General features: G+C 63.4%; 110 protein-coding genes, 1 tRNA gene and 2 riboswitches (1 of these 113 cut by a window edge). Of the genes, 43 read left to right on the top strand and 68 right to left on the bottom strand.

What is annotated here, in order from left to right:
- Positions 1-186 carry the start of a trimethylamine methyltransferase family protein gene (locus tag NKI06_RS06100; protein ID WP_352984471.1) on the bottom strand. 1,389 nt of this gene lie to the left of the window's left edge, so the window shows 186 of its 1,575 coding nt (coding positions 1-186); the start codon lies at positions 184-186; its stop codon lies off the left edge, out of view.
- Positions 187-446: 260 nt separating this feature from the next.
- On the opposite strand from NKI06_RS06100, the gene NKI06_RS06095 reads away from it, so the two are divergent.
- Entirely contained in the window at positions 447-1,145 is a 699-nt protein-coding gene (locus NKI06_RS06095) for a cobalamin B12-binding domain-containing protein (protein ID WP_023688118.1), read from the top strand.
- An 88-nt stretch (positions 1,146-1,233) separates the two neighbouring features.
- Here the strand turns inward: NKI06_RS06095 and NKI06_RS06090 are convergent, their stop codons facing one another.
- Positions 1,234-1,374: an entericidin A/B family lipoprotein gene (locus NKI06_RS06090; RefSeq protein WP_023670401.1), complete on the bottom strand. Its 141-nt coding sequence runs from the start codon at positions 1,372-1,374 to the stop codon at positions 1,234-1,236.
- 65 nt (positions 1,375-1,439) lie between these two features.
- On the opposite strand from NKI06_RS06090, the gene NKI06_RS06085 reads away from it, so the two are divergent.
- Complete coding sequence (locus NKI06_RS06085) at positions 1,440-2,081, top strand: DUF1638 domain-containing protein (RefSeq protein WP_023733763.1); 642 nt, start codon at positions 1,440-1,442, stop codon at positions 2,079-2,081.
- A gap of 15 nt (positions 2,082-2,096) precedes the next feature.
- On the opposite strand, the gene NKI06_RS06080 is transcribed toward NKI06_RS06085, so the two are convergent.
- Entirely contained in the window at positions 2,097-2,501 is a 405-nt protein-coding gene (locus NKI06_RS06080; protein WP_023830541.1) for a hypothetical protein, read from the bottom strand.
- 11 nt (positions 2,502-2,512) lie between these two features.
- Positions 2,513-2,734 carry a hypothetical protein gene (locus NKI06_RS06075; protein ID WP_352984468.1) on the bottom strand — a complete coding sequence of 74 codons (222 nt, stop codon included), beginning with the start codon at positions 2,732-2,734 and terminating at the stop codon, positions 2,513-2,515.
- An 11-nt stretch (positions 2,735-2,745) separates the two neighbouring features.
- Here NKI06_RS06075 and NKI06_RS06070 point away from each other — a divergent pair, with 11 nt between their 5' ends.
- From NKI06_RS06070 to NKI06_RS06030, 9 genes are all read left to right on the top strand, one after another.
- Positions 2,746-3,321: a DUF4893 domain-containing protein gene (locus tag NKI06_RS06070; RefSeq protein WP_352984467.1), complete on the top strand. Its 576-nt coding sequence runs from the start codon at positions 2,746-2,748 to the stop codon at positions 3,319-3,321.
- A gap of 110 nt (positions 3,322-3,431) precedes the next feature.
- Positions 3,432-4,214 (top strand): formyl transferase, encoded by a 783-nt coding sequence (locus tag NKI06_RS06065; RefSeq protein ID WP_352984465.1) that lies wholly within the window; start codon positions 3,432-3,434, stop codon positions 4,212-4,214.
- A 188-nt stretch (positions 4,215-4,402) separates the two neighbouring features.
- Positions 4,403-4,705 carry a virulence factor gene (locus NKI06_RS06060; protein ID WP_023670397.1) on the top strand — a complete coding sequence of 101 codons (303 nt, stop codon included), beginning with the start codon at positions 4,403-4,405 and terminating at the stop codon, positions 4,703-4,705.
- The gene (locus NKI06_RS06055; protein ID WP_352984463.1) at positions 4,698-5,321 is read left to right on the top strand and encodes a methylenetetrahydrofolate reductase C-terminal domain-containing protein; all 624 of its coding nucleotides are present in this window, start codon (positions 4,698-4,700) and stop codon (positions 5,319-5,321) included. The genes NKI06_RS06060 and NKI06_RS06055 overlap by 8 nt, the downstream gene beginning before the upstream one ends.
- Positions 5,318-6,409: a methylenetetrahydrofolate reductase gene (locus NKI06_RS06050; protein ID WP_023681780.1), complete on the top strand. Its 1,092-nt coding sequence runs from the start codon at positions 5,318-5,320 to the stop codon at positions 6,407-6,409. The genes NKI06_RS06055 and NKI06_RS06050 overlap by 4 nt, the downstream gene beginning before the upstream one ends.
- Before the next feature lie 80 nt (positions 6,410-6,489).
- On the top strand, positions 6,490-7,464 hold the full coding sequence (locus NKI06_RS06045) for a methyltetrahydrofolate cobalamin methyltransferase (RefSeq protein WP_023670394.1): 975 nt from the start codon (positions 6,490-6,492) through the stop codon (positions 7,462-7,464).
- Complete coding sequence (locus NKI06_RS06040; protein WP_352984461.1) at positions 7,415-9,544, top strand: ASKHA domain-containing protein; 2,130 nt, start codon at positions 7,415-7,417, stop codon at positions 9,542-9,544. Before NKI06_RS06045 ends, NKI06_RS06040 begins: the two co-directional genes overlap by 50 nt.
- Positions 9,545-9,730: 186 nt before the next feature.
- Positions 9,731-9,898, top strand: a complete 168-nt coding sequence (locus tag NKI06_RS06035; RefSeq protein WP_352984459.1) for a hypothetical protein — start codon at positions 9,731-9,733, stop codon at positions 9,896-9,898.
- A 250-nt stretch (positions 9,899-10,148) separates the two neighbouring features.
- Positions 10,149-11,114: an alpha/beta hydrolase gene (locus NKI06_RS06030; protein ID WP_352763509.1), complete on the top strand. Its 966-nt coding sequence runs from the start codon at positions 10,149-10,151 to the stop codon at positions 11,112-11,114.
- 125 nt (positions 11,115-11,239) lie between these two features.
- On the opposite strand, the gene NKI06_RS06025 is transcribed toward NKI06_RS06030, so the two are convergent.
- The gene (locus NKI06_RS06025; protein ID WP_023670389.1) at positions 11,240-12,139 is read right to left on the bottom strand and encodes a LysR substrate-binding domain-containing protein; all 900 of its coding nucleotides are present in this window, start codon (positions 12,137-12,139) and stop codon (positions 11,240-11,242) included.
- Positions 12,140-12,341: 202 nt separating this feature from the next.
- Between NKI06_RS06025 and NKI06_RS06020 the strand changes: the two genes are divergently transcribed.
- From NKI06_RS06020 to NKI06_RS06010, 3 genes are all read left to right on the top strand, one after another.
- Positions 12,342-12,527 carry a hypothetical protein gene (locus NKI06_RS06020; protein WP_023681786.1) on the top strand — a complete coding sequence of 62 codons (186 nt, stop codon included), beginning with the start codon at positions 12,342-12,344 and terminating at the stop codon, positions 12,525-12,527.
- Positions 12,528-12,890: 363 nt separating this feature from the next.
- Positions 12,891-13,025 carry a hypothetical protein gene (locus NKI06_RS06015; protein ID WP_023681787.1) on the top strand — a complete coding sequence of 45 codons (135 nt, stop codon included), beginning with the start codon at positions 12,891-12,893 and terminating at the stop codon, positions 13,023-13,025.
- A gap of 349 nt (positions 13,026-13,374) precedes the next feature.
- Positions 13,375-14,313 (top strand): GlxA family transcriptional regulator, encoded by a 939-nt coding sequence (locus NKI06_RS06010; RefSeq protein ID WP_348524244.1) that lies wholly within the window; start codon positions 13,375-13,377, stop codon positions 14,311-14,313.
- A gap of 13 nt (positions 14,314-14,326) precedes the next feature.
- Here NKI06_RS06010 and NKI06_RS06005 read toward each other — a convergent pair whose 3' ends face one another.
- The 15 genes from NKI06_RS06005 to NKI06_RS05935 form a co-directional block, all read right to left on the bottom strand.
- Entirely contained in the window at positions 14,327-15,124 is a 798-nt protein-coding gene (locus tag NKI06_RS06005) for an ABC transporter ATP-binding protein (protein WP_023823080.1), read from the bottom strand.
- Positions 15,121-15,894 (bottom strand): ABC transporter permease, encoded by a 774-nt coding sequence (locus NKI06_RS06000; RefSeq protein ID WP_352497857.1) that lies wholly within the window; start codon positions 15,892-15,894, stop codon positions 15,121-15,123. Before NKI06_RS06000 ends, NKI06_RS06005 begins: the two co-directional genes overlap by 4 nt.
- Positions 15,895-15,999: 105 nt before the next feature.
- Positions 16,000-16,950 carry an ABC transporter substrate-binding protein gene (locus NKI06_RS05995; RefSeq protein ID WP_023670382.1) on the bottom strand — a complete coding sequence of 317 codons (951 nt, stop codon included), beginning with the start codon at positions 16,948-16,950 and terminating at the stop codon, positions 16,000-16,002.
- 99 nt (positions 16,951-17,049) lie between these two features.
- The gene (locus NKI06_RS05990; protein ID WP_023691008.1) at positions 17,050-17,895 is read right to left on the bottom strand and encodes a DUF1194 domain-containing protein; all 846 of its coding nucleotides are present in this window, start codon (positions 17,893-17,895) and stop codon (positions 17,050-17,052) included.
- Between the two features lie 94 nt (positions 17,896-17,989).
- Positions 17,990-18,814, bottom strand: coding sequence for a site-2 protease family protein (locus NKI06_RS05985; RefSeq protein ID WP_352543084.1), 825 nt, complete (start codon positions 18,812-18,814; stop codon positions 17,990-17,992).
- A gap of 138 nt (positions 18,815-18,952) precedes the next feature.
- The gene (locus NKI06_RS05980; protein ID WP_352984457.1) at positions 18,953-21,514 is read right to left on the bottom strand and encodes a GcvT family protein; all 2,562 of its coding nucleotides are present in this window, start codon (positions 21,512-21,514) and stop codon (positions 18,953-18,955) included.
- A gap of 154 nt (positions 21,515-21,668) precedes the next feature.
- On the bottom strand, positions 21,669-22,424 hold the full coding sequence (locus NKI06_RS05975; RefSeq protein WP_023750171.1) for an FkbM family methyltransferase: 756 nt from the start codon (positions 22,422-22,424) through the stop codon (positions 21,669-21,671).
- On the bottom strand, positions 22,421-23,647 hold the full coding sequence (locus NKI06_RS05970; RefSeq protein ID WP_023706096.1) for a glycosyltransferase 87 family protein: 1,227 nt from the start codon (positions 23,645-23,647) through the stop codon (positions 22,421-22,423). The genes NKI06_RS05975 and NKI06_RS05970 overlap by 4 nt, the downstream gene beginning before the upstream one ends.
- A 33-nt stretch (positions 23,648-23,680) precedes the next feature.
- Complete coding sequence (locus NKI06_RS05965) at positions 23,681-25,111, bottom strand: aspartate aminotransferase family protein (protein ID WP_352984548.1); 1,431 nt, start codon at positions 25,109-25,111, stop codon at positions 23,681-23,683.
- Positions 25,112-25,178: 67 nt separating this feature from the next.
- Positions 25,179-26,186 (bottom strand): NAD-dependent epimerase/dehydratase family protein, encoded by a 1,008-nt coding sequence (locus tag NKI06_RS05960; protein ID WP_023700339.1) that lies wholly within the window; start codon positions 26,184-26,186, stop codon positions 25,179-25,181.
- Positions 26,183-26,626: an EamA family transporter gene (locus NKI06_RS05955; protein WP_023741597.1), complete on the bottom strand. Its 444-nt coding sequence runs from the start codon at positions 26,624-26,626 to the stop codon at positions 26,183-26,185. The genes NKI06_RS05960 and NKI06_RS05955 overlap by 4 nt, the downstream gene beginning before the upstream one ends.
- 124 nt (positions 26,627-26,750) lie before the next feature.
- Entirely contained in the window at positions 26,751-28,103 is a 1,353-nt protein-coding gene (locus NKI06_RS05950) for an FAD-binding oxidoreductase (protein ID WP_023733774.1), read from the bottom strand.
- A gap of 3 nt (positions 28,104-28,106) precedes the next feature.
- Entirely contained in the window at positions 28,107-29,540 is a 1,434-nt protein-coding gene (locus NKI06_RS05945; protein ID WP_352984455.1) for a UbiA family prenyltransferase, read from the bottom strand.
- A 206-nt stretch (positions 29,541-29,746) separates the two neighbouring features.
- Positions 29,747-30,010 carry a hypothetical protein gene (locus tag NKI06_RS05940; protein ID WP_023670370.1) on the bottom strand — a complete coding sequence of 88 codons (264 nt, stop codon included), beginning with the start codon at positions 30,008-30,010 and terminating at the stop codon, positions 29,747-29,749.
- A 145-nt stretch (positions 30,011-30,155) separates the two neighbouring features.
- The gene (locus tag NKI06_RS05935) at positions 30,156-32,645 is read right to left on the bottom strand and encodes a mechanosensitive ion channel family protein (RefSeq protein ID WP_352984454.1); all 2,490 of its coding nucleotides are present in this window, start codon (positions 32,643-32,645) and stop codon (positions 30,156-30,158) included.
- Positions 32,646-32,963: 318 nt separating this feature from the next.
- Between NKI06_RS05935 and NKI06_RS05930 the strand changes: the two genes are divergently transcribed.
- The 5 genes from NKI06_RS05930 to NKI06_RS05910 all read left to right on the top strand — a co-directional run bounded on the left by NKI06_RS05930 (position 32,964) and on the right by NKI06_RS05910 (position 39,745).
- Entirely contained in the window at positions 32,964-34,223 is a 1,260-nt protein-coding gene (locus tag NKI06_RS05930; RefSeq protein ID WP_352757990.1) for a sarcosine oxidase subunit beta family protein, read from the top strand.
- An 11-nt stretch (positions 34,224-34,234) separates the two neighbouring features.
- The gene (locus tag NKI06_RS05925; protein ID WP_023830528.1) at positions 34,235-34,531 is read left to right on the top strand and encodes a sarcosine oxidase subunit delta; all 297 of its coding nucleotides are present in this window, start codon (positions 34,235-34,237) and stop codon (positions 34,529-34,531) included.
- Positions 34,528-37,539 carry a sarcosine oxidase subunit alpha gene (locus tag NKI06_RS05920; RefSeq protein WP_352984451.1) on the top strand — a complete coding sequence of 1,004 codons (3,012 nt, stop codon included), beginning with the start codon at positions 34,528-34,530 and terminating at the stop codon, positions 37,537-37,539. Before NKI06_RS05925 ends, NKI06_RS05920 begins: the two co-directional genes overlap by 4 nt.
- Positions 37,532-38,149 (top strand): sarcosine oxidase subunit gamma family protein, encoded by a 618-nt coding sequence (gene soxG / locus NKI06_RS05915; RefSeq protein WP_050586999.1) that lies wholly within the window; start codon positions 37,532-37,534, stop codon positions 38,147-38,149. The genes NKI06_RS05920 and soxG overlap by 8 nt, the downstream gene beginning before the upstream one ends.
- Positions 38,150-38,302: 153 nt before the next feature.
- Positions 38,303-39,745 (top strand): MFS transporter, encoded by a 1,443-nt coding sequence (locus NKI06_RS05910; protein ID WP_352984449.1) that lies wholly within the window; start codon positions 38,303-38,305, stop codon positions 39,743-39,745.
- An 18-nt stretch (positions 39,746-39,763) separates the two neighbouring features.
- Here the strand turns inward: NKI06_RS05910 and NKI06_RS05905 are convergent, their stop codons facing one another.
- Complete coding sequence (locus tag NKI06_RS05905) at positions 39,764-40,468, bottom strand: nitroreductase (protein WP_352984447.1); 705 nt, start codon at positions 40,466-40,468, stop codon at positions 39,764-39,766.
- Positions 40,469-40,750: 282 nt separating this feature from the next.
- Between NKI06_RS05905 and NKI06_RS05900 the strand changes: the two genes are divergently transcribed.
- From NKI06_RS05900 to NKI06_RS05880, 5 genes are all read left to right on the top strand, one after another.
- Complete coding sequence (locus NKI06_RS05900; protein ID WP_023733783.1) at positions 40,751-41,293, top strand: helix-turn-helix domain-containing protein; 543 nt, start codon at positions 40,751-40,753, stop codon at positions 41,291-41,293.
- Positions 41,294-41,387: 94 nt separating this feature from the next.
- Positions 41,388-43,841 carry a GcvT family protein gene (locus NKI06_RS05895; protein WP_352984445.1) on the top strand — a complete coding sequence of 818 codons (2,454 nt, stop codon included), beginning with the start codon at positions 41,388-41,390 and terminating at the stop codon, positions 43,839-43,841.
- Entirely contained in the window at positions 43,838-44,737 is a 900-nt protein-coding gene (locus NKI06_RS05890; RefSeq protein WP_352984443.1) for a homocysteine S-methyltransferase family protein, read from the top strand. The genes NKI06_RS05895 and NKI06_RS05890 overlap by 4 nt, the downstream gene beginning before the upstream one ends.
- The gene (locus NKI06_RS05885) at positions 44,737-45,918 is read left to right on the top strand and encodes a pyridoxal phosphate-dependent aminotransferase (protein WP_352984441.1); all 1,182 of its coding nucleotides are present in this window, start codon (positions 44,737-44,739) and stop codon (positions 45,916-45,918) included. Before NKI06_RS05890 ends, NKI06_RS05885 begins: the two co-directional genes overlap by 1 nt.
- Complete coding sequence (locus NKI06_RS05880) at positions 45,915-48,362, top strand: GcvT family protein (protein ID WP_352984439.1); 2,448 nt, start codon at positions 45,915-45,917, stop codon at positions 48,360-48,362. The genes NKI06_RS05885 and NKI06_RS05880 overlap by 4 nt, the downstream gene beginning before the upstream one ends.
- A gap of 169 nt (positions 48,363-48,531) precedes the next feature.
- Here NKI06_RS05880 and NKI06_RS05875 read toward each other — a convergent pair whose 3' ends face one another.
- The 7 genes from NKI06_RS05875 to NKI06_RS05845 all read right to left on the bottom strand — a co-directional run bounded on the left by NKI06_RS05875 (position 48,532) and on the right by NKI06_RS05845 (position 55,403).
- Complete coding sequence (locus NKI06_RS05875; RefSeq protein WP_023690990.1) at positions 48,532-49,113, bottom strand: NAD(P)H-dependent oxidoreductase; 582 nt, start codon at positions 49,111-49,113, stop codon at positions 48,532-48,534.
- Entirely contained in the window at positions 49,113-49,694 is a 582-nt protein-coding gene (locus tag NKI06_RS05870; protein WP_352984437.1) for an NAD(P)H-dependent oxidoreductase, read from the bottom strand. Before NKI06_RS05870 ends, NKI06_RS05875 begins: the two co-directional genes overlap by 1 nt.
- 136 nt (positions 49,695-49,830) lie before the next feature.
- A complete protein-coding gene (locus NKI06_RS05865; protein WP_352460296.1) occupies positions 49,831-51,234 on the bottom strand; it encodes an FAD-binding oxidoreductase in 1,404 nt (467 codons plus the stop codon).
- Complete coding sequence (locus NKI06_RS05860) at positions 51,234-52,535, bottom strand: cytosine deaminase (RefSeq protein ID WP_352842070.1); 1,302 nt, start codon at positions 52,533-52,535, stop codon at positions 51,234-51,236. Before NKI06_RS05860 ends, NKI06_RS05865 begins: the two co-directional genes overlap by 1 nt.
- Before the next feature lie 198 nt (positions 52,536-52,733).
- A complete protein-coding gene (locus NKI06_RS05855; protein WP_023670772.1) occupies positions 52,734-53,585 on the bottom strand; it encodes an ABC transporter permease in 852 nt (283 codons plus the stop codon).
- Entirely contained in the window at positions 53,572-54,396 is an 825-nt protein-coding gene (locus tag NKI06_RS05850) for an ABC transporter ATP-binding protein (RefSeq protein ID WP_352462786.1), read from the bottom strand. The genes NKI06_RS05855 and NKI06_RS05850 overlap by 14 nt, the downstream gene beginning before the upstream one ends.
- A 2-nt stretch (positions 54,397-54,398) precedes the next feature.
- A complete protein-coding gene (locus NKI06_RS05845; RefSeq protein WP_352842069.1) occupies positions 54,399-55,403 on the bottom strand; it encodes an ABC transporter substrate-binding protein in 1,005 nt (334 codons plus the stop codon).
- 255 nt (positions 55,404-55,658) lie between these two features.
- On the opposite strand from NKI06_RS05845, the gene NKI06_RS05840 reads away from it, so the two are divergent.
- Both NKI06_RS05840 and NKI06_RS05835 read left to right on the top strand, forming a co-directional pair.
- The gene (locus NKI06_RS05840; RefSeq protein WP_023825789.1) at positions 55,659-56,042 is read left to right on the top strand and encodes a RidA family protein; all 384 of its coding nucleotides are present in this window, start codon (positions 55,659-55,661) and stop codon (positions 56,040-56,042) included.
- Positions 56,043-56,095: 53 nt separating this feature from the next.
- On the top strand, positions 56,096-56,899 hold the full coding sequence (locus NKI06_RS05835; protein WP_352842068.1) for a creatininase family protein: 804 nt from the start codon (positions 56,096-56,098) through the stop codon (positions 56,897-56,899).
- Between the two features lie 9 nt (positions 56,900-56,908).
- Here NKI06_RS05835 and NKI06_RS05830 read toward each other — a convergent pair whose 3' ends face one another.
- Complete coding sequence (locus NKI06_RS05830; protein WP_352842067.1) at positions 56,909-57,418, bottom strand: tyrosine phosphatase family protein; 510 nt, start codon at positions 57,416-57,418, stop codon at positions 56,909-56,911.
- Positions 57,415-58,470: a threonine-phosphate decarboxylase CobD gene (cobD, locus tag NKI06_RS05825; protein WP_352842072.1), complete on the bottom strand. Its 1,056-nt coding sequence runs from the start codon at positions 58,468-58,470 to the stop codon at positions 57,415-57,417. The genes NKI06_RS05830 and cobD overlap by 4 nt, the downstream gene beginning before the upstream one ends.
- Between cobD and cbiB the strand changes: the two genes are divergently transcribed.
- The gene (gene cbiB / locus NKI06_RS05820; RefSeq protein WP_352842066.1) at positions 58,469-59,458 is read left to right on the top strand and encodes an adenosylcobinamide-phosphate synthase CbiB; all 990 of its coding nucleotides are present in this window, start codon (positions 58,469-58,471) and stop codon (positions 59,456-59,458) included. The genes cobD and cbiB overlap by 2 nt on opposite strands.
- Before the next feature lie 14 nt (positions 59,459-59,472).
- Here the strand turns inward: cbiB and NKI06_RS05815 are convergent, their stop codons facing one another.
- The 6 genes from NKI06_RS05815 to NKI06_RS05790 form a co-directional block, all read right to left on the bottom strand.
- A complete protein-coding gene (locus tag NKI06_RS05815; protein WP_023670780.1) occupies positions 59,473-59,787 on the bottom strand; it encodes a hypothetical protein in 315 nt (104 codons plus the stop codon).
- A 24-nt stretch (positions 59,788-59,811) separates the two neighbouring features.
- Entirely contained in the window at positions 59,812-60,426 is a 615-nt protein-coding gene (gene cobO / locus NKI06_RS05810) for a cob(I)yrinic acid a,c-diamide adenosyltransferase (RefSeq protein ID WP_352984434.1), read from the bottom strand.
- Between the two features lies 1 nt (position 60,427).
- Positions 60,428-60,940 carry a bifunctional adenosylcobinamide kinase/adenosylcobinamide-phosphate guanylyltransferase gene (cobU, locus tag NKI06_RS05805; protein ID WP_023706119.1) on the bottom strand — a complete coding sequence of 171 codons (513 nt, stop codon included), beginning with the start codon at positions 60,938-60,940 and terminating at the stop codon, positions 60,428-60,430.
- A complete protein-coding gene (locus tag NKI06_RS05800) occupies positions 60,933-61,736 on the bottom strand; it encodes a CbtA family protein (RefSeq protein WP_023707847.1) in 804 nt (267 codons plus the stop codon). Before NKI06_RS05800 ends, cobU begins: the two co-directional genes overlap by 8 nt.
- 15 nt (positions 61,737-61,751) lie before the next feature.
- The gene (locus tag NKI06_RS05795) at positions 61,752-61,931 is read right to left on the bottom strand and encodes a CbtB domain-containing protein (protein ID WP_023706121.1); all 180 of its coding nucleotides are present in this window, start codon (positions 61,929-61,931) and stop codon (positions 61,752-61,754) included.
- A gap of 36 nt (positions 61,932-61,967) precedes the next feature.
- A riboswitch (cobalamin riboswitch) is annotated at positions 61,968-62,163 on the bottom strand.
- 67 nt (positions 62,164-62,230) lie between these two features.
- Positions 62,231-62,923 (bottom strand): gamma-glutamylcyclotransferase, encoded by a 693-nt coding sequence (locus NKI06_RS05790; protein ID WP_352762382.1) that lies wholly within the window; start codon positions 62,921-62,923, stop codon positions 62,231-62,233.
- 135 nt (positions 62,924-63,058) lie between these two features.
- On the opposite strand from NKI06_RS05790, the gene NKI06_RS05785 reads away from it, so the two are divergent.
- Positions 63,059-64,222: an aromatic ring-hydroxylating oxygenase subunit alpha gene (locus tag NKI06_RS05785; protein ID WP_352984433.1), complete on the top strand. Its 1,164-nt coding sequence runs from the start codon at positions 63,059-63,061 to the stop codon at positions 64,220-64,222.
- On the opposite strand, the gene NKI06_RS05780 is transcribed toward NKI06_RS05785, so the two are convergent.
- Positions 64,223-65,422, bottom strand: a complete 1,200-nt coding sequence (locus NKI06_RS05780; protein ID WP_352984432.1) for an MFS transporter — start codon at positions 65,420-65,422, stop codon at positions 64,223-64,225.
- 232 nt (positions 65,423-65,654) lie between these two features.
- On the opposite strand from NKI06_RS05780, the gene NKI06_RS05775 reads away from it, so the two are divergent.
- Together NKI06_RS05775 and NKI06_RS05770 are read left to right on the top strand one after the other, a co-directional pair.
- Entirely contained in the window at positions 65,655-66,665 is a 1,011-nt protein-coding gene (locus NKI06_RS05775; protein WP_023710816.1) for a heparan-alpha-glucosaminide N-acetyltransferase, read from the top strand.
- Positions 66,662-67,168: a methyltransferase family protein gene (locus tag NKI06_RS05770; RefSeq protein ID WP_352984430.1), complete on the top strand. Its 507-nt coding sequence runs from the start codon at positions 66,662-66,664 to the stop codon at positions 67,166-67,168. The genes NKI06_RS05775 and NKI06_RS05770 overlap by 4 nt, the downstream gene beginning before the upstream one ends.
- A gap of 311 nt (positions 67,169-67,479) precedes the next feature.
- Here the strand turns inward: NKI06_RS05770 and NKI06_RS05765 are convergent, their stop codons facing one another.
- Both NKI06_RS05765 and mgtE read right to left on the bottom strand, forming a co-directional pair.
- Entirely contained in the window at positions 67,480-67,866 is a 387-nt protein-coding gene (locus NKI06_RS05765; RefSeq protein WP_006203215.1) for a MerR family transcriptional regulator, read from the bottom strand.
- A gap of 158 nt (positions 67,867-68,024) precedes the next feature.
- A complete protein-coding gene (mgtE, locus tag NKI06_RS05760) occupies positions 68,025-69,443 on the bottom strand; it encodes a magnesium transporter (protein ID WP_352984428.1) in 1,419 nt (472 codons plus the stop codon).
- Positions 69,444-69,727: 284 nt separating this feature from the next.
- On the opposite strand from mgtE, the gene NKI06_RS05755 reads away from it, so the two are divergent.
- The 5 genes from NKI06_RS05755 to sucD all read left to right on the top strand — a co-directional run bounded on the left by NKI06_RS05755 (position 69,728) and on the right by sucD (position 74,927).
- Positions 69,728-70,375, top strand: a complete 648-nt coding sequence (locus tag NKI06_RS05755) for a LuxR C-terminal-related transcriptional regulator (protein ID WP_352984425.1) — start codon at positions 69,728-69,730, stop codon at positions 70,373-70,375.
- 145 nt (positions 70,376-70,520) lie between these two features.
- Entirely contained in the window at positions 70,521-71,711 is a 1,191-nt protein-coding gene (locus NKI06_RS05750) for an aminotransferase class V-fold PLP-dependent enzyme (RefSeq protein WP_352537688.1), read from the top strand.
- Positions 71,712-71,721: 10 nt separating this feature from the next.
- Positions 71,722-72,696, top strand: coding sequence for an HpcH/HpaI aldolase/citrate lyase family protein (locus NKI06_RS05745; protein WP_023741625.1), 975 nt, complete (start codon positions 71,722-71,724; stop codon positions 72,694-72,696).
- A gap of 18 nt (positions 72,697-72,714) precedes the next feature.
- A complete protein-coding gene (locus tag NKI06_RS05740) occupies positions 72,715-73,899 on the top strand; it encodes a malate--CoA ligase subunit beta (protein ID WP_352651954.1) in 1,185 nt (394 codons plus the stop codon).
- Positions 73,900-74,027: 128 nt separating this feature from the next.
- A complete protein-coding gene (gene sucD, locus NKI06_RS05735) occupies positions 74,028-74,927 on the top strand; it encodes a succinate--CoA ligase subunit alpha (RefSeq protein WP_352984422.1) in 900 nt (299 codons plus the stop codon).
- 57 nt (positions 74,928-74,984) lie between these two features.
- On the opposite strand, the gene NKI06_RS05730 is transcribed toward sucD, so the two are convergent.
- A complete protein-coding gene (locus tag NKI06_RS05730; protein WP_352984420.1) occupies positions 74,985-75,917 on the bottom strand; it encodes a TauD/TfdA dioxygenase family protein in 933 nt (310 codons plus the stop codon).
- A gap of 397 nt (positions 75,918-76,314) precedes the next feature.
- On the opposite strand from NKI06_RS05730, the gene NKI06_RS05725 reads away from it, so the two are divergent.
- Together NKI06_RS05725 and NKI06_RS05720 are read left to right on the top strand one after the other, a co-directional pair.
- Positions 76,315-77,394 (top strand): sensor histidine kinase, encoded by a 1,080-nt coding sequence (locus NKI06_RS05725; protein ID WP_352984418.1) that lies wholly within the window; start codon positions 76,315-76,317, stop codon positions 77,392-77,394.
- 235 nt (positions 77,395-77,629) lie between these two features.
- Positions 77,630-77,863: a GcrA family cell cycle regulator gene (locus NKI06_RS05720; RefSeq protein ID WP_352762402.1), complete on the top strand. Its 234-nt coding sequence runs from the start codon at positions 77,630-77,632 to the stop codon at positions 77,861-77,863.
- A 200-nt stretch (positions 77,864-78,063) separates the two neighbouring features.
- On the opposite strand, the gene NKI06_RS05715 is transcribed toward NKI06_RS05720, so the two are convergent.
- Positions 78,064-78,148 (bottom strand) — tRNA-Leu (locus NKI06_RS05715).
- A gap of 336 nt (positions 78,149-78,484) precedes the next feature.
- On the opposite strand from NKI06_RS05715, the gene lipB reads away from it, so the two are divergent.
- The gene (gene lipB / locus NKI06_RS05710) at positions 78,485-79,228 is read left to right on the top strand and encodes a lipoyl(octanoyl) transferase LipB (protein WP_023670798.1); all 744 of its coding nucleotides are present in this window, start codon (positions 78,485-78,487) and stop codon (positions 79,226-79,228) included.
- A 19-nt stretch (positions 79,229-79,247) separates the two neighbouring features.
- Here lipB and NKI06_RS05705 read toward each other — a convergent pair whose 3' ends face one another.
- The 27 genes from NKI06_RS05705 to NKI06_RS05575 all read right to left on the bottom strand — a co-directional run bounded on the left by NKI06_RS05705 (position 79,248) and on the right by NKI06_RS05575 (position 105,203).
- On the bottom strand, positions 79,248-80,498 hold the full coding sequence (locus NKI06_RS05705) for a site-2 protease family protein (protein WP_352984416.1): 1,251 nt from the start codon (positions 80,496-80,498) through the stop codon (positions 79,248-79,250).
- A gap of 453 nt (positions 80,499-80,951) precedes the next feature.
- Positions 80,952-81,635 (bottom strand): ABC transporter ATP-binding protein, encoded by a 684-nt coding sequence (locus NKI06_RS05700; protein ID WP_352762407.1) that lies wholly within the window; start codon positions 81,633-81,635, stop codon positions 80,952-80,954.
- The gene (locus NKI06_RS05695) at positions 81,632-82,948 is read right to left on the bottom strand and encodes a lipoprotein-releasing ABC transporter permease subunit (RefSeq protein ID WP_352560143.1); all 1,317 of its coding nucleotides are present in this window, start codon (positions 82,946-82,948) and stop codon (positions 81,632-81,634) included. The genes NKI06_RS05700 and NKI06_RS05695 overlap by 4 nt, the downstream gene beginning before the upstream one ends.
- The gene (gene proS, locus NKI06_RS05690) at positions 82,945-84,273 is read right to left on the bottom strand and encodes a proline--tRNA ligase (protein WP_352984413.1); all 1,329 of its coding nucleotides are present in this window, start codon (positions 84,271-84,273) and stop codon (positions 82,945-82,947) included. Before proS ends, NKI06_RS05695 begins: the two co-directional genes overlap by 4 nt.
- 728 nt (positions 84,274-85,001) lie before the next feature.
- Complete coding sequence (locus NKI06_RS05685; protein ID WP_023741631.1) at positions 85,002-85,286, bottom strand: DUF1467 family protein; 285 nt, start codon at positions 85,284-85,286, stop codon at positions 85,002-85,004.
- Positions 85,283-85,687, bottom strand: a complete 405-nt coding sequence (gene mce, locus NKI06_RS05680; RefSeq protein WP_023685207.1) for a methylmalonyl-CoA epimerase — start codon at positions 85,685-85,687, stop codon at positions 85,283-85,285. The genes NKI06_RS05685 and mce overlap by 4 nt, the downstream gene beginning before the upstream one ends.
- A gap of 97 nt (positions 85,688-85,784) precedes the next feature.
- Positions 85,785-87,458, bottom strand: a complete 1,674-nt coding sequence (locus NKI06_RS05675) for a ribonuclease J (RefSeq protein WP_352984410.1) — start codon at positions 87,456-87,458, stop codon at positions 85,785-85,787.
- 32 nt (positions 87,459-87,490) lie between these two features.
- The gene (locus NKI06_RS05670; RefSeq protein ID WP_023709242.1) at positions 87,491-88,312 is read right to left on the bottom strand and encodes a biotin--[acetyl-CoA-carboxylase] ligase; all 822 of its coding nucleotides are present in this window, start codon (positions 88,310-88,312) and stop codon (positions 87,491-87,493) included.
- A gap of 4 nt (positions 88,313-88,316) precedes the next feature.
- Entirely contained in the window at positions 88,317-89,753 is a 1,437-nt protein-coding gene (gene nuoN / locus NKI06_RS05665) for an NADH-quinone oxidoreductase subunit NuoN (RefSeq protein ID WP_023751641.1), read from the bottom strand.
- An 18-nt stretch (positions 89,754-89,771) separates the two neighbouring features.
- Entirely contained in the window at positions 89,772-91,277 is a 1,506-nt protein-coding gene (locus NKI06_RS05660; protein ID WP_023670808.1) for an NADH-quinone oxidoreductase subunit M, read from the bottom strand.
- Positions 91,277-93,250 (bottom strand): NADH-quinone oxidoreductase subunit L, encoded by a 1,974-nt coding sequence (gene nuoL, locus NKI06_RS05655; RefSeq protein WP_023706137.1) that lies wholly within the window; start codon positions 93,248-93,250, stop codon positions 91,277-91,279. Before nuoL ends, NKI06_RS05660 begins: the two co-directional genes overlap by 1 nt.
- A gap of 10 nt (positions 93,251-93,260) precedes the next feature.
- The gene (nuoK, locus tag NKI06_RS05650) at positions 93,261-93,569 is read right to left on the bottom strand and encodes an NADH-quinone oxidoreductase subunit NuoK (protein WP_023670810.1); all 309 of its coding nucleotides are present in this window, start codon (positions 93,567-93,569) and stop codon (positions 93,261-93,263) included.
- A gap of 7 nt (positions 93,570-93,576) precedes the next feature.
- Positions 93,577-93,837 (bottom strand): hypothetical protein, encoded by a 261-nt coding sequence (locus NKI06_RS05645; protein ID WP_023670811.1) that lies wholly within the window; start codon positions 93,835-93,837, stop codon positions 93,577-93,579.
- Between the two features lie 2 nt (positions 93,838-93,839).
- Positions 93,840-94,460: an NADH-quinone oxidoreductase subunit J gene (locus NKI06_RS05640; protein ID WP_023670812.1), complete on the bottom strand. Its 621-nt coding sequence runs from the start codon at positions 94,458-94,460 to the stop codon at positions 93,840-93,842.
- A 123-nt stretch (positions 94,461-94,583) separates the two neighbouring features.
- Positions 94,584-95,075 (bottom strand): NADH-quinone oxidoreductase subunit NuoI, encoded by a 492-nt coding sequence (gene nuoI, locus NKI06_RS05635; RefSeq protein WP_023731231.1) that lies wholly within the window; start codon positions 95,073-95,075, stop codon positions 94,584-94,586.
- On the bottom strand, positions 95,075-96,118 hold the full coding sequence (nuoH, locus tag NKI06_RS05630; protein WP_023685202.1) for an NADH-quinone oxidoreductase subunit NuoH: 1,044 nt from the start codon (positions 96,116-96,118) through the stop codon (positions 95,075-95,077). The genes nuoI and nuoH overlap by 1 nt, the downstream gene beginning before the upstream one ends.
- Before the next feature lie 2 nt (positions 96,119-96,120).
- Positions 96,121-98,202: an NADH-quinone oxidoreductase subunit NuoG gene (nuoG, locus tag NKI06_RS05625; protein ID WP_023805495.1), complete on the bottom strand. Its 2,082-nt coding sequence runs from the start codon at positions 98,200-98,202 to the stop codon at positions 96,121-96,123.
- Positions 98,202-98,483, bottom strand: a complete 282-nt coding sequence (locus tag NKI06_RS05620) for a pentapeptide repeat-containing protein (protein ID WP_352514988.1) — start codon at positions 98,481-98,483, stop codon at positions 98,202-98,204. The genes nuoG and NKI06_RS05620 overlap by 1 nt, the downstream gene beginning before the upstream one ends.
- Positions 98,484-98,494: 11 nt before the next feature.
- On the bottom strand, positions 98,495-99,187 hold the full coding sequence (locus NKI06_RS05615; RefSeq protein ID WP_023830502.1) for a helix-hairpin-helix domain-containing protein: 693 nt from the start codon (positions 99,185-99,187) through the stop codon (positions 98,495-98,497).
- 72 nt (positions 99,188-99,259) lie between these two features.
- Complete coding sequence (nuoF, locus tag NKI06_RS05610) at positions 99,260-100,564, bottom strand: NADH-quinone oxidoreductase subunit NuoF (protein WP_023670819.1); 1,305 nt, start codon at positions 100,562-100,564, stop codon at positions 99,260-99,262.
- Positions 100,565-100,567: 3 nt separating this feature from the next.
- Complete coding sequence (locus NKI06_RS05605; RefSeq protein WP_156935574.1) at positions 100,568-100,774, bottom strand: hypothetical protein; 207 nt, start codon at positions 100,772-100,774, stop codon at positions 100,568-100,570.
- A complete protein-coding gene (locus NKI06_RS05600) occupies positions 100,771-102,102 on the bottom strand; it encodes an NADH-quinone oxidoreductase subunit E (protein ID WP_352984407.1) in 1,332 nt (443 codons plus the stop codon). The genes NKI06_RS05605 and NKI06_RS05600 overlap by 4 nt, the downstream gene beginning before the upstream one ends.
- Positions 102,103-103,293 carry an NADH-quinone oxidoreductase subunit D gene (locus NKI06_RS05595; protein WP_023712705.1) on the bottom strand — a complete coding sequence of 397 codons (1,191 nt, stop codon included), beginning with the start codon at positions 103,291-103,293 and terminating at the stop codon, positions 102,103-102,105.
- Between the two features lies 1 nt (position 103,294).
- On the bottom strand, positions 103,295-103,648 hold the full coding sequence (locus NKI06_RS05590) for a hypothetical protein (RefSeq protein ID WP_155921649.1): 354 nt from the start codon (positions 103,646-103,648) through the stop codon (positions 103,295-103,297).
- 10 nt (positions 103,649-103,658) lie between these two features.
- Positions 103,659-104,261 (bottom strand): NADH-quinone oxidoreductase subunit C, encoded by a 603-nt coding sequence (locus tag NKI06_RS05585; RefSeq protein WP_023670823.1) that lies wholly within the window; start codon positions 104,259-104,261, stop codon positions 103,659-103,661.
- Positions 104,262-104,265: 4 nt separating this feature from the next.
- Positions 104,266-104,847, bottom strand: coding sequence for a NuoB/complex I 20 kDa subunit family protein (locus NKI06_RS05580; protein WP_023670824.1), 582 nt, complete (start codon positions 104,845-104,847; stop codon positions 104,266-104,268).
- A complete protein-coding gene (locus NKI06_RS05575; RefSeq protein WP_023670825.1) occupies positions 104,838-105,203 on the bottom strand; it encodes an NADH-quinone oxidoreductase subunit A in 366 nt (121 codons plus the stop codon). The genes NKI06_RS05580 and NKI06_RS05575 overlap by 10 nt, the downstream gene beginning before the upstream one ends.
- Before the next feature lie 327 nt (positions 105,204-105,530).
- Here NKI06_RS05575 and NKI06_RS05570 point away from each other — a divergent pair, with 327 nt between their 5' ends.
- The 5 genes from NKI06_RS05570 to cobG form a co-directional block, all read left to right on the top strand.
- The gene (locus NKI06_RS05570) at positions 105,531-106,733 is read left to right on the top strand and encodes a winged helix-turn-helix domain-containing protein (protein WP_352984405.1); all 1,203 of its coding nucleotides are present in this window, start codon (positions 105,531-105,533) and stop codon (positions 106,731-106,733) included.
- Positions 106,734-106,762: 29 nt separating this feature from the next.
- Positions 106,763-106,967: riboswitch (cobalamin riboswitch) on the top strand.
- A 38-nt stretch (positions 106,968-107,005) separates the two neighbouring features.
- Positions 107,006-107,431 carry a DUF1636 family protein gene (locus NKI06_RS05565; RefSeq protein ID WP_352984404.1) on the top strand — a complete coding sequence of 142 codons (426 nt, stop codon included), beginning with the start codon at positions 107,006-107,008 and terminating at the stop codon, positions 107,429-107,431.
- A gap of 2 nt (positions 107,432-107,433) precedes the next feature.
- Positions 107,434-108,486, top strand: a complete 1,053-nt coding sequence (gene cobW / locus NKI06_RS05560) for a cobalamin biosynthesis protein CobW (RefSeq protein ID WP_352984403.1) — start codon at positions 107,434-107,436, stop codon at positions 108,484-108,486.
- An 18-nt stretch (positions 108,487-108,504) separates the two neighbouring features.
- Positions 108,505-112,179 carry a cobaltochelatase subunit CobN gene (cobN, locus tag NKI06_RS05555; RefSeq protein WP_352984402.1) on the top strand — a complete coding sequence of 1,225 codons (3,675 nt, stop codon included), beginning with the start codon at positions 108,505-108,507 and terminating at the stop codon, positions 112,177-112,179.
- Positions 112,176-113,251 (top strand): precorrin-3B synthase (gene cobG, locus NKI06_RS05550; RefSeq protein ID WP_352984400.1); only part of this gene is annotated, 1,076 nt, incomplete at its 3' end. The genes cobN and cobG, both read left to right, overlap by 4 nt.

The following is a 113,251-nucleotide window of genomic DNA, read 5'->3' as shown; positions in this document are numbered from 1 at the left end:
TTCGATAATCGCCAGGCCTTCCTCGTTGAGGACCTCATAGATGTTGATCTTGCGCTTGATATAGGTGAGCTGGGTGCCCGGTCCGCCGCCCGAGCGCGCCGCCCGCCTTGCAGCCGCGCCGCCGCTGGCAGCACGTCCACGTCGCGCATTGGACGCTTCCTGGTCGACTGACGCGTTTTCACTCATGATCGTTTTTCCCTAAAAACCGTTTGCGGCCGCGTATGGCGGCTTCTCGCCCGGATCGTAGCCATGCACCCTATTCGAAACGGCCCGCCAGCGCCAACGCCTGTCGCAAAATCGACAAGAATTCCAATAGATTTGCGGTCGCTTTCCTTTTGCGGGAAGTCGCAAATCAGCTATGGATACCTGCCCCCGCCGGGTTAGGTATTGACGCGATTATTTTAAGCCGCCGTGATCGCATCCGCGCGGCAAGGAGCCCGAGAAAAATGGCCGACGACGAGATCATCCTCTCCGAGCTTTCCGACGACGAGTTGGTGCAGCAGATGCACGACGATCTCTATGACGGGCTGAAGGAAGAGATCGAGGAAGGCACCAACATCCTGCTCGAGCGCGGCTGGGTGCCCTACAAGGTGCTGACCGAAGCTCTGGTCGAAGGCATGCGCATCGTCGGCGAGGACTTTCGCGACGGCATCCTGTTCGTTCCCGAGGTGCTGCTGTCGGCCAACGCGATGAAAGCCGGCATGTTCATCCTGCGCCCGCTGCTGGCCGCCACCGGCGCGCCGAAGCAGGGCAAGATGGTGATCGGCACCGTCAAGGGCGACATCCACGACATCGGCAAGAACCTCGTCGGCATGATGATGGAAGGTGCCGGCTTCGACGTCATCGATCTCGGCATCAACAATGCGGTGGAAAAATACCTCGACGCCATCGAGCAGCACCAGCCCGACATTATCGGCATGTCGGCGCTTTTGACCACGACCATGCCTTACATGAAGGTCGTCATCGACACGATGAAGGAAAAGGGCATCCGCGACGACTATGTCGTCCTGGTCGGCGGCGCGCCGCTAAACGAGGAATTCGGCAAGGCCGTCGGCGCCGATGCCTATTGCCGCGACGCGGCTGTGGCGGTCGAGACCGCCAAGGACTTCATGAAGCGCAAGCATAACGTGCGCGCTTCAGCCTGATCTGTTACGCAAGGCGTCTGGCCCACAATCGAAAGCCGCGCCTTGCAGCGCGGCTTTTTTGTTCCAGCTATTGGAACGGATGGCTGCGTCAGGGTTTGGTGACCGTGTCGTCGACGGCTTTCGCAGTCGATTTGATATCCCGGCCGACACCACGGACGGTGTTGGCACAGGCCGTGAGCGCCAGGACGCAGGCAAGGATTGCAATCGGCGCAACGCGTAACAGTTTCATGGACGGTTTATCCCTCTCTCGATAGATTCGCCCCACAGCAACGAAGGCCGCTTCGACCGGGTTCCATGGCCAGAATGCAAAAAACGAAACCGAATCAAGACGACAGGCTGCTGGTCATCGCCTGTGGAATGATTGCGCGCGAAGTTTTGGCCGTCAAGGAGCAGCTCAAGCTCGACCATCTCGACCTGACCTGCCTGCCGGCGGAGTTCCATTTCTACCCCGACCGCATCGCACCGGCGATGGACAAGGCGATCGAAAAGGCCAAGGCGGAAGGCTATAGCAACATCTTCGTCGGCTATGCCGATTGCGGTACCGGCGGCATGCTCGACCGGGTCCTGGAGAAGCACGGCGTCGAGCGCATGGCCGGGCCGCACTGCTTTGCCTTCTACCAGGGCATGGACGCCTATGCGAAGGTCGCCGACGACGACATGATGTCGTTCTACATGACCGATTTCCTGTGCCGCCAGTTCGACGCCTTCTTCATGAAGCCGCTCGGCCTCGACAAGCACCCGGAGCTGATCAAGGACTATTTCGGCAACTACCAGAAGCTGATCTACATCGCCCAGACCGACGATCCGGAACTCGACAAGGTCGCCGAGAAGGCCGCGAAGATGCTTGGCCTCGCCTATGAGCGCCGCTCGACCGGCTATGGCGACCTGACGGCTGAATTGGCGCGGGTGGCGGCACATCCAGAAGAATTGCGTTAGGCGCCCGACTTCGGATTATTTGCTCTCCGGTTGCGGATCCGACACGAAATCGACAACGCGGCCGTTGTCTAACCGGATCGGCCCTCTTGCAGTTGGATCCTTGCGCAAAGCCTCTGCAAGCAGAGCGTCGACTGTGTCGAGATTGACCTGCAGAATTGTGCGGTCGCCCAGTTCCCAGTACTCGCCTTCATCGAAGACGTCGAACTTGTCGAAAAAAGGAGCAACTTTGCGAAGCAACTCGATGATCTCGATATGCGCCTCCGACCCCGCAAACTGGGTCTTGCAATATTGCTGCATGAAGAGGTCCCTGTCGAACTCGAACCTTAGGCGATCCGACTTGGGATGCGGCAGGCATTCTATCCCCAAGACCGGGCCGATATAGTCAACGCTGCGTTCGTCGATGACCCGGTTGAGAACCATTTCGGCCTCGTCTATCGGCCGAAATCGCCAGTCTCGAGGATGGCAAGCGCTTCAACTTCCTGCAACAGCGCAACATATTGTTCCTCTCCGCGCAGTTGTCCCTCAAAATGGATTGTAACCCCCACGCGCACCTCCCGCGGAACATACCGCTGTTTAAGCACGGATGACAGGCCGCCGCGAATGGGTAAGTGTGCACTGGAAGATAGAATCGGCTGCTCCAGCCGCGCCAACATGGATACCACCGATGACCCCTCGCGTCCTGCTCGCCGCCCTTGGCCTCCTCTGCCTCGTCTTGCCCGCTCGCGCCGACGGCGAGGTGCAGAAGATCATCACGCCTGCCGACAAGGTTCGCCTCGACAAATATGGCGAGACCCGCAAGGCGGCGCTGGCCGAGGCAAAAGCGGGAGACCCGGCTGAGGTCAGCCAACTCGACGCGCTGCTGGCAAAGCCGATAGTGGCCTTTTCCGACAAGGACCTGAGCGGCAACTGGCAATGCCGAACCATCAAGGTGGGCCTGACCGGCCCGCTGGTCATCTATGGCTGGTTCAAGTGCAAGGCCACGGACGATGGCTCCGGCTGGCAGCTGGAAAAGGTCAGCGGCTCGCAACGCACCAAGGGCCGTTTCTTCGACGATAGCGAAAAACGCGCGATCTATCTCGGCTCCGGCTATGTCAATGACAACAAGCCAAAACCCTATGGCAGCGGCCCGGAAAGCGACCAGGTCGGCTATGCCTTCCGCACCAGCGCCAATGAATGGCGCATCGAATTCCCGGCGCCCTACTACGAATCGAAACTTGACATCATCGAGTTCAAGCGCTGATCCGTTGGTCTCTCGCTGGCCGGGCGGTCATCAAGATTTAACCTCGCCCGGCACAGAATTGAGCCGGGCAGCGCACGGCAAATGGTTGCGCGCCGGCAAGAAAGCGCGCCATGGCATCAGCGGTTGAAAAAAGTGCTGCGATCGTCATCGTCACCGAAGGCGGGCCGCACATCTGGGCCATCGTCAACGCCATCGCCGACCAGTTCGGTCCTGTCAGCGTCATCCTCGAAAGCCCTGAATCCAAAAAACAATTGCTGCTCGGCCGGGCGAGCCGCCAGGGCTGGTTTTCGGCCATCGGTCAACTCGGCACGATGGTGTTGACGAGGCTCGGCAAGCGCTTCTTCGCTGGCCACGCAGAGCGGCTCATCGCCGATCAGAAGCTTGAGACCGAGCCGAAGCCGGGACAAAAGATCATCCACGTCTCCTCCGCCAACGCAGCCGATTGCCTGCAGGCGATCGCCGACATCCGCCCGGGCGTGGTGCTGCTCGCCGGCTGCCGGCTCTTGTCCCGGCAGACGCTGGCGCAAATGCCCTGCCCGGTGCTCAACTACCACGCCGGCATCGCGCCCAAATACCGCGGCATGAATTGCGGCTACTGGGCGCTGGCCTCCGGCGATCTCCAGAATTTCGGCACCACCGTGCATCTGGTCGACGCCGGCGTCGATACCGGCGGCGTGTTGAAACAGGCGCGCGGCAAGCCGGAGCCCGGCGACACTATTTCGAGCTATGCGTTGCGCCAGGCGGCGTTCTCGCGTGACATCTGCGTCGAGGCGGTCCGCGGTGCCTTGGACGGCAAGCTTGTCACGATCGACCCCGGCCTGCCCTCGAAACAATGGTACCACCCGACGATCTGGTTCTATCTCTGGACCGGCCTGACCAAGCGGGTTTGGTAGCCAGCCTTCCCTCGGAATCTCGCCTTTCTTTTTGCGACTCTCAATAGCGTCGCTTTTGAATGCGCGCGCGTCGTCCCATAACAAGCAGCCCCACTGCGCATCCGGCAATGCTCACACCAGCTGGATAAAGTGGTGGAACGTCGTTTCCCTCATGGACGCACGGCGCTCTACAGGGAGTGAGAGAATTCATGGCCGATCTGATTGTCGTCTATTGGCGCGACATCCCCGCCCAGGTCATCGTCAAGAAGGGCCGGCAGAACGCCAAGCGCGAACTGCCGCTGCGCTTCACCGAGGCGATCGATATGTGCGCCATGCGCACCGGCGCCGGCGGCACCGACGATTACCTCGCCGAATGGCGCAAGGCCGATCCGATCCCGGTCGGCGACGACCTCGAAGCCGAGGTCGAGAAGGCATTCAGCGACATCGACGCGAAATACGACCGCGAGCGGCTGGTCGCTCTGGTCAAGGCGGGCGGGAAAGAAAATGTCTGAAACCACTCCTGCCAAAGAGGGGCCAAGGGTTACCCAGCCGGTTACCCAGGCCACTCAGGTCAAGAAAGCAGCGCCGAAATCCGACTACAAGCCGGCCGACGTGTCGCCGCAGCGGCGCGTGCAGCGGTCGTTTGCCATCAGGCTGTGGTCCATTCGGCACTCGCGATTGCTCGAATGGTTCTACTCCAGGTTCGCCGACATGTTCCTGCTTCTTCATCCGCTTTGGAAAGGCCTCGGCTATGGGCGCGTCGAGGCGCCGATCAAGTTTGTCGAAAGGCGCGTCAAGGGCTTCATGTTCGACTGCCGCATGTGCGGCCAGTGCATCCTGTCCTCGACCGGCATGTCGTGCCCGATGAACTGCCCCAAGAAGCTGCGCAACGGCCCTTGCGGCGGTGTGCGCGCCAACGGCAATTGCGAGGTCGAGCCCGATATGCCTTGCGTCTGGGTCAAGGCCTGGGAAGGCTCGCGGAACATGGAGCATGGCGACAGGATCCTGACCGTGCAGAAGCCGGTCGACCAGTCGCTGCGCGAAACCTCGGCCTGGCTGCGGGTGACGGCCCAGTCGGCAGCGGCCCGTGAAGCAGCGGCCAAAGCCAATACCGGAGCGGGCGCGTGATCGGCCGTCAGCGCGATGAAAACCCGGCCGGCATCCATCTGCCGCTAGATCCCCTGCCCGGCCACTCCTCGCGTGGCCGACTGGAGCGCGTGCTGCGACGCGGCGAATTCGCCGTTACCACCGAGCTCAACCCGCCCGACAGCGCCGATCCCGAAGACGTCTACAACAGGGCGAAAATCTTCGACGGCTGGGTCGACGCCATCAATGCCGTCGATGCCTCCGGCGCCAACTGCCACATGTCGTCGGTCGGCATTTGCGCGCTGCTCACCCGCATGGGCTACGCGCCGATCATGCAGATCGCCTGCCGCGACAGGAACCGCATCGCCATCCAGGGCGACGTGCTGGGCGGTGCCGCCATGGGGGTCGCCAACATGCTGTGCCTCACCGGCGACGGCGTCCAGGCCGGCGACCAGCCCGGCGCCAAGCCTGTCTTCGACCTCGATTCCATGTCGTTGCTGGAAACCTGCCGCATTATGCGCGACAACGGCAAGTTCCTGTCCGGCCGCAAGTTGACGACGCCGCCGCAAATTTTCCTCGGCGCCGCCGTCAACCCCTTCGCGCCACCCTTCGATTTCCGCCCGATCCATCTCGGCAAAAAGATCGCCGCCGGCGCGCAGTTCGTGCAGACGCAATACTGCTTCGACGTGCCGATGTTCAGAACCTTCATGCAGAGGGCGCGGGACTTGGGGCATACGGAAAAAGTTTTCATCCTGTGCGGCGTCGGCCCGCTGGCTTCGGCCAAGACGGCCAAATGGATCCGCTCCAACGTGCCCGGCATCCATATTCCCGATGCCATCATCAAGCGGCTGGAAGGTGCGCAGGACCAGAAGAAGGAAGGCAAGCAGCTCTGCACCGACATCATCAACGAGGTGAAGGAAATTCCTGGTGTCTCCGGCATCCATGTGATGGCCTACCGCCAGGAGGAATATGTCGCCGAGATCGTCGATGAATCGGGTGTGCTGAAAGGCCGCCAGCCGTGGAAACGTGAGATCCGCCACGACGATCAGATGGTCGCCGACCGGCTCGAGAGCATACTGCACGACGACATTACCGAAACGCAGGTGGATATGGTGAAGACCGCGCACTGACAGCGCGGACGGCCAGCCATTCGCTTGAATGAAACCAGACAACGATATAAAGAAATCTTTATATCAGGCGGAGAGACTTCATGACCCGGACCATCGTCGCCTCGGCGACACGAGAGATCATCATCGGCTTCGACCAGCCTTTCTGCGTCATCGGCGAGCGCATCAACCCGACCGGCCGCAAGAAGCTGGCCGCCGAGATGATCGCCGGCAATTTCGAGACAGTCATCAAGGATGCGCTGGAACAGGCCGCCTGCGGCGCCACCATGCTCGACGTCAATGCCGGCGTCACCTCCGTTAATCCGAACGAAACCGAACCCGGCCTGCTGGTGCAGACGCTGGAGATCGTCCAGGGCCTGGTCGACCTGCCGCTGTCGATCGACTCGTCGGTCACCGCCGCCATCGAGGCAGCGCTCAAGGTCGCCAAGGGCCGCCCGCTGGTCAACTCCGTGACCGGCGAAGAGGAAAAGCTCGAAGCCATCCTGCCGCTGGTCAAGAAGTACAATGTTCCGGTCGTCGCGATCTCCAACGACGAGACCGGCATTTCGATGGATCCGGATGTGCGCTTCGCCGTCGCCAAGAAGATCGTGCAGCGCTGCGCCGATTTCGGCATTCCGGCGCATGACGTCGTCGTTGACCCGCTGGTGATGCCGATCGGCGCGCTCGGCGATGCCGGCCGCCAGGTCTTCGCGTTGCTGCGCCGTCTGCGCGAAGAGCTCAAGGTCAACACCACTTGCGGCCTGTCCAACATTTCGTTCGGCCTGCCGCACCGCCACGGCATCAACGCTGCCTTCATCCCGATGGTGATCGGCGCCGGTATGACGAGCGCTATCATGAACCCGGTGCGCCCGCAGGAAATGGAAGCCGTGCGCGGCGCCAATGTGCTCAACGGCACCGACGAGAACTGCACCAACTGGATCCGCACCTACAAGGACTACAAACCGGCCGAAGGCGGCCAGGCGGTCGCAGCGCCCACCGCCGTTAACGCTCCGGGCGAAGGCGGCGGCAATGGCGGTCGCCGTCGCGGCGGCCGTGAAGCCCGCATGGCCAGGGGATAAGCGCGCAATCGTGAACTCGCCTGCAAACATTACTGATCCGCTCGTGCTGTTCATGCCGTCAGGCAAACGCGGGCGGTTTCCCGTCGGCACACCGGTGCTCGATGCCGCGCGTCAGCTCGGCGTCTATGTCGAGAGCGTCTGCGGTGGCCGCGCCACCTGCGGTCGCTGCCAGATCGAAGTGCAGGAAGGCAATTTCGCCAAGCACAAGATCGTCTCGTCCAACGACCACATCTCGCCCAAGGGCGCCAAGGAAGAGCGCTATGAGCGCGTCCGCGGCCTGCCCGAGCGGCGCCGCCTGTCCTGCTCGGCGCAGATTCTCGGCGACCTCGTCATCGACGTGCCGCAGGACACGGTCATCAACGCCCAGACCATCCGCAAGGATGCCGACACGCGCGTCATCGCCCGCGATGCGGCAATCCGCATGTGCTATGTCGAGATCGAAGAGCCCGACATGCACAAGCCGCTGGGCGATCTCGACCGCCTCAAGATCGCCTTGATGAAGGATTGGGGCTTTAAAAACCTCGAATTCGATTTCTACCTGATGCCGCAGGTGCAAGGCATACTGCGCAAAGGTAACTGGACCGCGACCGCCGCCATCCACAAGGATGCCGAAAGCGACATCGCCCGCGTGATCGCACTGTGGCCCGGCCTCAAGAACGAGGCCTATGGCCTGGCCTGCGATATCGGCTCGACCACCATCGCCATGCATCTGGTGTCGTTGCTGTCGGGCCGCGTCGCCGCCTCGTCAGGCACCTCCAACCCGCAGATCCGCTTCGGCGAGGATCTGATGAGCCGCGTCTCCTATGTGATGATGAACCCGGATGGCCGCGAAGGCATGACGGTCGCCGTGCGCGAGGCGATCTCGGGCCTCGTCGACAAGGTCTGCGCCGAAGGCAACGTCCAGCGCAACGACATTCTGGACAGCGTCTTTGTCGGCAATCCGATCATGCACCATCTGTTCCTCGGCATCGATCCGACCGAACTCGGCGGCGCGCCCTTCGCGCTCGCCGTCTCGGGCGCGGTGCGCATCAAGGCCTCCGACATCGGCCTGAAGCTCAACCAGGGCGCGCGCCTCTATATGCTGCCCTGCATCGCCGGCCATGTCGGCGCCGACGCCGCAGCCGTGACGCTGTCGGAAGGCCCGCATCGCCAGGACGAGATGATGCTGATCGTCGACGTCGGCACCAATGCCGAGATCGTGCTTGGCAACCGCAAGCGGGTGGTCGCAGCCTCCTCGCCCACCGGTCCCGCCTTCGAGGGCGCCGAAATCTCCGGCGGCCAACGCGCCGCCCCCGGCGCAATCGAGCGCGTGCGCATCGACCCCGATACGCTGGAGCCGAAATACCGCGTCATCGGCTCTGAACTCTGGTCCGACGATCCCGGCTTCGTCGATAGCGTGCAGGCGACCGGCGTCACCGGCATCTGCGGCTCCGGCATCATCGAGATCGTGGCCGAAATGTACCTCGCCGGCATCATCTCCGAGGATGGCGTCATCGACGGATCGCTGGCCGAGCGGTCGCCGCGCGTCACGGTCAACGGCCGCACCTTCTCTTATGTCTTGAAGGAAGGCGAACCCAAGATCACCATCACGCAGACCGACGTGCGCGCCATCCAGCTTGCCAAGGCGGCGCTCTATGCCGGCACCAAGCTTCTGATGGAAAAGCAGAACACCGAACACGTCGACCGCATCCATTTCGCCGGCGCCTTCGGCTCGTTCATCGATCCGAAATACGCGATGGTGCTTGGGCTGATCCCGGACTGCGACCTCGACAAGGTATCGGCCGTCGGTAACGCCGCCGGTGCCGGCGCGCGGATGGCGCTGCTCAACCGCGGCTATCGCCGCGAGATCGAGGACACGGTCAGCCACATCGAGAAGATCGAGACCGCATTGGAGCCGAAATTCCAGGAGCATTTCGTCTACGCCATGGCGCTTCCCAACAAGGTCGATCCGTTCCCGAAACTGTCGGCGGCGGTGAAATTGCCGCCACGCAAGACCGTCAGCGAGGATGGCGTCGCCGGCGACGCCGCCCCGCGACGGCGTTCGCGCGAAGGCCACGCGGCAAGGCGCAGCCGGGAATAGGCCGGCAGCCAAGGCCGGCGAATTCTTTGACTTTCGTTTGCGTGCAAATGTTTCCAGATCGCACCGATCTGGAAACCGAAGCGCTGTTTTGGCGCAATACGTCCGATACAGACGTGAAGCATTTACCGGACATCGAATGGCGGACCGGACTATTCCGCCGCCACAACGCTCCAAAGGAGAATAGAGATGTTCGAGACCCTCGGCCGTTTTCGTGCGGCCATGAAGAATGCACAGGCCGTGCGCGCCATGAACAACCTGCCACCCGAAATCCAGAAGGACATCGGCTGGCCCGTGTCGCCGCGCATCGACGCCCAGACCAACCTGTCGCGTCTGATCCTGGGCTCGAGCCGCTGATGACCTTCGCCGACAAGTGCAAATCGCTGACCAAGCGCCGGGGCCGCCGCATGGTCCCGGCTGCGACCGACATCAAGCTGCGCGCCGCGCTGCTGCCCCGGCGCTGAGCCGCGCTGCGCAGAGCCGCGGACGTGGCTGATCAAACAACCGTGTTGGCTTGGGCCAGAATCTTGACATTTCGGCTGGAGGTACGATCTTCGAGATAGTGGGGAATTCTTCTAGTCGGCTGCTGCCGAGCTTGTGTATTCGAATGCCCAGTTTCAAAAGCCACCTCGTTTCCTTCATCCTCCGGCACAGCCGCAAGAAGGCATTTGCCAGCCCGGAAAACCTGCAGCGCTGGATCGCCTATGCCCGCAAGACCGAGGATCATCATCCCCCGGCATTGCTGCGGGAGCGGCTCGATATCACCGAGCGCAGCGTCGATGGCTTTCCCGTCTACGAGATCGCGCCGAAGGCGGGCGAACGCAGGCGCATCCTCTACATGCATGGCGGCGCCTATGTCTTCCAGATCACATCCTATCATTGGGGGTTGATCGCCGAGATGGCCGAGCGCTTGGGTTTCGGTATCACCGTGCCGATCTATCCCATTGCGCCGGAGCATGATTTCCACGCCATGTTCGGCATGGTCGGCGACGTCTACCGGCAGATGCTGGATGAGACGGACGCCGAAGACATCGTCTTCATGGGCGATTCCGCGGGCGGCAACATGGCCGTCGTGCTGACCATGATGGCGGCTGAGGAAGGCCTGCCCTTGCCGTCGCGCCACGTGCTGATTTCACCCGGCCTCGACATGTCGCTGTCCAACCCCGAAGTGTTCGAGGCGGAACGCAACGATCCGTGGCTCGGCATTTCCGGCGGGCTGGAAGCGATCCGCATGTACAGTGCCGGCATCGATCGCAGGGACTGGCATATCAGTCCGCTCTATGGCGACCTCTCGGTGCTGCCGCAGACCCTGCTTCTGACCGGCTCGCACGACCTGCTCAGCCCCGACAATCTGATCTTCGCCAAAAAGGCACGCGCTGCCGGCGTCGATATCGACGTCGTCTATGAGGAAGGCATGTTCCACGTCTGGCCGCTGATCGAGATGCCGGAGGCGCGTCGCGCCAGGGACAGCATCGTCGCCTTCCTTGAAGGTGAGCCCACCAAGCGGCGCGCAACTGCGCGGCGCACGGCGCGACCCGCTCTCGCGGCGCGCCCCGCCCAAGCAGCGGAATAGCAGAGCAATTCCAGGAAAAGTGTAAAACGGTTTTCCCGGGAAATGCGTGTAGCGCTTTCCCTTGGGAATTGCGTCAAAACAAGGAGTTAGAGCGGCTCGCCGTTTCCGTGAAACGGTGAACCGCTCTAGAACTTGCCGGTTTCGCGGAAAAGCTCGAACGTCGCACGGATATGGTCGGCGACGGCCTTGACCGGCGCGCTGGCGTCCGGCGACACCACCATCGCCAGATTGTAGGTGCCGATATCGGGCATGCCGTCCTTCGGGCAAAGCTCGACCATGTCGTTGCCCAGGAACGACTTCGGCAACGGTGCAACCGCGAGATCCGACATGATGGCGGCGCGCTGGCCGGCCGTGTGGGCGCTCATATAGGCGATGCGGTAATTGCGGCCTTCACGGCTCAGCGCATCGAGCGCGCCGGCCCGCCAGGCGCAACCCTCTTCCCACAGCGACACCGGCAAAGGCTCGCGCAGATGCGCGCTGCCGCCCTTGGCGCCGGCCCAGACGATCGGCTCGGTGAGCAGCACCTCGGCGCCGAGTGCGCTGGTCTTGTAGGAATTGGTCAGCAGCGTGATGTCGAGCGCCCGGTCGTCCATGCGGCGGCGCAGATTGCTGCTCTGGTCGATGGTGACGTCGACGGCAATCGACGGATGCGACTGCGCGAAACGCTTCAGCACATGCGGCAACACGCGCTCGCCATAGTCGTCCGGCGAGCCGAGCCGCACCACGCCGACGATCTCGGGGATGATGAACTTCGACACCACCTCGCGGTTGATCGACAACAGCCGGCGGGCATAACCGAGCAGCATCTCGCCATCCGTGGTCAGCGTCACCGAGCGCGCATCCCGCGCGAAGACAGAGCGCCCGAGAATGTCCTCGAGCTTCTTGATCTGCATGGAGACCGCCGACGGCGTGCGGAACACCGCATTGGCCGCCGTGGTGAAACTGCCGGTCTCGGCAATGGCCACGAAGGTGCGCAAAACGTCGAGATCGAGCAGCGGCAGCGGATGATTGAGTGGGGCGTTCATCGGGATCGACCTTCAATTTTTCTGATGTGAAGCATCATTCCATTTCGTTTGATTGAACATCAGATTGGGAGGATAGTCAACTCCATCGAAGGCAGGACGTGCCATGGCTCCAACGCTCCTGACACGGAATTGCACTCGATGCGGAATATCCAGGCGACGGAACGCGTTCATGCGGGACGTGCCACAACCAAAGGAGAATGAAATGTCTATCCTGTCATCCATCGGTCGGCTTGCGACCGAATTGAGCGCGGCCCGCGCCCGCTTCCAGACCGAACGTGCGATCCGCTCGCTACCGATCGAACTGCAGAAGGATATCGGCTGGCCTGAAGCTGCCGACACCAAGACCGGTGCACGCCACGGCGTCGGATCCTGGGCTGGAGCAAAGTAAACCATTGTGTACCTTGTGCTGAAGGCCTGCCGCGCAGACCAGCCCGGCAGGCCTTCTCTATTCGCCCTGCAGGCTTTCTCCAACTTATTTGCACTCAAATGATTTTCAGAGCCGTGTCGCCGCTGCATGGCGCATATGCGTCACTTGCATGGCGCCTCAATGTCGCCGGTAACACACTGTAAGTAATCGCAAATTTTGGGCACCATGCCCAATAATGTCGCAAACGATGTCGCATTTCCATTCAAGCGCTTCGCATTTGCGATTTAGTTTCTGCCCACGCAGGCCTATATCACCGTCAGCAAACGAGCTGCCCCACTCCATCAAGCGAAGGCGACCCGTCTGAGCAACCGATAGGAGATGATGATGAAGCTTTTTGCCCGCCTCTTTGCCCGCCGCGAAATGAACCTGACGACCGCTCTCGAGCGCCAGCGCCTTGCCAATACCATGCCCGGCCAGACCGGTGCCATGAATGCGGTGCGCCTCGGTTTCGTTGCCTGAGATAACGGCTAGCGCTCAGCGCTTCCCTGCCGCTGCCGATAGTCGATATCAGCGCCGCTTCGGCTTGACCGAAGCGGCGTTTCTCATTTTTGGCACCTATGCCGCCGCCACCATGCCCAATCCGTCGGCAGCCCGTGCCTGTCATCCCGGACGATTGCTCATTTGCGACCCATGTCGCAAATATAGTTTCCGCTTAGCCCCCTAGCCAATTGACAGGAATGGTTTTTCCTGATGTCGCTGTGCTGTTCGCGACATCCTGTTCGCGCCATGGCCGCGTGAGGTTCCCTTGAACGCCGTAAAGCATCCGATCAAGCGATCGTTTGTATTCTTCCTTGTCCCGGACTTCACCATGATCGCCTTTGCGACGGCGCTCGACCCGCTGCGCTCGGCCAACCGCATGCTCGGCTATGAGGCCTATCGCTGGCGCCTCGCCAGCATCGACGGCAAGCCGGTGCGCGCCTCCAACGGCGTCGAATGCGCCGTCAACACCTCGCTCGAGGAAGAGCGCAAGAAAATGGCCGGGCCGGATCGGCCGAACATGGCCATCGTCTGCAGCGGCATGAATGTCGAGCGCTACCAGAACAGGTCGGCCTTCGCCTGGCTGCGCGAGGAATACAACAGAGGCGTCGCCGTCGGCGGCCTGTGCACCGGCGCGCATATCCTTGCCGCCGCCGGCCTGCTCTCCAACAAGCGCTGCGCCATCCATTGGGAAAACCTGCCGGGCTTTTCCGAGGCCTTTCCCAAGGCCAACGTCTTTGCCGACCTCTTCGAGATCGACCAGAACATCTACACCTGCGCCGGCGGCACCGCCGCCCTCGACATGATGCTCAAGCTGATCGGCGACGATTTCGACGACAATCTGGTCAACCGCGTGTGCGAGCAGGTGCTGACCGACCGCGTGCGCAGCCCCACCGACCGCCAGCGCCTGCCGCTGCGCGCCCGCCTCGGCGTGCAGAATTCCAAGGTGCTGACCATCATCGAACTGATGGAAGGCAACCTCTCCGAGCCGCTGTCGCTGATCGAAATCGCCGACCATGTCGACCTGTCGCGCCGCCAGATCGAGCGGCTGTTCCGCACCGAGATGGGCAGGTCCCCTGCCCGCTACTACCTGGAAATCCGCCTCGACCGCGCGCGACACCTTTTGATCCAGTCGTCGATGCCGGTGGTCGAGGTAGCAGTCGCCTGCGGCTTCGTCTCGGCGTCGCATTTCTCCAAATGCTACCGCGAGCTCTATGCCCGCTCGCCGCAGCAGGAGCGCGTCGACCGCAAGCAATTGCTGGCGGCCTGATCCGAAAACGCACTCAGGCTTCGGCGGGCTGCGCCTGTACTGTGCGCATCGCCTCGACGCGGATATCCTCGGTCAGCCGCGCCTTCAGGCCTGAGAACTCCGGGCTGGTCTTCAGCGTGTAGTGGCGTGGATGCGGCAGGTCGATGGCGACATCCGACTTGATGCGGCCTGGCCGCGCGCTCATCACGATCACCCGCGAGGCCATGAAGATCGCCTCCTCGATGTCGTGGGTGACGAACAGCACCGTCTTCTTGCGCCGTTCCCAGATGCCGAGCAGCAGCTCCTGCATCAGCCCACGGGTCTGGTTGTCGAGCGCACCGAACGGCTCGTCCAGCAACAGGATTTCGGGGTCGTTGGCCAGCGCCCGGGCGATCGCCGTGCGCTGCTGCATGCCGCCGGACAGCTGCTTTGGCCAATGGTTCTCGAAGCCCTTGAGCCCGACGAGGTCGACATAGGAAGCGACGATCCCGTCTCGCTCCTTTTCGGCCATGCCGCGTTCGCGCAGGCCGAAGGCGATATTCTGCGCCACCGTCAGCCAGGGAAACAGCGTGTAGGACTGGAACACCATGCCGCGATCCGGTCCCGGCCGCGTCACCGCCTTGCCGTCGAGCAGCACACGGCCTTCGCTCGGCCCTTCCAGTCCGGCAACGATCCTGAGCAGCGTCGACTTTCCGCAGCCGGACGGCCCCAGAATGGTGATGAAGTCGTTGGCGGCGACCGCAAGGTCGACCGGCATCAGCGCCTTGACCGGCTGCCCGCCACGCACGCCGGCGAAGGTTCGCGAGACGCCTTCGATAAGCAACTTGCTCATGCCAGGCTCCAGGGGAAGAGCCAGCGATTGAACGCCTTGAAGGCGAAGTCGGACAACAATCCGATCAGCCCGATGACGATGATGCCGAAGATGATCTGCCCTGTCGCCAGCCGCGACTGGCTGTTGATGATCATGTAGCCGATGCCTGAGGACGAACCGATCAGCTCGGCGACGATGACATAGGTCCAGGCCCAGCCGAGCACCAGCCGCAGCGTCTCGGCAATCTCGGGCGCATTGGCCGGCATGATGACCCGTTTGACGATGCCATTGTTGGTCGAGCCCAGCGTATAGGCCGCCTCGACCAGGTCGCGCCGCGTCGCGCCGACCTTGACCGCGACGATCAGGATGATCTGGAACACCGAGCCGACGAAGATGACCAGCAGCTTTTCCAGCTCGCCAATGCCGGCCCACAGGATGAGCAGCGGAATGAAGGCCGAAGCCGGGAGGTAGCGGGCGAAGGAGACGAACGGTTCCAGAAACGCCTCTATTGGCTTCCAGGCGCCCATGGCGATGCCGATCGGCACGGCGACGATCGACGCCAGCAGGAACCCGCCGAAGACCCGCCAGATGGTGATCAATATGTCGAGCCAGAAGCGATCCTCGACCAGCAGCCGCCAGCCATCCCGCAGCATTGACAGCGGATCGGCGAGGAAGATGCGGTTGACGTGGCCGCCAAGCGTGATCCACGCCCAGAAGGCGACGAACAGCACGAAGAAGGAAATGCCAAGCACGGTTCGAATGCCCGGCGACACCGGATGCAAGGGGCGCATCTTCAGATCGTCCGCATCGTCAGATCGTCCCCATGCTCAGTCGCGTTGCCCGGTAGAAAGCGGCGGCGCGCTGGCACCGCCGCATGATGGTCAAAGGCCGGACTATCAGTTCGCCACCGCGCTGGTATCGGCAAGCGCTGCAACATCTGGCGCTTCCTTGATCAACCCCATCTGCAGCAGAAGCTCGCCGGCGGTCTTGGAAAAGTCCTGGAATTCCTTGGTGAAGAACTGCTTGTTCTCCGCCTTGTCGGCCCATTTCAGGTATTTCGCCGAATCCTCGAATTCTTTCGCAGACTGCTTCACGTCGGCGCCCATGATCTCGTAGGATCTCTGCGGATCGCTCTTGATCAGGTCGAGCGCTTCGAAATAGCTGTCGGCCAACGCCTTGGCGGCGTCGGGGTTGGCGGTGAGGAATTCAGGCGTGCAGCCGACCGTGTCGAGCACCATCGGGTAGTCGAGCGTGGTCGCCAATATGTGGCCCTGATCGGACTTGTCGCGCACCGCCGAGATGAACGGCTCATAGGTGACCGCCGCATCGTTCTGGCCGGCGAGGAAGGCTTGCGCCGCCGCATCCGGTTCCAGGTTGACGACGGTCACATCCTTGGTCGACAGGCCGTTCTTGTTCAGCACCCAGGCCAGCATGAAATAGGGCGACGTGCCCGGCGCCGAGGACGCGACATTCTTGCCCTTGAGGTCGGCGACGGTCTTGATGTCGTTGCGCACGACAATGCCGTCGGCGCCATAGGATTTGTCGAGCTGGAAGATCTGCTTGGTGGTGACGCCGCTGGCGTTCCACACCAGCCAGGTCTCGACCGTGGTGGCGGCGCATTGCAGATCGCCGCTGGCGATGGCGAGCGGCCGGCTGGCCTGCGGCACCTTCTTCAGGGTCACGTCGAGGCCATGCTTCTCGAAGATGCCGGCCTGCTTTGCGAGCGTCAGCGGCGCAAAGCCGGTCCATCCGCTGATGCCGATGGTGACCGATGTGGCAGCCTCGGCCGGCACGGATATTGCAGCCGCAAGCGCCAATACCGCGGCAGCGACGATGGTCTTGTTCATGTCGGTTCCCCTTGTTTTTTCGGATGCCGAATTGTGTCACAGACGCCCATGGGCTTGTCAATGAAACCGGCCCTTCACGGCAGCGTGATGATGCGCACGCTAACGCGCATCAAACATCCAGCTGCGGTCGCGCCACATCTTTTCGCCGACCTGGCAGTCGGTCGGCCGGTCCTGCGCCAGCACCACCGGCGGATGCCCGGCCTCCTCGCGCGCCCGTTGCGGCGAAGCGGCGCCGGCCAGCTCCAGCACCAGCTTGCGGCGGATGGCTTCGGGAAACTGCGTCCAGTCATTGACCGGGATCATGAAGGATCCGGGACCGCCGATGACGCAGTCGCTGTAGTAGCGGTCGAGATTGTTGACGTCATAGGCGCCGCCGAACCCGCCGCGCGTCATCAGCGGCAGGCCGTTGATGATGATGCCTTGCTTGACCACCGCGTCGCGGGTGATGTCGACGGGCGCGCCCTGGTTGTTGGGCCCGTCGCCGGAAATATCGATGACGCGCTTTGTCCCCTGAAAACCGCTTTCGGCGAACAGATCGCTGCCGAATTCCAGCGCGCCGGAAATCGAGGTGCGCCGGGCGCTGGCCGGCGGATGGGCGGAAAGCTGCGCGGCCACCCGCTCGGCATCGGCCCGGCTGGCGATCACCGTCCACGGCACGACGACCTGCTGCGTGGTCGCTCCCGCCCATTCGACATAGGTGACGGCGACCTTGCCGTAGGCGCCATCGGCGATGGCCTGCAGAACATTGTCGTGCGTCAGCGCAGCAGCATAGCCGTGACGCTGGATTTCAAGTTCGCCCGGCGACATCGACAGCGACACGTCGACGGCCAGCACCAGCTCGACGTCGACCGGCTCGGCGGCTTGAACCGGCGGCACCAGCCAGAGCCCCAGCGCCAGCGCGGCGCTGCCTGAAAGGAAATGTCGTGCGCAAGAAAAAGCAGACATACCCGAAGGTAAGCGAAAACCGGCTGCTGACAAAGCAAAAAGCCGGGACTGAGGGCTTCTACATCTAACCCCGAAACGGCGGCGCGGTTCGGCCTCATTTGTTGATGGGTCGCCCACCTTTGCCGCGCCATTCCACGTCGTCGGCTCCGGCCTTCGCCGCTTCCGGGTTTGGACGGGACTTCTTTCTGCCGGTGCCACGAAGCGCCCTCCAGTTCGGCTTGAATGATGGCGGCAGCCACAACAGGATGCCTGCTATCGCGGCGGGCAGGATCACGGCGAAACGCAATACCGACAGCACGACACCGCAGAAGCCGACGATACGCGCCGCCCGCCCCTCGCCGAAGCGCCGCGCAAGCAGATGCCGCGCGATCACCCCACCATCCAGAGGGTATGCCGGTAGAATGTTGAGGACGGCGAGTACCCCATTCAACATGGCGCCGATCCATAGCGTCCACGCAAGATAAGTCATCGGCATTGGAGGCGGCGCACTGAACAAGCTGTCCGATTCGACAGGGGCCAAAGGTTTGGCGATCAGATAATAGGAAGCAGCGAAAAACGCCGCCAACAGGATGTTGGTCAGGGATCCGGCAAACGCAATCCACGCCCAACCATAGGACGACGTGGCGCCGCGCTTGAAGTAGGCAACCCCGCCAAACAGATAAAGCTCAATCCTGTTGGTGCCGATGCCTTGCCGGTGGGCAACCCATGTGTGCGCCAGTTCGTGCAGGAACACCGATACGAAAAACAGTGCGGCAAAGATCGATGTGTGGATCAGCGCGGTTTTGGGACGCGTCGACCACTCGTGCAGAAAGGGCAGGACAACCGGGATGGCAAAGGTCCAGCTGACGAGAACGGGGATGTTCCCATTCACGCTGAACACCAGCGCATCGCTCTTCCTGTCCCAGCCAAATCGCCGCAAGTGCTTCACTCCGCCCGAAGCGACGGTAGGCGAGAATTGTCAGCTTACAAAGAGAAAAGCCCGGCAAGGAGCCGGGCTTTCATCTGTTCGTTTTGCGTCACACCAATATGAGCGGTGCTGCCGAGAAATCGACGGCGCTCAACTCCTCGGCTTCAAATTCTCTGGATCGTAGAGCGGCTTGTAGCCGACGGCAGCCACCTCGACCGGGTAGGTCTCGCCGAAATATTCGATGGCGAACTTGCGGCCTTCCTGGGCATGGGCCCAGGGCAGATAGGCGAGGCCGATGTTCTTGCCGATGGTCGGGCCATAGGCCATCGACGTGGTGAAAGACCGGCGGCCGAGTTCGTCGACCAGCGTCTCGCCGGTCTTCGGATCCATCACCGGCATGGTGCCGACGGGATAGCGGGCAACGCCTTTCGCATCGACGTTCTCGGTCATCACCAGCGTGCACAGGATCGCCGGCTGGTGCTCGCGGGCGCGGTATTCGACATGTTTTGCCTTGCCGCAGAAATCGTTCTCCTTGACCTTCGGTCGGGCAAGGTCGGCCTCGAGCAGATTGTACTCGGTCAACAGGTCGGCGTTCTGCAGGCGCAGGCTCTTTTCCATGCGCCGGGTGTTGGCATAGGTCTCGACGCCGAACGGCATGACCCCGGTCGAGCGCAGCGCGTCCCAAACGGCCAGGCCGTCTTCGTAACGCATATGCAGTTCCCAGCCCTGCTCGCCGACATAAGAGATGCGGAAGGCGGTGACGTCCTTGCCGCCGATCCTGACCGGCTTGATCGCCGCGAAGGGGAAGTTCTCGAGCGAGAGACCATCCGGATTTTCGACCACTTTCTGCAGCGTCGCCCGCGCGTTCGGTCCCCAGATGCCGATGGTGACGTATTTTTCCGTCACGTCGGTGATGGTGACGTCAAAGCCTTTGTCCTGCGCGGTGCGCTGCATGTAGCGGAAGTCGCGCGGACCGGCGTCGGCGCCGTCGATCAGACGGCAGCGGTCGGCCATGCGGATGACGGTGAAGTCGGCGCGCACCATGCCTTCCTCGTCGAGGAAGTGGGTGTAGATACCCTTGCCGATATTGTTGTCGCCACCAATCTTGGCCGCGCACAGCCACTCCAGCAGCGCGACATCGTCCGGCCCTTCGATGTCGTACATCGAGAAATGCGAGAGGTTGACGATGCCGCAATCCTCGCTCATCGCCAGGTGCTCGGCATTGGACACCCGCCAGAAATGGCGGTTGTCCCATTCGTTCTCACGTACGGGAACCCGGTTGCCATACTTCTCCAGCAGATGCTCGTTGGCGGCATAGCCATGCGCGCGCTCCCAACCGCCCAGCTCCATGAAGTAACCGCCAAGCTCCTTCTCGCGCTCCCAGAACGGCGAGCGGCGGATGTTGCGACCTTTGGAGAACGGCTCGCGCGGATGCACCGCCGGATTGTAGACCTTCATCGCCGTCTCGGTGCAACGATCCCAGATGAACTGCTCTTTCGTCTGGTGCGGATAGAAGCGCGCATAGTCGATGGCGTGATGGTCGATTTCCGTGCGGCCGTCCGTCATCCAGTCGGCGATCAGCTTGCCCATGCCGGGGCCGTCCTTGACCCAGATGGCGACGGCGTACCAGAGGCCCCTCACCTTCTGGCTCTCGCCCATGGACGGGCCGCCATCGGGGGTCACCTGCAACAGGCCGTTGAAGGAATGGCTTTCATTGTAGCCGAGTTCGCCCAGGATCGGCGTCAGCTCCATGGCGCGCTCAAGCGGCGCCAGGATCTGCTCCATGTCGAGATCGCGCTGCGACGGTGACAGCCGCGCCTGATCCTTTTCCAGCAAATCGCGCGGATGGCAGAGGCGCGGATTGGTCTCTTCGTAATAACCCCATTCGATCTGCCCACCCTCGGCGGTCCTGGGGTCGCCGGTGTCGCGCATATAGGCCGAATTACCCTGGTCGCGCAGCAGCGGCCAGCCGATCTCCTTGCCCGTGCCGGCAAACTCATTGTAGGGACCGAAGAAGGTCAGCGGATGGTCGATCGGCATGACCGGCAGGTCCTCGCCGACCATCTCGGCGATCAGCCGGCCCCAGATGCCGGCGCAGACGATGACATAATCGGCCATGATCGTGCCGCGGTCGGTAACGACGCCCTTGATGCGGCCTTCCTCGACGATGAGAGATTTGGCGGGCGTGTTGGCGAAGGATTTGAGTTTCCCCGTAGCTTCCGCCTGGTCGACCAGCTTGCCGGCGACGGTCTGCGAGCGCGGGATGACCAGGCCGGCGTCCGGATCCCACAGGCCGCCCTGCACCATGGACTCTTCGATCAGCGGGAATTTTTCCTTGATCTCGGCCGGTTCGATCAGCCGGGCGCGGGTGCCGAAGGATTTGGCCGAGGCGATCTTGCGCTTGATCTCGTCCATGCGGCTGTCGTCGCCGACGCGCGCCACTTCGAGGCCGCCGATGCGGGCATAATGGCCCATCTTTTCGTAGAAATCGATCGAGTAGAGCGTCGTCCAGCAGGACAAGAAGTCGTGGCTGGTGGTGTAGCAGAAGTCCGAGGCATGCGCCGTCGAGCCGATGTCGGTCGGGATGCCCGACTTGTCGATGCCGACAATGTCGGTCCAGCCGCGTTCGATCAGATGATGGGCGATCGACGCGCCGACAATGCCACCCAGGCCGACGATGACGACCTTCGCCTGTTTCGGAAACTCTGCCATTGCCGCGACTCCAAGGGGATAAAGCGGGCGTGTCCGCGCCCGTTCGAATGGCGCACAATATGCAGAGGACGTGGATGGAGCTACCGCCTGTTTGCGACACGTCGCAGATGCGACGCGACCCGGCGCGCCGGCGTGCCGCCAGTGGCGATCTATCTCAGGCGAAGGCCCAGATGTCCTCGGCCTGGAAGCCGACCTGATAGCCTGATGTCTTGAGCTTGACCACGACCTCGCCGATTTCAGCCGCCGGCAGCGCGCCGACCTCGACCTTGATCATGCCGGGGCGGTAGCGCTTGAGGTCGAGCTGTTCGAAGACGATCCAGTCGGCGCCCTCGCAATCGACCAGGAAGGCGTCGATATGCGTGATGCCGTTGCGGTCGAGCAGCGTCTGCAGCGTTTCCGACGTCACCTCGATATCCCTCACGTGCGGCGCGAACTTGTTGAAATTGGCGTCGTCCTCGCCCCAGGCATTCTTGCCCGACATCAGATTGGTGTCGGTGACCGACGAGCAGCCGATGAACTCGATCGGCAGCGTGCCGGCCTCGAGTGCCGCGGCATCGAAAGTGTGGACGGTGATCGTGCCTTTGGTTTTTGTCACCGCGACCGGTTCGATGACGAAGCGTTCCGTGTCGGGATAGTTGGCGCGCAACCGCTTCTGATTGTACGGGATCGGCTCGACCAGCACGGCCCGCGCCCGCGGAATGCGGTGCAGCCACGGCGTGACGTCGTCGAACAGCGCGCCGTCGCAAGCGCCGACATTGACCATCTGGAAGGCTTGCCCACCGCCAAACCGCGCCTTCAGCGCCGCCTTGGCCAGGAATTTCGTGCCACGCAACGCCGGCCCGCGATCGAGCAGGCCGGCGGGCAGGCCGAGCGAAAGGGCGATGCGCGCCAGCCCGGAAATGGAACTCATGGCTTACCTCCAGGTATGGCGATGGGCCGCCTTCCATTCAGGCTTGCCGACGCCCACAGCGCCATGATCGGGCCGACAAGCAAAAGGTAGGGCGGCAGAAGGTTCGGGAAGTAGATGCGGGTGTCGTGGATCGGAAAGACGGTGAATTTCGCCAGCACGCCGAGCACCAGTGCTGCAAGCAGGATGCCGGCGCGGCGATCGAGCCGGAAGCCGGCGCGGCCGAGCGCAAACCACGCGGCCAGCGCCAGAACCGAGACCCCGACCCAGCTGTTGATGCTGATAGCGCGAATGAAGGATGCGGCAAACGCCTTGAGATAGGCGCCAACCGAGAACGGCGGCTCGAAGCCATCCATATTGTAGTGCTGCTCGATGCTGGAGAACCACAGATGCGGCCACCAGCCGGGATGCTGGGCCCAGTGCGAAATCGCGAAATAGGCGACGAAGGACGCGGCAAAGCCGGCCAGCGCGCCCCACGCCCGCTGCCGGAAGACCAGCAGCAGCACGGCGAAAATGGCCAGGAACACGATGTTGTCCGGCCGCGCCATGAAGGCCAGGAAAAGCAGGACAGCGGTCGCTGCCTCGCGGCCGCGCACATAGGCAAGCAGCCCGCCGAGGAACAGCGCCGAGCACAACAGATCCGGGGTCGAGGCGCGTGCGGCATCGCCGAAATCGGCCATGATCAGCACCGCGCCGACCACAGGCGCCAGCGCAAGCGCGCCTTCGGTTCGCAGCCACAGCAGCGTGATCATCCCGAACAGCAGCACCGAGACCACCTGCAGCACCCGCATCGCCTCGACCGGCGACATCACCGAACTCATCGTCGACAGCATCTCGGCATAGAGAAACTTGATCCGGTACATGCCAAGCAGCGAGTGAAAGTCGGCGGCATTTTGCGCCATATGGCTGCGGAAGCCGCCGCCATCGTCTGTCAGCGCCTTGTAGTCGGCGGCCGAAACGCCGGCCTGGACCGTCCTGTAGGCATAGTCATGCAGCGCCTGGGCATCTGGGTAAGCGCCCTCCTCGGCGATTGTGAGATAAGGCAGCATGTCCCAATTGGCATCGGGCATCGTCCAGGCGGTAAACGCCGTCAGCAGGATATAGAGCGAAAACGCGATCGCGCCGATTGGCGCGGCCCATCGCGCATAAGTCCCCTCGCCCCACGCCAGAGCGGCCGCGGTCAGCCGGTCGAGTGTGTTTTGCGGGGCGGGAGACTTGCTCAGCATTGTCGGACTCGGGACTTCGCTCAACGGACTTCTTTAACGGACCTGGCTTTTGACGAAATCCTTGACGATCCCCACGATGCCGCGCGACAGCAGGCTATCGAAGGCATCGACGAAACGGTCGACATGCTCGCGCTGGCAGATCAGCGGCGGCTCGAGACGGATGACGTTGCGGTTGTATTCGGTGAAGGCGACGAGCACGTCATAGTCGCGCAGCAACAGCGCGCCGACGAAGCCCGACAGCGAGCCCTTCAGCTTGTCGTCGAGGACGCTGACGATCGGACGCAGCACCATCGGCAAGGTCTGCGAGAAGTCGTGGAACTCGAGCCCGACCATAAAGCCTTTGCCGCGCACATCCTTGATGATCTTCGGGTACTTCTCCTTCAGCGCCTGCAGGCGCTGCAGCAGATAGTCGCCGGTAGTGGCGGCGTTGTCGATCAGCCCCTCATCATAGAGCACGTTGATGCCCTCGATCGCGGTGACGCAGGCCTCGCCCATGCCGCCAAAGGTGGCCATGGCATGGATCATCGCCGTCTTCGGCGTGCCATAGGCCTTCATATAGACCTCGCGCCGGGCGATCATCGCGCCGACCGCCGCCTTGCCGGCGCCGAGCGATTTCGCCAGCGCCGTCACATCGGGCACGACGCCATAATGCTCGAAGGCATAGAAGCGTCCCGAACGGCCATAGCCGCACTGCACTTCGTCCGCCACCCACAGCACGCCATACTGGTCGCAGAGCACGCGCAATTTCTGCCAGTATTCGGCCGGCGCCTGGATGATGCCGCCGCCGCCCTGGATTGTCTCAAGCACGATGACGCCGACCTCCGGGTCGGAGCGGAACAGCCGCTCGACCGCTTCGATATCGGCGAACGGAATGCGAACGGTGTTCTCAGCCATCTTGAAGTCCGCGCGGTAGAGCTGGCCATCGGTAATGCCGAGCACGCCCTTGGTCTTGCCGTGGAAGGAATTCTCGGCATAGACGATTTTTGGCCTCTTAGGCCCGGCGGCGCGCTCGGCGAGCTTCACCGCCGCTTCCATCGCTTCCGAACCCGACGAGCCCAGAAACACCATGTCGAGATCGCCGGGCGAGCATTTGGCGATGTTGTGCGCAAGGGCCGATGCATATTGCGACATGAAGGCGATGGCGATTTCCTGGCGCTTCTCCTCCTGGAATTTGCGCCGGGCCTCCAGGATGCGCGGATGGTTGTGGCCGAAGGCCAGCGAACCGAAGCCGCCGAAGAAGTCGAGAATCTTGCGGCCGTTCTGGTCGATGTAGAACATGCCTTCGGCACGCTCGATCTTGATCTTGTGGAAGCCGAGCAGCTTCATGAAATGCAGCTGGCCCGGATTGAGATGCGCCTTGAACAAGTCGGTCATGCGCGCAACATCCATCGCCTTCGCCTGCTCGACGCTGATCAGGTCGGGCTTGGCGATGGCGGTAGGCGACAACGCCGGCGCGCCGACCATGGTGCGCGCGTTCGTCTGCTCAGGCTTGGCCATGACGGTCATTTCGGAGTTCTCCTGGTCGTCCCACCTATTCGGCGGGGACATGATTTGCGGTGACGGCAAGCCCGTCTTTCTTGGCGCGGTATTCGCTGTAGGCGGCGATCAGCATGTCCTCGTCGCGATATTGCGGCACCCAGCCGAGCTGGCGCTCGGCCTTGGATACGTCGAGCACGCACTCCTCATCGGCGATCAGATATTGTTCGGGATCCATGATCGGCATGTTCATGAGATCGAGCAGGTCGAGGGTGCGCTTGACCGCCCAGCCCGGCGTCGGGATCAGCAGCGATTTCGAGCCGGCATGCTTGATCAGGTCGCCCAGCAATTTCTTCACCGGCGGCGGATTGAGGGAGCCCAGATTATAGGCCTGGTTGGGCACGCCTGCCTTCCAGGCCGCGCGGGCAGCTTCCGCGCAATCGAACACCGAGATGAACTGATAGGGGTTCTTGCCCGAGCCGATCATCGGCACAGGAAAATTCCAGTCGATCAGTTTGAACAGCTTTTCCAGGATCCCGAGCCGGCCGGGACCGATGATCAGCCGCGGTCGAAACAGCGAGATCGACATGCCGCGCTTGCGCCATTGCGCGGCGAGCTCCTCGGTCTTCTGCTTCGACCAGCCATATTCGCCGAGCGGCGCGACCGGGTGCTCCTCGGTCATCGGCTGGGTGACCGTGTGGCCGTAGATCATGTCCGTGGTGTAGTGGACGAGCTTGGACGCGCCGGCCTTGTCCATCGCCTGCATGATGTGTTCGGTGCCGTGGAGATTCACCGGAAAGAAGAAGTCGTGACGCTTGGCCCGCACCTGGATCGGCGACAGCATTTTGGCCGACAGGTTGTAGACCATGTCGTCGGCCTTCAATCCGATGTTGGCCACCGAGGCCGTATCCGTGACATCGCAGGTGACGAAGCGAACGTTGCGATAGTGCGCCAGGTCGCTCTTGACGATGTCGGCAACGACAACCTCTTCACCATCGGCCACAAGCTTCGGGGCAAGATGACGGCCGACGAAGCCGTCGCCGCCGAAAATAACATGTCTCATCGAACGATCTCGCTGGTCTTGTCGGGGATGATGGAAGCGGTTTGGTCGTCATGCCCGCGCCCGCCCAAGTCTCGACCGCTTTGCGCGATCAGCACGGTGCCGACGCAGATGAAGGCGATGCCGGCAATGCGCCAGGCATTGAGGTCCTCGCGGAAGATGAAATAGGCGAAGATCGCAACCGCGACATAGGCAAGGCTGAGGAACGGATACGCAAAGCTGAGCTCGACCTTGGACAGCACATAGAGATGCGAAGCCATCGAGATGACGAAGGTGCACAGGCCGAGAAACACCCATGGGCTGAAAACGACCTGCAACAGCCTCAACAGCGGATTGGTGCCTTCGAACGAAATCGGCCCGAGTGACATCATGCCTTGCTTCAGCATCAGCTGCGCGGCGGCATTGGTCATGACCGTGAACAGAATGAAGACGATGTATTTCATATTTTGCACCCGCCACTCGCAACGGTCGTATTACGAACCTGCAAACATTTCATGAAGTCACGACAATGCTTTGAGTAAACCACGGAAATTACGATCTATTCACCATGACTTATTCGGATTGTACCTATTCAGCTGCCTCGACACGCCCTGGCCGGACGTTGAGCTTTTTCGCCGTCCGCAGCCAGAAACTGGACACGAACGCCGGGTCGCGCAGCGCTTCAAGCCGCTGCCAATTCGGGAAGGAGGCCGCGAAAGTATCAGCGCCCATGCGCGCATCCTTGTACGGGTTGACCGCGCCGCCGGCCGCGACCGTGATGCGGTCGAGTTCGCTGAGCAGGGCCAGCGTCCTGTCGCCGCGATTGGGGAAATCCAGCGTCAACGTGAAGCCTGGCCGCGGAAAGGACAGCAGCCCCGGCGAGCGGATCGAGCCGAAGCGCTTCAACACGGTGAGGAAAGAGCCCTGCCCGGCCCGTCGCGCCGCCTCGAGCAGCGCCGGCATGGTCTGACGCGCGACATTTTCCGGCACCACGCTCTGGTGCTGGTAGAGACCTTTCGGGCCATACAGCCGATTCCAGTCGCCGACACCATCAAGCGGAAAGAAAAAGCCCTGGTAGCCGGTTTGGCTCGGCCCCGGCGAGCGCCCCTTCTTCCACCGATAGGCGGCGTTGAAGGCGGTGAGGAACGGCCGGTTGAGCACATTGAACGGCGGCTGGAACGGCACTGAAAAACGGGAGCCGGCGCGAGACGCCGCATGCGAGCCATACTCGGCATGATTTCCTGTCAACAAGAGGCCGCGCCCGCGGCCATGGCCGCCGGCAAGCTGGTCGATCCAGGCAACGGCATATTCATTGGCCTGGTCGGCGGCCTCGGCCAGTTCGAAGAATTCGCCGAGATCGGCAAACCGCGTTACCTTCTCGGCGATATCGAGCGAATGCACCCGCATCAGCCGGATCGAGGCCGACAGGATCAGGCCGGTCAGCCCCATGCCGCCGATCGTCGCCGCAAACAGCCTTGCATTGTCGGTTGCCGAGCAGGTGTAGGTCCGCCCATCCGAGCGCAGCAGGGTGAGAGACTCGACATGGCAGCCAAAGGTGCCGCGCCGGTGATGGTTCTTGCCATGGACGTCATTGGCGATCGCGCCGCCAAGGGTGACGAACTGGGTGCCTGGGACCACAGTCGGAAAGAAACCGTAAGGTGCAGTGTGCGCAATGATATCGGAGAGGAACACGCCGGCCTCCGCCTCGAGCAGGCCGGTCTCGGCATTGAAGGCGCCGATGCGGTTCAGCGGCCGCATGTCCACGACCGCACCTGGCTCGTTCTGGCAGGAATCACCGTAGGAGCGGCCATTGCCATAGGCGAGCAGAGCGTTCTTTGTCGCCTTGCCGCTTCGCATCAGCGCGATGGCATCGTCGGCCGCGATGGCTCGCTTTGCGGCCGGCGTGGCGAGGCCAAAACTCCGGTACCGTTCGCCGGCCATGCCCTACCAGCCTCCCGCGACCAGAAGGGCGGCGCCGATCACCACGACGATCTGGCTTCGCCAGTCGCGAATGATGAAGATGACCGGATCGTCATTCATCTCGTTGCGGCGCGCCAGGATCCAGACCCGCATGGTCAAATACAGCACGATCGGCGCCAGCGGCCAGACCAGCCAGGGATGCGGATAGAGTTCGCGTACCGCGACGCTGTCCATGTAGAGCGCCAGCACCAGCGCCGAGGAGAAGGCCGACGCCATTCCTGCCTGGGCGACGATCTCCTGATCTTCGATGCGGTAGCCGCGACCGGCAATGCGCTCGCCCACCGGAATGGCTGTGGTGCGCAGTTCGACATAGCGCTTCACCAGCGCCAGCGACAGGAAGAAGAAAATCGAGAAGGCGAGCAGCCAGAACGAGACTTCGACCCCGGTCGCCGCAGCACCTGCCAGCACACGCACCGTGTAGAGCCCGGCCAGCGTCAGTACGTCGGCTAGGAGCATGCGCTTGAACGACAGCGAATAGGCTGTGGTCACCACCAGATAGCCGGCGAGCACGCCCAGGAACTCGATCGGCAACAGAAGCCCGGCGGCAATGCCGATCGCCAGCAGCACCGCCATCGCGCCGAGACCGAACGGGATCGACAAAGCGCCGCTGGCGAAAGGCCGGTTGCGTTTGGTCGGATGCTTGCGGTCGAGCGCAAGGTCGAAGAAATCGTTGAGGATGTAGATGGCGGAAGCCACGGCGCTGAAGGCGACGAACGCCAGCAGGCATTGCCAGATCATGTTGATGTTGAAGTATTCATGCGACAGCACCATCGGCACCGCTATCAGCGAATTCTTCAGCCACTGATGCACCCGCAGCATCTTGACGAATGTCTTCAATGTCCTTTTCGGCGCCGGCATCCTTTCGGCGCTATGCGCGGCCTGCCAGCGCCTCGCATGGCGGTCGGGCGCCACGACGATGGCGTTGCGTGCGGCTCCGAAAACCTTGAGGTCGTGCCGGCTGTTGCCGGCATAGTCGAAACCGCCGTCGCCATAGGCGGCGATGAGCGCGTCGCGCTTGCGGCCCGAGGTCATGTTGTGGGGACCGTCGGTCGCCAGCACATAGTCGAAGACGCCCAGATGCGCGGCGATTGTCTCGGCGAACTTGCGTGGCGTACCGGTCGCCAGCACGATCTTGCGTCCGTCGCGATGGTCGGCGCGCAGCCGCTGCAGCAGCGCTTCGCGATAGGGCAGCGAGGCCGGATCGATGTCGATGCGGTCAGCAATCGCTTGTTTCAGCCGCGCCGGGCCGGCGGCCAGCCAGAATGGAACCAGGAAAACATAGAGCGGATTCTTCTTAAGCAGGATGAACAGGCCTTCCCAAAGAAGATCGGTCGCAATCAGCGTGCCGTCGAGGTCGACCGCAAGCGGGATTGCGTTCTTGTCCGACCGCGCATCCATATCTTTCCTGCCCAGCTCAAAAACCCGTCGCGCCACGTTTCGGCGTCTTGGTATCCGGCATAGCGAGCAACGGCGCAACGAACGTTAAAACGTCTGGTTGCAACGGATATGCGCCGGGGTATTTCCCTCGTCATCGTTAAGCAACCGTTGCCGTAGACGAGAAAAGGCCGGGCATTGCCCGGCCTCTACTACATTTGCCTGCCGACTTACTTGATGCGGGCAACGCCACCCGAGATTTCGACCGTTTCCGAGCCGGTCAGGGCCTCGAGGTCACCATTGGGCAAGGTGACAAAACAGCCGTTCGGGCAGAATTCCACGGTTTCGCCAGCGGCCAGCGCCAACTCCGTCTTGCCGCCGCCTTCCGTCACGATCAGCGTACGGGTCTCAGCATCCTTGTTGACCGCGCTGGCGGCAAAGGCCGAGCCACTCGCTGCGGTAAGAGCGATGGCGACGACGAGCGACTTCCACATTTTGCAATATCGGTGTTTCCACACCGCCTCTGTTGCATTTCGCAAGGCATTCTCGCCCTTGCATGTGAGCTTATATGAGATGCAAGCTGAACCGCAACTGAATGCCGCATTCATGCCGCAATTGGTTTGGGAGGAGCTTGGGGCCTTAGCTGGGATCGGGTTTGCGGGCCTTGCGACCAGTTTTGGCCAGCCGCTTCGCCTCGGCGGCGGCTCTGGCCTCCGCCTGCTCCTTCTCGGCGAACTCGACCTCGATCTTGTCGTCGTCGATCGGCCATGCGTCGGTCTTCTTGACCTTGACCTCGGCGCGCGGCGTCGAGGGGATTTCTATGTGCTCGGCGTCAAAAGCATCGAGAACGGCAAAGCGGATATCGTTCTGAACGATGGCGCCGTTCAGCACATCGGCCAGGAACACGCGGATCTCGAACTCGAGTGCTGCCGGCCCGAAATTGGTGAACAGCACGAAGGGTTCCGGGTTCTTCAGCACCAGCGCATGGCCGCGCGCAATCTCAAGCAGAACCGCGTGTACCCGCTTGACGTCGCTGCCATAGGCGACCCCGACCTTGATCTCCACACGTCCGAGCTTGTTGCGGTGCGTCCAGTTGCCGACGGCGTTGTTGATGAGGTTCGAATTGGGCAGGATCACCGATTGCCGCTGGAAGGTCTCGATTTCGGTGGCGCGCACGCTGATCTTCTTGACCGTGCCTGATGTGTCGCCAGCGACGATCCAGTCGCCGACCTTGAACGGCCGCTCGGCGAGCAGGATCAGGCCGGACACGAAGTTGGACACGACATTTTGCAGGCCAAAGCCGATACCCAGCGAGAGTGCGCCGGCAACGAGCGCCAAATTGGAGAGATCGATGCCCGCCGCCGAGATGCCAACGAGGCCGGCGAGCGCGACGCCGGCATAGCCGACCGCCAGCCGGATCGAGTTGCGCACGCCGGTATCGACCTTGCCGCGCGCCATCACCGAGCCGTCGAGCCAGCCCTGGAACCAGCGGGTCAGGAAATAGCCGATGATGAAGACGACGATGCCGGTGAGGATGCCGGTGACCGAGATCGTCACCGAACCGATGGTGACGCCTGTCGCCAATTTATAGCCCCAGGCCTGGATATCGCCGGGCTGGAAGCCCCACATCAACAGGATCAGCGGCAGGAACACCAGCACGATCATCAGGTTGATGGCGACGCTGACGACGAGGCCGAGTTGGTCGAGCGCGGTGTCCTCATAGCTGGAATTGGTCTTCAGCCAGCGCCCGATGGACGTGCCGGCGAAACCACCCTCCTCGCCGATCTCGCGCGCCGACAGGAAGCCGATATAGGCGGTGAGCAGGATGGTGCCGGTGACCACGACCTGCAACGAGACGAAGATGGCAAGACCGATATAGCCGAACAGTGCCGCCGCAATCGTGAACAGGCCGAGCGCGACACAGGTGTAGCGCAGCCAGGCCGGCCAGGGGCGCCAGCGCCCGTCGGCGTCCTTGTAAGGCTTCAGCAGCGCCATAAGGATCAGGATGACGCCCACGATGACGGTGGCGACAAAACTCCTGGCCACCGTCAGCGACAGGGGCGAGCCCATCTTGTCGTTGACGATCGACAGGAAATTGTTGATGCCGATGACGACTGCCATGGCCGTCGTCAGCCGCACCAGCCAACGCGCCGGGCCGGTCTCGACCTGGATCAGGCGCCAGTTCGGCATGCTGGGCGACAGAGCCGCATTGGTCAGGCGGTTGACACAGAACACTATGGCGATGACGGCTGCCAGCGCGTTGAGGAAAACGCCTATGTCGCCGCGCAGCACATTGTAGTAGTTGTACAGGAACACCGTCGAGGCGAGGAAGGCGCTGACCGCCAGCGTCGGCAGCAAAGTCGACCAGAACGCCACCGACAGGCGACTGAGATATGTCGGATCTTCAACCGACGCGTCGGGCTCGAAGATGCGCCCAAACAGGCGGCGCCCACCGACCAGAAGCACCACCGCCAAAGCAAGCGCCATGAGGGTCGCCGCGAGCATCGCCTGGAACTTGAACTTGAAGGCAAAGCTCAGCCACGATGACACCGCCCTGTAGAAGTTGGCGTATTCGTCCCTTGCGTCGGAAAACACCTGGGGGCTCAGTGCATCGGACAACACATAGCGCTTGGTCAGCCCGCTGCGAAACAGCTCGCTGCGCATGTTGCCGATCTTCTCGATCAGCGCATTGATGCGGATCGACAGGTTCTGCGCGCCGGCGATGACGGCGTTGATCTCCGCCTTTTCCGACGCCAGCGCCTGGCGCTCGCCGGTCACGATGTCCGGTTCAGGGGGCTGTCCGGCAGCCGGCGGTGCGCCAAGCTGCTCAAGCCTCGAATTGATCTCTCCCAGCCGCGAACGAAACGCCAGCGCGCTGTTCAGCGCAGCGCGCGACAGCTCTTCCAGCTGCAGGCGGATTTCGACAAGGGTGGTGTCGTCGACGCCGTCCTCCTGGACTTTCTTCTCCAGAGCGTCGGTCTTCGTCGTCAAACCCTGCAGGATTTTCTGCTGGTCGGCGACCAGCCCGGCAGGCGCCTGGCCCAGCCCCTGCGCCATGGCGCCGAACGAATGCGGCGCCAAGGCAACGAGCGCTAGGACCAGGATCAGGCGAAAGAAGCGAAAAAACATAATGGTGGCGACTCAAAGGGCGGCAAAGGCCGCCTCTAAAGCGGTCCTTGATAGAGACGCTCATCCCGTGGGGCAAGTCGTGGTGAAGTCATGGCAGGTGTCGCCTTGCGGGAGTCGGCCAGTCGAAAAGCCATGGCGCAATCTTGGCTTTGCGCCCGCCGCCTGCTCTATAGTCTGCCGCATCGCACCCGAGCCGGAAGGTTTCAGGGCTGGCCGACCTGAAACCTTCCGGCTCTAGAAATCAAAGATATAGAGCATGATGTCGTCCGAAAACCGCTTCACACTTTTCGGCATCATGCTCTAGGGATGACATGAAGAATGGCGGAATATTCAGCCCTTTCGCTTCTCACGAACGCGCTCAAGGGAAACAAGGACTGGAAGCCGGCCTGGCGCAAGCCCGACCCCAAGGCTTCCTATGACGTCATCATCATCGGTGGCGGCGGCCACGGCCTGTCGACGGCGTACTATCTGGCCAAGGAGCACGGCATCACCAACGTCGCGGTGCTGGAAAAGGGCTGGCTGGGTTCCGGCAATGTCGGCCGTAACACCACGGCGGTGCGCTCCAACTACCTTTTGCCGTCCAACACCCGCTTCTACGAACATTCGATGAAGATGTGGGAGAACCTTTCGCACGACCTCAACTACAACGTCATGTTCTCGCAGCGCGGCTGCCTGAACCTGGCTCACACGCCGGGCCAGTTCGACGACTTGGCAAGGCGCGGCAACGCCATGCGCCACCTCGGCGTCGATGCCGAGCTGATGAGCACCGCCGAGATCGCGCGCCTGGTCCCGGCGCTGGACATGTCGGCCTCCGCGCGCTTTCCCATCGTCGGCGGCCTGATGCAGCCGCGCGCCGGCACCGCCCGTCACGATGCGGTTGCCTGGGGCTATGCCCGCGGCGCCGACCGACGCGGCGTCGACATCGTCGAGAATTGCGAGGTCACCGGCTTCCTGCGCGACGGCGACCGCATCACCGGCGTGCAGACGACGCGCGGAGAGATCCGCGGCAAGAAAGTTGCCGTGGCCGTTGCCGGCAGCACCGGACGGGTGATGCAGCTTGCCGGCATCGACAGGATGCCGATCGAGAGCCATGTGCTGCAGGCCTTCGTCACCGAATCGCTGAAACCTTTCGTCGACACGGTGCTGACCTTCGGCATGGGTCATTTCTACATGTCGCAGTCCGACAAGGGCGGCCTTGTCTATGGCGGCGATATCGACGGCTACAACAGCTACGCCCAGCGCGGTAATCTGCCCATCGTTGACGAGGTGATGAGCGAGATGCTGGCGCTGTTTCCCGGCCTTGCGCGTGTACGCATGCTGCGCTCCTGGGGCGGCGTCTGCGACATGTCGATGGACGGTTCGCCGATCATCACCACCGGCCCGCTGCCGGGCATGTATCTCAATTGCGGCTGGTGCTATGGCGGCTTCAAGGCGACGCCGGCCTCGGGCTGGTGCTTTGCCTACACCATCGCCAAGGACGAGCCGCACGCGCTCAACGCGCCGTTCACGCTCGACCGTTTTTATCGCGGCCTGGTGATCGACGACAAGGGCCAGGGCGCAACGCCCCGGCTGCATTAGGGTTCAAACAAATGCTTATCACTTGTCCCTATTGCGGCCCGCGCGACGTCATCGAGTTCACCTATCAGGGCGATGGCAACCGCGAGCGCCCGCAGCCCAACTCGCAGGACCTCGACGCCTGGAACGCCTATGTCTACGACCGCCTGAACCCGGCCGGCGACCACAATGAGATCTGGCAGCATTCCGGCGGCTGCCGCACCCATCTGAGGATGGTGCGCAACACGGTCACGCATGAGATTTCCGGCACCGGTTTTGCGCGCGGCGACCATAATGCCGCCGCCCGGCACAAGGCCGGAGGGAAGTCGTGAGCCCGCGCCGCACCGAGACCGGCGGCCGCGTCGACCGCATGCGCACCATCCGCTTCACCTTCGACGGCACGCCCTACACCGGCCATGCCGGCGACACGCTGGCCTCGGCACTGCTTGCCAACGGCGTGACGCTTTTCGGCCGCTCGTTCAAATACCACCGCCCGCGCGGCCTGCTCTCGGCCGGCGTCGAGGAGCCGAACGCGCTGGTCACGGTGCTGCGCGGCGAAGTGCGCGAGCCCAACATCGCCGCAACCATGGTCGAGATCTATGACGGGCTGGTGGCCGTCAGCCAGAACCGCTTTCCCTCGCTCGCCTGGGACATCAACGCCGTCAACCAGCTCGGCGGCAAGATCCTGGCCGCCGGCTTCTACTACAAGACCTTCATGGGCCCTGTCTTCGGCCCCTTGAAAGGCACCCGCTTCTGGATGTTCTGCGAGCATTTCATCCGCCGCGCCGCCGGCCTGGGCCGCGCCGGTATTGCCGCCGACACCTCGCGCTACGAGCGCATGAACGCGTTTTGCGACGTGCTGGTGGTCGGCTCCGGCCCGGCCGGCCTGTCGGCCGCCAAGGCCGCTGCCGACCAGGGCGCGCGGGTCATCCGGCCCGAACTCTTGCCGCGTTTCGGCGGATCGGCCAACTGGTCCGGCGAGGCCATCGACGGCGCGCCGGCCGCCGACTGGGCGGCGCGCACCGTCAGCCAACTCGAAGGCCATGACACGGTCCGCCTGCTGCCGCGCACCACGGTGTGGGGCTATTACGACGGCAACACGCTGGCGGCACTCGAGCGCGTCACCGACCATAAGGAGACGCCCGGCAAGGGCGAGCCTCGCCATCGCTACTGGGCGATCCGCGCCAAAACGGTGGTGCTGGCCACCGGCTCTTTCGAGCGGCCGCTTGTGTTCCCCGGCAATGACCGGCCGGGCGTCATGCTGGCGCATGCCGCCGAGCGCTATGCTAACGATTATGGCGTGCTGCCCGGCGACAGGGTCGCGCTGTTCACCAACAATGACAGCGCCTATCGCTCGGCGCTGGCGCTGAGGAAGGCGGGCGCGGCTATTGTCGCCATCGTCGACGTGCGCCCCGAGCTTTCGGCCGAGATGCGCAGCCTCGCCACCGAGGCCGAAGCCGAAATCCTCTCCGGCCATGCCGTGGTCGCCACCGAGGGCGGCAAGGCGCTCTCCGGCCTCAAGGTGCAGCGCTTCGACATGAACTCGGGCACGCTCAGCGGTGATGCCCGCAGCATCCATGCCAATTGCCTGCTGATGTCGGGCGGCTGGTCGCCGACCATCCACCTCGCCAGCCAGGCTGGCGCGAGAGCCGAGTGGAATCCTGCCCGCCAGGCCTTCCTGCCGCCAAAGCAAACGCAACAGCACTGGCCAAATCAGCAATGGATTGGTGCGGGCGCCTTCAACGGCAGCTTTTCCACGCTCGAAGCCCTTGCCGAGGGCCGTGCAGCCGGCCTGTCCGCCGCGGGCGGAGCGGCTGCGCCGGCAGCCTTGCCGGATGTCGAAGCAGCCCCGGGAAACCCCGATCCGGCGCCGGTGTTCGAGATCAAAGCCAAGGGAAAAAGCTTCGTCGACTTCCAGCATGACGTGACTGCCGAAGACGTACGGCTGGCGCATCGCGAGGGTTTTGTCTCCGTCGAGCATCTGAAGCGCTACACCACGCTCGGCATGGCGACCGACCAGGGCAAGAACTCCAACGTCCCGGGCCTTGCCATCATGGCCGAGGCGCTGGGCAAACCGATCCCCGAAGTCGGCACGACGCGCTTCCGTCCGCCCTATTCCGCGGTGTCGATCGGCTCGCTGGCGGCCGAGCGCTTCGGCGATTTGAAGCCCGAGCGGCTGACGCCGATGCATGATTGGCACCTCGTCAATGGCGCGACGATGTATTCGGCCGGCCTTTGGTTCCGGCCAATGATCTACGGCCTTGCCGGCGAGACGGTCGAACAGGCCTATGTCCGTGAAGCCAGGGCGACGCGCGAAAGTGCCGGCATTGTCGACGTCTCGACGCTGGGCAAGATCGCCGTGCAGGGACCGGATGCCGGTGAATTCCTCGACCGCGTCTACACCAACATGTTTTCTACCCTCCCCGTCGGCAAGGCCCGCTACGGCCTGATGCTGCGCGAGGATGGGCTGGCCTTCGACGACGGCACCACCTGGCGGCTTGGCGAACGGGATTTCCTGATGACGACCACCACGGCCAACGCCGGCAAGGTGATGCAGCATCTGGAATATTTCCTCGACGTCATCTGGCCGGAGCTCAAAGTGCATGTCACCTCGGTAACCGACGAATGGGCGGGCGCGGCCATCGGCGGGCCGAAGGCGCGGGCCATCCTCGCCGCCTGCGTCACCGGCACCGCCGTCGACAACACTGCCCTGCCCTTCATGGGCATCGTGCGTGGCGAGATATCAGGCGTGCCGGTGATGATTTGCCGGCTGTCCTTCTCCGGCGAGATGGCCTTCGAGGTCTATTGCGGCGCCGGCTACGGCACCCATGTCTGGGAAGCCCTTATCGAAGCCGGCAAGCCGTTCGGCCTGGTCACCTACGGGCTGGAGGCGTTGGGCACGATGCGCATCGAAAAGGGCCATGTCACCGGCGCGGAGATCGACGGGCGCACCACGGCGCGCGACCTGCATCTCGACTGGATGCTGTCGAAGAAGAAGCCGTTCATCGGCTCGGCGATGATGGACCGCGAAGGCCTGATCGCGCCCGAGCGGCTGCAGCTGGTCGGCCTGGTCTCGCTCGACAACCGGCCGTTCAATGGCGGCGCCCACCTCGTCGAGCAACTGGACGAAGCCAATCCGCACGATTCCATCGGCCACATCACCGCCTGCTGCTATTCGCCGGCGCTGGGCAAGCACATCGCGCTGGCCCTGGTCGAAGGCGGCAAGGCGCGCCGTGGCACCCGCGCGTTTGTCTCCGATCCGCTGCGCAACCGGTTCGGGCCGGTCGAAATCGTCTCCAACCATTTCTACGACCCGGACGGGAGCCGCATGCATGGCTGAGCGCCAATCAACCGAACGCCAATCACCCGAGCGCCTCTCGCCGCTCGAGCCGGTGTTCCATCCGGGTTCGCACGGCAATTTCGAGCATGGCGTCGATGTCATCCTGACCGAGACCAGGCCAGGCTCGATCCTGCAGCTGGCCGCATGGCCGGGCGCGGAAAAGCAGCTGATCGAGGCGATCGGCAAGGTCACCGGCCTCGCTTTGCCCGACGGTGCCGGCGGCGGTCTCGCCAAGTTCGGCAAGGCCGTGTTCGGTTTCGCGCCTGGAAAATTCACGGTCGTCGACGATGCCGAGGGCCTGGCGGTGAGTTTTGCCGGGGACGTAACCCCGGCAATCGGCACGATCACCGACCTGTCGCATGGCCGCACCGCTATCCGCATCGCCGGCCCTAAGGCCGAATGGGTGCTGGCGAAATTCTTCGCCATCGACTTTGCGCTGCCCGCGTTCCCCATAGGCTCCGGCCGTTCGACCACCCATCACGACGTCTTTGCGCAGATCCAGCGCACCGGCGCCGACCAGTTCGACATCTATGTCTTCCGCTCCTTCGCCCGCTCGTTCTGGAAGGCGCTCTGCCATGCCAGCGAGGAGGTCGGCTACGAGGTTCAGTAGGGCCGACAGCCGTTCTGGCCTCAAGGCCAGCCGGTTCTGCCGCTAGAGAATGCTCCAATGGAAGCCCATGGTGGGGAACGTGGCCCAACCGGCCCAGGGGATCAAAAAGCTCCCGTCTCAGAGTCGGCATCGTCGTTTGGTTCGAACATCCCCATGACCGCAGAACTATCCGCCGGCGCCACGGATCGCGCCGATGTGTCGGCCAGAGCCTTGCTCCTGCTACCGCTGACGGTCGCCTGCGGTGTGTTCATGACGAGCCTCGACCAGAATGTCGTGGTCACCGCCCTGCCCGGCATCAGCGACAGCCTCGGCCGGCCGCCGAGCCAGCTCGGCCTGTTGATCACCGTCTATGTCGCCAGCCTGATCATTTCGATGCCGCTCGGCGGCTGGGCCGCCGACCGCTTCGGCCTGCGCAATGTCTACTGCTTCGCCTTGCTGGTGTTCGCCGCGTCATCGGCGCTGTGCGGCCTGTCCAACGACATCTGGACGCTGGTCGGCGCCCGCGCGCTGCAAGGCTTCGGCGGCGCCTTGATGGGGACGCTCGGCCAGGTCGTCATCCTGTCGACCTTCCCGCGCAGCCGCACGCTGAAGATCAACATGTATATTTCGCTGGCCGGCCAGTCCGGACCGCTGGTCGGCCCGCTAGTCGGCGGCGCGCTGACGACCTACATTTCCTGGCGCTGGATCTTCTTCATCAACGTGCCGTTCGCGCTGGCCGCGGCCGTTCTTGCCGCGTCGCTGTTTCCGGCCGTTACCAAACCGGTGCGCACGCCGTTCGATTTCCCGGGCTTCCTGCTGGTCGGCAGCGGCATGGTCCTGCTGGTCTTCGGCATGGATTCGCTTGCGGCCAAAGACGCCGCCGGCAGCATGATCGCGGCCGAGCTGGCGCTGGCGATCGTCATACTGACGCTTGCCTCCTTCTACTGCCTGCGCGCCCGCAACCCCTTGCTTGACCTGAAACTCCTGCGCATCCGCACCTTTCGCATCTCATTCCTCACCGGTGGTGGGTTGGACACGATCGGCCTGAGCTCGGTCGTTTTCCTTTTGCCGCTGATGTTCCAGCTCGGCTTCGGCATGAGCGCGGTGCAGGCGGGATCGCTGACTTTCGTCGCCGCAATCGGCTCGCTGATCATGCGTGTCTTCATGCCGCGCCTGCTCAACCGTTTCGGCTTTCGCCGCGTGCTGGTCGTCAACACGCCGATCGTTGCTGCCATGGTAGCGGGCTTCGCCTTGATTGAGGCGACAACGCCGGTCTGGATCGTGCTAGCCTATATCTTTGCCTTCGGCGTTCTGCGCTCGGCGCAGTGGGCTTCGACCGGCAATCTCGCCTATTCCGACATCGCGCCCGACCAGCTCGCCCGCTTCAGCGCGCTCTACTACATACTGTGGCAGTTGGGGGTGGCGATCAGCGTCGGCCTGGCGGCGGCGCTGTTGTCGTTCCTGGCTGGCGGCAGGCCGGCGGTGACCAACGATTTCCGCATCCTGTTCGTGGTCGAGGGCGTCATCACTTTGTGCGCGCTGATCGCCTATCTCAGACTGACACCGCAGGACGGCGCCCATGTCAGCGGCCATGGCGCGCAGATGAACGTGGAATAAGGCCCCGGTAGCCGAGGCCTAGCCGCTGAACGTCACCCACTCTTCCAGCGGCACGCGGTCGGTGCGGAAGTCGTTTTCGGGCTTGGAGGTGTCCTCGAGCCCTAGCGCCATGCCGCAGACGACGATCTCCTCGTCGGGGATGTTGAGCACCGGCCGGATCTGCCGGTGATAGGGCGCGAAGGCGGCCTGCGGGCAGGTGTGCAGGCCCCTGCCTCGCGCCGCCACCATGATGTTCTGCAGGAACATTCCGTAGTCGATCCACGAGCCCTGGTTCAGCCGCCGGTCGATGGTGAAGATCATGCCGACCGGCGCGTCGAAGAAGACGAAGTTGCGGTCGTGCTGGGCGCGCATCTTGTCGACCTCGCGGCGGCCGATGCCGAGTGCCCCATAGAGCCCGAAACCGTTGGCGCGGCGGCGGGTGAGATACGGCTCGAAGAACTGGGTGGGGTAATAGCGATACTCGTCCCAATCGGCCTTTTCGGCGCGGATACCGGAATTCAGGATGGCATCGGTGATCTGCTGCTTGACCTCGCCCTTGACGACATAGACCCGCCAGGGCTGCATATTGGTGCCCGAAGGCGCGCGCGCGGCGACGCCGAGAATGGCTCGGATCGTCTCGTCATCGACCATGTCGGGCAGGAAGGCGCGCACTGAACGGCGCGAGATGATCGCCTCGTCGACAACAGCCGCGTTATGCGCTGCCAGGCGGTTTTTTTCCAGCATGGGCCGTCCCTTTGCGCACACTTCGAAAGCCGAACCGGCTATCGGAGAAGACCTTGCGCAGATTTCAATCCTTGGTCGCCGACCCGCATTCCCACACCCGCCGCTCGTGCCAGAGCCTTTGCATGAACCGCCAAAATGGCGCAAGCAAATCTTGTGTGCCCATGAAAATTCGCTTGATTTTTTCACGGACATGAGCTCCCATGAAGTTCATTTCCAGATTTTCATCAAGTGAGCGTTTTGCCCCCAGCTATTCCCAAAACATTGCAGGGACCTGACGAGCGCCTGCTGGCGAGCGACATCCGTGCGCTGCGCAAGGCGCGTGGGCTGACGCTGGCTGAGATCGCGCTGAAGCTTGGCCGCTCTGTCGGCTGGGTCAGCCAGGTCGAGCGCGGCCTGTCTATCCCTTCGCTTGGCGACCTCAGGGCCTTCGCCGATCTATTCGGCGTGCCGCTCAGCCTGTTCTTCAGCCACGACGTGCCGATCGAAAAGGAGCGCGGCGTCATCGTGCGCGCCGGCAGCCGGCGCACGCTTGGCACAAGCGAATCCGGCCTGGTGGAGGAGCTTCTGTCGCCCGATCTCGGCGGTAGTTTCGAGATGGTGCGTTCGATCTTCGCGCCGGGCGCCGAGATGAAGAGCGAGCAGCTGCGGCCGACCGAGGAAGCCGGCTACATCGCCTCTGGCATTTTCGAGATCGAGATCGCCGGCGTCTGGCACCGTCTTGTCGAAGGCGATTCCTTCCGCTTCGAGCGCAAGCCGTACCGCTGGCGCAATCCCGGCAGCGAGCCGGCCGTGGTCATCTGGGTGGTTTCGCCGCCTGTTTATTGAATGCATGTCGCCCAAAGTGTGCAGCGGTTTGGGAAACGACATGCATCAAGCAAAAAGATAGAAGCGCAGCGCGCTTCAGGTTTGGGAGAAGAATATGGCCGGTTTGCCGACCACGGCACGCGTGGTGATCATCGGAGGCGGTGTCGTCGGCACCTCCTCGCTCTACCATCTGTGCAAGGCGGGTTGGACCGATTGCGTGCTGCTTGAAAAGAACGAGCTGACATCGGGCTCGACCTGGCATGCCGCCGGCAATGTGCCGACCTTCTCGTCGTCCTGGTCGCTGATGAACATGCAGCGCTATTCGACCGAGCTCTATCGCGGCTTGGCTGATGCCGTCGACTATCCCATGAACTACCACGTTACCGGCTCGCTCCGCCTCGCCCACACCAAGGAGCGCATGCAGGAGTTCCAGCGCGCCAAGGGCATGGGCCGCTACCAGGGCATGGACATCGCCATTGTCGGCCCTGATGAGATCAAGCGCCGCTATCCCTTCATCGAGACGCATGACCTCAAAGGTGCGCTCTACGATCCAAACGACGGCGACATCGACCCCGCGCAGCTGACGCAGGCACTGGCCAAGGGTGCGCGCGACATAGGCGCCAGGATCGTCCGCTTCTGTCCGGTGTCAGGTGTGCGCCGCGAGAACGACGAATGGGTTGTCGAGACGCCGCAAGGCGAGATCCGTTGCGAGATCGTCGTCAACGCCGCCGGCTACCGAGCCGCGGAAGTCGGCAAAATGTTCGGCCGCGACGTCCCGATGATGGTGATGAGCCATCAGTACATCTTGTTCGAGGAAATCCCCGAACTGGTGGCGTGGTCGAAGGAGCAGGGCAAGAAGCTGCCGCTGCTGCGCGACGTCGACACCTCCTACTATCTGCGCCAGGAAAAGAACGGCATGAATCTCGGTCCCTATGAGCGCAATTGCCGCGCGCATTGGGCAACCCACAACGACCCGATGCCGGAGGACTTTTCCTTCCAGCTCTTCCCCGACGATCTCGACCGTCTTGAGCACTACCTTGCCGATGCCGTAGCCCGCGTGCCGATCCTGGGCACTGCCGGCCTGTCCAAGGTGATCAACGGGCCGATCCCTTACGCGCCGGATGGCAATCCGCTGATCGGTCCGATGCCCGGCGTTCCCAACGCGTTCGAGGCCTGTGTCTTCACCTTCGGCATCGCCCAGGGCGGCGGCGCCGGCAAGGTGCTGGCCGAGTGGATCACCGAGGGCCAGACCGAATGGGACATGTGGTCCTGCGATCCGCGCCGCTTCACCAGCTTTGCGGCCGCCCCCGACTATAGCGTTGCCAAGGGCATGGAGATCTACGGCAACGAATACGCCATCCAGTTTCCGCGGCATGCCTGGCCGGCCGGGCGCGACCGCAAGCTGTCGCCGATCCACGATCGCATCAAGGCCCTCGGCGCCCAGTTCGACGCCTATAATGGCTGGGAGCGTGCCACCTGGTATGCGCAACCCGGTGACGACACGTCGGAAGAAGCAACACTCACCTTCCGCCGCGACGGGCCGTGGCAGCACCGCGTGCGCGAAGAATGCCTGGCGGTGCGCGACGCCGCCGGCATTCTGGACCTGCCCGGCTTCTCGCGCTTCAACCTCGAAGGTCCTGGCGCAGCCGAATGGCTGGCGCTGCAGGTCACCGGCCTGGTGCCCAAGCCGGGCCGCATCGGCCTCGCCTATTTCGCCGACGACAAGGGCCGCATCGTCACCGAGATGTCGGTGGTGCGCCATGGCGAAGAGCAGATGACTCTGATCACCGCGGCGGTAGCGCAGTGGCACGATTTCGAATGGCTGAAGTCGCGCCTGCCGAAGGACGCAGCTTTCACCCTCACCGACAGGACCGAAGACTATTCGACGCAAATCCTCGCCGGCCCCAATTCGCGCAAGATCCTGGCCGAGGTCTGTGGCGCGGATCTCTCGCTGCCCTGGCTGACGCATCAGGAAACCACCATCGCCGGCCGCTGGGCGAAGCTGGTGCGGGTATCCTTCGCCGGCGAACTCGGCTGGGAAATCCACACCAAGGTGGGAGACACCGCCGCCATCTTCGACGCCGTCTGGACGGCGGGACAAAAACACGGTCTGAAACCGTTCGGCATGTATGCGCTGGATTCGCTGCGCCTCGAAAAGGGCTACCGGACCTGGAAGGGCGACCTGTCGACCGACTATACGGTCCTGCAGGGCGGGCTCGAGCGCTTCGTAAAATGGGACAAGCCCGACTTCCGCGGCAAGGCAGCCCTGCAGAACGAAAAGCAGCAAGGCGTAAAGAAGCGCTTCGTCACGCTGGTGGTCGAAAACCCCGGCGATTGCGACGCGCCGTCGGTGTCGACGCTCTGGCATGACGGCAAGATCGTCGGCGAGACGACGTCCGGCGGCTGGGGGCATCGCATCGACAAATCGATCGCGCTCGGCATGCTGCGCGCCGACCTGGCTGAACCCGATACCGCGATCGAGATCGAAATCTTCGGCGATCGCTTTCGGGCGGTCGTGCAGAAAGACGAGCCGCTGTGGGATCCGAAAAACGAAAGATTGAGAGCATGAAGAAAGTCATTCTCACCGATGGCGGCATGGGCCAGGAACTGGTCCGCCGCAGCAGCTCCGAGCCGACGCCGCTCTGGTCGGCCAGGGTGCTGATCGACGAGCCGGATCTGGTGCGTGGCCTGCATGCCGAATTCATCCGGGCCGGCGCTCGCGTCATCACCATCAACACCTATTCGGCGACGCCGGAGCGGCTCGCGCGGGAAGGAGCAGAAGACCTCTTCAGGCCCTTGCAGAAGCGCGGCATCGAATTGGCAAGACAGGCACGCGAGGAGGCAGGCGATGCAGCGATCGCCGGCTGCCTGTCACCGCTGTTCGGCAGCTATGCGCCGGCGCTGACCATATCGTTCGAGGAGACGCTGGAAATCTATCGCCGCATCGTCGCCGAGCAGGCCGATGGCGTCGACCTGTTCCTGTGCGAGACCATGGCCTCAGCCGAGGAAGGCCGTGCGGCCGTTACCGCTGCGTCGGAAAGCGGCAAACCTGTCTGGGTGTCTTGGACGCTCGCCGATCACGGCGCGCCGCGGCTGCGCAGCGGCGAAACAATAGCGGCAGCGGCGGACGCCCTCGACGGCCTGACGGTTGCAGCGCGCCTGGTGAATTGCTGCCGGCCAGAAGCTATCGCCGCGGCACTGCCCGAATTGATTGCTCTCGGCGGCCCGGTCGGCGCCTATGCCAATGGCTTCACCTCTGTCGAAGCGCTCAAGCATGGTGGAACGGTGGAAGTGCTGCACGCACGCCACGACCTTGATCCGGATGCCTATGCCGACCAGGCGCTCGGCTGGGTCGCCGCTGGCGCCACCATCGTCGGCGGCTGCTGCGAAGTCGGCCCTGCCCACACCGCCGCCTTGCGCGACCGGCTCGAACAGGCCGGCCACGAAATCTCGGGAGTATCCTGATGCCCAGACCATCATCGCGCATTTCCGGCATCGTGCCTTCGGGCAAGGATGGCTGGGAGGTCCACACCGAGGCATGGGCCCGCAAGGAGGCGGGCCAGGACATCATCATGCTGTCGGTCGGCGACCATGATTTCGATACGCCGAGCCAGACCATCGAAGCCTGCGTGACGGCGGTTCGCGGCAGCAACCACCACTACACCCCGCTTCCCGGCGTTCCGCGCCTGCGCAGGGCGATGGCGGCGGCCTCGACCGCCTGCACCGGGGTCGAGACGAGCCCCGACCAGGTGATCGCCACGCCGGGCGGTCAGGCCGCCCTTTACGCGGCGGTGCAGGCCGTTCTCGACCAGGGCGACCACGCTATCGTGGTGGCGCCCTACTACGCGACTTATCCCAACACCTTCAGCGCCGCCGGCGCCAGCTTCACCGTCGTCGAGACGCCGGCCGGAGACGGTTTCCAGCCGCACGCCGAGATGATCCGCGCGGCGCTCAAGCCCAACACGCGCGCCATTTTGATCAACACGCCGAACAACCCGACCGGCGCCGTCTATTCGCGTGAGCGTCTGGAAGAGCTGGCCGAGATCTGCCGCGAGCACGATCTCTGGCTGCTGTCGGACGAGGTCTACTGGACGCTCGGCGGCGGCGAGCACATCTCGCCGCGCGGCCTGCCCGGCATGGCGGAGCGCACGCTGGTCATCAATTCGATGTCCAAGAGCCATGGCATGACCGGCTGGCGCATGGGCTGGCTGACCGGCCCAGCGCAGATGATCACGCTGTTGACCAATCTCAATCTGGTGACGACCTACGGCCTGCCGGCCTTCATCTCGATCGCCTGCGCCGAGGCGCTGGAGAACCGCTTTGGCGTCAGGGAGATCGCCGAACGCTATGCGGCGCGCCGCACCGTCCTGCTCGACGCCGTGCGCGGCATGAACAATGTCAGCGTGCACGGCTCCGAGGGCGGCATGTATGTCATGCTCGACATCTCCGCCGTCGAGCCCGACGACGAGAAATTCGCCTGGGCCTTTCTCGACCAGGAGAGTGTCGGCGTCATGCCGGGTTCCAGCTTCGGCAAGGCCGCTGCCGGCCACATCCGCATCAGCCTCTGCCAACCGGAACCGGTGCTTCAGGAAGCCGCAAAACGCCTGCGCCGCTTCGCATCCGGCTATCGCCGCGAGGCCGCATGACCAGAAGCATTCCCATCAAGGCCCGCGCGGTTATTATCGGCGGCGGTGTCTCCGGCTGTTCGGTCGCCTACCACCTGGCCAAGCTCGGCTGGACCGACATCGTGCTGCTGGAACGCAAGCAGCTGACCTCGGGAACGACCTGGCACGCCGCCGGCCTGATCGGCCAGCTGCGCGGCTCGCAGAACATGACGCGGCTGGCGAAATATTCGGCCGACCTCTACGTCAAGCTGGAGGCCGAGACCGAAGTCGGCACCGGCATGCGCCAGGTCGGCTCGATCACCGTGGCGCTGACCGAGGAGCGCAAGCACGAGATTTACCGTCAGGCCTCGCTCGCCCGCGCCTTCGATGTCGATGTGCGCGAGATTTCGCCTGGTGAAGTCAAGGAGATGTACCCGCATCTCAACGTGTCCGATGTGGTCGGCGCCGTGCATCTGCCGCTCGACGGCCAATGCGATCCGGCCAACATCGCCATGGCGCTGGCCAAGGGCGCCCGCCAGCGCGGCGCCACAGTCGTCGAGAATGTGAAGGTCACCAAGGTCCACACCAAGGCCGGTCGCGTCGCCGGCGTGTCGTGGGCGCAAGGCGACGACCAGGGCACGATCGAGGCCGACATCGTCGTCAACTGCGCCGGCATGTGGGCGCGCGAACTCGGCGCCCAGAACGGCGTCACCATCCCGCTGCATGCCTGCGAGCATTTTTATCTCGTCACCGAGCCGATCCCCGGCCTTGGCCGGCTGCCGGTGCTGCGCGTGCCGGATGAGTGCGCCTACTACAAGGAAGACGCCGGCAAGATGATGCTTGGCGCCTTCGAGCCGGTGGCCAAGCCCTGGGGCATGGACGGCATAAGCGAGGATTTCTGCTTCGACCAGTTGCCGGAGGACATGGAGCATTTCGAGCCGATCCTCGAGATGGGCGTCAACCGCATGCCGATGCTGGCAACCGCCGGCATTCACACCTTCTTCAACGGCCCCGAAAGCTTTACCCCCGACGACCGCTACTATCTCGGCGAAGCGCCGGAGCTGTCGGGCTACTGGATGGCGACCGGCTACAACTCGATCGGCATCGTGTCGTCCGGCGGCGCCGGCATGGTGCTGGCGCAGTGGATCAATGACGGCGAAGCGCCCTTCGACCTCTGGGAAGTCGACATCCGCCGCGCCCAGCCATTCCAGAAGAACCGCCGCTATCTCAAGGAGCGGGTCTCCGAGACGCTCGGCCTGCTCTATGCCGACCATTTCCCCTACCGGCAGATGGCAACGTCCAGGAATGTCAGGCGATCGCCCCTGCATGAACACCTGAGGGCGCGCGGCGCGGTCTTCGGCGAAGTCGCCGGCTGGGAGCGCGCCAACTGGTTCGCCCGCGAAGGGCAAGAGCGCGAATACCGCTATTCCTGGAAGCGGCAGAACTGGTTCGACAACCAGCGCGAGGAACACCTGGCGGTCCGCAACAAGGTCGGCCTGTTCGACATGACCTCGTTCGGCAAGATCCGTGTCGAGGGCCGCGATGCCTGCGCGTTCCTGCAAAGGCTCTGCGCCAACGACATGGACGTGGCGCCGGGCAAGATCGTCTACACCCAGATGCTCAACCAGCGCGGCGGCATCGAGAGCGATCTGACGGTATCGCGGCTATCTGAGACCGCCTACTTCCTCGTCGTGCCGGGCGCGACGCTGCAACGCGACCTCGCCTGGCTGCGCCGGCATGTCGGCGATGAATTCGTAGTCATCACCGATGTCACGGCAGCTGAGGCCGTGCTCTGCCTGATGGGTCCAGATGCGCGAAAGCTGATCCAGAAAGTCAGCCCTAACGATTTCTCCAACGAGAACAATCCGTTCGGCACCTTCCAGGAGATCGAGATCGGCATGGGCCTCGCCCGCGCCCACCGCGTCACCTATGTCGGCGAACTCGGCTGGGAGCTTTATGTCTCTACCGACCAGGCTGCCCATGTTTTCGAGGCGATCGATGAGGCGGGGGCGGATGTCGGCCCGAAACTTTGCGGCCTGCATACGCTCGATTCCTGTCGCATCGAAAAGGCGTTTCGGCATTTCGGCCACGACATCACCGACGAGGACAATGTGCTGGAGGCCGGCCTCGGCTTTGCGGTCAAAACCGCCAAGGGCGAGTTCATCGGCCGCGATGCGGTGCTGAAGAGAAAAGAAGCCGGCCTGTCGCGCCGGCTGGTGCAGTTCCGTTTGAAAGACCCTGAACCCCTGCTCTTCCACAACGAGGCGATCCTGCGCGACGGCAAGATCGTCGGCCCGATCACATCGGGGAATTACGGCCACCATCTCGGCGGCGCGATCGGACTGGGCTATGTGCCCTGCCAGGGCGAGAGCGAGGCGGATGTGCTGGCCTCGTCCTACGAGATCGAGATCGCCGGCGAGCGTTTTGCGGCGGAAGCATCGCTGAAGCCGATGTACGATCCCAAGGCGGAACGGACGAGGATGTAGCACCTTTTTACCCTCCCCTTGTGGGGAGGGTCGGCTCGCAGTCGGAGCGAAGCGGAGATTGCGAGACGGGGTGGGGGTGCGCCCTACGAGACCCCCCACCCCGCTTCGCAAAAGCCGCCTTGCGGCATTTGCTGCGCGACCCTCCCCACAAGGGGTAGGGTGAAGAAGCTTAAAACCGCTCCAGCTTCGCCCGCACTTTCACCAGAAACGCCGCCCTCGTCCTTGGCGTCGAGGCGTCCATTAGGTAGTGCGCCAGGAAAAACGTCCGGCAGCGGCGGGCGCACAGCGCGCGCATACCGCGCAGCAAGGTCTTGCGGCCGGGCTGGCCGACGACGACGCTCCACCAGGTCGGCGCGCCGCAGGTGGTAATGACGCCGACCCTGGTGACATGTGTCATCAGCGACGTGATGCGCCCCTTGCCCAGCTTGAAGGCGACATCGGTCGCCCAGACCCGGTCGAGCCAGCCCTTCAGCATGGCCGGCAGCCCGTACCACCAGGTCGGATAGATGAACAGGATCGCCTCAGCCCAGGCGAGATGCTCGAAATGCGGTTTTAGGGCCGGATCCTCCGGCGCCCGCTCATTGTAGGCGCGTCGCTCTTCGCAGCCCATCACCGGATCGAATTTCTCCGCATAGAGGTCGAGCAGCCGCACCTCCCAGCCGCGTGCCTTCAGCACATCGACTGCGGCATCTCTGATGGCGGCGCAAAAGCTTTCGGGCACCGGATGGCAATAGACCACCAGCACGCGCATCAGAATTCATCCATCCCGGCCGCGACCTTGGCCATGAAGGCTGCCCGCGTCTCGTCGGTCGACAGGTTCATCGAATAATGCGCGAGGTAGGACACCGAGGCGCCGGGCCTGATCGTCGCGCGCAGCATCCGCTTGACCAATCTGCGTGGCGGATCGCCCATCAGCATGGCGCGGAAGCGGCTGCCGCCATAGGTGGTGACGGCGGTCAGCTTGCGGATGTTGTGGAGCGAAGGCTGCGCCTTGCCGTCGACCAATTTGGACGACACGCCGGGCAGAAACACGCGGTCGAAAAAGCCTTTCAGGATGGCCGGGAAGCCGTAGTTCCAGACGGGATATGACAGCACCAGCGCCTCGGCCTTGAGCAGCCGCTCGACATAGGGCGCGGCCGGGTCCGCAGGGCTGCGTTGGTTATGATAATCCAGCCTCTCCCCGCGCGTCAGCCTGGGGTCGAAATCCTCTGCATAGAGATCGCAATCGTCGACCTCATGGCCGGCGGCCGTCAGCCGCTCGACGATCGTGCGGTGCAGACCTGCATTGAAGCTGGTCTCCACCGGGTGTGCGTAGAGGACGAGGACTTTCATGGGGAAATACTTGCGAGGTGGGCGCGAGGCACCCTCCTCTGCCCTGCCGGGCCGCGGCGTTCAGGCTGCCAATCTCCCCCCTTGCGGGGGAGATGTCCGGCAGGACAGAGGGGGGTGCTCAAGCTCAAACCTCTGCTCATTCTGCTTTCTGCAAACCCCTGAACAAAAAAGTCCGGCCCGAGCGATAGTCGTAATCCGGATTTTCCCAGGCGATCATCTTGCCGGGATTGAGCAGGCCTTGCGGATCGGTCTCGCGCTTGAAGGCGAGCTGGATTTCATCCGTCTGCTTCATGCCGCCCTCTTCCAGCGTGTAGCGGTGCGGGTTGAAGATCGGGCAGCCATTCTCCTCATGCAGCCGGATGATTTCGTTGAGCCGCGCCTCGGTGGTGAATTTCACCAGCGGCAGGCCGAAGCAGGTGATGTTGCCGTCGAGGCGCACGAATTCGAGATGCGAAAAGACCTCGTTCGGAAACATCGCGTCCATCTTCTCCACCAGCGCCAGCTGGTTGGGAAACGGATAGAGCGATTGCAGATAGGTGATCGCGGGATCGACCCGCAGTGCCCTGAGCGTGGTGTGGTTCCACGCCAGTTCGAAGCCCGGCGGCAGGCCCTTTTTCTCTTCGTCCGTTGCCGTCGCCGCATTGAAGATGACTTCGCCGCCGGCGCGGCGGGTGAAGGCGAGGAACGCGTCTAGCCCATGCCGGGCAACCATGACGACGCAGATGCTTTGCCCGTCCCGGAAGAACTTCTGGTGGCGCTTGAAATAGAGCTGCGGCACGGGCGCGGCGATCGGCGTGATCAGCTTGGTCAGGATGCCGTCCTGGCGTGCCAGCGCATTGCCGTAGCGGGCTGCCGGCATGAAAGCGTCGAAGCCGACGATCACGTCGATCCATTCATAGGCTGCAGTCAGCGGCATCTCGACCTCGGTGATGATGCCGTTGGTGCCATAGGCGTGGGTGACCTTGTGCAGGTCCTCGCCGGTGAGTTCGAGCGCCTTCGGCTCCGCCTCCATAGTGACGACGCGCAGGCGCAGCACATTGCCGAAATCACGCAGACCGCCGAAATTGATCGAGCCAACGCCGCCCGAGCCGCCGGCGATGAAGCCGCCGATCGAGGCGGTGTTGTAGGTCGACGGCGACAGCCGCAGTTCCTGCCCGGAATGCGCGCGCGTCGCTCTGTCGATGTCGGCGAGGATCGCGCCCGGCCCGGTGACGACGCGGCCCGGCGCTATGGCCTTGATCTCGTTCATCTCGGCAAGGTTCAAAACCACGCCGCCCGACAGCGGCATCGCCTGGCCGTAATTACCGGTGCCGCTGCCGCGCGGCGTCACCGGAACGCCATGACGGTGGCAAGCGGCAAGCACGCGGATCAGTTCGGCCTCGTTCCTGGGCGTCACGATCAGGTCGCCGGTGACGTGGTCGAGCTGCTGCTTCAGCACCGGGCTGTACCAGTAGAAGTCGCGGCTCTTCTGCTGGACGATGGCCGGATTGTCGTCGAGCTTTATCCCGTCGAGATCGCGTTTGAGCGCCGAAACATCCATCATTCCACCATCAGTCCGTCGAGCTCGGCGTAATCGGGCAATTGTCTGTCGATCGCTCGTCCCGCGCGCACGACGATGCGATCCGATTCGGGCCGCGAGAGCAATTCCGTCCAGCTCCGCCCTTTGAAGACGATGAAATCGGCGCTGCCACCGGCTGCCAGTGTCCCGACACCGTCGAGCCGCATCACCTTGGCCGGCGTCGCCGCCACCGTCTGCGGCCAGTCGCCGACCGGATGGTCGAAATGCAGGATGCGCGTCGCCATGCGGTAGACCTCCAGCATGTCGAGATCGCCATAGGCATAGAAAGGATCGCGGGTGTTGTCGGAGGCGACCGCGACCGCAATGCCCCTCGCCTTCATCTCGTGCAGCAAGGTCACGCCGCGCCAGCGTGGCGTGGTCTGGTCGGCGCGCCGGTCCTGCAGATAGAGATTGCACATCGGCAGCGACACCACGGCAAGTTTGGCCTTGGCGACCTTGTCCAGCGTGTCGAGCACGTCGAGGTCCGGCTGGCGCGCCAGCGAGCAGCAATGTCCCACCAGGATGTTGCCCTCAAAACCGTTCCAGAGTGCGGCCTCGGCAATCTTCTTCAGCGAGATCGCCGCGATATCGTCGGTCTCGTCGGCGTGGAAATCGAGATCGAGCCCGTGCTTGTTCGCCTCGGCGAACACCTTGTCGAGAAGCTCTTCGAGATCCGGCACCATATAGGTGACGACGCCGAGCACGCCCTTGGCCGCAGCCACACGCTTGGCCAGCCTCTCGAACCACTCTCTGTCGCGCACGCCTTCGATGCCGAGCAGGCAGGCTGCCTGCAATTCGATGCGGCCGCGCCATTTCTCCCGCATCGCCTCGAACACCGGCCAGGAGATTTCCTCCTGTGGCGGCACGCTGTCGAGATGAGTGCGCAAGGCCTTGGTGCCGTGCGCGTAGGCCGAGCGCAAAGAGAAATCCATGCGCCGCGCCACGTCCTCGGCGCTCCAGCGCGCTGCACGGTCGGCGCTGGTGGCATTGAGCGCGCCCATGAAACTGCCGTCGGGATTGGGTTTGCGCGGCCAGATCTGGCCCTTGTCGATATGGGTGTGGCAGTCGACGAAGCACGGCAGGATGATGCGGCCGGCAAGGTCGATGGCGGTGGCTGGCGCTTTTGATTTCTTGTGCGCGGCGATGCTGGAGAGCTTACCGTCGGCGACGGCGATGTCGGCCAGCGCGAAACCGTCGGTGTCGTAAGTGGGGGCAAGACCTGATGTCAGCGACCGGTGAAGGCGGACGTTGGTGAGATGGTACGAGCCAGAGGTCGGTATCAAGGACCGCCCCCCTCTGCCCTGCCGGGCATCTCCCCCTCAAGGGGGGAGATTGGCAGCTTTTCCGACAGCACCCGTCTTCCAACGTCGATAATTGGCGAAATCCCGGATGACGTCCAATCTCCCCCCTTGAGGGGGAGATGGCCGGCAGGCCAGAGGGGGGTGTTTCGCGCCAGCATCTCAATCACGTCACCCAACCCCCTACCGCTCCTGCTTCAGCGCGCTCTCGTGCCAGCGGCGCAGGATGAGATGCGACACCAGCGACAGCACCAGGAAGATCAATATGCCGGTGAGCGAGATCAGGATCAGCGCCGCGAACAGCCTTGGCGCGTTGAGGCGGTAGCCGGCCTCGATGATGCGCGACGCCAGCCCCGACGACTGCCCCTGCGCGCCGGCGACGAACTCGGCCACCACGGCGCCGATCAGCGACAGGCCGCCGGCTATCTTCAAGCCTCCTAGAAAATACGGCATGGCCGCCGGCAGTCTGAGATAGCGCAATTGCTGCCAGCGCGTCGCGCCGTTGAGCTTGAACATGTCGCGCAGATTGCGGTCGACCGAATTGAGGCCGAGCGTGGTGTTGGACAGGATCGGGAAGAACGCAACGATCCAGGCGCAAAGCAAAAGCTTCACCGTCTGGTTGTCCACATAGATGTTGATGAGCGGGAAGACCGCCACGATCGGCGTTACCTGCAGCACGATGGCGAAGGGAAAGAACGACATCTCCACCCATTTCGATTGCGCAAACAGCACCGCCAGTCCGACGCCGCCGACGACCGCGAGCAGCAGGCTGAGAAAGGTTATGCGCAACGTGACCAGCAGCGCGGAGAACAGGAGCCCGGCATCGCTATAGAGCGTCCACAGCACCACGCCGGGGCGCGGCAGAATATATTGCGGGATCGCGTTCCACACGCAAATGCGGTCCCACAGCCAGATCGCCAGGATCATGATCGCCAAAGGCAAGACCCACCGGCCGATCCGCTCCAGCCGCTCCTGGCGTACGCGGCCGGCCTCTTCCGCGTCGAGCGTTGCGGCATTCTGATCAATGGCCGTCATGGTGCGGTCCGGCTGATGTGTTGATGGCGTTGACCAGGATGTCCGAGGCCTGGCGGCAGAGCGCGGCATAGTCGGGCGAGGTGCGAAACACCTCGTCGCGTGGATAGGCGGCATCGATTGCCAACTCGGCATGGACGCGGCCCGGCCGCGCCGCCATGACGACGACGCGGTTGGACAGGAACACGCTTTCGAAGACGCTGTGGGTGACGAAGACGACGGTGAAGCGCTCGTCCTGCCACAGCTCCAGAAGATCGTTGTTGAGCTTGAAGCGGGTGATCTCGTCGAGTGCGGCGAACGGCTCGTCCATCAACAGAATGCGCGGCTTCGTCACCATGGCGCGTGCGATCGAGACGCGCATCTTCATCCCGCCGGAAAGCTCGCGCGGCACGGCGTTTTCGAAACCGGTCAGGTGCACCCGCTCCAGCATCTCCGTCACCGCCGGCGCCGCCTTGGCGCGCGACGCGCCTTTCAGCCTGAGCGGCAGCCAGACATTGTCGAAGACATTGGCCCAGGGCAGCAGCGTCGGTTCCTGGAAGACGAAGCCGATATTGGCGCGGTCGATCGAACCGCCCCAGTCGAGTTGACCGGATGTCGGCGTCGACAGGCCCGCGATCAGCCTCAACGCCGTCGACTTGCCGCAGCCGGACGGCCCGAGCAGGCTGACAAAATCGCCCTCGCGGATGGCGAGATCGACGTCGCTCAATGCAGTCACGCCATTGGAAAACACCTTGCCGACATGGCGCAGCGTCAGCAGCATCGGGCCTTCACCCGATGCCGTCATGGGCGCCTGCGCCATCTTTTCCAGCTTCACGACTACTTCTTCAGCTCGATCCCGACACCTTTGTTGATGAAGGCCAGCGTGTAGGCCTTCTTGATATCGATGCCCTCGGGCGTGACCTTGGCGTTGACCATCTTGTCATAGAAGCTCTTGATCCGGTCTTCGTTCATGGCACCGATGCCGAGCTTTTCGGTGTCGCCGGAATCGGCCAGGCCGAACTTCTTCATCTGCTCGATCGAGAAGGCAATCTGCTCGTCGCTCATGTCGGGGTTGTCTTTCTTGATCATCTCGTTGGCGGCCTTGTTGTCGCCGTAGAGGTAGTTGTACCAGCCCTTGGCCGAGCCATCGACGAAGCACTGGACCACCTCCGGCCGCTTGTCGATCGTGTCCTGCATCACCTCGATCGTCGTCGAATAGGTGTCCCAGCCATAGTCGGCGAGCAGGAACTGGTTGGGCACGAAGCCGCCTTCCTTCTTGACCGCAAAAGGCTCCGAGGTGACGTAACCCTGCTGGATCGACTTCTTGTTGGCCAGGAATGGAGCGGTGTTGTAGGTGTAGGGCACGCGCTTGGCGGCATCGAAACCGAGTTCGATGACCATCCACTGGAAGAAGGTCTGGACGCCCTCGTCGCCGAGAATGTACTGGTCGGCGTTCTTCAAATCCTCCCACTTGTCCAGCCCCTGCCCCGGGTGGGACATGATGACTTGAGGGTCCTTCTGGAAATCGGCGGCCACGACGCGCATCGGGATGCCCTGCTGGACGGCGTCGAAGGCCGACAGCAGATTGCCGCCCATGTAGAAATCGAGCTTGCCGGCCAGCAGCAGCGGCCGCCCGCTGACCTGCGGACCTCCCTGCGAAATCGTCACGTCGAGGCCACATGCAGCGTAGGTGCCGTCGGCGACGGCCTGGTAGTAGCCGCCATGCTCGGGCTCGGCCAGCCAGTTGGTGCCGAAGGTGACCTTCTCGTTTGCTGCCGCGCCGAACGTGCCGGCTCCAAGCAGCGCGACCGCAAGCGCTGAAATCTTCTGTTTTCCGTACATCGACACCACCCTTTGTTGGCTCCGGAGCGTCACGCGCCGGGCTCGACACCATTGATCCAAGAAGCAAGACACATGCCACCGCCCGGGCCGCCTGCTTGCGCGGCAGTCACTGCCAACACCGGACGGGTCATGCTGTGCGGGAGGCATCGTGCCTATTTTTTGGACGCCTGTCCACAATCGCCCTTGTGCCATGCACCACATCTTGAACGTACTATCGGTCACGTCTTAGGCTGCTCTCGCAGACAGGAGATTGCCATGTTCAGATACCTCGCGCCGAAGTCGATCAAGCCGCCTTTCGCCCGCTACAGCCACGGCGTCGAGGTGCCGCCAGGCAAGCGGCTGGTTCTGTGCTCCGGTCAGGTCGCCATCACGGCGGACGACGAGATCCCCGAGGATGCCGGCGCGCAGGCCGAGCTCTGCTTTCAAAACATAGCGGCGATTCTGGCTGAAGCCGGGCTGGGGCTAGGCGACATCGTGCGCATCAACGCCTACGTCACCGACCGCGCCTTTCTGCGGCCCTATATGGACGTCCGCGACCGCTTGTTTGCCAGCCCCGCGCCCGCCTCGACGCTGATGATCGTGTCAGGCTTTGCGCGGCCGGAGTTCAAGGTCGAGGTCGAGGCGATTGCGGCTGGGTGATCGACAGGCGACGTTTGGCGCGCTAGGTCTCCCTCACAGTCAAGAGGCATGACATGACCGTTGCAAACAGACGCGTTTGGTGGGGCGACTACCGGACCACCGAATACGCCGCGATCGATCCGGAGGCGACGATTGCCGTGCTGCCGGTGGCGGCGATCGAGCAGCACGGCCCGCATCTGCCTGTATCAACCGATACCTCGATCATGAACGGCATGCTGGAGACGGTCATCGCCCGCCTGCCCGACGACCTCGACATCCGCGTCCTGCCGGTCCAAGCGGTCGGCAAGTCGAACGAGCATCTGCAGGCGCCGGGCACGCTCACCCTGCCGGCGACCACCCTGGTCGATGCCTGGACCGAGCTTGGCCTGTCCGTTGCCCGCGCAGGCGTAAAGAAACTGATCGTCGTCAACTCGCATGGCGGCAATGAAGAGATCATGGGCATCGTCACGCGCGAGCTGCGCGTGCGTGAGAGGATGCTGGCGGTGAAGACCAGCTGGCAGCGCTTCGGCCGCCCCGCCGGCATGTACACCGAGCTGGAAGACCGCCATGGCATCCATGGCGGCGACGTCGAGACCTCGCTGATGCTGCATTTTCGCCCGGAGTTAGTCGACATGGCCAAGGCCGACAATTTCGCCTCCAAGGTCGCCCGCGCCGAAACCGAATTTGCGCTGCTGCGCCACACCGGAACGCACGCTTTCGCCTGGATCGCTGGGGATCTCAACCCCAACGGCGTGGTCGGCGATGCCAGCATTGCCACGGCCGAGAAAGGCCGACTGACGGCGGAGCATCAGGCCGACGGCTTCATCACCCTGTTGAAGGATGTGCGCAAGGCGAAGCTTGCCGACTGGCTGGCATAGCGGGCCGCCTTAGCCGTCGATCTTCAACACGAAAGGCGTACCCTCAAAAGCATCGGCGCCGCGTCCGATCGCCTCGATCGCTTCGATCATGCGGCCTTGTCGTGAGAGAAGAGCATCCGCGACGGCGATCAACCGTGGATTGGGTGTCGCCGAGGGCGAAAGCGTCCGCAATGTCTGCGCAAGTTCGACTTCGTCGCGCTTCGGGGCGAGCGCCGCCGCAATGATATAGGCCGAGGCGGTCGAGCGGCTGATGCCGGCATAGCAATGGACGACCATGGGTTTGGCGCGGTCCCATTTCCGGGCGAAATCGAGCAGATTGCGCACATGGCCTTCGCCGGGCATGGTCATGCCGTCCTGCGCCACCGCGATGTCGTGCATGACCAGATGCAGGTGGTTTTCCCTCGCGATTGAGGCCGGCCGCGTCACCTCGGTGCCGGCAGCGAGCAGCGACAGCACGCGCTCGGCGCCGCTTTTGGCCACCGTCTCCTCAAGCTTTGCCAGCGAACAGATATGGATCATGGCGCGATCTCCTTCGACCCATCGTCGCGCCGTGCGTGCCAGTCGGCAAGCGCCGATTCGAGCCGCTGCCATTCCTCCTGACGTCCAGGCAGCCCCGCGCGGAGCACCTGGGGACGCTCGGAAAAATGCCTGAGCAATATGCCGCGCTCACCGAGCGTCGAAAACAGCCCCGGTGCATCGGCAAGCCGGAGATAGCGAAACAGCGTCGTGCCGCCGGCGACAGCAACGCCAAAGCGCGAAAGCAGCGCATCGAGCCGCGCCGCATCCTGCGCCAGCCGCCGCCGCATGTCGGCCTGCCAGCCGCTGTCGGCAAGCGCGCGGATGCCGTATTCGAGCGCTGGGCCGGCGACCGCCCAAGGGCCGAATTGCGTTTCAAGCCTTTCGACCGTCACCGCATCGGAAAGTGCGAAGCCGAGCCGCAGGCCGGCGAGACCGAAGAATTTGCCAAACGAGCGCAGCACGACGATGCCGCCCCGCCCGACATCGCCGGCCAGGCTTTCCGCGTGCGGGCCGACATCCATGAAGGCTTCGTCGACGACCAGCAGACCGCGTATGGCGCGCAATGTCTCGGCAAGCCGAAGCAGCCTTTCCCGCGACACGACTCGCCCGTCGGGATTGTTGGGATTGACGACGATGGCAATTTCGGCTCCGGCAAGCGCCTCGAAATCGTCGACCTCCGCCACCGCATGGCCGGCAATCGCGGCGGCCCTGGCATGCTCGGCATAGGTCGGCCCGAGCACCAGCGCCTTGCCGGGGCTGACCAGCGAGGCGACGCGCGGCAGCAGGATCTGCGTGCCCGGGGCGACCACCACATTCTCGGCCGAAGGCGCGCCATAGGCGCCGGCCGCGACCCTGGCCAGCTCACGCAGGCGCGCGGCCTCCGGCAATCGTGACAGGGCGGTGGCGGGCAGCTCGAAAAGCGGGTAGGAGTGCGGATTGATACCTGTCGAGAGATCGACGAAAGGTTGTGGCGCGTGAGGGAAGAGCGCCCTCGCCCGGCCAAGGGATCCACCGTGATCCACCACAGTAATCGCTCCATCAGAAAGCTTCATGTCGATCCTGATCGCTTTCCTGTCGCTGGCCATCGAACGCATCCTGGGTTACCCGGACTGGCTGTTCCGTGCCGTCGGCCATCCCGTCACCTGGTTCGGCAGGCTGATAGCCTTTCTCGACCTCAGGCTCAACCGCGACACTGATTCCGACGCGCTGCGTCGCCGCCGCGGCGTGCAGGCGCTGCTGGTGATCGTGCTGGTGCCGGCGGCAATCGCCTTCATCGTGCAAATCCTGCTCTGGCAGCTCTTTCCTGCCGGCATGATCATCACGGCAATCCTGGCCTCGTCGCTGCTGTCGCAAAAGAGCCTTACCGAACATGTCGAGGCGGTGGCCGATTCGCTGGATACCGGCGGGCTGGCGCTCGGCCGCATTGCGGTTGCGCGCATCGTCGGCCGCGATCCAGAGAAGCTCGACCATGCCGGCGTCAGCCGCGCCGCCATCGAAAGCCTGGCCGAGAATTTCTCCGACGGCATCGTTGCGCCCGCCTTCTGGACAGGTGTCTGCGGTCTGGCCGGCGGCGTCGCCTACAAGGCCGCCAACACCGCCGATTCGATGATCGGCCACCGCACCCCGCACCACGAGGCCTTCGGCCGCGCGGCGGCACTCTTCGACGACTGGATCAACCTGCCGGCGTCCCGGCTGACCGCGTTGCTGATCGTTGCCGCCGCCTTTCTCGTTGACGGCGCCGATCCCCGCAACGCCTGGCAAGCAGTGCGGCGCGACGCCAAAAAGCACCGCTCGCCCAATGCCGGCTGGCCGGAAGCGGCAATGGCCGGCGCACTCGGCCTGGCGCTCGCCGGCCCGCGCAGCTATGGCGGCGTCATCGTCGAGGACGCCTATATGGGCGAAGGCGGCCGCCGCGAGGCCGACAGCACCGACATCCGGCGGGCGCTGAAACTTCACCAGATAGCAGACTATCTGCTGATCGCGCTGTTTGGATTGCTCTCCGCGGTCGTCATCTACCTGGATGTTTTGATCTCGCAGTAGATGCGCCGCCTGACTCACCAAGAGACACGGACTTCCTTGGCGTTTGAATCCACCGCCGCGCCAAATCTTTTGATCGCGTAACCGCCGGCGGCCACTGCCGAGGATTTCAGCACAGGCTCAATCACAAGGAAAAGCTTCTCGGCGTCTGGCCCGTACAGATAGAGGGTGCATTTGCCCTCGCCAAACTCGTCGCCATCAAATTCGCCGACATGCGCATTCGAAACAGCTTGTTCCAACCGATCCTCCAGAACTTGGACCGATTGCCGCTCTTCCGGCGCCCCGAACTGACCGCCGCTCAGAAGAAGATAGACAATTACCGCTTGTTCCAACGGTCATCTCCCGAAGTTAGACCCTCAAAACTCGATTCCCTGCTGCGCCTTAACGCCTGCGGAAAAATGGTGTTTGGTCACGCCCATCTCGGTGACGAGGTCGGCCGCCTCGACCAGCGCCGGCTTGGCATTGCGGCCGGTTACGACGACATGCAGGCCTTCGCGCCGCGCCTTCAGCGCCGCGACCACCTTGTCGAGATCGAGATAGTCGTAGCGCAGCGCAATGTTGAGCTCATCGAGGACGACAAGGCTGACAGAGGGGTCGGCGATCAGCTCCAGCGCCTTGGCCCAGGCGGCTTCGGCCGCCGCAATGTCGCGCTTCAGATCCTGCGTCTCCCAGGTGAAACCCTCGCCCATCGTGTGCCAGACGACACGGTCGCCGAACGCCGCGAAGGCGTCCTTTTCGCCGGTGTGCCATTTGCCCTTGATGAACTGGACGACGCCGACGCGCTTGCCATAGCCGAGCATGCGCAGCGCCAGCCCGAAGGCAGCCGTGGTCTTGCCCTTGCCGGGTCCGGTGTTGACGATCAGCAGCCCCTTCTCGACCGTCTTTTCCGCGACCTCGGCGTCCTGCACCGCCTTGCGCTTGGCCATCTTGGCGCGATGGCGCTCTTCGTCTTTTGTGTCGATATCGGTCATCTCATTTCACCTTGAGCGGCAGCCCCGCCACCATCAGAAGCACCATATCAGCTACGACCGCGATCTGCTGGTTGAGCCGGCCGGCGGCATCGCGGAACCGGCGTGCCAGCGCATTGTCGGGCACAATGCCTTGTCCGACTTCGTTGGAGACCACGAACCACGGTCCGCGCGGCCGCGAAAGCACATCGGCCAGCCGCCGGCACTCCCCCTCCAGATCATGATCGGCCAGCATATGATTGGTCAGCCACAGCGTCAGGCAGTCGACAAGCACCGGCTGGTTGTCCGGCAATGCCTCGATCGCACCTGCAAGATCAAGCGGGGCATCGATGGTCGCCCATCCCTCGCCGCGGCGCGAGCGGTGCTGCGCGATGCGCTCGCGCATTTCGCCGTCATAGGCTTGCGCGGTGGCGATATAAGCCCATGGCGGCGGCAACGCCGTCGCCAAACTTTCGGCATGCACGCTCTTGCCGGAGCGCGCACCGCCGATGATGAAGGTCAAACTGCGATCAGGCAAAGGTGTCGCGCAGGCTGGTCGCGGTGCCGGTGAAGCGCGCGCGCACTATGCCGACAACCGCGCCGAGCACCACCCAGAACACCAGATTGGTCAGCGTCACCGCCACCACGAACTGATGATGCAGGCCCTCCGGGATCGGCGTTACAAAACTGTCAGGCTGCGGCGCGCCGACAATATGCGGGGCGACGATCAGGACGACGGCGAGCACGGTCAGGGGCGCCGACGTGCGGAAGGTGATAAGGGCAAGACCGATCGCCGTTGCCATCACCGTTGCCCACCACCAGATCTGGCGCTGCATGAGATCGGCCGCCGGCATTGCCGGCAGTTCCGGCGGCAGGCCGAGTCCCGGCGCCAGCGTGAAAACGGCAAAGCCGGCCAGACCCCAGAACACGCCCTGGCGCCAGCTGCCGATGCCACCGGCGAACTCGGAAACCGCCACCAGGACCAGCGCGAAGCCGATGCCGGTGACGATATTGGCGACGACACTGAAGGCGAAGCGCTCGAAGCCGTCGGCCGGCGCCCAGCCTTCGTCCTCCGCCGGCGCGGCTGCTTCAGCCGGTGTTGCGCTGCTCACCGCATTTTCCGCCGGCGCGGCGGTGCTCATGGCATTGGTGTCCGTAGCGTTGGCGGCGGGCACCGCGGCATGCTGATGCTCGTGGCCGCCACCAGCCTTTTCGTAGACCTCCGCCTTGAGGATCAGCGGCACGGTGGCGTAGGCCTGCATGCAGGCGAGAGCGACACCGGCCACGAGCCCTGCGATCGCCGCGATGAACACGACGTTGCGAAACAGGTTCATGATGTCAGATCCTCGTCAGTGGCAGGGAAACGCCATCGAATGGCGATAGTCGTGCGCCGCATTGTGGACCGCATCGATGTGCGAGAAACCGACAACGCCGACGACGAAAATGCCCAGAAACGCGCTAAGCACGAGCTGCATGAAGCGCGACTGCGAGGAGACGGAAGCGCCGAGGGAGACGGAAGCGGAATTCATATCTTGTCCTTTCGCCCTCCACCCGAGGGCATCGAAGTCAGTTCCCTGTCGCCGGCAGGTCTCCTGGCTCGCGGATCAGCGCCCTTCCCCACCTTCCCGAAGAAAAAATCCCCAGTGGCTTGGAGAGGACTACCGCACACAGTTGCGGGGGCAGCCACGGCATTGGGCAACAAGTCAGCCCTCACCGCATTCCCTCTTGGTCCCTAACGGAACCGACGACATGCATGACTATAGGCTGAAACGGCCGCATCCGGCAAACCAAATTCCGCCGGCCAACAGCGCGAATGCGCCATGCGGCGTTACGGGTTCAACGCGGTGATCCGTTCGGCAACCAGCCGCTGCAGCCGCCACAGATGGCGATCATGAATGCCGCGCTCTTCAAGGTTTTTCACCGTGTTGTAGAGATAGTCGGCGCCCGACCCCCAGTGCCCGCAGGACGTGGCCAGCCTTTCGACGACCTTGCCCTCGTCGAGCGGGCCGGAATAGGTCAGGCCGTTGCGGTTGATCACGAAGGCCAATGCCCTGAGCGGTCCGGCCTCGCTTGCAAGCTTCAGCATGCGCGGCCGGTAGCTTGTCGGCTTCAGCGTGACTTCGCGCCGGAAAAGCCGGCCCAACTGCTCGCGCCGGTTATTGTCGGTCAGCCGAAAGGCGACGCCCTTGCATTGTCCGCCACGGTCCAGCGCCATCATCAGGCCGGGGCTGACCTTGGTGCCGCGCCAGCGCGTCATGTTCATGCAAAAGGACCGATGCCAGCCGCGCGCCAGCGCAACGCGGTCCTCGACATAATCTATTTCCGGTTTCCAGATCAGCGATCCATAGCCGAACAGCCATAGCGGTTCGCTATCCGGGAGTTCGACCTGCAATTCATCCAGAAGCGCGTCATAGTCGGCTTCATCGAGATGCATCGCGTCCGGATCAGGCCCGGGGTCCCTGATCTCGCGCCAGCAGCGCGCGACCAGCTCCGGCGTAAGCGACATCTGTCGTGCGGCCACGTTCCGAATCCCCCCAATTCCGAATGTCCCATGTCCACGACATGATTATGCGCCGCGCCTGCAACCGGCAATGCGGCACTCTGATTGACAAACGATTTGCCGGGGTGTCGGCTGACGCTTCATAGGAAGCCAGCCATGCATCCCAACCCGAGCGAGCGCGACCCCTATAACGGCCTGAGCCGGGCCGAACCGACGCTACCGTCATCGGCCTATTGGGATAGCGAGGCTTACCAGCGCGATCTCGAGGCCATCTGGTACAAAAGCTGGCTGCTCGTCTGCCGCGAGGCCGATCTTGCCCAGCCTTTGGCATTCAGGACATTCCGCGTCGGCACGCAGGAAATCGTCGTGCTGCGCGACGACACCGGCGAGTTGCGCGCCTTCCACAACACCTGCCGGCATCGCGGCTCGCAGCTTTGCCAGGAAAGCGAGGGCCGGCTGAAAGCGCGGCTCATCACTTGCCCCTACCACGCCTGGTCCTACTCGCTGCGCGGCGATCTCGTGCGCGTTCCCTCGAAATCGCTGCCAGATGGTTTCGACAAGGCCGATCATCCGCTCTACCGGGTGGCGCTGTCGGTGTGGCGCGGTTTTGTCTTTGTGAACCTTCAGCAGGCTGCGGCCGGCGCCGCCGGGACCTCCTTCGATCCCGCATCCGGCGACCTCGCCAACTGGCCGCTGGAAACGCTGGTATCAGGCCATGTCCTGCGCAAGGTGATGAACTGCAACTGGAAGATCTTCTGGGAAAACTTCAACGAGTGCCTGCATTGCCCGGGCGTCCACAAGGACCTGTCTCGGCTGGTGCCGATATACGGCCGCGGCCTGATGAGCCGGCACGACGACCCCGACTGGGTCCGCCATGCCGACAATGACGCACCGGAGTTTTCGGGTGGCCTGCGCGCCGGCGCCGAGACCTGGTCGCGCGACGGACATGCCCATGGCCCGGTCTTCCCGGGCCTGACGCCGGCAGAGAGTGCGGCCGGACAGACCTATGCCACCAGCCTGCCCTCGATGTTCATCGTCGGCCATGTCGATTATGTCAGGACGGTGCGACTGATGCCGCTCGGTCCCGAACAGGCCGAACTCACCGCCGAATGGCTGTTCGCGCCCGAGGCGCTCGCCGAGACCGACATCGACAATGTCGTCGCCTTCGGTACCCAGGTGCTGGAGGAGGATGCCGCGATCTGCGAGGTCAACCAGAAAGGCCTGCGCTCGATGCGTCACGCGGCCGGCGTGCTGATGCCGGAGGAGTATGATCTGCATCGCTTCCACAACTGGGTGCGCGAGCGGCATGCGGCCTCCTGATCAAAGCGACTTCGGCAGATAGCGCCAGGTGATAAAGCCGCAAACCGCGGCCAGAATGCCCAGCGTCACGAACACCGAGCCGAGGCCGAAAAACGCCAGCACCACCGAATAAACCAGCGGCGGCGTCAGCTCGGAAAAGTCGAGATAGGTGCGGTAGACCGCGGCCATCTGCGCCCGCTCATAGGACCGCACCGAGCGCATGAAGGCGGTCGAGCCCAGTGCATCGAGCGCGATGGTGAAGAAGGCGCCGCAGAGCAGGAAAAAGCCCGTAAGCAGCGGCGCGGTAGTGCCGACCGCGCCCGCCGCAAGCAGCGTCGCCGACATCGCGAAATAGGCGAAGGTCATGGTGCGCCGGCCGCCGAAGCGTTTTCCCGCTTTGCCCCAGAAGATCGCCATGAACAACAGCGCGTTGCCGGCCGAAACCAGCAGGCCGCCGGCAAGCTTGCCCTCGCCGGTAATCACCATGAACAGCGGCCCGTAGACGAAGAACGTCGTCCAGAAGCAGGAGCGGCCGAAGGCGATCAGCCAGGCCAGCCTGAGCCTGGGTTGTGCTACGAAGCGGCCGATATTGGCCAGCGGATTGGCCGGCCGTGTCTTGCCCGGCCGGATCGACCGGTTGTCGCCCAGCCTGTAGGTCCAGAACAGCGCCAGCAAGGCCAACGCAAACACCGCGACCGCGCCATGCGCGGCATAGATGCCGTAGCGTGTGTAGAGGAAGATGCCGAGTGTCGGCCCGCCGGTCCAGGCCAGCATCGACCACGCCATGCGCAGCGATTCGGCCTGCATGAAATCGGTCTTGCGGATGTGGTCCATGATGTAGAGGTTGAGCGTGATCGACAGGGCGCTCGCCCCCATCACGCGGCACAGCATGCCTGCCAGTTGCCCGGCAAGCGTGTGGGTGACGAAGAACAGCGAGCCCATCGCCAGCAGGCAGGCGCCGGCGGTATAGACCCAGCGCCGGTCAAACCTGCGGATCAGCATCGGCATGAACAAGGTCACCGACAGGCCGAGCAGCGCCACGATGGTGTAGAGGATCGAGACGATCTGCTCGTTGTGCAGAATCTCATAAGCCTGGATCGGGATGACGCTCGACACCGTGGCACGGGCGAAGGATTCGACCGCATAGAGCGAGGCAAAGGTGCGCGCATCCGCCGGACGCAGGGCTGGCAGCCAGATCGGATGGCGCACATGGGTGGACATTTGATCCCCAAATCAGACTCGCAGCCCAAATCTGCGCTGGCGCTTCCTCCGCCGGTAACAGGAAACCGACCCCTTCCCGGCAAAAAGCGAATTCGGCCAAAGGCTTTCCGGCTCTGGCCTAAAGCGCCGCGCGATGCAGCCGCACGGCGCGACCCGGAGCGTAGAGGGCGGCCTTCTTTTGTCCGGTGCAACCGTGATAGTCGTCTTTGGGGCTGAATCAGATCGCGAGACCATGAGCATCCATACCGCACCCCCTGGAGATCAACTGAAGCGAGATCAACCGAAGCGCATCGTCGCCATCGATGTCGTACGCGGCATCGCGCTGATCGCCATGGCGAGCTACCACTTCACCTGGGATCTCGAAAATTTCCACTACACCGATCCCGGCCTCACCGCCGTCGGCTGGTGGAAGATCTATGCGCGCTGCATCGCCTCGACCTTCCTGTTCCTGGTCGGCGTCAGCCTGTTTCTCGCGCATGGCAGGCAGATCCGCTGGACCGGCTTCTGGAAACGCTTTGCCATGGTCGCCGTCGCGGCCGCCGCTATATCGGCGGTCACGTACTTCATCACGCCGGACAGCTTCATCTTCTTCGGCATCCTGCATCAGATCGCGCTGGCCAGCCTGCTCGGCCTTTTGTTTCTGCGGCTGCCTTCCTGGCTGACGCTGGTCGTGGCGGCGGTGGTGATCGCAGTCCCCCTCTATCTCCGATCCGAAGCCTTCGATCATCCGGCGCTTTGGTGGGTCGGCCTGTCGGCGATCAACCCGCGCTCCAACGATTACGTGCCGCTGTTTCCCTGGTTCGGCGCCGTGCTTCTCGGCATCGCCGCGGCAAGGTTTGCGTCCACCACCGGCCTGCTGGCGCGGCTGGCCACGCTGGCATCGGGAAGCTGGACCAGGCCGCTCACCTTCATCGGCCGCCACAGCCTGGCATTCTACCTGATCCACCAGCCGCTGCTGTTCGGCTGCGTCTGGCTGTTCTCGCAGATTGCGCCGGCGCCCGTCGAAACAAGGGAAGTGATCTTCCTCAAGGAATGCCAGGTATCTTGCGAACAGCAGCGCGACACGGAGTTCTGCACCAGCTATTGTGTGTGCATGCTGGACACGCTGCAAAGCGAAGCGGCATTCGACCGGCTCTACAATGGCGACCAGACCCCGGAGTTCAAAGCGCATCTCGGTGAACTCGCCGGCATCTGCACCGCCAGGACGGAGGAGAGCCCGATGACGCAGGGAGGGCAACAATGACCGACAAGCTCACAAAACCCGGGCTGGCAAAACCCGATCTACCGAGACCACGGCTGATCCCATGGCCGCCGCTGATCTACATCGCCGCCATTGCCATCAGCATCGCGCTCGGCCTGTTCTATCCCCTGCCCTGGATCGGCGACCTCTTGGGCGACCTTTTGTTTGCCGCCGGCTTTGTGGTGCTGTTTGCCGTCGCAGCCCTCTGGTTCACCGCTATCCGCGCCATGATCCGGGCCAAAACGACGATGAACCCCAATGGCTTGCCGGAGCATCTGGTGACGTCTGGCCCGTTCGGCGTGACGCGCAACCCGATGTATCTGGCCAACACGCTGCTTTTGATCGGCGTCGCCTTCGTCTCGGGGATCATATGGTTCCTGCCGCTGGCCCTGATCGCGGCTTTTGCAACGCAGAAGGTCGCCATCGAGAGCGAGGAGAAGGTGCTGTTCGCCAAATTCGGCAAGAAGTACCGCGACTATACGAAGCGGGTGCGCCGGTGGATTTGAGGCGGGTGTGATCGCTGGCAGGGTTCGCATGCCTTGGCGACTAGCCGAACGCCCATCTCTTCATCATCCACGGGCGGAGCAAGGAGCGTAGCGACGCAGCACAGACCCGAGGATCCATGCCGGGACTCCAGAGCGTTGCTATGGTCCAGAATTCGCTACCGCTGCACTCCACGACCGATGTCACGGAATGGATTCTAGGGTCTCCGCGACGGAGCTTCGCTCCTGCTTCGCCCTAGAATGACGAAGTGCGGAAGGGCTCCGGCTAATCACGAACGTTTGCGACGGGCGCGCGCAAACGCTCGACGGTCCGCTCAGGTATTAACCCCCAGCTCCACCAGCCGCTCAACACATGACTCCTCAGCCTGGTCGAGCTCCGCCAGCGTCTCCTCGAGATCGCGGCGCTTCTGGCGCAAATCCTCGCGCTTCTCCTCGATGCGCTTGATCATCAGCTTGAGTTGACCGACCTCGCCGGGCGGTTCCTTGTACATCTGGATGATTTCGCGGATTTCGTTGATCGAGAAGCCGAGCCGTTTCCCGCGCATGATCTGGCGGATCAGATGCCGGTCAGATGGGCGAAACAGCCTTGTGCGGCCCCGCCGGACCGGTTGCACCAGCCCCTCATCCTCGTAGAAGCGCAGCGTCCGCGTCGACACGTCGAATTCGCGGGTCAGTTCGGTGATCGAATAATATTCCCGCATCTTTGCTCCAAATGTCGGAACATCGGAAAACGCCCGGTCGCCCGGGATTTCCAACGCATTCCGATCAACCCCGTTCCAAGCCGGACTCGGCATGGAACCCCGCGCAAGCCTCGCACCACATTTACGTAAAAGTCAATTGAGCCCGCAACGCCTCTTTCTCAAGGGATAGCGAACCACCAGGTGGCCAGCCCCAGGAAAGCAAAGAAGCCAACGACGTCGGTGACGGTGGTGACGAAAACCGCCGACGCCACCGCCGGATCGATCTTGAACCGGTCGAGCAATAGCGGGATCAGGATACCGGCAAGGGCTGCCACGAACATGTTGATGATCATCGCCGCCGCTATGATGCCGCCCAGATTGGCATCGCGGAACCAGACGGCCGCGACGATGCCGATCAGCACGGCGAAGATGATGCCGTTGATGGAACCCACGCCCATTTCGCGGCGGATGATGCGGCCGGCATTGTAGATGTCGAGATCCCTGGTCGCCAGCGCGCGTACCGTGACGGTCATGGTCTGCGAACCGGCATTGCCGCCCATGCCGGCCACGATCGGCATCAGCACGGCCAGTGCCACAATGTGCTCGATGGTGCGGTCGAACAGGCCGATCACCGATGCCGCCAGGAACGCCGTCAACAGGTTGACCAGCAGCCAGGGCACGCGCGAGCGCGAGGTCGAAAAAATGCTGTCGGACAACTCTTCGTCGCCGACGCCGCCCATGCGCAGCAGATCTTCCTCGGCCTCCTGCTGGATGACGTCGACGACGTCGTCGATGGTCAGCACGCCGACCAGCCGCTCGTTCTCGTCGACGACGGCGGCGGACAGAAGATCGTATTGCTCGAAGTCCCGCGCCGCCTCTTCCTGGTCCATGGTGGCCGGAATGGCGTGCCTCGTCTCGTGCATCACGTCTCCGACCTTGGTCGTGCGCTTGGTGCGCAGGATCTGGTCGAGGTCGATGGCGCCGAGCAACTTGAAGCTTGGATCGATGACGAAGATCTGGCTGAAGCGCTCGGGCAGGTTCTTGTCTTCGCGCATGTAGTCGATGGTCTGGCCTATGGTCCAGAACGGCGGCACGGCGACAAACTCGGTCTGCATGCGGCGACCGGCCGTCTCTTCCGGGTAGTCGAGCGAGCGGCGCAGCCTGATCCGCTCGGTGAACGGCAACTGCGACAGGATCTCGTCCTGGTCTTCCTTTTCAAGGTCTTCGAGAATGTAGACCGCGTCGTCGGAATCGAGGTCCTGCATGCCCTGGGCAATTTGCTCATTGGGCATATTGTCGACGATATCGCGGCGGATCGCCTCGTCGACCTCGGTCAGCGACGAGAAGTCGAAATCGGCGCCGAGCAGTTCGACAAGGGCGCGACGCTGTTCGGGGTGCAGGGCCTCCAGCAGATCGCCAAGTTCCGACTGGTGCAGGTCGTCGACTTCGCGCTTCAGCGTCAGCGTATCGCGATCGGCGATCGCCGCCCCGATCTGGGCCAGGAATGATGACAGGACGGCGCCGTCCTCGCCATAGATGTCGGCGTGGGCATCGTCAGCGGCTTTGGCGCCGGTCTTCTGGTCGTCCTGGCGTTCCACCAGCGGCTCCCGCCATGGGAATTTCGGAAAAGGTGCCTGTCAGGTCTAGCGCGCAACGCACGGGAATATCAAACGAAATGCGCCCCGCCCTGCATATGGGCGAGAGTGATTTCATCAGGATATGACGCCGCCCAGGATTCAGGCGGCGCGACAGCACATGTCGCTGGGGAAAGAGCACCCGAGCACGGTTGGGGCAGAATTGTCATGATGCAGGTCCTGCCATCTGCCGGACCCGCCCAGGCCAGAACCAGAACAGCCGGAAGCCCTTGAAGATCAGGTCACAGATGCAGAAGGCAATCGAGGAACGGCGCGTGCGTGTGGTCGTCGCCGAACGCAATCCGCTCGTCATATCGGCGCTGCGCGACATGCTGGACTGCGACGGGCGCTTCGATCTCAGGGCCTGCGTGCAAAGCGGCAGGCATTTTCTGGAATTGGCAGCCGAAGCGGAATTCGACGTCGCCGTTATCGGCTGGAAGCTCTCCGACATGGACGGCGCCGATGTGCTGGCCGAGGTTCACAGCCGCAAGCTGGGCGTGCGCATCGCGGTGTTTTCCAACGACCACGACATCGGCATCCTGAAGCAGTGCGTGCGGCTCGGCGCCCAGGGCTACTGCTTCCAGTTCGACGATCCGGCGATCATCTTCGAGACCATCCTGGCCGTCGCGCATGGCCGCATCTGCATCCCCTACATCGACATCAACAAGGTCAACGACACACCCTTGTCGCTGCTCACCGTGCGCGAGCGCGAACTGCTGGCCGTGCTATCCGACGGCTGGACCAATTTGCAGATCGCGACGCGTACCGGGATTTCCGAGAACACGGTGAAGTATCACCTCAAGAATCTCTACGACAAGCTCGACGTCCGCAACCGGGCGATGGCCGTCGCGCTCTACGCGCGCGAGAGGCGTACCCAGAAGCAGCCGTTGGGGTAGGCGAGCGACTGGCCGCGGGTAGGTCACCCGGGTAGGCAACCCCCACCCGCGCGCGGCAAGATGTTACCCCTTGAGGTGTTGTTGCCATTAGCCGTCGAGACGAAACTACCCTCACCGCTTTGCTGGATCAGGAGGAGTTCGCGACATGGCCGGTTTCACCCATCTTTTCATTCCCGGACCGACCAACATCCCCGAACAGGTCCGGCAGGCGATGAACCTGCCGATGGAGGACATGCGTGCAGCATCCTTCCCCGATCTTACGCTACCGCTGTTCGAAGACATCAAGACGGTGTTCAAGAACGAGATCGGCCGCGTTTTCATCTACCCCTCCTCCGGCACCGGCGCCTGGGAAGCGGCGATGACCAATGTGCTCAGCCCCGGTGACCGCGTGCTGATGTCGCGCTTCGGCCAGTTCTCGCATCTGTGGGTCGACATGGCCGAACGGCTCGGCTTCGAGGTCGATGTCATCGACTGCGAATGGGGAACCGGCGTGCCGCTCGAACTCTATGCCGAGCGGCTCAGGGCCGACAAGGCGCACCGCATCAAGGCAGTCTTCTGCACCCAAAACGAGACCGCGACCGGCGTGACCAGCGACGTCGCCGGCTGCCGCGCCGCGCTCGATGACGCCAACCACCCTGCTTTGCTCTTCGTCGACGGCGTCTCGTCGATCGGCTCGATCGACTTTCGCCAGGAGGAATGGGGCGTCGATTGCGCGGTTAGCGGCTCGCAGAAGGGTTTCATGCTGCCCGCCGGCCTCGGTTTCCTCTCCGTCAGCAAGAAGGCGCTGGTCGCCTCGCGGAGCGCCACCCACCGCCGCTGTTTCTTCTCCTTCGAAGATATGATCCGCGCCAACGATGCCGGCTACTTCCCCTATACGCCGGCTACGCAGCTGCTGCGCGGCCTGCGCGCCTCGCTCGACCTGATCGCCGAGGAAGGGCTGGAAAACATCTTCGCCCGCCACCATCGCCTCGCCGAAGGCGTGCGCAAGGCGGTCGACGCCTGGGGCCTGAAGCTCTGCGCCAAGACGCCTAAATGGCACTCCGACACCGTCAGCGCCATCCTGGTGCCGGACGGCGTCGACAGCGGCGATGTGGTCAAGCGCGCCTACCAGAAATACCAGACCGCGCTCGGCGGCGGCCTCAACAAGGTGATCGGCAAGGTCTTCCGCATCGGCCATCTCGGCTGGCTGAACGAGGTGATGGTGCTGGCCTCGCTCTCGGCCGCCGAAATGGCGCTGCTCGACTGCGGCGTACGGCTGGCGCCCGGCTCCGGCGTCGGCGCCGCCATCCAGCATTTCCGCGCCTCGGCCGCCGTGCCGGTCGCCGAAGCCGCCTGAGGAGCCGACAATGAGCCACACCATCAACCACCTCAAGAAATTACGGCTGCAGCGCAGCGAGCTGGCGGTTCCAGGCTCCAGCCCGGAAATGATCGACAAGGCGGCCAACAGCGCCGCCGACTTCATCTTCCTCGACATCGAGGATGCGGTCGCCCCGCCCGACAAGGAGCGCGCCCGCAGGAACATCATCCAGGCGCTCAACGACATCGACTGGCGCGCCAAGGGCAAGACCGTCTCGGTGCGCATCAACGGCCTCGACACCCACTACATGTACCGCGACGTGGTCGACGTCATGGAGCAGGCCGGTGACCGGCTGGACACCATTTTGGTGCCGAAGGTCGGCGTGCCGGCCGACCTCTACATGGTCGAGGCCATGGTCAACCAGATCGAGATGGCAAAGGGTTTCAGGACCCGCGTCGGCCTCGAAGCGCTGATCGAGACCGCGCTCGGCATGGCCAATGTCGAGGCGATTGCCGCGACACCCGGCCGGCTGGAAGCCATGCATTTCGGCGTCGCCGACTATGCGGCAAGCTGCAAGGCGCGCACGGTCAACATTGGCGGCCTCAACCCCGACTATCCCGGCGATCAGTGGCATTTCGCTCTGTCGCGCATGACGGTCGCCTGCCGCGCCTATGGCTTGCGCGCCATTGACGGGCCGTTCGGCGACTTCTCCGATCCGGAGGGCTACATCGCTGGCGCCAGGCGCGCGGCGGCGCTGGGCATCGAAGGCAAGTGGGCGATCCACCCCTCGCAGATCGCGCTTGCCAACGACGTCTTCTCTCCACCGGAAAAAGAGGTCACCCGCGCCCGGCGCATCCTCGAAGTGCTGAAGGAGGCGGAGGCGCAGGGCAAGGGCGCGGCCGCCCTCGACGGCAAGATGATCGACGCCGCGTCGGAACGCATGGCGCGCAATGTTCTGGTGGTCAACGAGGCAATCGAACGCGCCGGTCAATTCTCTAGTGAGCCGCGCGTCGCCACGCATTGACCGTTCAGGGAGGACAAAATGGACATCCACGAATATCAGGCCAAGGAACTGCTGGCACGCCACGGCGTGCATGTGCCGCGCGGCGGGCTGGCCTACAGCCCCGAGCAGGCAACCTACAGGGCGCGCGAGATCGGCGGCAGCAAATGGGTGCTGAAGGCGCAGGTGCATTCCGGCGCCCGAGGCAAGGCCGGTGGCATCAAGCTCTGCGCCAATGACGAGGAAATCTCCAACGCGGCCGAGGGCATGCTCGGCCGCAAGCTGGTGACCCAGCAGACCGGCCCGCGCGGCAAGCTGATTTCGCGCCTCTATCTCGAGGAAGCCGTCGATATCGCGCAGGAGCTCTATGTCGGCTTCGTTCTCGACCGCAAGGAAGAGCGCGTCATGATCGTGGCCTCGGCCGCCGGCGGCATGGAGATCGAGGACATCGTCGAGAAGGCACCGAACTCCATCCTGCGCACATCGGTCGATCCCGGCGTCGGCATGCAGCGTTTCCAGGCGCGCGAGATCGCCTTCGGGCTCGGCCTCGACCACAATCTGATCGGCAAGGCGACCGAAACCATCTTCGCCTGCTATCAGGTGTTCCGCGACTACGACGCCTCGATGCTGGAGATCAATCCGCTGGTGGTGACCCGCGACGGCAATCTGATCGCGCTCGACGCCAAAATGTCGTTCGACGAGAACGCGTTGTTCCGCCGGCCGGAAATCTCCGAGCTGCGCGACAAAAGCCAGGAAGATCCGCGCGAAACTTTTGCCAGCGACCGTGGCCTCTCCTATGTCGGCCTCGACGGCAACATCGGCTGCATCATCAATGGCGCAGGGCTCGCCATGGCGACCATGGACATGATCAAGATCGCCGGCGGCGAACCGGCCAACTTCCTCGACATCGGTGGCGGCGCCTCGCCGGAGCGGGTGGCGAAATCCTTCCGCGCCGTGCTCGGCGACAAGAATGTCGAGACCATCCTGGTCAACATCTTTGCCGGCATCAACCGCTGCGACTGGGTCGCCGAAGGCGTCATTAAGGCGATACGCGAGGTCGGCGTCAACGTGCCGCTGGTGGTCCGTCTCTCCGGCACCAGGGCCGAGGAGGGTCGCCGCATCCTGGCCGATTCCGGCGAGGCGGTGATCGTTGCCGACACGCTGGCCGAAGCCGCCGAAAAAGCCGTCGCCGCCTGGCGCGCGGCCACCAAGAAAAAAGCAGCCTAGAGCCGGATGATTTCAGGTCGAATCGACCTGAAATCTGAATCCGTCTCTAAAATCAAACAGATGGAGCATGATGTCGTCCGAAAACCGCTTCACACTTTTCGGCATCATGCTCTAGGGAGGTCGAGAAAATGGCAATCCTGCTCAACCGCAGCACCCGCGTCATCGTCCAGGGGTTCACCGGCAAGATCGGCAGCTTCCATGCCGAAGACATGAAGCGCTACGGCACCAAGCTGGTCGGCGGCGTCACGCCCGGCAAGGGCGGCCAGAAGCATCTCGGCCTGCCCGTCTTCAACACGGTCAAGGGCGCGGTGCGCGAGACCCGCGCCGAGGCCAGCATCGTCTTCGTGCCGCCGCCCTTTGCCGCCGATTCGATCATGGAAGCGGCGGACGCCGGCATTAAACTCTGCGTCTGCATCACCGACGGCATCCCGTCGCAGGACATGATGCAGGTCAAGCGCTACATGCTGCGCTACCGCTACGAGGACCGCATGCGGCTGATCGGCCCGAACTGCGCCGGCGTCATCACACCCGGACAGGCGCTGATGGGCATCATGCCCGGCAGCATCTACCTCCCCGGCCGCGTCGGCATTGTCGGCCGCTCGGGAACCCTGGGCTACGAGGCGGCGTCGCAGATGAAGTCGCTCGGCATCGGCGTCTCGACCAGCGTCGGCATCGGCGGCGACCCGATCAACGGCTCCTCCTTCAAGGACGTGCTGAAACTGTTCGAACAGGATGACGACACCGACGCCGTGGTGATGATCGGCGAGATCGGCGGGCCGCAGGAAGCCGAAGCGGCCATCTGGGCGCGCGACAATATGAGAAAGCCGCTGATCGCCTACATCGCCGGCCTCTCCGCCCCCAAAGGCCGCCGCATGGGCCACGCCGGCGCCATCATCTCGGCCTTCGGCGAGTCGGCGCAGGAAAAGGTGGAAATCTTGAAAGAAGCCGGCGTGATCATCGTGCCGACGCCGTCCTCGTTCGGCGAGGTGGTGGCGGACACGCTGGCGGGGATGAAGAAGGCGGCTTGAACAGCGGCCTCCGGTTCGCCTGCGCCTCAGGCGGCCCGAAGCTCAGGCAGCCCAACCTTAGGCGGCCTTGTCGGTCACGGGCTTCGCGACCTTGGTGCGGGTGGCGCTGCGGCGGCCGTCGACGCTGACCGGAATGTCGCCGTCGACCGTGGCGCGACGCACCACCCGGTGCTGGTCGCCGTAATCGTTGACGGCGTAGTGCTGCGTCGCGCGGTTATCCCAGATCGCCACATCGCCGGCCTTCCAGCGCCAGCGCACGGTGTTCTCCGGCGCCGTGACATAGGACTGGAACACCTCGTAGAGCTTCGCCGAATCGGTTTTGGAAAGACCGATCAGCCGTTGCACGAAATTGCCGAGCAGCAGCGAGCGCTCGCCTGTTTCGGGATGGACGCGGACAACGGGATGCTCGGTCTCGTAGATCGTCGAGGTGAAGATTTCCTCGAAGTGCTTCTTTTCCGCAGCACTCGCACGCGGCCGCACCGCAGCGTAATCGTAGGCGTTGCTGTGCACCGCCCAGAGATTGTCGGCGAGCAGTTTCAACGGCTCGGGCAGGTCCTGATAGGCGGCCGCGGTGTTCGACCAGATGGTGTCGCCGCCGGCCGGCGGTATGACGACGCCGCGAAGAACGGAGAATTTCGGATAGGCGTCGACGAAGGTGACATCGGTATGCCATTGGTCGGCGCGACCGCCGCCACGGCTGGAATCGAGTTCGAGAATGGACGCCGTTCCCTTGACGGGACCTTGGGTCGGATGCGGGACGAGGTCGCCGAGACGCTGGGCAAAGCGCTCCTGCCCGGCATCGTCGAGATGCGCCTGGTCGCGGAAGAACACCACCTTGTGCCGCAACAGGATCTGGTTGATCGCCGCGACCGTCTGCTGCGGCAGGTCGCCGGAGAGCCGAATGTTCCTGATCTCTGCGCCGACGCGTCCGGTAAGCGGGACAATATCGGCATCCGGGATGATCTGCTCTACGGGGGTAAGTCTGGTCATGGGAACCTCTTCCTCTAAAGCCGCGGGCTGGTGGCAATGCTCCGCCGTCTGCCGGCCGCATAGCGATCGGCGGAGCAACTCCCTCATCGGGAGCCGACTTGCCTGGTAACGAGAGCACTGATCTCAACTCAGGAGGCGAAGGCCGCCAAGGCTGGCGAGCAGTACCGAGATCCCATTCAAAGCGTAATTCTACAAATTCCATAGACATTTCTTTTCAAAGTTCGGCGGCCCTGAGAAAATGCCTTCTGTCCAGTTCGTTCGTGAGCAGCAGGCGGTGGAGCCCTGCGCGACGCGGCCCGCACCAGTAGTGACGCTGTCGTATCCCTTCGATATTGGAGATGGCGGGTGAATTGCATGCCTGATATTGATGGCTTCCACGCATCACGCAGGCGCCGAGATGACAGACTCCGATAAGGCTGACGCTGTCGAGCAATTGCTCGATACGCCTGACCTCGCCACCGCGCTGGAAAGCGACCAGTTCAAGAAATTTCTCGACCAGATGCCGATCGCGATCGCCGTCTCGGAATTGATCGCGAAGGAGCGTGTCGTCTACGCCAATCCCGAATTCGAGAAGCTCTCGGACCTCAAGGCGCCGAAGCTTGCGCGGGAAAACTGGGCGGCCCTTTCCGGCAGGGGGCTTCATCGGCAGAAGGACAGGCCGCTCGCCGAGGCTGTCGTTGAAGACACCGATTTCGTCGGCACATTTCGTCTTGAGCGCGGCGAGGACAAGCCGGCAATCGTCGACGTTTATTCCAACGTTATCGAGGACGACAACGGCAAGCTCTGCTTCCGGCTGGTGGCGCTTGTCGACGTCACGGCACACGGTGAGACCGAGGACGCGCGACCCGCGGAGGAGCTCATCCGGGAGAAGGACACCCTGTTGCGCGAACTGCAGCACCGGGTGAAAAACAATCTGCAGATGATCACCGCTTTGATCCGGATGGAAACCCGCAACGCCACCGAACCGGACCAGAAGCGTTTCGAAAGGCTTGCCGGCCGGGTAGACGCATTGGCAATCCTTTACCAGACCTTGTCGGCTGACCAGCAGAAGGATGAGGTGGATCTTGGTGTGTATCTTAGCCAGATCGCGTCCGCCGTCATGGCGTCGCACGCAGTCGAAGGTATCCGCCTTGACCTTAAGGTGGATACCTATCCGGTATCCATCAACGTTGCCATGCCGACAGGCCTGGTCGTCAATGAGTTGCTGACCAACGCTCTCAAACATGCATTCGTCGGGCGCGACGGCGGCACGATCACGCTGCACAGCGTCGTCAGCGGCGATGGTTGCCGGGTGACTGTCGCCGATGATGGAATCGGTCTGCCGACGGGTGAGACCTGGCCCAGGCCAGGCAAGCTCGGCTCCCTGATCGCGCGGTCGCTGACCGAAAATGCCAAGGCGCAATTCGACGTCAAGTCGAGTGCCGGCGAGGGAACCAGGGTCACCATCGTCTTCAGGCGATCGGCGGCGACGGACTGAGGCTATGCAACGACGCGCCGGCAAATCCCGGCCGGACAGGTGCTTCGGGCGCTCGCGGGTGTGGCCTTAAGTCGCAAACGATTTGGCTGCAGAAGCGGGGCGCCGGGCTTCTTTGACGGTGCGATCAGCACCATATGTGGGTCACAGCCCTCCAAAACGAGAGAAGCTCGCTCCGGCGGGTCGCACCGCGGCCGTCAGCCGGCAATGGCTATGAACCAGGAAACTGAAAACCATCATGCGTGAAAATATCAGACCAGCGTCTAGAGACGTCCCCCTCATTCAGCTAGGCCTCAACCAGTGCCGCTTCCCGGTGAGCGAAGACCGCTCGGTACCCGGTGGTTACCGGTTTTGTGCCGGGCCGACGTCGCCGGATCGCGTCTACTGCGATCACCACCACACCGTCGTGACGGCCGTTGACCCTCGTCGAGCCCGTCCGGGTCTCCATTTCCCGCAACGACGCGCCGCTTAGGTCACCCACATCCCCTGCCCCGCCACCGGCAAAGCCGGGGACTCGGGTGCAGGAGGCTGGCCGGTGCGAGCCAAACGGCGTTCGCGTGCGGCTCTGCGACCTCTTGTTGCAACTCTGCTGCGGCCGGTTCAAGCGCCAAAGGCGATGATCTGGCGTCGACGGCCTGAGAAGCCGCAATGATTTCAATGGCCGAAAAATTATGGTGCGGTCGAGAAGACTCGAACTTCCACGGGTTGCCCCACAGCGACCTCAACGCTGCGCGTCTACCAATTCCGCCACGACCGCCCGTGGTAGGAGCCGGAACGAACCGGCTCGCGGCGTGTAGCAAATCGTTTCCGGCGAAACAAGGGCGCGGCGCGCAATAATCGCCGCAAATTGGCATATCGGCCTCTACAGCGCCGCGCGTCCTGTGGGACGCGCAAAGGACGCTGCAGCACTTTGATTTGGCGCATGATCCTTTCCGAAGATCGTTCCTATCTTCGGGGTCGTGCGCGAAGGCCGAAATGCGTGGCGAACTGGACGTTTCAGCCGGATACCGCCATATGAAGGGCAAATGCATTTGGCCCCAGAGCGCAAGCCGGTTTCGCCAAGCGGCGTGCATTAAGCGAAAAACGAAAAGCCATGACCGAACGCAGCCAGATCGCCACGTCGTTCCTGCCCTTGCCCGGGTCAGCGCCGGTCGAATGGCGCATCGAGCCTGGCCTGACCGGCTACACCGATGCGCTGGCTCTGATGGAAGCGCGCGCCGAGGCGATCCGCACGGGTGCGGCCGCCGAGATGGTCTGGCTGGTCGAGCATCCGCCGCTTTACACCGCCGGCACCAGCGCCCGCATCGAGGACTTGATCGACCCCGACCGTTTCCCGGTCTTTGCCGCGGGGCGCGGCGGCGAATACACCTATCACGGGCCGGGGCAGCGGGTTGCCTATGTCATGCTTGACCTGAAGCGCCGGCGCGAGGATGTGCGCGCCTTCGTCGCCGCGCTCGAGCAGTGGATCATCGGCACGCTTGCCGCCTTCAATGTACGCGGCGAACGCCGCGAGGACCGCGTCGGAGTCTGGGTGGTGCGGCCCGAGCGCCCGTCCCTGCCCGACGGCTCGCCGGCTGAAGACAAGATCGCGGCCATCGGCATCCGGCTGCGGCGCTGGGTGAGCTTTCATGGCATTGCCGTCAATGTCGAGCCGGATCTCAGCCATTTCAGCGGCATCGTGCCATGCGGCGTGCCGGATCACGGCGTCACCAGCCTGGTCGACCTCGGCCTGCCCGTGACCATGGGCGATTTCGACCTGGCGCTGAAATCCGCCTTCGAGGATGTTTTCGGGGCAGCGGAGTCAACTTCTGCAGAACCGGCTCGCAAGGCCGGCTGAGTCTCACCTCGACCAACGCTCAAAGCAACCGCGCCGAGGCCCACAACAGCCCGAAACCGTGAATGGCGAAGACGGCCAGCAGCGCGCCGGCCATGGCGAAACGGTCGAAGATGCGGATCGGCTTCAATTCGTGGCGCGGTTTTACCCCGCTACCCACTGTCATCAGGCTGAGGATGGCAAAGACGGCGCCCGCCACCAGCAGAAAGCTTTGGGAAAAGCCGGCCAGCCAGCCAAGCCATAGCAAGGCCGAGAGCAGGGAAAACGAGGCGAGCGCCAGGGCGACCGGCCCCGGGCAGATCTGGCGCAGCACCTGACCGCCGTCGAATTTCCACACCGGCACCAGATTGGCGATGTTGAACAGCGCGGCAAAGCCGGCAAGCGTCGCCAGAAGGGCCGCGGCGAGCCGATGTCCCTCGCCGGATGCGAGCCCGCTGGCGACGATCAGCAGCGGTACCAGGAACGCGGAAAAACCAGCGCCCATCAGCGCCACGAAGGCGACCTCGAAGCGGCTGTCATAAGGCCGGCCGCCAATGGCGATGCCGCCGAGCAGCGGGATAAAGATCATCCGCGCCTTGCGATGACCGGTTAGCCGAAAGGCCGCCATGTGGCCGAGCTCATGCAGGGCAACCACCGAGGTCAGGATCGCGGCCAGCGCCAGGCCGCCGAGATTGAGTCCGAAGAACGGCCAAAGGATGAAAGCCGACAGAACGGCGAAACCGACCTGGCTCAGCGGATGCTCGAACCAGCCGCCCTTGCGATACTGTCCGGTCCTCGCCCAGATCTCCAGCTTGCCGAGCTCGCGGCGCATGGCGAAGTAGCGGAACACCAGGAAGGCGACGCCGCGATAGCGATCGGTCTGACTGAGCGTCACCCGCGTGCCGGCACCTTCCGAGGTGAGTTCAGTGGTCTCGTAAAAATCCTTCCAGAACGACGCGTCGAGCGCGGTATCCTCGATGACCCGCATCGAAAAACGACTGCCTTCGACGACGTCCTCGAAGCGCGACCTTCGCTCGATCGGCTGGCCGTCCCGGCCCTCCCAGGACAGCAGGATGCGGGCCGTGCCCTGCCCGTCCAGCGGCTGGGCCGAGAGTATCTCGCCGGACCAGCCGGCATCGCTGCCGAGCGGCCACAGCGCCTGCCAGAGGCGCTGCCGGTCCACGGCAACCACGCGGCTCAGCCGCGCCGTGCGCAAACCGAGCGGCGCGGTCATCAAAAGGAAAATCAGTCCGAGATTACCGGCCACCAGAAGGGCCGTCACGATCGGCGACACCTGAGGTTTTTGCTCCCTGTCTTGGCGGGGCAGCCTAGCGTCATGGTGGCAAGAAAGGCTTCAACGGCACAGCGCCTTCCTGCCCGCCTAAAACACTGCGGCGAACCGCAGTTGCATCACATGGCGCCGATCCAGACAGCCATGGAAACCAGAAACGCACTCATGCACACCAACGAAACGACGTCCTGAACAAGATCGCTCATAACTCTCTCCTGTTGTTGATATGTTCGTATTTTGTTCTAACTTTGTTCGAAAGTCAATGAGCGGAAAGCGGCATGCCGACGAATCCTGACAGCCGGTTTGGGCAGGGTTAAGGAAAGGTTGACGGCAGTGCTGACGCAGGGCGCATCGCATGCCTTTGCGATCGGGACACGCACCAATCACTTCGTGATCCTAGGGCGGAGCAAGGAGCGCAGCGACGCGGCGCAGACCCTAGGATGAGGAAGTTGGGGCCTACGACGGAACGACCTTGCCATCCGCCAACGTCACCCGGCGGTCCATGCGCGAGGCGAGTTCGTGATTGTGGGTCGCGATCAGTGCGGCAAGGCCGGACTGCTTGACCAGCGCACCAAGCGCCTCGAAGACATAGGAGGCGGTGACCGGGTCGAGATTGCCGGTCGGCTCGTCGGCGAGCAGCAGCAAGGGCGCATTGGCGACCGCGCGGGCAATGGCGACGCGCTGCTGCTCGCCGCCCGACAATTCGGACGGCCGGTGCGACGCGCGCTTGCCGATCTGCATGTAGTCGAGCAGCTGTGCCGCGCGCTCCGACGCCTCCTTGCGCGAGAGCCCCTTGATCAGCTGCGGCATCATGATGTTTTCGAGTGCCGAAAACTCCGGCAGCAAATGGTGAAACTGATAGACGAAACCGACATCGTTGCGGCGGATCGCGGTGCGTTCGTCATCGGACAGCCGCCCGCAGGCGCGGCCGGCCAAAATGACGTCGCCGGCGTCGGGGCGCTCGAGCAGGCCCGCAGTGTGCAAGAGCGTCGACTTGCCGGTGCCCGATGGCGCCACCAGCGCCACCATCTCGCCGCGCTTCAGCGAAAAGTCGGCGCCGTTCAAAATGGTGAGCTTGCGCGGCCCCTGGACATAGTGCCGCTCGACGCTCTTCAGCTCGATAATGATCTCGGACTTCATTCGTATCTCAAGGCCTCGACCGGATCGAGACGGGCGGCCCGCCACGCCGGAAACACGGTGGCCAGGAAGGACAGGCCGAGCGCCATCAGGATGACATAGGTGGTCTCGCGCGGATCCATCTTTGCCGGCAACTGGCTGAGGAAATAGAGCTCCGGATTGAACAGCACCTTGCCGGTCATCCAGGAGAAGAACTGGCGGATGGATTCGATGTTGGTGCAGATGAGCACCCCGAGCAGCACGCCGGCGAGCGTGCCGGTGACGCCGATCGCAGCGCCCGTCATCAGGAAGATGCGCAGGATGGCGGCGCGCGTAGCGCCCATCGTGCGCAGGATGGCGATGTCGTGGCCCTTGTCCTTCACCAGCATGATCAGGCCGGAAATGATGTTGAGCGCCGCCACCAGCACGATCAGCGTCAGGATCATGAACATGACGTTGCGCTCGACCTGAAGTGCTGAAAAGAACGTCTCGTTGCGCTGGCGCCAGTCGACCATGTCGATTGGCCGCTGCGCCGCCGCATCGACCAGCGGTTTCAGCGCGTCCACATCGTCGGGATTGTCGACATAGATCTCGATCGTCTGCGCCCTGCCGTCCATGTTGAAATAGAGCTGCGCTTCGGAAAACGGCATGTAGACGATGGAGCTGTCATACTCCGACATGCCGACCTCGAAGATCGCCGCCACCTTGTAGCCCTTCATCCGCGGCGTCGTGCCCATCGGCGTCACATCGCCGTCCGGCGAGATCAGCGTGATGGTGTCGCCGAGCACGAGGCCGAGATTCTCGGCCATGCGCTTGCCGATGGCGACGCCCTCGCCCGAGTCGAAATCGGCGAGCGAACCCTGCTTGACGTTGTTGGCGACGATGGCGATCTTGCCGAGGTCTTCGGCGCGTATGCCGCGTACCAGCGCGCCCATGCCACCGCCGACATTGCCTTGCGCCAGCACCTGGCCGTCGATCAGCGGAATGGCGTATTTGACGCCGGCCACGCCGTTGATGCGGGCGGCAACCTGCGCGTAGTCCTCAAGCGGCGAATCCAGCGGCTGCACGATCAGATGACCGTTGACGCCGAGGATGCGGGTCAGAAGCTCAGCCCGGAATCCGTTCATCACCGCCATGACGACGATCAGCGTGGCGACACCGAGCATGATGCCGAGGAAGGAGATCGAGGCGATGACCGAGATCACCGTCTCCTTGCGGCGCGACCGCAAATAGCGCCAGGCGACCATGCGTTCGAACATGGAGAACGGGCCAGCGACCGGAGATTTGGCGATCGGCGACTTGGCGACCGAAGGCTTCGTTGCCGCGGCTTCGCTCATGCGATTGCACCGAAGCGTTTCCTGGCCTCCGTGACCGGCAGCGTCTCGCGCTCGCCGGTCCGGCGGTTCTTGATCTCGATCTCGCCGGCGGCAACGCCGCGCGGTCCGACGATCACCTGCCAGGGCAGGCCGATCAGATCGGCGGTGGCGAACTTGCCGCCCGGACGCTGGTCGGTGTCGTCGTAGAGCACGTCCTTGCCGGCACCGGTGAAGGCGGAATAGAGCTCGCCGCAGACGCGGTCGCAGTCGGCGTCGCCCACCTTCATGTTGATCAGGCCGATGTCGAACGGCGCCACCGCCTCCGGCCAGATGATGCCGTTGTCGTCATGGCTGGCCTCGATGATCGCCGCCACCAGGCGCGATGGGCCGATGCCGTAGGAGCCGCCGGAGACGAAATGATCCTTGCCGTCGGGCCCGGTCACCTTGGCGCCCATGGGCTTGGAATATTTGTCGCCGAAATGGAAGATGTGGCCGACCTCGATGCCGCGCGCCGAGACCCGGTCCGCTTCGCCAAGCTTGTCCCAGGCCGCCTCGTCATGCATCTCGTCGGTGGCGGCGTAAGGCGTCGTCCACGTCTTGACGATGTCGGCGATCTCAACGTCATTGCCGAAGTCGGTTTTCTCGCCGGGCACCTGGAGCGACAGATATTCGCGGTCGCAATAGACCTGGCTCTCGCCGGTGTCGGCCAGGATGATGAATTCATGGCTGAGATCGCCGCCGATCGGCCCGGTGTCGGCTCGCATCGGAATGGCCTGCAGCCCCATGCGCGTGAACGTTCGGAGATAGGATACGAACATGCGGTTATAGGCGGCTTTGGCTCCCTCGAAATCGAGGTCGAAGGAATAGGCGTCCTTCATCAGGAATTCGCGCGAGCGCATGACGCCGAAGCGCGGCCGCACCTCGTCGCGGAACTTCCATTGGATGTGGTAGAGGTTGAGCGGCAAATCCTTGTAGGACTTGACGTAGGCGCGCACGATCTCGGTAACCACTTCCTCGTTGGTCGGACCGTAGAGCATGTCGCGGTCCTGCCGGTCCTTGATGCGCAGCATCTCCTTGCCGTAGTCGTCATAACGGCCGCTTTCGCGCCACAGGTCGGCTGACTGGATGGTCGGCATCAGGATTTCCAGCGCGCCTGCGCGGTTCTGTTCCTCGCGGATGATGCGGCAGACCTTGTCCAGCACCAGCTTGCCCAGCGGCAGCCAGGAAAAGCTGCCCTGCCCCTGCTGGCGGATCATGCCCGCCCGCAGCATCAGCCGGTGCGAGACGATCTCGGCCTCGCGCGGATTTTCTTTCAGGATGGGCAGGAAAAACTGCGACAAACGCATGGACAGGTCCGTGAGAGAGGAGGCTGCACCGGAATCGGCGCGGCTGGCTTGCTTGCCCCGGCTTCATAGCTATTTCGTGACGGAATGGAAACCCGACCCGCGGCATCGGCCCGAAATCGCAAAAATCGATTCTTCTTCCAAAGATCTTCGAACCGAAAACGATAATTGCTCAGGTGCAAAGTGATGGCTTGGCTGCAAAGTGCTGACACACGCGTTGCGCGTCTGAGCGACGCAGCACACCTGGCCACATTAATGCGGCAGCCCCGGTGTTGTTCGTTTCGCAAGCAAAGCCTGCCGCACTATTGTGCACTGCAGCACAGATTGCCCGTTTGCGGGCAAAATTCTGCGTGACAATTTCATCGGGGTTAGGCTAGTGTGCCCCGATAACCGAGAGGGTAGAGAAAAATCTGCTCTCCTACGCGGTCAAAGTCTTGGGAGGATGCGATCTAGGCGCGGTTACCCGCTGCCGCCGGAAACCGGAAAACAGATCGGAACGCGTTTAAATTGCAAGGCCTTGTGCCTTGCATTTTTTTTGCCCGATCATCTGGTTAGATCAACCTGTTCCCAAATCACGTGAGCTTGCGTCAGCCTGACACCAAGGCGTGATTCTAATGCGGGTGGGCCATGCCTGGCCGCCGATTGCGCATCGCAAGCTGGTGAGCCAAAACCTGAGTTTGGCGCTCCGAAACAGGCACGAACACCCCACCCGATCTGTCGGCGGGAAAGTGTTAGTTATCCGGTGTCTGGCTGGCTTCGGGGATGATGTGGGGGACTTCGTCGAGGCTGTAACCCAGCCCGTGCGTCAGGCTGTAGAAAACCCCCATGACGACAGCCGTGACGATGGTGGTGCGGATCACGGCGCGCAGCATATGCGGTCCGCGCGGCGCGCTCGCAACCGTGCCCAGCGTCACGTCCTGGTCGTCATCCTGCGTCTTGACGCTGAACGGCAGCACGATGAACAGCATCAGCCACCAGGTGATGAAGAACAGCGCGGCAAACGAAATCCAGCTCATGCCTGCTCCAGTTCGACCAGCGTGCCGAAGAAATCCTTGGGATGCAGGAACAGCACCGGCTTGCCGTGGGCGCCGGTTTTGGGATTGCCGTCGCCCAGCACGCGGGCGCCGCTCGCTTTGAGGTGATCGCGCGCGACAAGGATGTCGTCGACCTCGTAGCAGACATGATGCATGCCACCCGAGGGGTTCTTCGCCAGAAAGGCCGCGATCGGCGACCGTTCGCCCAGCGGCTCCAGGAGTTCGATCTTGGTGTTGCCGACATCGACGAACACCACGGTAACGCCATGCTCGGGCAGCGCTTGCGGCGCGGTGACCTTCGCGCCAAGCGTATCGCGATAGGCCGCAATCGCCGCGGCCAGGTCCGGCACGGCAAGTGCTACATGGTTCAGGCGTCCCAGCATGAAGTGCTCCACAAGTTAAGGGAGTAGGGAATGGGCAGTAGGCAGTAGTGATACATCTGCATTTTTCTCCACTGCCTACCGCCTACTGCCTATTCCCTCACCTCGTCACAAACACCGTCACCAGCGGCTTCTTGCCCCAGGCCTCGTTGGCGGCGCCGCGCCCGGCGCGGTGCACCGCTTCCTGCACCAGATCGAGGCCCTGGGGGCGCGGGCGAGGGAGCGAGTCGACCGCGCCGACGGCCGCGTCGAGCATCAGATCTTCCATGTTTTCGCCACGGGCATCGGCCTCGGCGACGCCGATGGCGACCAGATCGGGATCGCCGGCGAGCTCATATTTATCGTCGAGCACGACATTGACCGCGACATGGCCGGCGAAGGATAGCTTGCGCCGGTCGCGTATGCCCATCGCCTGGTCGGTGCCGATCAGCCTGCCGTCCTTGTAGATGCGGCCGAACGGCACCTGGTCGATGATCGTGGCCGGACCCGGCGCCAGCCGCAGCATGTCGCCGTCGCGCACTTGCGCCACCTGGCCGATGCCCGACGTCGACATCAGCGATCCCTGCGCCACCAGATGCGCGGCTTCGCCATGCACGGGAACGCCGATCTGCGGCCGCACCCACTCATACATCCTGCGCAATTCGCTGCGGCGGGGATGGCCGGAGACATGCACAAGCGCGTCGCCATCCTCGATGATCTTGATGCCGAGGTCGATGAGGCGGTTCTTGATCTCGAGGATCGCCTTCTCGTTGCCGGGAATGGTGCGTGAGGAAAACACCACCGTGTCGCCGGCCGTCAGCGACACCGATTTCATCTCGTCGCGCGAAAGTTTTGCCAGTGCCGCCAGCGCCTCGCCTTGGCTGCCGGTGCAGATGATGACCAGGTTCTCGCGCGGGATGAAGCCGAAATCCTCCTCGGCGATGAACTCCGGCAGCCCGTCCATGTAGCCGAGTTCGCCGGCGACATCGATGACCCGCTTCAGCGAGCGGCCGAGCACCAGGCACTGGCGGCCGGCATCGCGCGCCGCCTTGGCGATGGAGACGATGCGTCCGACATTGGAGGAGAAGGTGGTGACGGCGACACGGCCGACAGCGCTCTGGATGACGCCCCTGAGGCCTTCGCCCACCGCCACTTCCGACGGCGATTCGCCTTCGCGCAGCGCATTGGTGGAATCGCAGATCAGCGCCAGCACACCCTTGTCGCCATAGGCGCGAAACCGCGCCTCGTCGGTTTTCGGACCGATCGTCGGTTCCGGATCGATCTTCCAGTCGCCGGTATGGATGACGGTGCCGGCCGGCGAGGTGATCGCCAGCGACATCGGCTCGGGGATCGAGTGCGCCACCGGAATGGCCTCGATCGAGAACGGGCCGACAGTGAATGTTTCGCCTGCCCGGTAGATCGTCACCGGAATTTTCTTCGGCGCGCCCTGCTCGCCCTGGCGCTTGGCGTCCAGCAGGCCGGCGCTGAACGGTGTCATCCACACCGGCGCCTTCAGCTTCGGCCAGATGTCGAGCAGCGCCCCGTAATGGTCTTCATGCGCGTGGGTGATGATGATGCCGCGCAGGCCGGCGAGGTTCTCCTCGATGAAGCGGGTATCGGGCAGGATCAGGTCGACGCCCGGATGCGCCGCATCGGGAAAGGTCACGCCGACATCGACGACGATCCACTCGCGCGCGCTAGGCGGCCCATAGCCGTAAAGGGCGAAGTTCATGCCGATCTCGCCGACGCCGCCGAGCGGCACGAAGACGAGTTCGGCGTTTTGCGCTTTCGCCATCAATTTTCCCTTCCCGGCCCTTGCGGCCAGCCCTAAATCTTTGCCGACGCGACGGCGCCGAAATGCACGTCGCCGGCGGCTACCGTCACGACCGACCCCTCATCATCGCGGATCACGAAACGGCAGTCCGCGTCAATGGTCTCGAAGGTACCGCGCACCACATTCCCGTCAATCCTGACAGCAACCTCGCCGCCAAGCCCCGCCGCGCGCGATAGCCAGCGACGCCGGATGGCGTCGAGCCCGCGTCCGTCATCCCACAGCCGGGCATTATCGGTCCAGGCATCGGACAGCGCCAAGAACAGCGTTTCGGCGTCGCATGTCGCGCCCAGCGCCTGAAGCGATGTCGCCGGATACGGCAAATCCGGCGGATGCGCCACCACATTGACGCCGATGCCCACCGCCACCGCGAAACGGCCGCCATCGAGAATGGCCGATTCCAGCAGGATGCCGGCCAGCTTGGCGCCGGAGGCCAGCACATCGTTCGGCCATTTCAGCTCGAAGCGGTTCTGCCCCTGGCTGGCGCCGTCGAGGCCGATAGCGATCCTGCCCTTCGGCACCACGGCGTCGAGCGCATCGGCCAGCGACAGGCCCGCGACGAAGCCCAGCGTCGCCGCCAGACGCAACTCACCGCCGGTGATGACCAGCAATGTCGCCGCCAGATTGCCCTCGGGCGATACCCAGGCCCTGCCGCGGCGGCCACGGCCGCTTTCCTGCTTCTTGGAAACGACCCACAATTTGCCGGGATCGCCTGCCCTTGCATGGTCCAGCGCCAGCGTGTTGGTGGAACCCACACTGTCATGCGCCTCGAGCCGGAACCCTTCCGTCTCAGAGGTTGGAGCCAGCCGAAATGCCATCCGGTCAGAAAAATGTCTTGGCGGCGGCTTCGGCGTAGGTCGCGATCGGACCGCCGATCAGCACATAGAACAGCACGAAAGCGCCGGAGACACCAAGCACGAGGCGCAGCTCAACCGCCATCGGCACGAAGCCGCCGGCCGGTTCGTCGAACCACATGATCTTGATGATGCGCAGATAGTAGAAAGCGCCCACCACAGAGGCCAGCACGCCGATGATCGCCAGCGCATAGAGATTGGCGTTGATGGCGGCGAGGAACACGTACCATTTCCCCCAGAAGCCGGCGAGCGGCGGGATGCCGGCCAGCGAGAACATCAGGATGGTCAGGATCGTCGCCATGATCGGGTTGGTCGACGACAGACCGGCGAGATCGCTGATATGCTCGACATTGCCTTCCTTGCGCCGCATGGCGAGGATGAAGGCGAAGGTGCCGAGCGTCATGACGAGATAGATCAGCATGTAGATGGCGACGCCGCGCACGCCGGCCTGGCTGTTGGCGGCTAGGCCGACCAGCGCGTAGCCCATATGGCCGATCGAGGAGTACGCCATCAGCCGCTTGATGTTGGTTTGGCCGATCGCGGCGAAGGAGCCGAGCGCCATCGAGGCGATCGAGATGAAGACGATGATCTGCTGCCAGTCGGAAGCGATCGGCTTGAAGGCGCCCATGGTGACGCGCACGATCAGCGCCATTGCCGCCATTTTGGGGGCAGCCGCCAGGAAGGCGGTGACCGGCGTCGGCGCGCCCTCGTAGACATCGGGCGTCCACATGTGGAACGGCACCGCGGAAATCTTGAAGGCAAGGCCGGCCAAAACGAAAACCAGGCCGACGACGAGGCCGAGCTGGCGCTCACCGCTGCCAAGCGCCGAGGCGATTTCCTGGAAGCCGACATTGCCAGTGTAGCCGTAAATGAGGCTGATGCCGTAAAGCAGCATGCCCGACGACAGCGCGCCCAGCACAAAATACTTCAAACCGGCCTCGGTCGAACGCAGATTGTCGCGATTGATCGCGGCCAGCACGTAAATCGCCAGCGACTGCAGCTCGAGGCCGAGATAGAGCCCGATCATGCCGTTGGCCGAGATCATCAGCATCATACCGAGCGTGCAGAGCAGGATCAGCACCGGGTATTCGAACTTGTCGAAATGCTCCTGCCTGGCGAAGCGCATCGACATCACCAGCGTCACCGCCGAACCGATCAGCGACAGCACCTTCATGAAGCGGGAGAACGGATCCTGGATGAAGGCGTTGCCGTAGGCTGCGCCCTGTCCCGTGGGAAAGATCAGCCATAGGCCTGCGATCACCAGCACGGCGACGGCAAGGACAGTCACCAGAATGGCAGTGTTGGCGCGCGAATAGGCGCCCACCATCAACAGCGCCAGCGCGCCGATGGCGAGGATCAGCTCCGGCGTCGAGAGCGAAAGGCTGGAGTAAAGGTCCGGCGTCATGGTTCGCAAAACCTCTGGTCAGTTCGCCGCCGCGGTCTGCGCGGCGCCGATGGATGCGGTGACATTGGTGACGAGCGCCTTGACCGACTGGGCCGTGGCATCGAAGACGGGAGCGGGATAAACGCCGAAGAAGATGACCAGCACGACCAGCGGGTAGATGATTGCCTTCTCGCGCGTCGACAGATCGAGCAGGCCCTTCAGGCTTTCCTTGGTCAGCGCGCCGAAGATCACCCGGCGGTAGAGCCAGAGCGCGTAGGCCGCCGACAGGATGACGCCGGTGGCGGCGAAGAAAGCCACCCAGGTGTTGACCCGGAACACGCCGAGCATGGTCAGGAACTCGCCAACGAAACCTGACGTGCCCGGCAAGCCGACATTGGCCATGGTGAAGATCAGGAACACCGTGGCGTATTTCGGCATGTTGTTGACCAAGCCGCCATAGGCGTCGATCTCGCGCGTGTGCATGCGGTCGTAAATGACGCCGACGCACAGGAACAGCGCGCCCGAGACGAGGCCGTGGCTCAGCATCTGGAAGATCGCGCCCTGCACGCCTTCCTGGTTCATGGCGAAGATGCCCATGGTGACGAAGCCCATATGGGCGACGGAGGAATAGGCGATCAGCTTCTTCATGTCCTCCTGCATCAGCGCCACCAGCGAGGTGTAGATGATGGCGACGACCGACAGCGTAAACACCAGCGGCGCGAACATTTCCGAGGCCAGCGGGAACATCGGCAGGGAAAAGCGCAGGAAGCCGTACCCGCCCATTTTCAACAGGATGCCGGCCAGGATCACCGAGCCCGCCGTCGGCGCTTCGACGTGGGCGTCGGGCAGCCAGGTGTGCACCGGCCACATCGGCATCTTCACCGCGAAGGAGGCGAAGAAGGCCAGAAATAGCCATGTCTGCATGTGGGCCGGGAAGTTGTGGGTCAGCAGCGTCGGGATGTCGGTGGTGCCCGCCTGGAAGAACATCGCCATGATGGCGAGCAGCATCAGCACCGAGCCGGCCAACGTGTAGAGGAAGAACTTGAACGAGGCATAGACGCGGCGCTTGCCGCCCCAGACGCCGATGATGATGAACATCGGGATCAGGCCGGCCTCGAAGAAGACGTAGAACAGCACGATGTCGAGCGCGCAGAACACGCCGATCATCAGCGTTTCCAAGAGCAGGAAGGCGATCATGTAGGCCTTGACCCGCTTGTCGATCGCTTCCCACGACGCCAGGATGCAGAGCGGCATCAGGAACGTCGTCAGGATGACGAACAGCATCGAAATGCCGTCGACGCCCATATGGTAGGAGATGCCGGAATCCAGCCAGGCAAACTTCTCGACGAACTGGAAGCCGGCTTGCGAATTGTCGAAGCCGGTCCAGATGAACAGCGAGATGATGAAGGTGGCTGCTGTCGTCGTGAACGCGATGGCGCGGATGTTGCGACGCGCATTCGGGCTGTCATCCCTGATGAACAGGATCAGCAGCACACCTACGAGCGGCAGGAACGTGACCAGCGAGAGGATTGGCCAGGCGGTCATCAGAGCATCATCCAGGTGACGAGTGCGGCCACGCCGATCAGCATGGCGAAGGCATAGTGATAGAGATAGCCGGTCTGCAGCTTGACGACGCGGTCGGTGACGTCGACGACACGCGCCGAAATGCCGTCAGGGCCGAGCCCGTCGATGATGGTGCCGTCGCCGGTCTTCCACAAGAACCTGCCCAGCGCCTTTGCCGGCCGCACGAACAGGACGTCGTAGAGCTCGTCAAAGTACCATTTGTTGAGCAGGAAGGCATAGAGCAGCCGATGGTTGGCGGCGACGCTCCGGGGCAGCTCCGGCGAGCGGATGTAGAACTTCCAGGCGACGGCAAAGCCGATGATCATGGCGACGAACGGTGCCAGCTCGACCCACAGCGGCAATTCATGGATCTCGTGCAGGATGTGGTTGCCCGGCAGCGTGAACAGCGACGCCTTCCAGAATTCGGCATAGGCTTCGCCGATGAAGGCGCCATGAAAGACAACGCCGGCAAACAGCGCGCCCGCGGCCAGGATGAACAGCGGCACCAGCATCACCGGCGGCGATTCATGGACATGGTGCATGACGTCGTGGCTCGCCCGCGGCTCGCCGTGGAAGGTCATGAAGATCAGCCGCCAGGAGTAGAAGGAGGTGAAGCAGGCGGCGATGACCAGCAGGACAAAAGCGAGGCCGGCGACCGAATTGTGGCCGGCAAAGGCAGCCTCGATGATGGCATCCTTGGAGAAGAAGCCGGCGGTGCCGATGACGGTCACCGGAATGCCGACGCCGGTCAGTGCCAGCGTGCCGATCACCATCATCCAGTAGGTCTTCGGAATGAGCTTCCGCAGGCCACCCATCTTGCGCATGTCCTGCTCGTCGGACACGGCATGGATGACCGAGCCGGAGCCCAGGAACAGCAGCGCCTTGAAGAAGGCATGCGTGAACAGATGGAAGATCGCCGCGCCATAGGCGCCGACGCCGAGCGCGACGAACATGTAGCCGAGCTGCGAGCAGGTCGAATAGGCGATGACGCGCTTGATGTCGTTCTGGACCAGGCCGACGGTCGCCGCGAAGAAGGCGGTGAAGGCGCCGATGAAGGTCACCACGGTCAGCGCCGAATGCGACAGTTCGAACAGCGGCGACAGCCGGGCCAGCATGAACACGCCGGCCGTAACCATGGTGGCGGCATGGATCAGCGCGGAAACCGGCGTCGGGCCTTCCATGGCGTCCGGCAGCCAGGTGTGCAGCGGCACCTGCGCCGACTTGCCCATGGCGCCCATGAACAGCAGCAGGCAGACGATGGTCATGGCCGCCTGCTTGTCCAGCGCATAGCCGAGGAAGGTCAGCACGGCGGCGCCTTGTGGTGCGCCTTCGGCCGGAATGAACGTCGCGGCATTGGCGAAGATGGTGCCGAGATTGACCGAGCCGAACAAAACGAAGACGCCGAAAATGCCGAGCGCAAAGCCGAAATCGCCGACGCGGTTGACGACGAAGGCCTTGATCGCAGCGGCATTGGCCGACGGCTTCTTGTACCAGAAGCCGATCAGCAAATAGGAGGCGAGACCCACCCCTTCCCAGCCGAAGAACATCTGCACCAGATTGTCGGCCGTCACCAGCATCAGCATGGCGAAGGTGAACAGCGACAGATAGGCAAAGAAGCGGGGCCGGTTCGGATCGTGGTGCATGTAGCCGATCGAATAGATGTGGACCAGCGCCGACACCGTGTTGACCACCACCAGCATGACCACCGTCAGCGTGTCGATCCTGAGCGCCCAGGACGCGTCCAAGCCGCCGGATTGGATCCAGCGCAGTACCGGCACGGTGAACACCTCGCCTTCGCCGAAGCCGACGGAGAAGAAGGCGACCCAGGACAGCACGGCCGAGATCACCAGGAAGCCCGAGGTGATGTATTCCGATGCCTTGGCGCCCAGCGAATTGCCGAACAGACCGACGATCAGGAAGCCGAGCAGCGGAAGGAAGACGATCGCTTGATACATGTTAGCCCCGTCAACCCTTCATCTGGTTCACGTCTTCGACCGCGATCGAGCCGCGGTTGCGGAAGAAGACGACGAGAATGGCAAGACCGATGGCCGCTTCGGCGGCGGCGACCGTCAGCACGAACAGGGCAAACACCTGGCCGACGAGATCGCCCAATGCCGCCGAGAAGGCAACGAAATTGATGTTGACCGCCAAAAGAATCAGCTCGATCGACATCAGGATGACGATGATGTTCCTGCGGTTCAGGAAGATGCCGAACACGCCCAGCGTGAACAGGATCGCCGATACGGTCAGGTAATGTGCGATGCCGACGACCATGGCCAGATCAAACCTTTCCCGGCATTTGTTGAATCATTGAACGCGCGGATACGATGGCGTCCAAAAGGCTGTCTATGGCAGAAGGCTCGAAGATAACTGTTGCATCATTCCGGCCTGCCCCCTGAACGTATGTGAAATCTTCGCTCTTGATGTTCAGCGTAAGATTCCCGTCGCGATTCCAGACGAATACCCAGGCCTTCTCAGTCGAATCAACCCGCCAAGAGGCAACCTGCTCTCCCCAGTATTTTTTCTTCAAACGACCGAACATCGTCAGAGCCCCTCGCCCGACTTGACCTTGCGGATTTCCATGCCTGTCGCCGGCGTGCGGCCGACCTGGGCTGCGATCGACTGCCGCTTGATCCCTTCCTTGTGGCGCAGCGTCAGCACGATGGCGCCGATCATGGCGACCAGCAGGATGAGGCCCGAAATCTGGAAGTAGTAGAGGTAGTCGGTATAGAGGATGTCGCCGAGTGCTGCGGTGTTTGTCCGCGCGGCAAGATCCGGGATGGGTTTGGAGACCGTCGAGGCCAGTTGCGGCGCGAAGGTGTAGCCGCCGAGCACCACGATCAGCTCGGCCGCCAGGATCAGCCCGACCAGCGCGCCGATCGGCGCATATTGCAGGGCGCCTTCCTTCATCTCGGCGAAGTCGACATCGAGCATCATGACGACGAACAGGAACAGCACCATGACCGCGCCGACATAGACGACAAGCAGGATCATCGCCAGGAACTCGGCGCCGGTCAGCATGAACAGGCCGGCGGCGTTGAAGAAGGTCAGGATCAGGAACAGCACGGAATGCACGGGGTTGCGCGACGAAATGACCATGAAGGCCGACGCCACCGCGACAAAGGCGAAGAGGTAGAAAAAGGCCGCCTCTAGTCCACTCAGCATTGGGGATCCCCCGGGTTCCTGTCCAAACAGGACATCCGTCCTGTTTGATTTCTGCGACCGCCTCCGGCCGGCAAGTTGCGTTGTCCTTAGACGAGGCCCCTCGCCCCGTCCATGCGTCAAATGTCAGCGGTAGGGCGAGTCCAGCGAGATGTTGCGCGCCAGTTCGCGCTCCCAGCGGTCGCCATTCGCCAGCAGCCTGTCCTTGTCGTAGTAAAGCTCCTCGCGCGTCTCCGTCGCGAACTCGAAATTCGGCCCCTCGACGATAGCGTCGACCGGGCAGGCTTCCTGGCAGAAGCCGCAATAGATGCACTTCACCATGTCTATGTCGTAGCGCACGGTGCGGCGCGTGCCGTCATTGCGGCGCGGGCCGGCCTCGATGGTGATCGCCTGCGCCGGACAGATCGCTTCGCACAATTTGCAGGCGATGCAGCGCTCTTCGCCATTGGGGTAACGGCGCAAAGCATGCTCGCCCCGGAAGCGCGGGCTGATCGGCCCCTTTTCGTGCGGATAGTTGATCGTCTCCTTCGGCGCGAAGAACTGGCGCATCGACAGGAAGAAGGCGCTGACGAAATCCTGCAGCAGCAGCGATTTTGCGGCCTGGCCAAAAGCGGACATCACGCAAACCCCGTGATTTTGAGGAAGGCCGCGGTGGCAACGACCATGAACAGGGAGATCGGCAGAAAGACTTTCCAGCCCAGCCGCATCAGCTGGTCGTAGCGGTAGCGCGGCACGAAGGCCTTCACCATCGAGAACATGAAGAACATCAGGCAGATCTTGAGCACGAACCAGATCACGCCGGGCACCCAGGTGAAGGGGGCGAAGTCGAAGGGCGGCAGCCAGCCGCCGAGGAACAGGATGGTGGCCAGCGCGCACATCATCACCACGGCGACGTATTCGCCGAGGAAGAACAACAGGAACGGCGTCGAGGAGTATTCGACCATATGGCCGGCGACGAGTTCCGACTCGGCTTCCACCAGGTCGAAGGGCGGGCGGTTGGTCTCGGCCAGCGCCGAGATGAAGAAAATGACGAACATCGGGAACAGCGCCAGCCAGTGCCAGTCGAGGAAGCTGTTGGGCAAGCCAAGCTTGGTGCCCAGCCCATCCTGCTGCGACAGCACGATGTCCGACAGGTTGAGCGAGCCGACGCAGAGCAGCACGGTGACGATGACGAAGCCGATCGAGACTTCGTAGGACACCATCTGCGCCGCCGAGCGCAGCGCGCCGAGGAACGGGTATTTCGAGTTGGACGCCCAGCCGCCCATGATCACGCCATAGACCTCGAGCGAGGAGATGGCGAAGACGTAGAGGATGCCGACATTGACGTTGGCGATCCCCCAGCCCGCATTGACGGGAATGACCGCCCAGGCCGAGATTGCCAGCACGGCCGACACCAGCGGCGCCAGCAGGAACACGCCCTTGTTGGCGCCGGACGGAATGACCGGTTCCTTGAAGACGAATTTCAGCAGATCGGCGAAAGCCTGCAGCGTGCCCCACGGGCCGACGACGTTCGGGCCGCGGCGCAATTGCACCGCCGCCCAGATCTTGCGGTCGGCGTAAAGCAGGTAGGCAACCCCGATCAGCAAAACGACGATCAGCACGACCGACTTTAAAAGGATGATCAGCGTCGGCAGCACGTAGAAGGAGAAGAAGGTGTCCATGTCTACTCTGCCGCCTGCCTGAAGCCGTTTTTCGCCAGCGCCGAGCATTCCGCCATGACGGCGGAGGCCCGCGCGATCGGGTTGGTCAGATAGAAATCCGTGACCGGCGAGGTGAAAGTGCCCTTGTTCAGCCGCCCGCCGAGCTTCGCCACCTTGGCGACGTCATCGGCATTGCCGGCTTCGACATGATCGATGCGGGCGAGATGCGGGTATTCGCCATAAAGTTTGGCGCGCAACTGCTGCAGCGAATCGAAGGGTAGTTTCTTGCCCAGCACATCGGACAATGCCCTCAGGATCGCCCAGTCTTCGCGCGCGTCGCCCGGCGCGAAGCCCGCGCGGTTGGTCTGCTGCACGCGTCCCTCGGTGTTGACATAGGTGCCGGACTTTTCGGTGTAGGCGGCTCCCGGCAGGATGACATTGGCGCGGTGCGCACCGGCGTCGCCATGCGTGCCGACATAGACGACGAAGGCGCCGCCGGTCTTGGACATGTCGACCTCGTCGGCGCCGAGCAGGAACAGAACCTCGCTCTCCCCCAGCATGCCGGCAACGTTCTTGCCGCCCTTGCCAGGCACGAAGCCGACATCGAGACCGCCGACGCGCGCGGCCGCAGTGTGCAGCACGGCAAAGCCGTTCCAGTCGGCGCGCGCAGCGTTGACGGCCGTGGCGAGTTTCGCCGCCTGGCCGAGCACCGCCGCGCCGTCGGCACGCGACAGCGCGCCCTGGCCGACGATGATCAGCGGATGCGTCGCCTTCTTCAGCACCTGGAAGAACTTCCCGTTGCCGTCGGCCAGGTCTTTCAGCGACTCCGGGCCGGCGCCGAGCTGTTCGTAGTCGTAACGCGTGTCGCCGACCTCGCCGATGACGCCGACCGGCAGATTGCCGATCCGCCAGCGCTTGCGGATGCGGGCATTGAGCACCGAGGCCTCGAAGCGCGGATTGGCGCCGATGATCAGCACCGCGTCGGCCTGCTCGATGCCCTCGATGGTGGGGTTGAAGATGTAGCTGGCGCGGCCGAGCGCGGGATCGAGTGCGGCGCCGTCCTGGCGGCAATCGGTGTTCTTCGAGCCCAACGCAGCCATAAGCTGCTTCAGCGCGTAGATTTCCTCGACGGCGGCAAGATCGCCCGCAATCGCGCCGATTTTCTCGGGCGCAGCATTCGACACCGCATCCCTGATCGCAACGAACGCTTCGGCCCAGCTGGCCGGCGCCAACTTTCCGTCCTTGCGGACATAGGGGCGGTCGAGGCGCTGCGTGCGCAATCCGTCCCATATGAAGCGGGTCTTGTCGGAAATCCACTCCTCGTTCACCGCTTCATTGACGCGCGGCAGGATGCGCATCACCTCGCGGCCACGGCTGTCGACGCGGATTGCCGAGCCGACGGCGTCCATGACGTCGATGGATTCTGTCTTGGTCAGCTCCCACGGCCGTGCCTGAAAGGCGAAAGGCTTGGAGGTCAGCGCGCCGACCGGGCAGAGGTCGATGACATTGCCCTGCAGCTCGGAGGTCATGGCGCTTTCGAGATAGGTGGTGATCTCGGCATCCTCGCCGCGGCCGATCAGGCCAAGCTCGGAAATGCCCGCAACTTCCGTGGTGAAGCGAACGCAGCGCGTGCAGTGGATGCAACGGTTCATCACCGTCTTGACCAGTGGGCCGATATACTTGTCTTCGACCGCGCGCTTGTTCTCGTGATAGCGCGAGGAATCGACGCCGAAGGCCATCGCCTGGTCCTGCAGGTCGCATTCGCCGCCCTGGTCGCAGATCGGGCAATCCAGCGGATGGTTGATCAGCAGGAATTCCATCACGCCTTCGCGGGCCTTCTTGACCATCGGCGTGTTGGTGAAGATTTCAGGCGCCTCGCCATTGGGTCCCGGACGCAGGTCGCGCACATTCATGGCGCAGGAGGCCTGCGGCTTGGGCGGCCCGCCCTTCACCTCGATCAGGCACATGCGGCAATTGCCGGCAATCGACAGCCGCTCATGGAAGCAGAAGCGCGGCACTTCCGCGCCGGCGTCCTCGGCCGCCTGCAGCAACGTGTAGTGGTCGGGTACAGTGATCTCTTTCCCGTCGACCTTGAGCTTTGCCATCAATTGCCCCTGGCGGTCTGCGCCGTCTCATATGCCTGAAACAGATCGCTCAGCCTAATGCCATTGATCATCATGCCGGCGACTTCAGCGTTTTCTATCTTCAAATTGCTCATATTCACATTGCTGAAAAACGCGTCCGAGAGGTTCGCGTCCTCCACAACGGCCGCCGACAGGTCGACGTTGTGAAACTGCGTGTTCGACAAGTTCACATCGTCAAATCTGGAGTTGCTGACGATGGCATTGCGCACATCGAGAACATCGCTCCTGTCGTGGATCTCCATGCCTGCCACCCCTACTTCTTCGCCTTGGCGGCCAGCGTCAGCGCCGCGGCCTGGCGGGTCCACTCGTCGCGGCCGATACGGCCGGTGAGCGACAGGTAGTCCTCGACCCAGGCGATCTCTTCTGGCGCCCAGGCGGCGATCTGGGCAAAGGTCCAGATGCCGAGGCCGTTCAGCACCTTTTCCAGCTTCGGCCCAACGCCGGTGATCGCCTTGAGATCCGACGGCTTGGCCGGACGAGCCACGGCCTTGGGCTGTCTGAAATCCTCCGGCATCAATCCGATCGTCGCGCCTTCGGCGACGGCCTCGGTCTTCTCCGGCTCGGCATCGACGGTGAGAGCGGCAATATCGGTCACATCCTGGGCAAAACTCTGCGCCTCGGCGATCAGGGTTCTGGTCGCCGCGCGCGCCTTGGTGGCGGGGGCGGTCTCGGCGAACCCTTGGCTGCGCTGTTCGAAATCGTCGATGATCGGCTGGAAAATCCGCTGCGATGCCTCGGCAGCACCCGACAAGGCGCCTAGCCACACGCCAAAGGCATGGTTGGCAAGGCCGAAGCCCAGCGCCGACATGGCGGCGGCACCAGCGACAGGATGCGCGAGAAGGTTGACGGCGCTGGCCATCTCCTTCGGCATCATCCTTGTCAAATCCTGGTTCATCTTCTCAAGCTGGTCCAAATTGGGCATCAAAGGGTTCGAATAGGGCGCCATAGACATCTCCTGGTCGTTTCTTCGTCAGCCCCGCCCCTATATTTCTGTCCGGGGCTTGCGCCCGATTTCAATCTACTCAGCAGCCACCATCACCGGTTCGGCTCGGTGCGCGTTGCGCGAAAACTCGTCGATGCGCCGCTCCACCTCGCCGCGGAAATGCCGCATCAGACCCTGGATCGGCCATGCCGCGGCATCGCCCAGCGCGCAGATCGTATGACCCTCCACCTGTTTGGTGACGTCGAGCAGCATGTCGATCTCGCGCTTCTGCGCCTCGCCGCGCACCAGCCGCTCCATCACCCGCCACATCCAGCCGGTGCCTTCGCGGCATGGCGTGCACTGGCCGCAGCTCTCATGCTTGTAGAAATAGGAAAGCCTGGCGATCGCCTTCACGATATCGGTCGATTTGTCCATGACGATGACAGCCGCCGTGCCGAGCCCGGATTTCAGGTCGCGCAAAGCATCGAAATCCATCGGCGCATCGATGATCTGCTCGGCCGGCACCAGCGGCACCGAAGCGCCGCCCGGAATGACCGCGAGGAGATTGTCCCAGCCGCCGCGAATGCCACCGCAATGCGTCTCGATCAGCTCGCGGAACGGGATCGACATCGCCTCTTCGACGGTGCACGGATTGTTGACGTGGCCGGAGATGCAAAACAGCTTGGTGCCGACATTGTTGGGCCGGCCGAAGGACGAGAACCAGGCGGCGCCACGGCGCAAAATGGTCGGCGCGACCGCAATGGACTCGACATTGTTCACGGTTGTCGGACAACCGTACAAGCCGACATTGGCTGGGAATGGCGGCTTCAGCCGGGGCTGGCCCTTCTTGCCTTCGAGGCTTTCCAGAAGTGCTGTTTCCTCGCCGCATATATAGGCGCCGGCGCCGTGATGCATGTAGATGTCGAAATCGTAGCCGGACGTGTTGTTCTTGCCGATCAGCCTGGCCTCATAGGCCTCGTCGATGGCGCGCTGCAGCGCCTCGCGCTCGCGGATGAACTCGCCGCGCACATAGATGTAGGCGGCGACCGCGCCCATGGCGAAGCCGGCGATGAACGAGCCCTCGACCAGCGTGTGCGGATCGTTGCGCAGGATATCGCGGTCCTTGCACGTGCCGGGCTCGGATTCGTCGGCGTTGACAACGAGATAGCTCGGCCTTCCGTCGCTCTGCTTGGGCATGAACGACCATTTCAGCCCGGTCGGGAAGCCGGCGCCGCCGCGGCCGCGCAGGCCTGACGCCTTCATCTCGTTGACGATCCACTCGCGCCCCTTGGCGATGATGCCGGGCGTGTTGTCCCAGGCGCCGCGCGCCATCGCGCCGGCCAGCGACTTATCGAACAGGCCGTAGATGTTGTTGAAGATGCGGTCTTTGTCAGCCAGCATGACTTACCTCTTTCCCCGCAAGACGATCGAGAACCACACCAGCACGCCCATGCCGGTCGCGGCCATCGATTCCAGGGTATCCGAAAACGGCAATTCGACGAGGCGCCGAAGCCCCTCCAGAAGGATGTTGGCAGCAGCGATGCAGACAACGCCGATGACAATGCTGCGCAGCGACAGCAAAGATCCGGTGCTTTGCGCTTCAGCCATCAACGTGGCTCCTTGCCGAAGACGCGGATGTATTCGGCGACGCCGCCCTTGGCGAGCGCCTTGGCCTGCTTGCCCCAGTCGTCGCGCTCGATGCGGCCCTGGAAAGCGAGATATCCATCCGCCCAGTCGCGCTCGGCCTTATTCCAGGATGCGACCTGTGTGAAGGTGAAGATGCCAAGCGAATGAAGGATGCCCTCGATCTTCGGGCCGATGCCCGAGATCAGCTTGAGATCGTCGACCGCAGCCGGCCTGTCGATTCCGGCCGGACGGTTCTTGTCCTCGAGCGACGGCTTTGCGGGCCTGGCTGCCGGCGCCTTTACGGCCGGGGCCACCGTGGCCTTGGCCGCTGGCGCCTTGAATTCCGGCGCGGTGAAGGCAGTTGCCGGCGTGGCGGTGGTCTTCGGGCCATTACGCTGCTTGGCGACCTTCTCGACTTCAGGCGCCGCGGTGTTGGCGTTGGCGGCCGAATGCAGGGGCGCCGGGACGCTCGCCGCTTTTTCCGCCGCCGGTGCAACCTTGGCCCTGGAGGGCGACTTCAACGCCGAGCTGGTTTCCGGCGCATCGGTTTTCGGCTTGCCGGCGTTGGATGGCGCGACCGGGGCGGCCGCTGCAGGAGCGGCAGGCGCCGGAACAGGCGCTGCAATGATCGCGTCGGGCGCCGCGTGGGCAGCCTTGCTCGCCGCCCTGGCTTCCTTGTCGCGCGTTGCTTTGAGGATCGCCTTTTCGCTCTTCAGCGTCGTCAGGCCAGGCGCCGGCTCCGAGCCGGTTCTGCCGTTTTGCGGTCCCGTGGGAACCGAGGCGCCCTTGCCCGCATCGTAAAGATCGATGATTTCGGCCAGCCGCTCGGGCGTCAGATCCTCGAACGTATCCTTGAAGACCATCACCATCGGCGCGTTGACGCAGGCGCCGAGGCATTCGACTTCCTCCCACGACAGCGTGCCCTTCTCGTTGGTGTGGAACTGGTCGTGATGGATTTTCGAGCGGCACACATCCATCAGCGCTTCCGAGCCGCGCAGCATGCAGGGCGTGGTGCCGCAGACCTGGATATGCGCGCGCGTGCCGACCGGATTGAGCTGGTACTGCGTGTAGAAGGTCGCGACTTCGAGGCCGCGAATGCGCGGCATGCCGAGCATGTCCGAAATCGTCTCGATCGCCGCCTTGGTGACCCAGCCTTCCTGCTCCTGCGCAATCATCAGCAAGGGAATGATCGCCGACTGCTCCCGGCCCTTCGGATATTTCTTGATCCATTGCTTCGCAACCGCCGCATTCGCCCGGTTGAAGGCGAAGGTGGCTGGCTGGACGCTTGCTTCTGCGAGACGGCGGACTGACATTTAGCGATCGACCTCACCAAACACGATGTCGAGGGAACCCAGGACGGCAGTGACGTCGGCCAGCATGTGGCCACGGCAGAGGAAATCCATGGCTTGCAGATGCGCGAAGCCGGGCGCGCGCAGCTTGCAGCGGTATGGCTTGTTGGTACCGTCGGAGACGAGATAGACGCCGAACTCGCCCTTCGGCGCCTCGACCGCGGCATAGACCTCGCCGGCCGGCACGCGGTAACCCTCGGTATAGAGCTTGAAGTGGTGGATCAGCGCTTCCATCGAGCGCTTCATCGCCTGGCGCTTGGGCGGCACCACCTTGCCGTCGAGATTCGACACGGGCCCGGTGCTCTCCTTGCCGAGCAGAAGGTCGACGCACTGGCGCATGATCTTGGCCGACTGGCGCATCTCTTCCATGCGCACGAGATAACGGTCGTAGCAGTCGCCGTTCTTGCCGATCGGGATGTCGAAATCCATCTCGGAATAGCATTCATAAGGCTGCGACTTGCGCAAATCCCAGGCAGCACCCGAGCCGCGCACCATGACGCCGGAAAAACCCCAGGCCCAGGCGTCGGCAAGCGACACTATACCGATATCGACATTGCGTTGCTTGAAGATGCGGTTGCCGGTAAGCAGCTTGTCGAGGTCGTCAAGCGACTTCAGGAACGGGTCGATCCACTTGCCGATGTCCTCGACCAGCTTCGCCGGCAGATCCTGGTGCACACCGCCCGGACGGAAATAGGCCGCATGCATGCGCGAGCCGGAAGCGCGCTCATAAAACACCATCAGCTTTTCGCGTTCGACGAAACCCCACAGCGGCGGCGTCAGGGCGCCGATATCGAGCGCCTGCGTCGTCACATTGAGGATATGCGACATGATGCGGCTGAGCTCGGAATAGAGCACGCGGATCAACTGACCGCGCTTCGGCACCTCGATGCCGAGCAGGCGCTCGGTGGCGAGCGCGAAGGCATGCTCCTGATTCATCGGCGCGCAATAATCGAGCCGGTCGAGATAGGGCACGGCCTGCAGATAGGTCTTGTGCTCGATCAGCTTTTCCGTGCCGCGATGCAGCAAGCCGATATGCGGATCGACGCGGTCGACCACCTCGCCGTCAAGCTCCAGCACAAGACGCAAAACACCGTGTGCCGCAGGGTGCTGCGGTCCGAAGTTGATGTTAAAGTTGCGGACGGAGTGCTCGGTCATGCTAGATTCCAAGCCTTTCCTTGGCTGACGGCGTCAGTTCCATGAAGCGGACCGTCTGCGGCCCGGCCACATATTCTTTTGCTCTCTGCTCGCATTGCTCAATGGTCTCGTTGGAAGGCTGGAGATCGGCCAGCTCTCCAGCATCGCGCAAGGCGTTCAAAATCTGGTCCAATTCAATCTGCATCGCAGGCTTGATACGAAATATCGTCGGGCAGTTCTTCACCGTGTCGTTCGCCACGACAGCTCGCGCCGCCGAATAGCAATCCACTCCAGCTACTTTGCAGTCGTTCGCAAAAGCATTCTGCAAGCCGGCACAGCAAAACAGGCTTAGTAGCGCTACGCGGATCATCGCCACGCCGCCGCCCCTACTGTTTCGCCTTCTCATCGCCCGGCAGGACGTAGTCCGTCCCTTCCCATGGCGAGAGAAAATCGAAGTTCCTGAATTCCTGCTTCAATTCCACCGGCTCGTAGATCACGCGCTTGGCTTCGTCGTCGTAGCGCACCTCGACGAAACCTGTCAGCGGGAAGTCCTTGCGCAGGGGATGGCCCTCGAAGCCGTAATCCGTGAGGATGCGGCGCAGGTCCGGATGGCCGGAGAACAGCACGCCATAGAGATCGTAGGCTTCGCGCTCATACCAGTCGGCGCCGGGATAGACAGCGGTGAGCGACGGCACCAGCGTCTCTTCGTCGGCCTGCACCTTGATGCGGATGCGCAAATTCTGCTTCGGCGACAGCAGATGATAGACGACATCGAAACGCTTGACGCGCGACGGGTAGTCGGCGCCGCAGATATCGATGATCGAAATGAACTGGCAACCCGAATCGTCACGCAGGAAGCTTGTCACCTCGATCAGATTGTCTGTAGCAACCGAGATCGTCAGTTCGCCATAGGCAAGCACTGCATCGGTGACGCGGCCCGGCAGCTTTTCGCCGAGATAGGTCGACAGTTCGCTCAGGGATGCGGCCATGGGTCTACCGTTCGATCGTGCCGGTGCGGCGGATCTTCTTCTGCAGGAGAAGAATGCCGTAGAGCAGCGCTTCGGCGCTTGGCGGGCAGCCGGGCACATAGATGTCGACCGGCACGATGCGGTCGCAGCCGCGCACCACCGAATAGGAATAGTGATAATAGCCGCCGCCATTGGCGCAGGAGCCCATCGAGATGACGTAGCGCGGCTCCGGCATCTGGTCGTACACCTTGCGCAAAGCCGGGGCCATCTTGTTGGTCAGCGTTCCCGCCACGATCATGATGTCGGACTGGCGCGGCGACGCGCGAGGAGCCACGCCAAACCTTTCAGAATCATAGCGCGGCATCGAGGTGTGGATCATCTCGACGGCACAGCAGGCGAGACCGAAGGTCATGAACATCAGCGAGCCGCTGCGTGCCCAGGTGATCAGCGCCTCGGTCGAGGTGACCAGAAAACCCTTGTCGGCCAGTTCATTGTTGATCTCGAGGAAGAACGGATCGTCGGAACCGACCGGACGTCCGGTATTGGGGTCGATCAGGCCTTTTGGCTTCGGCGCGACGAGCGTTCCGGAACTGTCGTTCAATCCCATTCCAGCGCTCCTTTTTTCCATTCATAGGCAAAGCCGATGGTCAGCACCGCCAAAAACACCATCATCGACCAGAAACCGAGCATGCCGATCTTCGAGAACGACACCGCCCACGGAAACAGGAAGGCCACTTCCAGATCGAAGATGATGAACAGGATCGACACCAGGTAGAAGCGGATGTCGAATTTCATCCGGGCATCGTCGAACGAGTTGAACCCGCACTCGTAGGCGGAAAGCTTCTCCGGATCGGGATTGCGATAAGCCACCAGGAACGGCGCGATGATAAGCGCCAGGCCTACAACCGCGGCCACGGCGATAAAGAGGACGATGGGCAGGTATGAACTGAGGAGTACGTTCATGCTCGGCTTTCCGTTGGCGGCCAATCCACTTTGATTACAGCAACCAACCCTAATGCGGAAGCGCGACAGTTTAACCGCTGAACCGTTTTAGGTGCCTTGCTGCAACGCGGCGAGGGTTAGCGCAGGGCTTTCAGCGAAGCAAGTCAAACCTTGTTCAAAAGACAGTGCTGGACGGCAGGCCGGGAAAAACTGGTCCGATCTCCTCCTGTTTGATTTCCTTCATCTTTCACTCCACTTTTGTCTCCTGACACATCTCCCGCCATTTGCCTGCTAGCATGACCGGAATCGCCGGCTAAAGTCGGGAAAAATGGTTCGAGGCAAGACACTTTGACGAAGGACAATATCTCACTCCCGACGGCCAGGCGCATCGCGCTCGCCGCGCAAGGATTTCTCGATCCCCGCCCGGTCGGCACGCCCGATCGCCGCCACCTCGCCCGCGTGCTGTCGCGCACCGGCCTGCTGCAGATCGATTCCGTCAGCGCCGTGGTGCGCGCCCACTATATGCCGCTCTATTCGCGCGTTGGCCCCTACCCGCTCACCCTGCTCGACAATGCCGCAATCACCCGCAAACGCACGGTGTTCGAATACTGGGCGCATGAGGCCTCGTTCCTGCCGGTCGAGACCTACCCACTGATGCGCTGGCGCATGCAGCGCGCTGAAAGCGGCGACGAAATGTATCTGGGCCTCGCCAAATGGGGCCGCGAGCACGGCGCCTATATCGAAGAGATCTACCGCGCGGTCGCCGAGCGCGGCCCGATTGCCGCTTCGGCACTGGAGGGCCAGAAAGGTTCGGGCGGCTGGTGGGGCTGGAGCCACGCCAAGCACGCCTTCGAATGGCTGTTTTGGGCCGGACGCATCACCACGGCGCACCGCCGTGGCTTCGAGCGTTTCTACGACCTGCCCGAGCGCGTGCTGCCGCAGGCGATCCTCGATCTGCCGGTGCCGGCGGCCGAGGACGCGCACCGCGAATTGCTGCGCATTTCCGCCCGCGCCCACGGCATCGCGACGTCGGGTGACCTGCGCGATTATTTCCGCTTGTCGCCAGCCGACATGAAGGGCCGGTTGGAGGAACTGGTTGAGATGGGCGAGTTGCTGCCGGTAAACGTCGAAGGCTGGGACAAGCCGGCTTACCTCTATAAGGACGCCCGCCTGCCGCGAAAGATCGAGGCCCGCGCGCTACTGGCGCCCTTCGATCCGGTGGTCTTCGAGCGCTCGCGCACCGAGCGCCTGTTCGATTTCAACTACCGCATCGAGATCTACACGCCGGCCGAAAAGCGCCAATATGGCTACTACGTGCTGCCCTTCCTGCTCGGCGACCGGATCGTCGCCCGCGTCGATCTCAAGGCCGACCGGCCTGCGAGTGTCTTACGCGTCCACGCCGCCTACGCCGAAGCAGGCGCACCGCCTGAGACAGCTGCCCAGCTGTTCGAGGAATTGAAGCAGATGCAGGGCTGGCTTGGCCTTGAGCGCATCGAAGTGACGCCGGCCGGCAATCTGGGGAAGCCTTTGGCCGACATCGCCATGTCGTAGCCGTGCGTTGACACCGCCGCCCGCAAAAGCCTAAATCCGCTGCAGACGGTCCCCTGCCCGCAACGGCAAGGGCCAAGAGGGAATGCGGTGCGGGATTTCGGTCCCAAATCCGCGGCTGTCCCCGCAACTGTAAGCGACGAGCCAAGGCCGAAAGCCACTGGGTAACACCGGGAAGGCGGCTAACCAAGGCGACGACCCGCGAGCCAGGAGACCTGCCGTCTGAGACAAAGTATCCGATCGCCTGGCGGGTTTCCGGGCAAGGAGCACGGTTTTTGGACCAGAACAGCAGTTTTTCGGCTGGCACAGCGGACATTGCGTCCGGGGACAACGACGCCCTGACCGGCGTGACCGTCATCGTCTGCGCCTCCTGCCGCGATGAGACCGGTTCCGACGCCCATCCGCGCGCCGGCGAATTGCTGGCTGAGGACACACGCCGCGCCGCTGCCGGCGATATCCGGGTCCGCACCGCCGAATGTCTCGGCAATTGCAAGCGCCGCCTCAGCGCCGCGATCCTGCGCGATGGCTGCTGGAGCTATGTGTTCGGCGACCTGACCGCGGCCAGCGGCGCCGACCTCGTCACCGGCGCAAAGCTCTTCGCGACTTCGACCGACGGTCTCATCCCGTGGCGCGGCCGGCCCGATAGCCTCAAGCGCGGCCTCGTTGCCCGCATCCCACCCCTCGATATGCTGAAGGACTGACGATGAACGTTTCAAACCCGACCGGCAATCTCTCCCGTGTTCCCTGCACCGTCGTCACCGGCTTTCTCGGCGCCGGCAAGACGACGCTGGTCCGCCATCTCCTGGAAAACGCCGGGGGCAAGCGCATTGCCATCATCGTCAACGAGTTCGGCGACATCGGCATCGACGGGGAAATCCTGAAAGGCTGCGGCATCGACACCTGCCCCGAGGAAAACATCGTCGAACTGGCCAATGGCTGCATCTGCTGTACAGTCGCCGACGATTTCGTGCCCGCCCTCGACAAGATCCTCGCGCTGACACCGAGGGTCGACCACATCCTGATCGAGACCTCGGGCCTCGCTCTGCCCAAGCCGCTGGTCCAGGCGTTCCAGTGGCCAAGCGTGAAGAGCCGGGTGACCGTCGATGGCGTCATCGCCGTGGTCGACGGCCCGGCGCTGGCCGGAGGCCGCGTCGCCAACGACATGGACGCGTTGCAGGCACAGCGCGCTCAGGACGAAACGCTCGACCACGACGATCCGGTCGAAGAAGTCTTCGAGGACCAGATCGCCTGCGCCGACCTGATCATCCTGTCGAAAAGCGATTTGATGGATTCAGCCGGTTCGGCCCGCGCCAACGCCATCATCAATGAGCATTCCGCTCGCGCGGTAAAAATCGTGCCGACTGCGCATGGCAAGGTCGACCCGTCGGTGCTGCTTGGCCTCGGTCTCGCCGTCGAAGACGACATCGAGAACCGCAAGTCGCATCACGACGGCGCTTTCGATCATGAGCATGACGATTTCGACACCTTCATCGTCGACATCCCCTCGATCGCCAATCCCGACGACCTGGCCAAGCGCGTCGCCACCGCCGCCGAACAGGAAAACGTGTTGCGTGTAAAAGGCTTCGTCGATGTCGGCGGCAAGCCGATGCGGCTTTTGCTGCAGGCCGTCGGCCCACGCGTCAACCATTACTATGACCGCGCCTGGACGGCCGAGGACGATCGCCGCTCGCGTCTCGTCGTCATTGGCCTGAAGGGGCTGAACCGTCCGGCGATCGAGCGTATACTCGCCGGTTGATCTCAGGCACGAGCCGCGATGCATATACTCGCCACGACCTCCGCCTCGCTCGACGATCTCGCCGAGCCAGTTGATCTCCGGCAGACGCCGGCGGATATCGTGGCGCTGTCCTTCACCGACAGCGACCTCGCCGGCCTCGCGGCGGCCTGGAAGGCCGATGCCGTCCGCCTGCCGTCGATGCGGCTGGCGGCGCTGCGCGACCTGCGCCATCCCATGTCCGTGGACCTCTGGATCGACAGCGTCGCCCGCCACGCCAAGGTGATTTTGGTGCGCATCCTCGGCGGCTACGACTGGTGGCGCTATGGCTGCGACCAGCTTGCCGCGACTGCCCGTGCGAACGGCATCAAGCTGGCGCTGCTGCCGGGCGAGAGCCACGACGAGGATCTCAGGCTGATCGAAGCCTCGACGCTGCCGCGCGAGGATCTGGACGGCCTGCTTGGTTATTTCCGCGAGGGTGGCCCGGAGAATATGACGGCGCTGGTGCAAAGATTGGCGGGGCTGGCGGGACGGGATGCGGGGGCGGCTGACCCGGTTAGCGTGCCGAAAGCTGGCTACTACGAGCCTGGCCGCGGCGTCGTAGGCAAGTTGAATTTTGCCGATGTCGGCGTTCCTTCACACCCCCCTCTGTCCTGCCGGACATCTCCCCCGCAAGGGGGGAGATCAGCCGTTACCAAAGGCGGCTCCTCTCCTGCTCCTTTGGAGATCTCCGCAAGGTCTGCGATTGGCGAAAACATTTATGAGAGCACAATCTGCCCCCTTGCGGGGGAGATGTCCGGCAGGACAGAGGGGGGTGGGCGGGAACTCGGCGCAGACAACATCAACCTTCCCATCATCCCCATCCTATTCTACCGCTCGATGCTGCTGGCCGCCGATGTCGCGCCAATCGATGCCCTCTTTGATGCACTCCGCCAGCGCGGCATGAGACCGATCCCGATCTTCGTCTCCAGCCTCAAAGACCCGACCTCCCTGGCCTTCGTCGGAACCGCGCTGGCCACGCTCAAGCCCACCGCCATCATCACCGCAACCGCCTTCGCTTCCGGCGCCGAACCCGGCGTCGAAACGCTCTTCGACCGCGCCGGCGTGCCTGTCTTCCAGGTCATCGTCGCCACCACCCGCCGCGACGTCTGGGACAACAACCAGCGCGGCCTGGCGCCCGCCGACCTCGCCATGCATGTCGTGCTGCCCGAACTCGACGGCCGCATCCTCGCCGGCGCGATTTCCTTCAAGGGCGAGAGCGAGACCGACCCGGCGCTCGGCCACCGCGCCTTCGCCAACCGGCCGGAACCGGATCGCGTGGCGCAAGTGGCGGACAGGCTAGCGGCGTTCACACGGTTGCAGCAGACGCCCCGCGCGACGCGTAAGTTGGCGATCCTCATTCCGGATTATCCGAGTGCGCCCGGCCGCACTGGCTATGCCGTGGGCCTGGATGTGCCGTCCAGCGTGCTGGCCATGCTGCATGACCTGAAGGAGCAGGGCTATCGCGTTGACGGGATTCCAGAAACGCCGCGTGCGCTGCTGGACGCGTTGGAGCGGAGCGATGGTGGGCTGGGGCTGGATGAGTATCTGGACTTCTCAAAGGATTTGCCGGCTGAGGCACTGGCTGCAGTCGAGGCGGCATGGGGCGCTCCTTCACCCTCCCCCTTGTGGGGAGGGTCGGTTCGCGACATTCGCGAAGCGGATGGCGCGAAACGGGGTGGGGGTAGCGGTGCACCACCCCCACCCGGCCCTGCGGGCCACCCTCCCCACAAGGGGGAGGGTAAGAGCGGCTTCCCCTTCCGCGCCGCCACCTTCGGCAACATCACTGTCGCTCTCGCCCCCGACCGTGGCCGCTCGGCCGACCGGCGCGCCGATTACCACGACCCGACGCTGCCGCAGCGCCACGATCTGCTGGCCTTCGGCCTGTGGCTGCGCAAATCGCTCCGCATCCATGCTCTCATCCATGTCGGCGCCCATGGCACGCTGGAATGGCTGCCCGGCAAGACGGTTGCGCTCTCACAAAACTGCTTCCCCGAGATCGCCACCGGCTCGCTGCCCGTCATCTATCCCTTCATCGTCTCCAATCCCGGCGAGGCGGCGCAAGCCAAGCGGCGCATAGCAGCCGTCACGCTTGGCCATCTGCCGCCACCACTGGCAGCTGCTGGCCTTGATGAAGAGCAGCACAAGCTCGAGCGCCTCGTCGACGAATACGCCCAGGCCGACGGCCTCGACCGCCGCCGGCGCGATCGTCTGGCCAAGCTGATCGTCGACACCGCGCAAAAGACCGGCCTCGCCTCCGAAGCCGGCGTCGCCAAAACCGACGCGCCCGACGAGGCGCTGCGCCGCATCGACGCCTGGCTCTGCGACCTCAAGGATTTCGCCATCAAGGACGGCCTGCACATCTATGGCCGCGCTCCCGACGACGAGCCCGACGCCATGCGCGTGCAAAGCGCGGAGGCCGAGAAAGCAGCACTTCTTGCCGCGCTCGACGGCCGTCACATCAAGGCGGGTCCGGCGGGCGCACCGGCGCGTGGCCGCTCCGACGTGCTGCCCACCGGCCGCAACCTGTTCACCTCCGACCCGCGCACCATGCCGACGCCGACCGCCTACGATCTGGGAAAGGCGGCGGCAGAAGAAGTCGTGCGCGGCTATATGCAGTCGCATGGCGACTGGCCGCGCTCGCTGGTCATCGACCTCTGGGGCTCGGCCTCGCTGCGCACCGGCGGCGAGGAGATCGCGCAAGGCCTGGCGCTGATGGGCTGCCGGCCGCAATGGGACAGTGCCACCGGCCGCATCACCGGCATCGAGGTGCTGCCGCCGGCCACGCTCGGCCGTCCGCGCATCGATGTCACCTGGCGGATTTCGGGTCTGTTCCGCGACATGTTCCCGACCCAGATCGCGCTGATCGACGCCGCTGCCAACGCCGTTGCCGCACGCGACGAGGACGATTCGGAAAACCCGCTCGCCGCCAGAACCCGTGCCGATGGCAAGATCGGCCCGCGCATCTTCGGCACCTCGCCCGGCACCTACGGCGCCGGCGTCGAGGACCTGCTGTCCAGCGGCGACTGGGTCGGGCGCGAAGAAATCGGCCGCGCCTATCTCGATGCGACATCACATGCTTATGGCGGCGCCGAGGGCGAAGGCATCGCCTCCCCCGGCGCTTTCGAGACCCGCGTCGCCGAGGCCGATCTGCTGGTCCACACCGGCGACGATCCCGGCCGCGACATTCTCGAGGGCTCCGCCGACGTCGCCTTCATCGGCGGCTTTTCGGCCGCCCTTGCGGCATTGGGCCGATATGCCGACGTCATCGTGCTCGACACCACCGACCCGCAAAAGCCGAAGCCGCGCTCGGTCGGCGAGGCTGTGTCGCGGGTTGTGCGGGCGCGAGCCGTCAATGCGCGCTTTATAGCCGGCCAGATGCGGCATGGTCCGCGCGGCGCTTCCGAGTTTGCCGAAACCGTCGACCGCCTCATCGGCTTTGCCGAAACCACGCACGCCATTTCGGGCGCGTTGATCGAGGCCGTGCATGACGCCTATGTCGGCGATCCCGATGTCCGCGCCTTCATCCTGCGTGAAAATCCGGCCGCTGCCAAAGTCATCGCCGAGCGCTTCCTGTCGGCGCGCCGGCGCGGTCTCTGGCATCCCTTGCGCAACGCGATCGACGACGATCTCGCGGCGTTGATCGCCGAGGCCGAGGCGCTCGGGGTCGCGGCATGAACGCCTTCTCGCGCCGCGGCGCCTGTCCGGCTCTCTCGGCGCCGATGCAGACCGGCGATGGCCTGCTGGTGCGGCTCAACCCGGTTGCTGGAGGGCTTTCCCCCAAGTCGCTGATCGGACTCTGCGAATCCGCCTTGAAGCGCGGCAACGGCATCATGGAAGTGACCGCACGAGGCAGCCTGCAGATACGCGGCCTGACGGCGGAAAGTGCCGTGCTGTTGGCGGCGGAGGTCGATGCACTGGGAATTGCAGTGCGTACCGGCGTGCCGGTCGAGACCGGGCCGCTGGCCGGCATCGATCCGCGGGAGATTGCCGATCCGCGATCTTTGGCTGAGCGGATCAGGGCTGCGGTCGAGGAAGCTGGGCTGACGCCAAGGCTCGGGCCGAAGGTTTCGGTGGTTGTCGATGGCGGCGGGCAGCTGACGATGGATGGGGTGACGGCCGATGTCAGGCTGAAGGCGGTGCGGGACGGCGGTAACGTTCTGTGGGCTTTGTCTGTTGCCGGCGACGGTCAAAGCGCGAGGCCGCTTGCGACGGCCGATGAGGATGCAGCGCGCGATATTGCGGTTGCTGTGCTGAGGATGGTTGCCGAGAAGGGGCGTGACGCACATCCTCGGGATTTGTCGGAGAGGCAATTGGCCTCTCTCGCAAGCTGGCATTCCTTCGCGCCCCCCTCTGTCCTGCCGGACATCTCCCCCTCAAGGGGGGAGATCAGCAGGGTCGCCGGCGGCTCTCCACTTTCGACGCTGAAAATTGGCGAAATCGCCCACGAAGACGCAATCTCCCCCCAAGCGGGGGAGATGTCCGGCAGGACAGAGGGGGGTGTGCAGGATCGCCGGCCTATCGGTCTTTTCCCCTTATCCAACGACACCACCGCTCTCGGCATAGCCCTCCCCTTCGGCAGCATGCCGGCCGAAAAACTCATCGCCCTCGCCCAAAGCGCCCTGTCCCTCGGCACCGCCGAAATCCGCCTCGCCCCCGGCCGCGCCTTGCTGTTCCGCGGCCAACCGTCGTCCCCAAACCCCCCCCAGCGACCCCCCGCCGCCGCCCTTTGCTTCGTTCCCCCCCCCCC

The organism is Mesorhizobium sp. M0772, from assembly GCF_040320135.1.
In the GTDB taxonomy this organism is placed as follows: domain Bacteria; phylum Pseudomonadota; class Alphaproteobacteria; order Rhizobiales; family Rhizobiaceae; genus Mesorhizobium.
Note: the sequence above shows the minus strand (reverse complement) of the source record. Positions and strands in the feature narration are given on the sequence as shown.

What these genes read in the sequence shown, in the direction of transcription:
- NKI06_RS06095 (WP_023688118.1), top strand. Translation starts at nt 447, where the DNA reads ATGGCCGACGACGAGATCATCCTCTCCGAGCTTTCCGACGACGAGTTG.
- NKI06_RS06090 (WP_023670401.1), bottom strand. Translation starts at nt 1,374, where the DNA reads ATGAAACTGTTACGCGTTGCGCCGATTGCAATCCTTGCCTGCGTCCTG.
- NKI06_RS06085 (WP_023733763.1), top strand. Translation starts at nt 1,440, where the DNA reads ATGGCCAGAATGCAAAAAACGAAACCGAATCAAGACGACAGGCTGCTG.
- NKI06_RS06080 (WP_023830541.1), bottom strand. Translation starts at nt 2,501, where the DNA reads ATGGTTCTCAACCGGGTCATCGACGAACGCAGCGTTGACTATATCGGC.
- NKI06_RS06075 (WP_352984468.1), bottom strand. Translation starts at nt 2,734, where the DNA reads ATGTTGGCGCGGCTGGAGCAGCCGATTCTATCTTCCAGTGCACACTTA.
- NKI06_RS06070 (WP_352984467.1), top strand. Translation starts at nt 2,746, where the DNA reads ATGACCCCTCGCGTCCTGCTCGCCGCCCTTGGCCTCCTCTGCCTCGTC.
- NKI06_RS06065 (WP_352984465.1), top strand. Translation starts at nt 3,432, where the DNA reads ATGGCATCAGCGGTTGAAAAAAGTGCTGCGATCGTCATCGTCACCGAA.
- NKI06_RS06060 (WP_023670397.1), top strand. Translation starts at nt 4,403, where the DNA reads ATGGCCGATCTGATTGTCGTCTATTGGCGCGACATCCCCGCCCAGGTC.
- NKI06_RS06055 (WP_352984463.1), top strand. Translation starts at nt 4,698, where the DNA reads ATGTCTGAAACCACTCCTGCCAAAGAGGGGCCAAGGGTTACCCAGCCG.
- NKI06_RS06045 (WP_023670394.1), top strand. Translation starts at nt 6,490, where the DNA reads ATGACCCGGACCATCGTCGCCTCGGCGACACGAGAGATCATCATCGGC.
- NKI06_RS06040 (WP_352984461.1), top strand. Translation starts at nt 7,415, where the DNA reads ATGGCGGTCGCCGTCGCGGCGGCCGTGAAGCCCGCATGGCCAGGGGAT.
- NKI06_RS06035 (WP_352984459.1), top strand. Translation starts at nt 9,731, where the DNA reads ATGTTCGAGACCCTCGGCCGTTTTCGTGCGGCCATGAAGAATGCACAG.
- NKI06_RS06030 (WP_352763509.1), top strand. Translation starts at nt 10,149, where the DNA reads ATGCCCAGTTTCAAAAGCCACCTCGTTTCCTTCATCCTCCGGCACAGC.
- NKI06_RS06025 (WP_023670389.1), bottom strand. Translation starts at nt 12,139, where the DNA reads ATGAACGCCCCACTCAATCATCCGCTGCCGCTGCTCGATCTCGACGTT.
- NKI06_RS06020 (WP_023681786.1), top strand. Translation starts at nt 12,342, where the DNA reads ATGTCTATCCTGTCATCCATCGGTCGGCTTGCGACCGAATTGAGCGCG.
- NKI06_RS06015 (WP_023681787.1), top strand. Translation starts at nt 12,891, where the DNA reads ATGAAGCTTTTTGCCCGCCTCTTTGCCCGCCGCGAAATGAACCTGACG.
- NKI06_RS06010 (WP_348524244.1), top strand. Translation starts at nt 13,375, where the DNA reads ATGATCGCCTTTGCGACGGCGCTCGACCCGCTGCGCTCGGCCAACCGC.
- NKI06_RS06005 (WP_023823080.1), bottom strand. Translation starts at nt 15,124, where the DNA reads ATGAGCAAGTTGCTTATCGAAGGCGTCTCGCGAACCTTCGCCGGCGTG.
- NKI06_RS06000 (WP_352497857.1), bottom strand. Translation starts at nt 15,894, where the DNA reads ATGCGCCCCTTGCATCCGGTGTCGCCGGGCATTCGAACCGTGCTTGGC.
- NKI06_RS05995 (WP_023670382.1), bottom strand. Translation starts at nt 16,950, where the DNA reads ATGAACAAGACCATCGTCGCTGCCGCGGTATTGGCGCTTGCGGCTGCA.
- NKI06_RS05990 (WP_023691008.1), bottom strand. Translation starts at nt 17,895, where the DNA reads ATGTCTGCTTTTTCTTGCGCACGACATTTCCTTTCAGGCAGCGCCGCG.
- NKI06_RS05980 (WP_352984457.1), bottom strand. Translation starts at nt 21,514, where the DNA reads ATGGCAGAGTTTCCGAAACAGGCGAAGGTCGTCATCGTCGGCCTGGGT.
- NKI06_RS05975 (WP_023750171.1), bottom strand. Translation starts at nt 22,424, where the DNA reads ATGAGTTCCATTTCCGGGCTGGCGCGCATCGCCCTTTCGCTCGGCCTG.
- NKI06_RS05970 (WP_023706096.1), bottom strand. Translation starts at nt 23,647, where the DNA reads ATGCTGAGCAAGTCTCCCGCCCCGCAAAACACACTCGACCGGCTGACC.
- NKI06_RS05965 (WP_352984548.1), bottom strand. Translation starts at nt 25,111, where the DNA reads ATGGTCGGCGCGCCGGCGTTGTCGCCTACCGCCATCGCCAAGCCCGAC.
- NKI06_RS05960 (WP_023700339.1), bottom strand. Translation starts at nt 26,186, where the DNA reads ATGAGACATGTTATTTTCGGCGGCGACGGCTTCGTCGGCCGTCATCTT.
- NKI06_RS05955 (WP_023741597.1), bottom strand. Translation starts at nt 26,626, where the DNA reads ATGAAATACATCGTCTTCATTCTGTTCACGGTCATGACCAATGCCGCC.
- NKI06_RS05950 (WP_023733774.1), bottom strand. Translation starts at nt 28,103, where the DNA reads ATGGCCGGCGAACGGTACCGGAGTTTTGGCCTCGCCACGCCGGCCGCA.
- NKI06_RS05945 (WP_352984455.1), bottom strand. Translation starts at nt 29,540, where the DNA reads ATGGATGCGCGGTCGGACAAGAACGCAATCCCGCTTGCGGTCGACCTC.
- NKI06_RS05940 (WP_023670370.1), bottom strand. Translation starts at nt 30,010, where the DNA reads ATGTGGAAGTCGCTCGTCGTCGCCATCGCTCTTACCGCAGCGAGTGGC.
- NKI06_RS05935 (WP_352984454.1), bottom strand. Translation starts at nt 32,645, where the DNA reads ATGTTTTTTCGCTTCTTTCGCCTGATCCTGGTCCTAGCGCTCGTTGCC.
- NKI06_RS05930 (WP_352757990.1), top strand. Translation starts at nt 32,964, where the DNA reads ATGGCGGAATATTCAGCCCTTTCGCTTCTCACGAACGCGCTCAAGGGA.
- NKI06_RS05925 (WP_023830528.1), top strand. Translation starts at nt 34,235, where the DNA reads ATGCTTATCACTTGTCCCTATTGCGGCCCGCGCGACGTCATCGAGTTC.
- soxG (WP_050586999.1), top strand. Translation starts at nt 37,532, where the DNA reads ATGGCTGAGCGCCAATCAACCGAACGCCAATCACCCGAGCGCCTCTCG.
- NKI06_RS05910 (WP_352984449.1), top strand. Translation starts at nt 38,303, where the DNA reads ATGACCGCAGAACTATCCGCCGGCGCCACGGATCGCGCCGATGTGTCG.
- NKI06_RS05905 (WP_352984447.1), bottom strand. Translation starts at nt 40,468, where the DNA reads ATGCTGGAAAAAAACCGCCTGGCAGCGCATAACGCGGCTGTTGTCGAC.
- NKI06_RS05895 (WP_352984445.1), top strand. Translation starts at nt 41,388, where the DNA reads ATGGCCGGTTTGCCGACCACGGCACGCGTGGTGATCATCGGAGGCGGT.
- NKI06_RS05890 (WP_352984443.1), top strand. Translation starts at nt 43,838, where the DNA reads ATGAAGAAAGTCATTCTCACCGATGGCGGCATGGGCCAGGAACTGGTC.
- NKI06_RS05885 (WP_352984441.1), top strand. Translation starts at nt 44,737, where the DNA reads ATGCCCAGACCATCATCGCGCATTTCCGGCATCGTGCCTTCGGGCAAG.
- NKI06_RS05880 (WP_352984439.1), top strand. Translation starts at nt 45,915, where the DNA reads ATGACCAGAAGCATTCCCATCAAGGCCCGCGCGGTTATTATCGGCGGC.
- NKI06_RS05875 (WP_023690990.1), bottom strand. Translation starts at nt 49,113, where the DNA reads ATGCGCGTGCTGGTGGTCTATTGCCATCCGGTGCCCGAAAGCTTTTGC.
- NKI06_RS05870 (WP_352984437.1), bottom strand. Translation starts at nt 49,694, where the DNA reads ATGAAAGTCCTCGTCCTCTACGCACACCCGGTGGAGACCAGCTTCAAT.
- NKI06_RS05865 (WP_352460296.1), bottom strand. Translation starts at nt 51,234, where the DNA reads ATGGATGTTTCGGCGCTCAAACGCGATCTCGACGGGATAAAGCTCGAC.
- NKI06_RS05855 (WP_023670772.1), bottom strand. Translation starts at nt 53,585, where the DNA reads ATGACGGCCATTGATCAGAATGCCGCAACGCTCGACGCGGAAGAGGCC.
- NKI06_RS05845 (WP_352842069.1), bottom strand. Translation starts at nt 55,403, where the DNA reads ATGTACGGAAAACAGAAGATTTCAGCGCTTGCGGTCGCGCTGCTTGGA.
- NKI06_RS05840 (WP_023825789.1), top strand. Translation starts at nt 55,659, where the DNA reads ATGTTCAGATACCTCGCGCCGAAGTCGATCAAGCCGCCTTTCGCCCGC.
- NKI06_RS05835 (WP_352842068.1), top strand. Translation starts at nt 56,096, where the DNA reads ATGACCGTTGCAAACAGACGCGTTTGGTGGGGCGACTACCGGACCACC.
- NKI06_RS05830 (WP_352842067.1), bottom strand. Translation starts at nt 57,418, where the DNA reads ATGATCCATATCTGTTCGCTGGCAAAGCTTGAGGAGACGGTGGCCAAA.
- cbiB (WP_352842066.1), top strand. Translation starts at nt 58,469, where the DNA reads ATGTCGATCCTGATCGCTTTCCTGTCGCTGGCCATCGAACGCATCCTG.
- cobD (WP_352842072.1), bottom strand. Translation starts at nt 58,470, where the DNA reads ATGAAGCTTTCTGATGGAGCGATTACTGTGGTGGATCACGGTGGATCC.
- cobO (WP_352984434.1), bottom strand. Translation starts at nt 60,426, where the DNA reads ATGACCGATATCGACACAAAAGACGAAGAGCGCCATCGCGCCAAGATG.
- NKI06_RS05800 (WP_023707847.1), bottom strand. Translation starts at nt 61,736, where the DNA reads ATGAACCTGTTTCGCAACGTCGTGTTCATCGCGGCGATCGCAGGGCTC.
- NKI06_RS05795 (WP_023706121.1), bottom strand. Translation starts at nt 61,931, where the DNA reads ATGAATTCCGCTTCCGTCTCCCTCGGCGCTTCCGTCTCCTCGCAGTCG.
- NKI06_RS05785 (WP_352984433.1), top strand. Translation starts at nt 63,059, where the DNA reads ATGCATCCCAACCCGAGCGAGCGCGACCCCTATAACGGCCTGAGCCGG.
- NKI06_RS05780 (WP_352984432.1), bottom strand. Translation starts at nt 65,422, where the DNA reads ATGTCCACCCATGTGCGCCATCCGATCTGGCTGCCAGCCCTGCGTCCG.
- NKI06_RS05775 (WP_023710816.1), top strand. Translation starts at nt 65,655, where the DNA reads ATGAGCATCCATACCGCACCCCCTGGAGATCAACTGAAGCGAGATCAA.
- NKI06_RS05770 (WP_352984430.1), top strand. Translation starts at nt 66,662, where the DNA reads ATGACCGACAAGCTCACAAAACCCGGGCTGGCAAAACCCGATCTACCG.
- NKI06_RS05765 (WP_006203215.1), bottom strand. Translation starts at nt 67,866, where the DNA reads ATGCGGGAATATTATTCGATCACCGAACTGACCCGCGAATTCGACGTG.
- NKI06_RS05755 (WP_352984425.1), top strand. Translation starts at nt 69,728, where the DNA reads ATGCAGAAGGCAATCGAGGAACGGCGCGTGCGTGTGGTCGTCGCCGAA.
- NKI06_RS05750 (WP_352537688.1), top strand. Translation starts at nt 70,521, where the DNA reads ATGGCCGGTTTCACCCATCTTTTCATTCCCGGACCGACCAACATCCCC.
- NKI06_RS05745 (WP_023741625.1), top strand. Translation starts at nt 71,722, where the DNA reads ATGAGCCACACCATCAACCACCTCAAGAAATTACGGCTGCAGCGCAGC.
- NKI06_RS05740 (WP_352651954.1), top strand. Translation starts at nt 72,715, where the DNA reads ATGGACATCCACGAATATCAGGCCAAGGAACTGCTGGCACGCCACGGC.
- sucD (WP_352984422.1), top strand. Translation starts at nt 74,028, where the DNA reads ATGGCAATCCTGCTCAACCGCAGCACCCGCGTCATCGTCCAGGGGTTC.
- NKI06_RS05730 (WP_352984420.1), bottom strand. Translation starts at nt 75,917, where the DNA reads ATGACCAGACTTACCCCCGTAGAGCAGATCATCCCGGATGCCGATATT.
- NKI06_RS05725 (WP_352984418.1), top strand. Translation starts at nt 76,315, where the DNA reads ATGACAGACTCCGATAAGGCTGACGCTGTCGAGCAATTGCTCGATACG.
- NKI06_RS05720 (WP_352762402.1), top strand. Translation starts at nt 77,630, where the DNA reads ATGCGTGAAAATATCAGACCAGCGTCTAGAGACGTCCCCCTCATTCAG.
- lipB (WP_023670798.1), top strand. Translation starts at nt 78,485, where the DNA reads ATGACCGAACGCAGCCAGATCGCCACGTCGTTCCTGCCCTTGCCCGGG.
- NKI06_RS05700 (WP_352762407.1), bottom strand. Translation starts at nt 81,635, where the DNA reads ATGAAGTCCGAGATCATTATCGAGCTGAAGAGCGTCGAGCGGCACTAT.
- NKI06_RS05695 (WP_352560143.1), bottom strand. Translation starts at nt 82,948, where the DNA reads ATGAGCGAAGCCGCGGCAACGAAGCCTTCGGTCGCCAAGTCGCCGATC.
- proS (WP_352984413.1), bottom strand. Translation starts at nt 84,273, where the DNA reads ATGCGTTTGTCGCAGTTTTTCCTGCCCATCCTGAAAGAAAATCCGCGC.
- NKI06_RS05685 (WP_023741631.1), bottom strand. Translation starts at nt 85,286, where the DNA reads ATGAGCTGGATTTCGTTTGCCGCGCTGTTCTTCATCACCTGGTGGCTG.
- mce (WP_023685207.1), bottom strand. Translation starts at nt 85,687, where the DNA reads ATGCTGGGACGCCTGAACCATGTAGCACTTGCCGTGCCGGACCTGGCC.
- NKI06_RS05675 (WP_352984410.1), bottom strand. Translation starts at nt 87,458, where the DNA reads ATGGCGAAAGCGCAAAACGCCGAACTCGTCTTCGTGCCGCTCGGCGGC.
- NKI06_RS05670 (WP_023709242.1), bottom strand. Translation starts at nt 88,312, where the DNA reads ATGGCATTTCGGCTGGCTCCAACCTCTGAGACGGAAGGGTTCCGGCTC.
- nuoN (WP_023751641.1), bottom strand. Translation starts at nt 89,753, where the DNA reads ATGACGCCGGACCTTTACTCCAGCCTTTCGCTCTCGACGCCGGAGCTG.
- NKI06_RS05660 (WP_023670808.1), bottom strand. Translation starts at nt 91,277, where the DNA reads ATGACCGCCTGGCCAATCCTCTCGCTGGTCACGTTCCTGCCGCTCGTA.
- nuoL (WP_023706137.1), bottom strand. Translation starts at nt 93,250, where the DNA reads ATGTATCAAGCGATCGTCTTCCTTCCGCTGCTCGGCTTCCTGATCGTC.
- nuoK (WP_023670810.1), bottom strand. Translation starts at nt 93,569, where the DNA reads ATGGTCGTCGGCATCGCACATTACCTGACCGTATCGGCGATCCTGTTC.
- NKI06_RS05645 (WP_023670811.1), bottom strand. Translation starts at nt 93,837, where the DNA reads ATGTTCGGTCGTTTGAAGAAAAAATACTGGGGAGAGCAGGTTGCCTCT.
- NKI06_RS05640 (WP_023670812.1), bottom strand. Translation starts at nt 94,460, where the DNA reads ATGCTGAGTGGACTAGAGGCGGCCTTTTTCTACCTCTTCGCCTTTGTC.
- nuoI (WP_023731231.1), bottom strand. Translation starts at nt 95,075, where the DNA reads ATGTCCGCTTTTGGCCAGGCCGCAAAATCGCTGCTGCTGCAGGATTTC.
- nuoH (WP_023685202.1), bottom strand. Translation starts at nt 96,118, where the DNA reads ATGGACACCTTCTTCTCCTTCTACGTGCTGCCGACGCTGATCATCCTT.
- nuoG (WP_023805495.1), bottom strand. Translation starts at nt 98,202, where the DNA reads ATGGCAAAGCTCAAGGTCGACGGGAAAGAGATCACTGTACCCGACCAC.
- NKI06_RS05620 (WP_352514988.1), bottom strand. Translation starts at nt 98,483, where the DNA reads ATGGAGATCCACGACAGGAGCGATGTTCTCGATGTGCGCAATGCCATC.
- NKI06_RS05615 (WP_023830502.1), bottom strand. Translation starts at nt 99,187, where the DNA reads ATGGCGCCCTATTCGAACCCTTTGATGCCCAATTTGGACCAGCTTGAG.
- nuoF (WP_023670819.1), bottom strand. Translation starts at nt 100,564, where the DNA reads ATGCTGGCTGACAAAGACCGCATCTTCAACAACATCTACGGCCTGTTC.
- NKI06_RS05600 (WP_352984407.1), bottom strand. Translation starts at nt 102,102, where the DNA reads ATGTCAGTCCGCCGTCTCGCAGAAGCAAGCGTCCAGCCAGCCACCTTC.
- NKI06_RS05595 (WP_023712705.1), bottom strand. Translation starts at nt 103,293, where the DNA reads ATGACCGAGCACTCCGTCCGCAACTTTAACATCAACTTCGGACCGCAG.
- NKI06_RS05585 (WP_023670823.1), bottom strand. Translation starts at nt 104,261, where the DNA reads ATGGCCGCATCCCTGAGCGAACTGTCGACCTATCTCGGCGAAAAGCTG.
- NKI06_RS05580 (WP_023670824.1), bottom strand. Translation starts at nt 104,847, where the DNA reads ATGGGATTGAACGACAGTTCCGGAACGCTCGTCGCGCCGAAGCCAAAA.
- NKI06_RS05575 (WP_023670825.1), bottom strand. Translation starts at nt 105,203, where the DNA reads ATGAACGTACTCCTCAGTTCATACCTGCCCATCGTCCTCTTTATCGCC.
- cobW (WP_352984403.1), top strand. Translation starts at nt 107,434, where the DNA reads ATGAACGTTTCAAACCCGACCGGCAATCTCTCCCGTGTTCCCTGCACC.
- cobN (WP_352984402.1), top strand. Translation starts at nt 108,505, where the DNA reads ATGCATATACTCGCCACGACCTCCGCCTCGCTCGACGATCTCGCCGAG.